This is a genomic window from Desulfovibrio gilichinskyi, assembly GCF_900177375.1.
Taxonomy (GTDB): Bacteria; Desulfobacterota; Desulfovibrionia; order Desulfovibrionales; family Desulfovibrionaceae; genus Maridesulfovibrio; species Maridesulfovibrio gilichinskyi.
Window position 1 is genome coordinate 403,329 of sequence record NZ_FWZU01000002.1, and the last position, 115,343, is coordinate 518,671.

At 41.6% G+C, this 115,343-nt stretch carries 103 protein-coding genes and 2 tRNA genes (2 of these 105 cut by a window edge); 38 read left to right on the plus strand and 67 right to left on the minus strand.

Annotation, left to right across the window (positions count from 1 at the left end):
• Positions 1 to 45 carry the 3' end of a zinc transporter ZupT gene (gene zupT, locus B9N78_RS06725; RefSeq protein WP_085100251.1) on the plus strand. It extends 774 nt beyond the left edge of the window, so the window shows 45 of its 819 coding nt (coding positions 775–819); its start codon lies off the left edge, out of view; its stop codon occupies positions 43 to 45.
• Between the two features lie 60 nt (positions 46 to 105).
• Positions 106 to 666: a flavin reductase family protein gene (locus B9N78_RS06730; RefSeq protein WP_085100254.1), complete on the plus strand. Its 561-nt coding sequence runs from the start codon at positions 106 to 108 to the stop codon at positions 664 to 666.
• Positions 667 to 766: 100 nt separating this feature from the next.
• On the opposite strand, the gene B9N78_RS06735 is transcribed toward B9N78_RS06730, so the two are convergent.
• Positions 767 to 2,491, minus strand: coding sequence for a bacteriohemerythrin (locus B9N78_RS06735; protein WP_085100256.1), 1,725 nt, complete (start codon positions 2,489 to 2,491; stop codon positions 767 to 769).
• 146 nt (positions 2,492 to 2,637) lie between these two features.
• The gene (locus tag B9N78_RS06740) at positions 2,638 to 3,567 is read right to left on the minus strand and encodes a LysR family transcriptional regulator (protein WP_085100259.1); all 930 of its coding nucleotides are present in this window, start codon (positions 3,565 to 3,567) and stop codon (positions 2,638 to 2,640) included.
• A gap of 104 nt (positions 3,568 to 3,671) precedes the next feature.
• Here B9N78_RS06740 and B9N78_RS06745 point away from each other — a divergent pair, with 104 nt between their 5' ends.
• Positions 3,672 to 4,109, plus strand: coding sequence for a hypothetical protein (locus B9N78_RS06745; RefSeq protein WP_085100262.1), 438 nt, complete (start codon positions 3,672 to 3,674; stop codon positions 4,107 to 4,109).
• Positions 4,110 to 4,147: 38 nt separating this feature from the next.
• Here the strand turns inward: B9N78_RS06745 and B9N78_RS06750 are convergent, their stop codons facing one another.
• The 6 genes from B9N78_RS06750 to B9N78_RS06775 form a co-directional block, all read right to left on the minus strand.
• Positions 4,148 to 4,885 (minus strand): substrate-binding periplasmic protein, encoded by a 738-nt coding sequence (locus B9N78_RS06750; RefSeq protein ID WP_170921387.1) that lies wholly within the window; start codon positions 4,883 to 4,885, stop codon positions 4,148 to 4,150.
• 41 nt (positions 4,886 to 4,926) lie between these two features.
• The gene (locus B9N78_RS06755) at positions 4,927 to 5,838 is read right to left on the minus strand and encodes a bifunctional enoyl-CoA hydratase/phosphate acetyltransferase (protein WP_085100268.1); all 912 of its coding nucleotides are present in this window, start codon (positions 5,836 to 5,838) and stop codon (positions 4,927 to 4,929) included.
• Between the two features lie 54 nt (positions 5,839 to 5,892).
• On the minus strand, positions 5,893 to 6,372 hold the full coding sequence (gene ilvN, locus B9N78_RS06760) for an acetolactate synthase small subunit (RefSeq protein WP_085100271.1): 480 nt from the start codon (positions 6,370 to 6,372) through the stop codon (positions 5,893 to 5,895).
• A gap of 178 nt (positions 6,373 to 6,550) precedes the next feature.
• Positions 6,551 to 9,604 carry a bifunctional diguanylate cyclase/phosphodiesterase gene (locus tag B9N78_RS06765; RefSeq protein WP_245805487.1) on the minus strand — a complete coding sequence of 1,018 codons (3,054 nt, stop codon included), beginning with the start codon at positions 9,602 to 9,604 and terminating at the stop codon, positions 6,551 to 6,553.
• 166 nt (positions 9,605 to 9,770) lie between these two features.
• Positions 9,771 to 11,900, minus strand: a complete 2,130-nt coding sequence (locus B9N78_RS06770) for a transglutaminase domain-containing protein (protein WP_245805488.1) — start codon at positions 11,898 to 11,900, stop codon at positions 9,771 to 9,773.
• Between the two features lie 249 nt (positions 11,901 to 12,149).
• Positions 12,150 to 12,986: a nitroreductase family protein gene (locus B9N78_RS06775; RefSeq protein WP_170921388.1), complete on the minus strand. Its 837-nt coding sequence runs from the start codon at positions 12,984 to 12,986 to the stop codon at positions 12,150 to 12,152.
• Between the two features lie 159 nt (positions 12,987 to 13,145).
• On the opposite strand from B9N78_RS06775, the gene B9N78_RS06780 reads away from it, so the two are divergent.
• Positions 13,146 to 13,520 (plus strand): winged helix-turn-helix transcriptional regulator, encoded by a 375-nt coding sequence (locus tag B9N78_RS06780; protein ID WP_085100277.1) that lies wholly within the window; start codon positions 13,146 to 13,148, stop codon positions 13,518 to 13,520.
• A gap of 98 nt (positions 13,521 to 13,618) precedes the next feature.
• On the opposite strand, the gene B9N78_RS06785 is transcribed toward B9N78_RS06780, so the two are convergent.
• The 7 genes from B9N78_RS06785 to B9N78_RS06815 all read right to left on the minus strand — a co-directional run bounded on the left by B9N78_RS06785 (position 13,619) and on the right by B9N78_RS06815 (position 19,254).
• Positions 13,619 to 13,930: a heme biosynthesis protein HemY gene (locus tag B9N78_RS06785; protein WP_085100280.1), complete on the minus strand. Its 312-nt coding sequence runs from the start codon at positions 13,928 to 13,930 to the stop codon at positions 13,619 to 13,621.
• A gap of 134 nt (positions 13,931 to 14,064) precedes the next feature.
• The gene (locus B9N78_RS06790) at positions 14,065 to 14,925 is read right to left on the minus strand and encodes an AraC family transcriptional regulator (RefSeq protein ID WP_085100283.1); all 861 of its coding nucleotides are present in this window, start codon (positions 14,923 to 14,925) and stop codon (positions 14,065 to 14,067) included.
• A 77-nt stretch (positions 14,926 to 15,002) separates the two neighbouring features.
• Positions 15,003 to 15,395: a cupin domain-containing protein gene (locus B9N78_RS06795; protein ID WP_085100286.1), complete on the minus strand. Its 393-nt coding sequence runs from the start codon at positions 15,393 to 15,395 to the stop codon at positions 15,003 to 15,005.
• Between the two features lie 207 nt (positions 15,396 to 15,602).
• Positions 15,603 to 15,998, minus strand: a complete 396-nt coding sequence (locus B9N78_RS06800; protein WP_085100289.1) for an OsmC family protein — start codon at positions 15,996 to 15,998, stop codon at positions 15,603 to 15,605.
• A gap of 129 nt (positions 15,999 to 16,127) precedes the next feature.
• Entirely contained in the window at positions 16,128 to 16,586 is a 459-nt protein-coding gene (locus tag B9N78_RS06805; protein WP_085100292.1) for a YkgJ family cysteine cluster protein, read from the minus strand.
• Between the two features lie 230 nt (positions 16,587 to 16,816).
• The gene (locus tag B9N78_RS06810) at positions 16,817 to 17,215 is read right to left on the minus strand and encodes a GNAT family N-acetyltransferase (RefSeq protein ID WP_085100295.1); all 399 of its coding nucleotides are present in this window, start codon (positions 17,213 to 17,215) and stop codon (positions 16,817 to 16,819) included.
• A gap of 230 nt (positions 17,216 to 17,445) precedes the next feature.
• Positions 17,446 to 19,254: a hypothetical protein gene (locus tag B9N78_RS06815; RefSeq protein ID WP_085100298.1), complete on the minus strand. Its 1,809-nt coding sequence runs from the start codon at positions 19,252 to 19,254 to the stop codon at positions 17,446 to 17,448.
• Between the two features lie 176 nt (positions 19,255 to 19,430).
• On the opposite strand from B9N78_RS06815, the gene B9N78_RS06820 reads away from it, so the two are divergent.
• Entirely contained in the window at positions 19,431 to 22,574 is a 3,144-nt protein-coding gene (locus B9N78_RS06820) for a UvrD-helicase domain-containing protein (RefSeq protein WP_085100301.1), read from the plus strand.
• A gap of 43 nt (positions 22,575 to 22,617) precedes the next feature.
• On the opposite strand, the gene B9N78_RS18135 is transcribed toward B9N78_RS06820, so the two are convergent.
• Positions 22,618 to 22,764: a hypothetical protein gene (locus B9N78_RS18135; protein ID WP_170921389.1), complete on the minus strand. Its 147-nt coding sequence runs from the start codon at positions 22,762 to 22,764 to the stop codon at positions 22,618 to 22,620.
• A gap of 51 nt (positions 22,765 to 22,815) precedes the next feature.
• Here B9N78_RS18135 and cbiR point away from each other — a divergent pair, with 51 nt between their 5' ends.
• From cbiR to B9N78_RS06860, 8 genes are all read left to right on the plus strand, one after another.
• On the plus strand, positions 22,816 to 23,688 hold the full coding sequence (gene cbiR / locus B9N78_RS06825) for a cobamide remodeling phosphodiesterase CbiR (protein WP_245805489.1): 873 nt from the start codon (positions 22,816 to 22,818) through the stop codon (positions 23,686 to 23,688).
• 104 nt (positions 23,689 to 23,792) lie between these two features.
• The gene (locus B9N78_RS06830; protein ID WP_085100304.1) at positions 23,793 to 24,299 is read left to right on the plus strand and encodes a bifunctional adenosylcobinamide kinase/adenosylcobinamide-phosphate guanylyltransferase; all 507 of its coding nucleotides are present in this window, start codon (positions 23,793 to 23,795) and stop codon (positions 24,297 to 24,299) included.
• A 2-nt stretch (positions 24,300 to 24,301) separates the two neighbouring features.
• Positions 24,302 to 25,297: a DHH family phosphoesterase gene (locus B9N78_RS06835; RefSeq protein WP_085100307.1), complete on the plus strand. Its 996-nt coding sequence runs from the start codon at positions 24,302 to 24,304 to the stop codon at positions 25,295 to 25,297.
• Between the two features lie 46 nt (positions 25,298 to 25,343).
• Positions 25,344 to 28,031, plus strand: a complete 2,688-nt coding sequence (polA, locus tag B9N78_RS06840; protein ID WP_085100310.1) for a DNA polymerase I — start codon at positions 25,344 to 25,346, stop codon at positions 28,029 to 28,031.
• 13 nt (positions 28,032 to 28,044) lie between these two features.
• Complete coding sequence (locus tag B9N78_RS06845) at positions 28,045 to 28,341, plus strand: DUF1844 domain-containing protein (protein WP_085100313.1); 297 nt, start codon at positions 28,045 to 28,047, stop codon at positions 28,339 to 28,341.
• Between the two features lie 106 nt (positions 28,342 to 28,447).
• Positions 28,448 to 29,503: an N-acetyl-gamma-glutamyl-phosphate reductase gene (gene argC / locus B9N78_RS06850; protein WP_085100316.1), complete on the plus strand. Its 1,056-nt coding sequence runs from the start codon at positions 28,448 to 28,450 to the stop codon at positions 29,501 to 29,503.
• 134 nt (positions 29,504 to 29,637) lie between these two features.
• The gene (locus tag B9N78_RS06855; protein WP_085100319.1) at positions 29,638 to 30,888 is read left to right on the plus strand and encodes an EAL and HDOD domain-containing protein; all 1,251 of its coding nucleotides are present in this window, start codon (positions 29,638 to 29,640) and stop codon (positions 30,886 to 30,888) included.
• A gap of 91 nt (positions 30,889 to 30,979) precedes the next feature.
• Entirely contained in the window at positions 30,980 to 31,825 is an 846-nt protein-coding gene (locus B9N78_RS06860; protein ID WP_085100322.1) for a CheR family methyltransferase, read from the plus strand.
• On the opposite strand, the gene B9N78_RS06865 is transcribed toward B9N78_RS06860, so the two are convergent.
• The 3 genes from B9N78_RS06865 to B9N78_RS06875 all read right to left on the minus strand — a co-directional run bounded on the left by B9N78_RS06865 (position 31,822) and on the right by B9N78_RS06875 (position 35,063).
• The gene (locus B9N78_RS06865; protein WP_085100325.1) at positions 31,822 to 32,199 is read right to left on the minus strand and encodes a response regulator; all 378 of its coding nucleotides are present in this window, start codon (positions 32,197 to 32,199) and stop codon (positions 31,822 to 31,824) included. The genes B9N78_RS06860 and B9N78_RS06865 overlap by 4 nt on opposite strands.
• Before the next feature lie 181 nt (positions 32,200 to 32,380).
• Positions 32,381 to 34,435, minus strand: coding sequence for a ribonucleoside triphosphate reductase (locus tag B9N78_RS06870; protein WP_085100328.1), 2,055 nt, complete (start codon positions 34,433 to 34,435; stop codon positions 32,381 to 32,383).
• Positions 34,383 to 35,063 carry an anaerobic ribonucleoside-triphosphate reductase activating protein gene (locus tag B9N78_RS06875; protein ID WP_085100331.1) on the minus strand — a complete coding sequence of 227 codons (681 nt, stop codon included), beginning with the start codon at positions 35,061 to 35,063 and terminating at the stop codon, positions 34,383 to 34,385. Before B9N78_RS06875 ends, B9N78_RS06870 begins: the two co-directional genes overlap by 53 nt.
• 617 nt (positions 35,064 to 35,680) lie before the next feature.
• Between B9N78_RS06875 and B9N78_RS06880 the strand changes: the two genes are divergently transcribed.
• Positions 35,681 to 36,202: a hypothetical protein gene (locus B9N78_RS06880; RefSeq protein ID WP_245805490.1), complete on the plus strand. Its 522-nt coding sequence runs from the start codon at positions 35,681 to 35,683 to the stop codon at positions 36,200 to 36,202.
• Here the strand turns inward: B9N78_RS06880 and B9N78_RS18550 are convergent.
• A complete protein-coding gene (locus B9N78_RS18550) occupies positions 36,174 to 36,479 on the minus strand; it encodes a zinc-ribbon domain-containing protein (protein ID WP_085100334.1) in 306 nt (101 codons plus the stop codon). The genes B9N78_RS06880 and B9N78_RS18550 overlap by 29 nt on opposite strands.
• 359 nt (positions 36,480 to 36,838) lie before the next feature.
• Here B9N78_RS18550 and B9N78_RS06890 point away from each other — a divergent pair, with 359 nt between their 5' ends.
• Positions 36,839 to 38,419: a hypothetical protein gene (locus B9N78_RS06890; protein WP_085100338.1), complete on the plus strand. Its 1,581-nt coding sequence runs from the start codon at positions 36,839 to 36,841 to the stop codon at positions 38,417 to 38,419.
• 136 nt (positions 38,420 to 38,555) lie between these two features.
• On the opposite strand, the gene purU is transcribed toward B9N78_RS06890, so the two are convergent.
• The 9 genes from purU to B9N78_RS06935 form a co-directional block, all read right to left on the minus strand.
• Entirely contained in the window at positions 38,556 to 39,425 is an 870-nt protein-coding gene (gene purU / locus B9N78_RS06895; protein WP_085100341.1) for a formyltetrahydrofolate deformylase, read from the minus strand.
• 166 nt (positions 39,426 to 39,591) lie between these two features.
• A complete protein-coding gene (locus B9N78_RS06900; protein WP_085100344.1) occupies positions 39,592 to 40,326 on the minus strand; it encodes an ABC transporter ATP-binding protein in 735 nt (244 codons plus the stop codon).
• On the minus strand, positions 40,323 to 41,090 hold the full coding sequence (locus B9N78_RS06905) for an ABC transporter ATP-binding protein (protein WP_085100347.1): 768 nt from the start codon (positions 41,088 to 41,090) through the stop codon (positions 40,323 to 40,325). Before B9N78_RS06905 ends, B9N78_RS06900 begins: the two co-directional genes overlap by 4 nt.
• Before the next feature lie 34 nt (positions 41,091 to 41,124).
• A complete protein-coding gene (locus tag B9N78_RS06910; RefSeq protein WP_085100350.1) occupies positions 41,125 to 42,201 on the minus strand; it encodes a branched-chain amino acid ABC transporter permease in 1,077 nt (358 codons plus the stop codon).
• Positions 42,202 to 42,220: 19 nt separating this feature from the next.
• Positions 42,221 to 43,129 carry a branched-chain amino acid ABC transporter permease gene (locus B9N78_RS06915; protein WP_085100352.1) on the minus strand — a complete coding sequence of 303 codons (909 nt, stop codon included), beginning with the start codon at positions 43,127 to 43,129 and terminating at the stop codon, positions 42,221 to 42,223.
• 206 nt (positions 43,130 to 43,335) lie between these two features.
• The gene (locus B9N78_RS06920) at positions 43,336 to 44,517 is read right to left on the minus strand and encodes an ABC transporter substrate-binding protein (RefSeq protein WP_085100355.1); all 1,182 of its coding nucleotides are present in this window, start codon (positions 44,515 to 44,517) and stop codon (positions 43,336 to 43,338) included.
• Positions 44,518 to 45,073: 556 nt separating this feature from the next.
• Complete coding sequence (locus tag B9N78_RS06925; RefSeq protein WP_085100358.1) at positions 45,074 to 47,140, minus strand: HAMP domain-containing methyl-accepting chemotaxis protein; 2,067 nt, start codon at positions 47,138 to 47,140, stop codon at positions 45,074 to 45,076.
• Between the two features lie 159 nt (positions 47,141 to 47,299).
• Positions 47,300 to 47,614, minus strand: a complete 315-nt coding sequence (locus B9N78_RS06930; RefSeq protein ID WP_085100361.1) for a hypothetical protein — start codon at positions 47,612 to 47,614, stop codon at positions 47,300 to 47,302.
• Between the two features lie 12 nt (positions 47,615 to 47,626).
• On the minus strand, positions 47,627 to 49,210 hold the full coding sequence (locus tag B9N78_RS06935) for a pyridoxal phosphate-dependent aminotransferase (protein ID WP_085100364.1): 1,584 nt from the start codon (positions 49,208 to 49,210) through the stop codon (positions 47,627 to 47,629).
• A gap of 459 nt (positions 49,211 to 49,669) precedes the next feature.
• On the opposite strand from B9N78_RS06935, the gene B9N78_RS06940 reads away from it, so the two are divergent.
• Positions 49,670 to 50,146 (plus strand): ferritin-like domain-containing protein, encoded by a 477-nt coding sequence (locus tag B9N78_RS06940; protein WP_085100367.1) that lies wholly within the window; start codon positions 49,670 to 49,672, stop codon positions 50,144 to 50,146.
• A 112-nt stretch (positions 50,147 to 50,258) separates the two neighbouring features.
• Here B9N78_RS06940 and B9N78_RS06945 read toward each other — a convergent pair whose 3' ends face one another.
• From B9N78_RS06945 to hslV, 4 genes are all read right to left on the minus strand, one after another.
• Positions 50,259 to 51,857, minus strand: coding sequence for a flagellar hook protein FlgE (locus tag B9N78_RS06945; protein ID WP_085100370.1), 1,599 nt, complete (start codon positions 51,855 to 51,857; stop codon positions 50,259 to 50,261).
• A 233-nt stretch (positions 51,858 to 52,090) separates the two neighbouring features.
• The gene (locus B9N78_RS06950) at positions 52,091 to 52,843 is read right to left on the minus strand and encodes a tetratricopeptide repeat protein (protein ID WP_085101303.1); all 753 of its coding nucleotides are present in this window, start codon (positions 52,841 to 52,843) and stop codon (positions 52,091 to 52,093) included.
• A 181-nt stretch (positions 52,844 to 53,024) separates the two neighbouring features.
• Positions 53,025 to 54,407: an ATP-dependent protease ATPase subunit HslU gene (gene hslU / locus B9N78_RS06955; protein ID WP_085100373.1), complete on the minus strand. Its 1,383-nt coding sequence runs from the start codon at positions 54,405 to 54,407 to the stop codon at positions 53,025 to 53,027.
• 21 nt (positions 54,408 to 54,428) lie between these two features.
• Positions 54,429 to 54,968, minus strand: coding sequence for an ATP-dependent protease subunit HslV (hslV, locus tag B9N78_RS06960; protein WP_085100376.1), 540 nt, complete (start codon positions 54,966 to 54,968; stop codon positions 54,429 to 54,431).
• Between the two features lie 373 nt (positions 54,969 to 55,341).
• On the opposite strand from hslV, the gene B9N78_RS06965 reads away from it, so the two are divergent.
• Entirely contained in the window at positions 55,342 to 55,875 is a 534-nt protein-coding gene (locus B9N78_RS06965; RefSeq protein ID WP_085100379.1) for a DUF2087 domain-containing protein, read from the plus strand.
• A gap of 62 nt (positions 55,876 to 55,937) precedes the next feature.
• Here B9N78_RS06965 and B9N78_RS06970 read toward each other — a convergent pair whose 3' ends face one another.
• The 11 genes from B9N78_RS06970 to B9N78_RS07020 form a co-directional block, all read right to left on the minus strand.
• Positions 55,938 to 57,746, minus strand: coding sequence for a chloride channel protein (locus B9N78_RS06970; RefSeq protein WP_085100382.1), 1,809 nt, complete (start codon positions 57,744 to 57,746; stop codon positions 55,938 to 55,940).
• Positions 57,746 to 58,729, minus strand: a complete 984-nt coding sequence (locus tag B9N78_RS06975) for a bifunctional riboflavin kinase/FAD synthetase (protein WP_085100385.1) — start codon at positions 58,727 to 58,729, stop codon at positions 57,746 to 57,748. The genes B9N78_RS06970 and B9N78_RS06975 overlap by 1 nt, the downstream gene beginning before the upstream one ends.
• Before the next feature lie 179 nt (positions 58,730 to 58,908).
• A complete protein-coding gene (locus tag B9N78_RS06980; RefSeq protein ID WP_245805491.1) occupies positions 58,909 to 60,264 on the minus strand; it encodes a beta-barrel assembly-enhancing protease in 1,356 nt (451 codons plus the stop codon).
• A gap of 211 nt (positions 60,265 to 60,475) precedes the next feature.
• Positions 60,476 to 61,750, minus strand: a complete 1,275-nt coding sequence (gene rho, locus B9N78_RS06985; RefSeq protein WP_085100391.1) for a transcription termination factor Rho — start codon at positions 61,748 to 61,750, stop codon at positions 60,476 to 60,478.
• A gap of 349 nt (positions 61,751 to 62,099) precedes the next feature.
• Positions 62,100 to 62,636 (minus strand): CarD family transcriptional regulator, encoded by a 537-nt coding sequence (locus B9N78_RS06990; RefSeq protein ID WP_085100393.1) that lies wholly within the window; start codon positions 62,634 to 62,636, stop codon positions 62,100 to 62,102.
• 229 nt (positions 62,637 to 62,865) lie between these two features.
• On the minus strand, positions 62,866 to 63,477 hold the full coding sequence (gene pth, locus B9N78_RS06995) for an aminoacyl-tRNA hydrolase (RefSeq protein ID WP_085100396.1): 612 nt from the start codon (positions 63,475 to 63,477) through the stop codon (positions 62,866 to 62,868).
• 102 nt (positions 63,478 to 63,579) lie between these two features.
• Positions 63,580 to 64,194 carry a 50S ribosomal protein L25 gene (locus B9N78_RS07000; protein WP_085100399.1) on the minus strand — a complete coding sequence of 205 codons (615 nt, stop codon included), beginning with the start codon at positions 64,192 to 64,194 and terminating at the stop codon, positions 63,580 to 63,582.
• A gap of 66 nt (positions 64,195 to 64,260) precedes the next feature.
• Positions 64,261 to 65,199, minus strand: coding sequence for a ribose-phosphate diphosphokinase (locus tag B9N78_RS07005; protein WP_085100402.1), 939 nt, complete (start codon positions 65,197 to 65,199; stop codon positions 64,261 to 64,263).
• A gap of 40 nt (positions 65,200 to 65,239) precedes the next feature.
• Positions 65,240 to 65,315 (minus strand) — tRNA-Gln (locus B9N78_RS07010).
• A 31-nt stretch (positions 65,316 to 65,346) separates the two neighbouring features.
• Positions 65,347 to 66,225 carry a 4-(cytidine 5'-diphospho)-2-C-methyl-D-erythritol kinase gene (ispE, locus tag B9N78_RS07015; RefSeq protein ID WP_085100405.1) on the minus strand — a complete coding sequence of 293 codons (879 nt, stop codon included), beginning with the start codon at positions 66,223 to 66,225 and terminating at the stop codon, positions 65,347 to 65,349.
• Positions 66,226 to 66,402: 177 nt separating this feature from the next.
• Positions 66,403 to 67,857 (minus strand): DegQ family serine endoprotease, encoded by a 1,455-nt coding sequence (locus B9N78_RS07020; RefSeq protein ID WP_085100408.1) that lies wholly within the window; start codon positions 67,855 to 67,857, stop codon positions 66,403 to 66,405.
• 153 nt (positions 67,858 to 68,010) lie between these two features.
• Here B9N78_RS07020 and B9N78_RS07025 point away from each other — a divergent pair, with 153 nt between their 5' ends.
• The gene (locus B9N78_RS07025; protein WP_170921390.1) at positions 68,011 to 68,949 is read left to right on the plus strand and encodes an FkbM family methyltransferase; all 939 of its coding nucleotides are present in this window, start codon (positions 68,011 to 68,013) and stop codon (positions 68,947 to 68,949) included.
• A gap of 49 nt (positions 68,950 to 68,998) precedes the next feature.
• On the opposite strand, the gene B9N78_RS07030 is transcribed toward B9N78_RS07025, so the two are convergent.
• The 3 genes from B9N78_RS07030 to B9N78_RS07040 form a co-directional block, all read right to left on the minus strand.
• Positions 68,999 to 69,898, minus strand: coding sequence for a DMT family transporter (locus B9N78_RS07030; protein WP_085100416.1), 900 nt, complete (start codon positions 69,896 to 69,898; stop codon positions 68,999 to 69,001).
• Positions 69,899 to 69,933: 35 nt separating this feature from the next.
• A complete protein-coding gene (locus tag B9N78_RS07035; RefSeq protein ID WP_085100419.1) occupies positions 69,934 to 70,779 on the minus strand; it encodes an AraC family transcriptional regulator in 846 nt (281 codons plus the stop codon).
• A gap of 180 nt (positions 70,780 to 70,959) precedes the next feature.
• Positions 70,960 to 73,047 (minus strand): beta-1,3-glucanase family protein, encoded by a 2,088-nt coding sequence (locus B9N78_RS07040; protein ID WP_085100421.1) that lies wholly within the window; start codon positions 73,045 to 73,047, stop codon positions 70,960 to 70,962.
• A 203-nt stretch (positions 73,048 to 73,250) separates the two neighbouring features.
• Here B9N78_RS07040 and B9N78_RS07045 point away from each other — a divergent pair, with 203 nt between their 5' ends.
• The 3 genes from B9N78_RS07045 (at position 73,251) to B9N78_RS07055 (ending at position 75,273) form a co-directional block, all read left to right on the plus strand.
• Positions 73,251 to 73,943: a Crp/Fnr family transcriptional regulator gene (locus B9N78_RS07045; protein WP_085100424.1), complete on the plus strand. Its 693-nt coding sequence runs from the start codon at positions 73,251 to 73,253 to the stop codon at positions 73,941 to 73,943.
• Between the two features lie 158 nt (positions 73,944 to 74,101).
• Complete coding sequence (locus B9N78_RS07050; RefSeq protein ID WP_085100426.1) at positions 74,102 to 74,419, plus strand: DUF190 domain-containing protein; 318 nt, start codon at positions 74,102 to 74,104, stop codon at positions 74,417 to 74,419.
• A gap of 140 nt (positions 74,420 to 74,559) precedes the next feature.
• On the plus strand, positions 74,560 to 75,273 hold the full coding sequence (locus B9N78_RS07055; RefSeq protein WP_085100429.1) for a DUF554 domain-containing protein: 714 nt from the start codon (positions 74,560 to 74,562) through the stop codon (positions 75,271 to 75,273).
• A gap of 63 nt (positions 75,274 to 75,336) precedes the next feature.
• On the opposite strand, the gene B9N78_RS07060 is transcribed toward B9N78_RS07055, so the two are convergent.
• Together B9N78_RS07060 and B9N78_RS18140 are read right to left on the minus strand one after the other, a co-directional pair.
• Positions 75,337 to 75,816, minus strand: coding sequence for a methylated-DNA--[protein]-cysteine S-methyltransferase (locus B9N78_RS07060; RefSeq protein WP_085100431.1), 480 nt, complete (start codon positions 75,814 to 75,816; stop codon positions 75,337 to 75,339).
• A 1-nt stretch (position 75,817) separates the two neighbouring features.
• Positions 75,818 to 75,979: a hypothetical protein gene (locus tag B9N78_RS18140; protein WP_170921391.1), complete on the minus strand. Its 162-nt coding sequence runs from the start codon at positions 75,977 to 75,979 to the stop codon at positions 75,818 to 75,820.
• A 311-nt stretch (positions 75,980 to 76,290) separates the two neighbouring features.
• Here B9N78_RS18140 and B9N78_RS07065 point away from each other — a divergent pair, with 311 nt between their 5' ends.
• Both B9N78_RS07065 and B9N78_RS07070 read left to right on the plus strand, forming a co-directional pair.
• Positions 76,291 to 78,099, plus strand: a complete 1,809-nt coding sequence (locus B9N78_RS07065) for an SLC13 family permease (protein ID WP_085100434.1) — start codon at positions 76,291 to 76,293, stop codon at positions 78,097 to 78,099.
• 136 nt (positions 78,100 to 78,235) lie between these two features.
• Positions 78,236 to 78,658: a hypothetical protein gene (locus B9N78_RS07070; protein WP_085100437.1), complete on the plus strand. Its 423-nt coding sequence runs from the start codon at positions 78,236 to 78,238 to the stop codon at positions 78,656 to 78,658.
• Positions 78,659 to 78,720: 62 nt separating this feature from the next.
• On the opposite strand, the gene B9N78_RS07075 is transcribed toward B9N78_RS07070, so the two are convergent.
• The 6 genes from B9N78_RS07075 to B9N78_RS07100 all read right to left on the minus strand — a co-directional run bounded on the left by B9N78_RS07075 (position 78,721) and on the right by B9N78_RS07100 (position 85,980).
• The gene (locus tag B9N78_RS07075; protein WP_085100440.1) at positions 78,721 to 80,643 is read right to left on the minus strand and encodes a DUF7796 domain-containing protein; all 1,923 of its coding nucleotides are present in this window, start codon (positions 80,641 to 80,643) and stop codon (positions 78,721 to 78,723) included.
• 25 nt (positions 80,644 to 80,668) lie between these two features.
• The gene (locus tag B9N78_RS07080; RefSeq protein ID WP_085100443.1) at positions 80,669 to 82,330 is read right to left on the minus strand and encodes an aminoglycoside phosphotransferase family protein; all 1,662 of its coding nucleotides are present in this window, start codon (positions 82,328 to 82,330) and stop codon (positions 80,669 to 80,671) included.
• Complete coding sequence (locus B9N78_RS07085; RefSeq protein WP_085100447.1) at positions 82,327 to 83,094, minus strand: glycosyltransferase family 2 protein; 768 nt, start codon at positions 83,092 to 83,094, stop codon at positions 82,327 to 82,329. Before B9N78_RS07085 ends, B9N78_RS07080 begins: the two co-directional genes overlap by 4 nt.
• Positions 83,091 to 83,483, minus strand: a complete 393-nt coding sequence (locus tag B9N78_RS07090; RefSeq protein WP_085100450.1) for an LNS2 domain-containing protein — start codon at positions 83,481 to 83,483, stop codon at positions 83,091 to 83,093. Before B9N78_RS07090 ends, B9N78_RS07085 begins: the two co-directional genes overlap by 4 nt.
• 171 nt (positions 83,484 to 83,654) lie before the next feature.
• Complete coding sequence (locus tag B9N78_RS07095) at positions 83,655 to 85,124, minus strand: hypothetical protein (RefSeq protein WP_137982502.1); 1,470 nt, start codon at positions 85,122 to 85,124, stop codon at positions 83,655 to 83,657.
• A gap of 13 nt (positions 85,125 to 85,137) precedes the next feature.
• Positions 85,138 to 85,980, minus strand: coding sequence for a hypothetical protein (locus tag B9N78_RS07100; protein WP_085100456.1), 843 nt, complete (start codon positions 85,978 to 85,980; stop codon positions 85,138 to 85,140).
• 794 nt (positions 85,981 to 86,774) lie between these two features.
• Between B9N78_RS07100 and B9N78_RS07105 the strand changes: the two genes are divergently transcribed.
• Complete coding sequence (locus B9N78_RS07105) at positions 86,775 to 87,104, plus strand: DMT family transporter (RefSeq protein WP_085100459.1); 330 nt, start codon at positions 86,775 to 86,777, stop codon at positions 87,102 to 87,104.
• Here the strand turns inward: B9N78_RS07105 and B9N78_RS07110 are convergent.
• Positions 87,083 to 88,567, minus strand: coding sequence for an ATP-binding protein (locus tag B9N78_RS07110; protein ID WP_085100462.1), 1,485 nt, complete (start codon positions 88,565 to 88,567; stop codon positions 87,083 to 87,085). The genes B9N78_RS07105 and B9N78_RS07110 overlap by 22 nt on opposite strands.
• A 227-nt stretch (positions 88,568 to 88,794) precedes the next feature.
• Between B9N78_RS07110 and B9N78_RS07115 the strand changes: the two genes are divergently transcribed.
• Complete coding sequence (locus tag B9N78_RS07115; RefSeq protein WP_281248172.1) at positions 88,795 to 89,022, plus strand: transposase; 228 nt, start codon at positions 88,795 to 88,797, stop codon at positions 89,020 to 89,022.
• Positions 89,023 to 89,167: 145 nt separating this feature from the next.
• Here the strand turns inward: B9N78_RS07115 and B9N78_RS07120 are convergent.
• A tRNA-Val gene (locus B9N78_RS07120) sits at positions 89,168 to 89,242 on the minus strand.
• 228 nt (positions 89,243 to 89,470) lie between these two features.
• Between B9N78_RS07120 and B9N78_RS18495 the strand changes: the two genes are divergently transcribed.
• Positions 89,471 to 89,884, plus strand: a complete 414-nt coding sequence (locus B9N78_RS18495; RefSeq protein WP_085100465.1) for a MerR family transcriptional regulator — start codon at positions 89,471 to 89,473, stop codon at positions 89,882 to 89,884.
• Positions 89,885 to 89,988: 104 nt separating this feature from the next.
• Here the strand turns inward: B9N78_RS18495 and B9N78_RS07130 are convergent, their stop codons facing one another.
• Complete coding sequence (locus tag B9N78_RS07130) at positions 89,989 to 90,777, minus strand: hypothetical protein (protein ID WP_085100468.1); 789 nt, start codon at positions 90,775 to 90,777, stop codon at positions 89,989 to 89,991.
• A gap of 239 nt (positions 90,778 to 91,016) precedes the next feature.
• Here B9N78_RS07130 and B9N78_RS07135 point away from each other — a divergent pair, with 239 nt between their 5' ends.
• Together B9N78_RS07135 and B9N78_RS07140 are read left to right on the plus strand one after the other, a co-directional pair.
• Positions 91,017 to 93,200 (plus strand): AsmA family protein, encoded by a 2,184-nt coding sequence (locus tag B9N78_RS07135; RefSeq protein WP_085100471.1) that lies wholly within the window; start codon positions 91,017 to 91,019, stop codon positions 93,198 to 93,200.
• 212 nt (positions 93,201 to 93,412) lie between these two features.
• Positions 93,413 to 93,682: a hypothetical protein gene (locus B9N78_RS07140; RefSeq protein ID WP_085100474.1), complete on the plus strand. Its 270-nt coding sequence runs from the start codon at positions 93,413 to 93,415 to the stop codon at positions 93,680 to 93,682.
• Positions 93,683 to 93,806: 124 nt separating this feature from the next.
• Here the strand turns inward: B9N78_RS07140 and tdh are convergent, their stop codons facing one another.
• Together tdh and B9N78_RS07150 are read right to left on the minus strand one after the other, a co-directional pair.
• On the minus strand, positions 93,807 to 94,841 hold the full coding sequence (tdh, locus tag B9N78_RS07145) for an L-threonine 3-dehydrogenase (protein WP_212637015.1): 1,035 nt from the start codon (positions 94,839 to 94,841) through the stop codon (positions 93,807 to 93,809).
• 14 nt (positions 94,842 to 94,855) lie between these two features.
• On the minus strand, positions 94,856 to 96,046 hold the full coding sequence (locus B9N78_RS07150) for a glycine C-acetyltransferase (RefSeq protein ID WP_085100477.1): 1,191 nt from the start codon (positions 96,044 to 96,046) through the stop codon (positions 94,856 to 94,858).
• A 232-nt stretch (positions 96,047 to 96,278) separates the two neighbouring features.
• Between B9N78_RS07150 and B9N78_RS07155 the strand changes: the two genes are divergently transcribed.
• Complete coding sequence (locus tag B9N78_RS07155) at positions 96,279 to 96,740, plus strand: Lrp/AsnC family transcriptional regulator (protein ID WP_085100480.1); 462 nt, start codon at positions 96,279 to 96,281, stop codon at positions 96,738 to 96,740.
• Between the two features lie 24 nt (positions 96,741 to 96,764).
• Here the strand turns inward: B9N78_RS07155 and B9N78_RS07160 are convergent, their stop codons facing one another.
• Positions 96,765 to 97,817, minus strand: coding sequence for a hypothetical protein (locus tag B9N78_RS07160; RefSeq protein WP_085100483.1), 1,053 nt, complete (start codon positions 97,815 to 97,817; stop codon positions 96,765 to 96,767).
• Between the two features lie 294 nt (positions 97,818 to 98,111).
• Here B9N78_RS07160 and B9N78_RS07165 point away from each other — a divergent pair, with 294 nt between their 5' ends.
• Both B9N78_RS07165 and B9N78_RS07170 read left to right on the plus strand, forming a co-directional pair.
• A complete protein-coding gene (locus tag B9N78_RS07165; RefSeq protein ID WP_245805492.1) occupies positions 98,112 to 100,271 on the plus strand; it encodes a PAS domain S-box protein in 2,160 nt (719 codons plus the stop codon).
• A 232-nt stretch (positions 100,272 to 100,503) separates the two neighbouring features.
• Positions 100,504 to 102,594 (plus strand): methyl-accepting chemotaxis protein, encoded by a 2,091-nt coding sequence (locus tag B9N78_RS07170; protein ID WP_137982504.1) that lies wholly within the window; start codon positions 100,504 to 100,506, stop codon positions 102,592 to 102,594.
• A gap of 60 nt (positions 102,595 to 102,654) precedes the next feature.
• On the opposite strand, the gene B9N78_RS07175 is transcribed toward B9N78_RS07170, so the two are convergent.
• The gene (locus tag B9N78_RS07175; RefSeq protein WP_085101309.1) at positions 102,655 to 103,320 is read right to left on the minus strand and encodes a BON domain-containing protein; all 666 of its coding nucleotides are present in this window, start codon (positions 103,318 to 103,320) and stop codon (positions 102,655 to 102,657) included.
• Positions 103,321 to 103,392: 72 nt separating this feature from the next.
• Positions 103,393 to 104,880, minus strand: coding sequence for a CgeB family protein (locus B9N78_RS07180; protein WP_085100489.1), 1,488 nt, complete (start codon positions 104,878 to 104,880; stop codon positions 103,393 to 103,395).
• A 105-nt stretch (positions 104,881 to 104,985) separates the two neighbouring features.
• Here B9N78_RS07180 and B9N78_RS07185 point away from each other — a divergent pair, with 105 nt between their 5' ends.
• The 6 genes from B9N78_RS07185 (at position 104,986) to B9N78_RS07210 (ending at position 110,179) form a co-directional block, all read left to right on the plus strand.
• Positions 104,986 to 105,585 (plus strand): RlmE family RNA methyltransferase, encoded by a 600-nt coding sequence (locus B9N78_RS07185; protein WP_085100492.1) that lies wholly within the window; start codon positions 104,986 to 104,988, stop codon positions 105,583 to 105,585.
• Between the two features lie 130 nt (positions 105,586 to 105,715).
• Positions 105,716 to 106,465 carry a YebC/PmpR family DNA-binding transcriptional regulator gene (locus B9N78_RS07190; protein ID WP_085100495.1) on the plus strand — a complete coding sequence of 250 codons (750 nt, stop codon included), beginning with the start codon at positions 105,716 to 105,718 and terminating at the stop codon, positions 106,463 to 106,465.
• Positions 106,466 to 106,972 carry a crossover junction endodeoxyribonuclease RuvC gene (ruvC, locus tag B9N78_RS07195; protein ID WP_085100498.1) on the plus strand — a complete coding sequence of 169 codons (507 nt, stop codon included), beginning with the start codon at positions 106,466 to 106,468 and terminating at the stop codon, positions 106,970 to 106,972.
• Complete coding sequence (gene ruvA / locus B9N78_RS07200; protein WP_085100500.1) at positions 106,969 to 107,583, plus strand: Holliday junction branch migration protein RuvA; 615 nt, start codon at positions 106,969 to 106,971, stop codon at positions 107,581 to 107,583. Before ruvC ends, ruvA begins: the two co-directional genes overlap by 4 nt.
• Positions 107,584 to 107,592: 9 nt before the next feature.
• Positions 107,593 to 108,573, plus strand: a complete 981-nt coding sequence (ruvB, locus tag B9N78_RS07205; RefSeq protein ID WP_085100503.1) for a Holliday junction branch migration DNA helicase RuvB — start codon at positions 107,593 to 107,595, stop codon at positions 108,571 to 108,573.
• A 148-nt stretch (positions 108,574 to 108,721) separates the two neighbouring features.
• Positions 108,722 to 110,179 carry a sensor domain-containing diguanylate cyclase gene (locus tag B9N78_RS07210; RefSeq protein ID WP_085100506.1) on the plus strand — a complete coding sequence of 486 codons (1,458 nt, stop codon included), beginning with the start codon at positions 108,722 to 108,724 and terminating at the stop codon, positions 110,177 to 110,179.
• Positions 110,180 to 110,640: 461 nt separating this feature from the next.
• Here the strand turns inward: B9N78_RS07210 and B9N78_RS07215 are convergent, their stop codons facing one another.
• The 4 genes from B9N78_RS07215 to fdhD form a co-directional block, all read right to left on the minus strand.
• Complete coding sequence (locus B9N78_RS07215; protein ID WP_085100509.1) at positions 110,641 to 111,513, minus strand: transposase; 873 nt, start codon at positions 111,511 to 111,513, stop codon at positions 110,641 to 110,643.
• A 22-nt stretch (positions 111,514 to 111,535) separates the two neighbouring features.
• On the minus strand, positions 111,536 to 112,531 hold the full coding sequence (gene moaA / locus B9N78_RS07220) for a GTP 3',8-cyclase MoaA (protein WP_085100512.1): 996 nt from the start codon (positions 112,529 to 112,531) through the stop codon (positions 111,536 to 111,538).
• Between the two features lies 1 nt (position 112,532).
• Positions 112,533 to 113,480 (minus strand): formate dehydrogenase accessory protein FdhE, encoded by a 948-nt coding sequence (locus tag B9N78_RS07225; protein ID WP_085100515.1) that lies wholly within the window; start codon positions 113,478 to 113,480, stop codon positions 112,533 to 112,535.
• A 304-nt stretch (positions 113,481 to 113,784) separates the two neighbouring features.
• Positions 113,785 to 114,573, minus strand: coding sequence for a formate dehydrogenase accessory sulfurtransferase FdhD (gene fdhD / locus B9N78_RS07230; protein ID WP_085100517.1), 789 nt, complete (start codon positions 114,571 to 114,573; stop codon positions 113,785 to 113,787).
• A gap of 282 nt (positions 114,574 to 114,855) precedes the next feature.
• Between fdhD and B9N78_RS07235 the strand changes: the two genes are divergently transcribed.
• Positions 114,856 to 115,343, plus strand: partial view of an ABC transporter substrate-binding protein gene (locus tag B9N78_RS07235; protein ID WP_085100520.1) — the 5' portion only. It continues 340 nt past the right edge of the window; only the first 488 of its 828 coding nucleotides appear in the window; its start codon is at positions 114,856 to 114,858; its stop codon lies off the right edge, out of view.

Consider the following 115,343-nt stretch of genomic DNA (forward strand, 5'->3'; position numbering starts at 1 on the left):
GCCGGTATGGTGGTAATGGCTATCTCGTTGCTGTTATTCTTGTAGTAGAATATGATAGGTATAATTTCTAAGGTAAACATGAACCAATAGATATAAGGAGTAGCAATGGGGAAAATAAATATTGGAATTCAAGGCTTCACCATGCCTATGCCTCAGACCATTTTGGGATGCCGTCAAGGTGGGCGTAGCAATTTTATGGCTTTGGCCTGGACTACAAGGGTTAACTATAATCCTGCTTTAATTATGGCCGCAGTAGGCAAAAAACATTTTTCCAATTCCGCCATTAAAGAGTCAGGTGAGTTCAGTGTGAATATCCCTTCCTCAGATATGGTCGAAATTACAGATTTTGTTGGATTAGTCTCCGGCAGTCAGCTTGATAAATCTGAATTGTTCACAATTCATAAGGGTGAACTTGAAAATGCCCCTATCATTGTTGAATGCCCTATGGGGATAGAGTGCAAGGTTCTTGACTCCATGGAGTTGCCTAACGACACTCTCTTTGTCGGAGAGGTTATTGCTACATGGTGTAACGAAGGAGTGCTAACTGACGGAATGCCTGATATTAAAAAGGTCAATCCTTTCACTCTGACAATGCCTGACAATCGTTATTGGGCGGTTGGAGAATGCATCGGTCGGGCGTGGCATGAAGGAAAGAGTTTAAAGTAACAACACTAAATCATTTTGTAAGATGAATTTACTGCTAACAAAAATACCCCTGAAACATATGTTTCAGGGGTATTTTTGTTAGTTCTGTTTAGCGGATATTCTAGTGGATGCCGTGCTCATTCATAAACTGTGAGTACTTGTGGTCGACAATCATGATGTGTTTAACCAGCCAGTCTTTTAAGAATCTTATGACCTCACTGGAAACGATTGCCTTACCTGAAGCCAGTCCTTTTCCGAATTCTTCAATCTTGCCTTCAAAGGTGCGGTGAAGTTTTTTATGGGAAACTGCATCAGGGTATTTGTACTTGTCAAAAATCTTTTCTTCGTATCCGAAGTGATATTTAGTGTACTCAAGCAGTTTGTCCACAATTTCTTTGACTGCAGCATTTGCTTTGCGTTGGCGCATTGCCTGATAGAGCTCGTTAATCATGTTGATCAAAGTCATGTGGTGCTCATCAATTGTTCTGACATTTACAGAAAGGTCGTCAAACCATTCAACTATCTTGCCGGAACTTGTATCCACAATTTTACCGGTTGAAATACCCTGAACAATTGAGTCGAGCTCTTCAATTACACCTGCAATTTCCGCAAGAGCTCTGGCTGAATCAGTCATCCCTTCTGACGTTTCCTGTGAAATTCTGGCTACATCACTGATTGCCATATTGATTTCTTCTGAAGCTGCCGACTGTTCTTCGCTGGCTGCTGCGATTGATTCAACCTGAGAGTTGGTGTCATCAACCATTCCGACAATAGCATTCATCAGGTTGCCGGATTTAGCTGCTGATTCTGTGGAGTGAACAATTTCTTCGGCCGCAGCCTCTACAGCAGTTATGTTTTCGCGTGCGTTGGCTTGGATTGTTGATACAGCGTTACCGACATCTTTTGTTGCGTTCATGGTTTTTTCTGCCAGCTTGCGAACTTCGTCAGCAACAACTGCAAATCCGCGTCCTGCATCCCCTGCTCTGGCTGCTTCAATCGCTGCGTTGAGGGCCAGCAGGTTAGTCTGGTCGGCAATATCGGTTATGACGGTCATAATTTTGCCGATGTTATCTGCTTGCTGACCAAGAGAGCCCATGGTTGTTTTTAAATTAAGGATAGTTCCTTTAATCTGTTCAAATGATTTAATAGCACCGATTACGCCTTCAGCGCCTTGCTGTGCATTCTCTTTAGATTGACTTGAGCTTTTGGCGGCCATGGAAGCGTTTTGCGCAACTTCAAGTACTGTGCTGTTCATTTCTTCCATAGCAGTGGCTGTTTCAGTTATTCTGTCGCGTTGTATAATCATTCCAGTGCTGACTTGATTTATCTGAGCACTGAGTTCTTCAATCCCTGAAAACAGTTTTCCTGAAATACCCTGAGCGTTGGAAGCTGATTTGAGAATAGTCTCCATAGCGGTTTTTACATCTTTCAGTTCCGTTTGCGAAACTTTAAGTCTCTGTTCAAAATTTTCAGCTTTAGTTTCAAGTTCTTTGTTGCGTTTATTGCTTTCCTCTGTTTTTAAACTGAGAGCTTCGAATGCTGCATGCAGATTATTCCCGACTTCAAGCACTTCATTATCAAGTTCTTGCGGCAGAATTGATTTTGCTATGCCTTTCTTTATGTCTTTTGCATACTTGCTAAGTAAAACAAGCTGGTCGAAGATGTTAGAATTAATAGTAATTAATGAAAAAACAGTACCGATGATGGCGATGACTAGAAATGAAATCTGCCATATGATCATTGATCCGCCTGATGATGCAGCAGGCGAGAAAGTGGAAGCAAATAAAGCTGCAGTCATAATGAGCACTACAGTGAGTGAGAGGCTAAGCCTCGTTTTAGATGTCATATATACTCCTTGGAGGTGTGAAAATTTAATATTCTAAGTGCTTTTGCAAACTATAAAAAATACCTAGAATAAGCAAGGGAATAAATAATAATAATTCTTGTTAAGATTATATCTGTATTAAATTATTAAATAATATAAAAAAGTTATTACTCACTTAATTTGGGTAACGAGTCTGCAACATGTTTTATCACCGCTCGCATCCAAATATGTGCCGGATCGTTGTTATTAACAGCATGCCAGTGTTGATAAATTTCAAAAATTGTATTTTCAAGCGGGAGTTTGATAATACGAAGCGGCATGATTTCAGTATATACCTGAGCCAGCCTCTCGGCAAGCGACCCGATAAGGTTGGACGAACTGACAAGAGAAGGAATTACTACTTCCTGCTGTACAACAACTTTTATTTTTCGCTGAACCCCTTTGTGATATAAATAGTCCTCAAGAAATCCCAAACCTGATTCAGATAGAGAAAGGGCTACAAATTCTGCTTTTGACAACTCTTCCTCTGTCATTACTTCTCCTGTTACAGGATGATCTTTGCGCAGAACACAAACTTCTCTGTCTTGAAAAAGTTGTTCCTTAAACACTCCCGCGCCATAATCTCTTGAACAACCGATAAAAATATCCAGTTTCCCGTTTTGCAGCATTGCAGTGCGCTGTTCGTATGTTGCCTGAACAATTCGCAGTGTGATATTTGGGGCTTCATTCTGAATTTTAGAAATTATTTCCGGTAGTAACAGGTTGCAAAGATAATCACTTAACCCCAGGCAGAAAGTCCTGTTGGAAGATTTCGGGGAAAATTCACCTCGGTCGTCAAGAGATTCAAGAATTTTCTTTAAGGACGGAGCCAGCGTTTTATGAAGCTCTACGCAGAGCGGAGTCGGGTCCATGCTATTTCCACGGCGGATGAAAAGACGGTCCTCGAAGTGATCCCTGAGCTTTGAAAGAGCGTGGCTGATTGCGGATTGAGTCATAAACAGTTTTTTCCCGGCAAGCGTAAGGCTGCGTTCGCAAAAAACCGTATCGAGTATTACAAGTAGGTTAAGATCAAAATTTGCTGGATTAGTTTTGCTCATACGGGGAATGAATACCTTTCAGTGGTAATAATAAGTTAAGCAGAGTAGCTGTTGAATCTAAAAAGTTGCTGATGTCTTACTACTTCATTTAAAAGGAAATTAGAATGCTAGCTGTTTATGGTTCAATCGCAATTGTAGTTGCCTCATCTGTTACATATCATCTTGCTCAAAAAAGTATATCCGGCGGCAGTTCTCTGTTTGCTTCTCTGGCATCTGCGTATGCTATGGCCATGCTGCTCAGTCTTGTCGGGATGTATTTTCAAACAGGGCGTATAGACATTACGGAAATCTTCAGTACTCGAAATTGGCAGGTTTTACTTCTTGGTTTGGCTATTTTCGGGATTGAGGTCGGCGTTCTGCTTACTTACAGGGCCGGGGCCAGTATCAGTACCCTTCCTATTATAGTAAACGGAGTGGTCATGGCCTGCCTCATACCTCTAGGAATGTTGCTTTATCGTGAACATTTAACCATAAATTCAGTGATTGGTATCATACTTATCGCCTCCGGAATGTGGGTTCTGTGTGTTTCCGGACATGCATAATTTTCATTAATAATAAAGTAGTTGCATCGTCTGGAATTTTAATTAAGTTCTGCTTTTTTAAATAGTTCCTGGGCAGCTTCTGTATTCTTAATTTTTCTGAGAGTCTGGCTGAATTCTTCAGCTAACTGTTCATAACCAGGTTTTTTGGAAAAAGCTAAATATAGAGCTGCGCGGTGGACTGGTAGTGAACTGTAAGAAAATTGATCAGTAAGATTTAAGCTTTGCAGTGTGTATAGGGCTACATTTTTGTACGCAATGACAAGATCGATTCTTTTGGCCTGAAGCTTAAGGAAATTAAGTTTTAAAGAGCTTACTTTTTCTTTGCTGAATAAGTTGCTTTGGTCGAATTCCTTTCCATATGAATATCCATCAATTGTGCCGATTCTTTTACCGGCCAGTGAAGAAATACCATCAAATTTAAAAGTATCATCTTTGCGGTGAAATACTACTATATCAATTACTGATATGGGTTCATCGGGAAAAATTAGAAATCGGTCTCGTTCTTTGGTTTTTGCTGTTCCTGGGATTCCGTCTGACCGCTGAGTTTCCGCCATTCGTAATGCTCTTTCCCATGGAACAAAAGCAAGTGTATATGGAATTTTCATCTCTTTGAAAGTTAGATCTAATATTTCGCAGTAAATACCTTTGTTTTCGCCGTCTACTTGATAATAGAGCGGGGGAAAAGGATCGGTGATAAGGGTAAGGAGTTCTCTGGCTATCGAAGGTGTCGGTATGAATAAAGCGATTAACATGATGGCAGTGATCAATGTTTTCATACTGATTTTCCTTTTAGTTGGATACATGCTTTTATGCAACGCTAACAGTATGTTAAGTAACTGGCTAAAGCTATTGATACAAATTTAGATCTGTCTGAATCACCGCGGGAAGGAACAACCACCGGGATATCACTTCCTACCACAACACTTGCCATGCATTTACCTGCGATTGTACTTAATGCTTTGTAGAGGATGTTACCACTTTCGATGTCAGGTGTGCAGAGTATATCAGCATGTCCGGCAACAAGGTTTGTTACTCCTTTACGAGCCGCAGCTGAAGGAGAGATCGCAATATCAAGAGCCAGCGGCCCGGCAACAAATGCATCCCCGAAAGCTCCCTCAACAGACATTTTTGCAAGTATGTCTGCGTCAAGAGTTGCCGGCATTGCCGGATAATTCACTTTTTCAATTGCAGCCAGGACCGCAACCTTAGGGTTTTGTATTCCAAGCTTACGGGCCACTTGCAGTGCATTGCGGATAATATCCGCTTTTCGCTGTAAGTTAGGCTTAATATTAACTCCGGCATCAGTTATTAAAATAAGCCTTTCAGATTCAGATGATTCAAATACCGCAACATGGCTGATGATACCTTTGGTCGGTACTCCGGTTTCCTTATTCAAAATTGCTTTTAATACAACACTGGTACTGACAAGACCCTTCATAATGAGTGCGGCTTTGCCGTCTTTAAAAAGTTGAACAGCTTTTGCTACGGCCGCTGCATCATCATTTTCTTCGTAAAAATCGAATCCGTCTATGTTCAGACCGTATTCTTTTGATACCGCAGCGGCTTTTTCACGATTCCCTATAAATATCGGCTCGGCAATTCCTGCTTCATTGGCCTCAATGGCGGATCTTATTACGAATTCTTCTGCGCAAGGAGCTATTGCCACTTTAGGTTTTCCGCCGCATCGGCGTACATTTTTAATGAGTTCGTCCAGTGAAGTTATAGTCATGGGCGCACCTTTATAAAATTATTCATGTGTCTGAGATGTGACTAAACGGGAAAGTTAATCATCGCCTCTTTTAAGCGCGATCATTCCTGTGCGGCACATACTTTTGATTCCGATAGGCTGGAGCATTTTGATAAGTCCTTCGACTCGTTCCTGATCTCCGCTGAGCTCAACCGTAATAGTTTTTTGTCCCATGCCTACTACGTCCGCCCTGAAAACTTCAAAAATCTGCATAAGCTGGCACATGGAATCTTTCGTGACATCAACTTTTAATAAGACAAGTTCACGGTCGACAAAATCTTTACGTGCCAGATCATCCAATTTTATCACAAAATCCATCGCCTGTAGATCTTTTGTTACCTTTGCAATGTCTTCGTCACTTCCCTGCGCACAGATAACCATTCTTGATACGTCCATATTTTCGGTTTCACCGCAGGATATGGATGTAATGTTAATACCGTTTTTTTGAAAAGCAGCTGAAGATTCTGCCAGAACTCCGGCTCTGTTTCTCACCAGTGCTGAGATTGTATGTTGCATTCGGTACTCCTTATATTTGGTAAGGTCTGAAAGTCTATTACAGGATGAATGTACACTCAATTTCGGACGCTAACAAGCCGATCAGCTTGTTGAACGGGGTAAAAAAAGGATAATTTATATGCGGAAGGGCTGAATAATTATGTTCTACCAAGTGGAAAATAGAGATGAAAAAGCGGAGTTAAATAGAAGTCAGACCTGGCGGACAGAATCCGTCTGATCTCATTTTGATAAGTTGCAATGCCACCGCTGCCGGTTGCGGTTTATCAAAATAGAATCCCTGCACACAGTCGCAACCGATTTCTTTAAGCAGAGTCAGCTGCTGTCTGGTTTCAACTCCTTCAGCAATAACATCCATGCTGAGGCTGTGTCCCAGAGCATTTACTGCGCGGACAATTTCAAGCGACTCGTGATCTATTGCCATACGGCTGATGAACGATCTGTCAATTTTTACTGTTGAGGCAGGGAATCTTTGTAATTGCGACAGGGATGAGTAGCCTGTTCCGAAATCGTCAACCGCAAGTCTGATGCCCATCTCGACGATCTTTTTAAGATTTAAAGTGGATGCGGCGTTTCTTTCCATGATTGCGGATTCGGTAATTTCAAGTTTCAACATATCTGAGGGGAAATTTGTGTCGCTGAGTGTTTTTGAAATTGAATCAGCAAGATCAGGGCGGGAAAGTTGGCCTGATGATAAATTGACAGTGAGGAACATGTCTCTGGATGAAGGATATTCAGATAACCATGCAGCAAATTCGTGACAGGATTTTTGCAGCATTAATCTGTCCAGTTTTACAATCAGCCCTGTTTCCTCTGCAATAGGAATTATTTGGTCAGGGGTTATGAAACCTCTTTCAGGGTGATTCCAGCGTATAAGGGCTTCAAATCCGGCCAGTCTTTTAGTGTGTAAACAGTAAATAGGCTGGAAATAAGGAATAAACTCATCTTCAGGAAGACCTTGTCTGATTTCTGTCTCAATAAGCATATTTTCAAGTGCTTTTTCATGCATAGCTTTATTGAAAACTTTGAACTTATTAACACCCTGTTTTTTTGCTTTATACATGCTTATGTCTGCATCACGCAGAATATGCTCAGGGTGTTCATATGCCGCAGTTTTAAAGACAATTCCAATACTTGTACTGATAACAACTTCTTTTTCGGCAACAGTTATCGGCTTACGTATTTTATTTCTAATACTCCTGATTATTTGTATTACCTGCTGAGGGGTTCTGAAATATTCGATAAGTATTGCATATTCGTCCCCGCCCATTCTGGCGATTGTATCTACGGGGCGAAGACAGCTTTTAATCCTTTCACCGACTTTAATTAAAAGAGAGTCGCCTGCCTGATGCCCAAGACTGTCGTTTATGCGTTTGAACATATCAATATCAAGCATAAGAACCGCAAAATTATGATCAGGCTGTTTCTGTGAGCGGTAAAGGGCCTGCTCAAGGCGTTCAAGAAATAGAGTGCGGTTAGGCAGACCTGTCAGAGAATCATGCAGTGATTGGTGAGAGAGTTTGCGCTCAAATTCTTTGCGGTGCGAAATGTCATCGTAGATAATGAATGTTCCGGAGATTTTATCATCATAAACAAAAGGGTACCCGAGAATAGAGACCGGAATTAATCTGCCGTTCTTATGCTTGCGCAGGTCTTCGGTCCTAAATGTCATGCCTGATAAAATCTTCTTGAAATTTTCTTTAATCGCACCTTCACCGCTAGGACAGAGATTCTCACAGCAAGGGGCCATCTGTTCTGTTGTGTATCCGAAAAGCCCGGTAAAGGCTTTATTGGTTGACATTATATTTCCCTCTGAATCAGTCAGAGCAATGGCCTGTGGTGAGCTTTCAAAAAGCTGCATGAAGCGTGCTTTATGTTTGAAAGCATTTCTTTCTGCCACTATTCTCGGCGTAGAATCAAAGGCGGTTCCTGAATATAAAACGGGCTTTCCTTCATCATCATACATCGTTGAAATATTGATGGAGCACCATTTTTCTATATTATCTTTATGTTTGATGCGAATGCGTTTTCCGCTGACAGCACCATTTCTGAGCAGCTCTTTCAGCAGGTTTACCCAGTCTCGCGTGCTATGGAAATAATCAGAAGCATTGGGGCATTGCTCCTTCATCTGTGTGGCAGAATCATAGCCCATGATTCTCTCCATTGCGGGGTTGGCCATGAGTATCTCACCGTCAATCGATGTCTGAAAAATTGCAACAGTGGCATTTTCAAATATTGAGCGGAATTTTTTTTCACTTGCCAGCAGGGCCTTTTCAGTCTGCCTGCGTTTAATTGCAGACGCTATCTGGTCGGAAATTGCGACCATTAAATCAACGTCTTGTTCTGTATATGTATTATCAGATTTGTAAGACTGAATTGTCATCACACCAACGACTTGATTACCGTGGATAAGCGGCACTCCAAGCCATGATTTTGCTGATGACCCGAGAGTCGGCAATCCCTCTTGGCGATACTGAGTAATATTTTTTTCTTCTATCAGAAGAGGTTTTCGGCGTTTAATAACTTCTGCGCTGAGGCTGTTGATATTTTTGATAACAATTCGTTCGTTTGGTGAAATACATTTCTTCTCGTCAGAATAATAAGGAAATGAAAGGGTTTCATCTTTATCGTCATAAAGAGCAACATAGAAATTTTCAGCCTCGGTAAATGGCTTAAGAGTTTCATGTATGAATTGGAATAAACTGAAATTGTCAGTAGTTGATTTAGCGGCTGATGAAATTTTGTAAAGGATAAGATTAATGTTTTCAGTTTGTTTGCGGGCAGAAACATCCCGCAGTGTTTCGATCGCGCCTATTATTTCGCCGGTATTATCAGTAATCGGTGCGGCTTGAACCCAAAGGTGTGTATTTTTTCTATGGGCGAGGTTTTGAACTATGATTTCAGCGGCTAAAGACTTCCCTTGTCGCCTGATAGATTGATATTTAATAAGATCGGTCGCCTCGCAGCCCCGAACGATGTCAATTAATCCCGGTTTTCTTGTGCCGTGAACAAGATTTATGTATTCAAAATCGCCTTTACCTATAACTTTTTCTGCCGCTACTCCTGTTAGTTTTTCAAGTGCCGGATTCCATGCTATTATAATACCGTTTTTATCAATAACAAATGAAGGGTCCGGCAGAAAATGGAGTATTTTGATGAAGAAAGATTCCGGAGTAATCATGGATGCATCAAGGCTGGAATATGTTTTGTCTACGAGCATCAGAAAAGAGTTCATTTTCTCAAGTGAATACGCCGTAGAGATCCCGATTGTCTCTTCTAATTGTTTTAGTAGTAACTTGTGCATCTGATTATTTTGATTACTGTATAAATCTTTGCTCTGCAAGGTTTCTGTTTGTTTTGTCAGGAAATAATGCAGTTATCCTGATGGATTATAAAATCTATCATTGCCCTTGTTTTATGGGAATGAGGGAAACAGTTGGCTCGCCATTAGCATTGCGCGTCCCGCTTATAAGATAATATTCCCCATTAGGAATACTGATTTCCCATATATTTTCATTACATGATCCGGAAATTGTTTTCTCCACTATTTGAAAAAATGAATCATTTTCTAACTTTGAAATTGTGAAGTCTTTAAAATATTGAGGAGGCTTACTTCCTTTTGGAAATCCGTTTAAACCGAACTTGATAGTTCTCCAGTTTGAATAATAAGCGGTGCTTTCAGCCGTTGCATTCTGCTTCCCTGTCATGGAACTTTTTTCAGGGTAAAACGGGGTCCATTTCTGTCCGTCGAATAGCTCTGCCCAGCCTTGCTCATCAAGATATCTGGCAGGGATGCCTGCTGAACGCAGAGCTGCAACCGCAAAAATATTTATCTCGTCATCATTTGATGCCCTGTTGGAAGTGAATACTCCTAAGGGAGTTAAGCTGTTTCCCAGAGGACCGCGGGTGACCGTTGATAAGCTTTGAACGAATCGACTTACAGAGTTTATTTTGTCTGAAATTTTATCACCTTTTTTCAGTCTGAAGAAAGGGTATAAACTACTCCGCCATGGTTGAAGTTGCTCATACATGATCCGCGGACTTAAGACGTATTGCGTGAATATTTTGTCGTCATATTTAAGCCCGGCTTTGCCGGCATCTTCTCTGGCTTTAAGAGCTAAATCTGCATTCGATATCAGTTCATTGGAACTGATTTTTATGAGGTCGGCAGTTTCCATCTGGCGAATAGTTTCAGCCATAAACTCGCTTTCTTTTTCAGAACAGCTATTTAAGGCCTCAAGTATTTCCGGAGTGTTCAGTCCCGCTTTTGCAATGGAGGAAGACAAAGCTGTATCAAATATCTCAGCCCCTTTTTTCATACCTTCAAATTTTGCAAGTCGGTCTTTTTTTAAGGAATCGAATTCAATTTTTTTAGCTCCTTCTGAATTTTTTGCAGGAGCGGATTGCGCAAGTTTATCACTGTAGTTAAAGCGGAAAAGAATTGTTCCTTCAGGTTTATTGTTCGGGGAAAGTTTCAGCTGAATATCTTTACGTGAAGTTTCTTCTCCTGGAATCCATGTTGAGGCTGCGTATGCGGTTGCATTTTCATATGCGGCAGAGACAAAGACAGATCCCGGACCAAGAATAATGCTTGTTTTCCCGTTTTCATCGGTTTGTTTAGCCGCAACAGGGCGCAATGATGCATAGTTGAAAACTGAAAAATAAACTGTGACTTTGTTAAGCGGTTTGTTGTCACTATCAGTTACAAGAATTTCAGCGCGGCTGGCTGGAGCATACATGGAAGTCGTATTTAAAAGAGTACAACCTACTCTGCGTCCCAAGACCGGAAACTCAGGTTGCTTAACGTTGCCGTATGCATAAGATTCAACAAGCGGAGCTTTGCGTACAGATCCGCTGAACCAAGCGTAATCGAGTCCGTAGTCAGGATTTGCAGATTCCAGATAATGCCATTTCCCATCAATTAAAACTTCGGTCCATGTATGATTATCGTTTGAGTGCTGCCATGCAGGAACCATTGCCTGACGGGCCGGAATCCCTACACTTCTCAACGCGCAGACTGTAAAAATAACGGCTTCTTCGCATCGGCCGTATCCTCTGTTTATAGTCATCAGAGGATTTTGGTCCCAACGTTGTGTGGATTCGAATCCCGTCTTTGAAAAGCACCACAGGTTTACCGCAAGAACAGCTTCCCGCATGGTTTTGCACTTTGATACAATGGGCAAAAGTTCCTGATAGAAAATTTTACGCCACTTAACTGCTTCTTCCTGACTGACTCTGTGCGGCAGAACATAATTTAAAAAATCTGCCCATGAAACATCCTTTCCCCATAATGTGGATTCTCTGGCAAGAAATGCATAATCCAGATTCTCGATGAGTAATTCGCTTGGAAGCGTGGCACTGTCGCAGGGTGGAAGGTTGGCGGTTAGAAACTCCGCCGCTTGCATTTTCTCGTGATTATTATTGAATTTATACAAAAAAGTTTCAATCTGCGCGCGATTTCCGCCAGCGGTATCAAGTACTGATTCAATGTTTTTTTTGTATGGGGAATACAGTGTTTTACTTTGGTGCATGGTGGAGCACCCTGAAGTGAAGAGGATCAGACAAACGCAGAAAGAGATAATTGCGGGGAGTGTTAATTTATTACAATTTTGCATAGCGCAGACGTAGCACAGAGGGAGTCTACCTGTCATTGCGTAAACTGCGGTCTGCTTACGCGGTAATATGATAAAAAGCGGAAAATGAGATAAGGGTTCACAATATTAAAATTGTAAACCCTTATTTTTAAGATCTATTAAATTATAAATGCTTAAAATAAAGTGCTATTGCTTCTTGAGTTTTGGAAAGTTCACACGGTCAGAAGTTATTTGCACGGTGCGATGATAGGTTACAGTCGGTTCTCCGAAAAGCATCATATATCCTACTTCGTGATCATCAGGGATACCAAGCTCTGTTAACAGCTCAGGAGCGAATTCGTTCAATGACATTATGGCCAGGCCGCACCATGTTGTTCCAAGTCCCATAGTTGCGGATTGCAGTTCAAAGTAGCTGAGGGCTATGACACAGTCAGCAAGCGGAGTACCTATGCCGCGCGGAGCTGAAGCTATGATCATATGAGGTGCGTGACGGTAGATATAGTCAGCTCCGTTCTGCCAGCCGTGAATATAGCCGACCAGCCATTTTTGTTTATCTGAAAGAGGCTCATTGCGGTTAATTTTATCCTGAATAGCAGTGTAGGTCCGCTGGCGGAGTGTATCCATGGTCTCGATATCGTTTATTACTGTCAGCAAAACCTTTTGTCTGTTCATACCTGTCGGAGCGTAGGCGATAATTTTAAGCAGTTTGTCCAGAGTTTCTGCGTCAACATTTTCCTGACGGTATTGCCTTGTTGATCGGCGGCTTTTGATAAGGTTTTCCATTTGTAATGATGACGGGACATCTGCCGGAAGCTGGAGGCTGTCTTGGGGGTCAAGACCCATGATGCTTAATGCTCCGGTGGGGCAGACTGCAAGACAGTGCTGGCACTGGAGACAATTATTCTCCCCACCTGAAATTATGGAGGGAATGCCGTCTGAAAGTTCTATAATTTGATGAATGCAGTCCGCTGCGCAATCTCCGCACCCTATACACAACTCTTCGTCAATTTTCAGCTGAATCATTTTTTTCTCCTGATATGCCATGATTTTTTATTTTATTTATTTTAACCGCTTAAACAACATGCTTGTCTTATTAGCACTCTTACAGTATAAAAGGAAAGTAGATACCTTTTTGTGCTGTAGTATCTAAATGGAAACTATAGAGTTAAGACTGGAGAAATTATGGCTGAATGCCCGTTTAAAAAAAGCGGACGGCATGAATATCATTGCAGCATGGAGTTGACAGTGCATGTTATCGGCGGCAAATGGAAAATGATTATCCTTCATCAGCTGGAGCGGAGCGAAACACTTCGTTTTGGGGAGCTTAAGCAGATAATTCCTAATATTACTCAGAAAATGCTGACTCAGCAATTGAGAGAACTTGAAGATGACGGTCTTATCAATCGCGTTGTATACGCGGTAGTTCCGCCGAAAGTGGAATATTCACTGACGGAGCTGGGACAGACTGTTATTCCTGTGTTGCAACACTTGACTAAGTGGGGGCAGCAGTACGCCGAAATACGCAAGGTAGATGAATTCTGCGAAGAAGCTGTATAGCCTGAACTAAAAAACAAAAGACCGGAATGTTGACATTCCGGTCTTTCATTATCTCTTAAAGCAATTAAGCAATCGTTTTTCAGAGGATTCTAACTCTATTAACCGCAGCTTCCGCAACTTCCGCAGCAACCGCCTTCAGATGTTTCGAAAACGAGAGAAGAAGAAACTTCAATACCCATAGGGGTCAGATTAATTTCCATCGGTTTAGCCTGATCTAGCAAATCTTTATCCACTACGAAATCATAACCTTCTAGAGTAATGGTTTCATCGCCTTCTTTTGCTGCGTCAAGGCCTAATGCAAGGCGACTTCCGCTACAAGCAGATGCAATATATATACGGATAGGTTCTTTGTCTTTGCCTTCAAAATGCTGGTCAAGAACTTCTTTCGCTTCGGTTGTAATTTTGAGCATTTATATTCTCCTAATTTGGTTTAGTTGTTTAGAAGGATAGCCTTCATTTTGTGTATGTCAACAGGATAGGCAGAAAAAATTTCATACTATTTATGTATGTAAAGTTTTCAGTGTAGATCTATCAATAAAATCTATCACTCAGGTAGCTTTGTTTCTGGTTTGTTTTCAGAAAGAAACCTTCCCGGAGAAATTCCTATTACACGCTTAAAGTTCCGTGAAAAATGACTTTGGTCAAAAAAACCTGAATAAAGTGCCGCTTCAGCAAGTGTTATCCCCATTTTTATTAAATGCTCAGATTCACGCACTCTGCAATGGATCAGGTATTCCTGCGGAGATATTCCGTATTTTTTTACAAAAAGTTTTTGAAGATGAAATGAGCTGATGCATGCGATATCGGACAGATTATTAAGTGTCAGATTGTTTCGGAAATTTTCAGCTATAAAAGATTTAACTCGTGCAAGAGCTTCGTTCTGCTGTCCGCCGTCTTCTTCAACAGGAGGGGACGTGCTTAAATTTTGAATTGCATGGTAAAGAAAGGTGTTTAAGCTTATCTGCCGTTCTAAGCTTGCGCCGGGTGTTCCAAGCAGTTTAAAAAAAATATTAAACGATTCTATGTCAGCATTGCGATAAATCAGATGCGGGTTGAATGCCGGAGCCGAATAGTGTTTTCCGCAAATATCTTCAGCCAGTTTTTGCAGGAAGTATTTTTCGACACATAAAGATCGATATGAGTGCGGACCGTTTGTCCCCTTGGAAAAGGATTCACAGCTGTGAGAAGTGCCGGGGGGGAGTATGCTCATTTCCCCGGCACTGAATTCGACTGCTTGTGAATGAAACTTAATTTTGCGACTGCCGGAATCAATCAGGCTGAAAATGTAACCTGAATGAACGTGGCGGGGGAATTTATTGGCAATGTTTACAGCCTCCACAGCTGTTGCATAAGCCATTCCCTCGAGTTCATGGAATATGAGTTTTTCATTCTTATTCGGGATCATCTGTTCACGACTGTATCAAGAGGATGATTCAAAATCTACTTAGTTCAGTTCTGCCGAGTGCATTTTCAACGGTCTATTTAGACAAGAGCAGGAAAGAACTTTGCAAGCAGAACCAGACCTTCACTTCCGGCCTTAACACTGTGTGTCTTTCCTTTGGGGATAATTGTTGTCCGCCCCGGATGATAGCTAACATTTTTTTCTGCCAGCTTAGCCTCGCCGCTTCCTTTGATTACTTCATGCAGTTCCCACTGGTTTTCATGAGTATGCGTTTCAAGTGTGCATCCAGGGTCGATGCGGACTATGTGGCAGCTTAGCTGTCCGTCTGTCTTTGATCCGGTGATAAGATGTTTCAGGGAAACTCCTTCAAATGCCGGATGCGGATTCCAATTTAAATCTGAGCAGTTGGTGGAATCATTAAGGTATTCGATAGATCCATTTGAAATGAGAGCGGATATTTCTTCGGGCTGCATGGTGATGCTCCTTACGCTGAAGGTTTTGCTGTTTTTATTTAAACAGCGGTTGATGTTCAGCAGGTAATAGCCGGAAAAAATTGGCGCGGGATTGTATGATCTTGTGAAATTAAGAATGTTTTTGCGGGGAGTAAATTAAGTATGCGGCAGGGGCGCGGTGTATATATTAAAGAGGCTGTGCTGAAGCACAGCCTCTTTTAAGAAAAACTAAACTAATTCAAGTTCAAATGCCGGAGGATTGATCAAATGTTTTTTTACAGTGCAGAGGTCAATGGTCCTTAGCAGAGCCGCTTTGTACTTTTCCGGAAAACCTTCCGGCAAAGTAAGCAGGTAATTAACTTTTGATATGTGAGATGTTTCTGGATTCTGAACGTATTCAACGTTAAGCGCGATGCCGTTCATTGTGATTGCTTTGGATTCACAGAAATTGCGTGCATAGTAAGCTGCGCAGGTTGCAAGAGATGTTATAAACAAATCAAGCGGGCTGGGTGCTGAGCCTTCTCCGCCTTTATCAACCGGTAAATCTGTACCGGCAGTAAAGCCGTCACCGGTTGCATTAAGTTTCTTTCCCTCACCAAATTCTACTTTTATTTTTTTAAGCATAATTACCCCGAATTAAGTTGCTTGGGTTTTGGAATGCGATATTCGTGGGGGAAATTTGCTTCACTTACGGATAAAAATCAATGGGTGAAGCTCTTAAAAAAAGTGTTTTATGTTAATTGGTATATGATTTTAAAAATACTTTCTTTTGGACGATTTTATACATGCTTTTCCGTTGCATGTGTCTTCAAGCACCTTTTCAAAATCAATTTCAGTAGACATTCTGAATCCGCACCCTTCAGGGAGCTGTCCGTGCTGTAAAAAAATAGATGGGGATGGGAAAGTTCTGCAAAGCGTCGGGCGATTTTCGTAGTCCGTGCACAGTCCGTCTTCTCCTAAATGCGTGCAGGCAAATTTCAGAAAACCGTCTTCGGTTTTCCCTATAATTTTAAAAAAATTGAGATGCGGATTTTTAATTGATGCCTTGCGGACCTGCTTTTCACTGCGCAGCCATGTGGAGTCAACATAAAGTGAAATCTCACGACAGCATTTTCCGCACATGTTGCACGAGCCGCGGATAACCACGACTTGTTTTCGTTTTTTCAGCCGCCACAGGCGAAATAGAGAAGCCATATTGTGTAAAAAGGACATTGGTATCTATTGGGTTTAAGGTCACTTGAATTAGTAATTAATATTAGCAAAGAATTGTGATTGCAAGGATATGATAGCAGGAACCGAGAATAAAAGAAAAACCCCGATGATACGTGAGTGGAATCCGCATCATCGGGGTTTGCAGGAGTGGAGGCCCGCGCCTGAGCCTCCGTCTGCTACAATATTGTTCCGGGGACTGAACAAAGGAAGTGGAGGTAGGATGTATTTTATTAAAGAGTACTTACAAACATAGGTGCCTTATCTGCGTGGTGAGTGAATCCGCAGTGTTTGTAGAATTCTACTTTTTCATTCATGGAAATCAAAATCTTGCGTGGAATATCACTGTATGTGTCCAGCATTGTATCTACTAGCTTTTTGCCAATGCCGTGGCCCTGATAAGCTGGATGCACAAGCAGGTATTGAAAATATACGGTGAGCACTGTGTCAGTCATTGAATTAATCAGACCTACCAAAGTGGTGCCATCCCATGCCGAATAAACTTTATGTGAGTTGAACATGGCTTTTTGCAGCTTCTGCGGATAATTTCCTGATTCCCAATTAACGGAAAGAAAGAGCTTTTCGAGTTCTTCGGGACTTAAGTCTTTTGTCCAGCTGTAAGTAATAGCCATGATTTTACTCCTTTCTTGTTGTCGTTGAGATAGGTGTAAATTAGCTGATATCTATATGTCTAATATATAATGTACTACATATTGATACTTAAAAAGTCTTGATATGGTCAGATGAATGGCATTAACTTATGATGGCAGTATGTTGAGATAATATTTAGCAGTTAGCTTCGGCGGTGCTGAGTATAAAATAAACGGGATTAAGTCAGTTTAATCCCGTTTATTTTATTTAATCACATTTTTAAATATCTTTTGTAGCAGGCGATTGCATTCATAATGAAAAGTGAAGTCGTCACTTCGCTTCCGACAATTATACGGGTCGGATGGCGGACCATTGTCCATTCGTATGCTTTATAAGGATGTTTCTTGCGTCCTTCTCCTAGATGGTCATGCAGAATGCGGATTCCGCGTTCGATCAGTCCGTCTCCGCGAGTTTCATATTGCAGCAGACAAAGTGTTGCCACGGCAAGGGAAGCGTCAAACGGATTGAGTGTTGCTCCCAGCATGTCATATTTGCAGTAGTTTATGGCAAGTTGGCGGATAACTTCCACTTTGCCGTCAGGGTCGATTATCCGGCGTTCATTTTCAGGAATGGTAAGCCATGTATCATATAATCTTCCTGCATAGCTGACGTATATTTCAGGCAGGTAGAATCTTACCGCACTGTCTTGTTTAAAATTTCCGCTTACAAACGCATTATAATGGAATGTGAGAAATCTTTTCACTGTTTCCAGATTATCTCCTTCAAGAGCATTCCATTGCTTGCGGTTGGTCAGAATTGATTCGAGAATATCCATGTTGTGCCCCGGGCATACTTCGTTGCCGAGAGTTTCACGGATTATTCTTCCGTTTTCTTTTTCAAACGGTTTATCAAACCATAAAGGGACTGCTCCGTAATAATCAAGCGGACGGGTCATGGTTATGGTCGGCAGATTGGTTTTGTTACCTCCGCCTATCTGATATTCGTTTATAATTTCCACCCATGGAAAATCCAGAAACTCTTCACAGTGCTTAAGAAGCTGCACGTCACAGTTAAGATTTTTTTTTGCTACCAGATCAAGCCACTTGCGGCTCATGGCAAGGGCAAGGAAGGTTGTGTCCACATCCGGCACGTAATCATCAAAACCAAGCTCTTTTTTAGCTTTCCAGTCTTTAGGTTTGAGGTTGCAGAGCGGTTCACCTTTTTCGTTTTTAGGAAGACAGGTTATAGCCGGATGTTTAATTCCTGAACTTGGACCCTTAAGCCATTCCATACTTGTGACGATAAGAAAATTCAGAATGGATTCAAGCATTTCCTTAAGCTTGCTCTGTTCATTTTGAGGCAGCTCTTCCAGAATATACAGGTTGTAAATCTGCTCAAAAAAGATGTCGTCATAAAAGGCGGTGCGGTGCGTAATCCATGAAGCAGGCATGCTGAGCGGTTCGGCAATCCCCTTCCACGGACGGCGGAATATTTTCATGACAAGCGGATTGGCGTGCAGAAAACAGCGCATCAATCCGAACAGCAGGTTGATGTTCTGAAATTCAAAGGAACCGAGTCCGTTCAAGATATTCATGAAGTTTTCGCCGTCGCAAATTGAATCGCCGGGCATAATAACCTGCGCGGAAACAGGAAAATATGGATCAGCGGGATTTTTGTCCCATACTTTGTATATGTCATCCAGCACGGCCCTGAGAACTTCGTTCACCTCAGCATCTTTTATGCGCGGTGGCTTGGTATCGGCCGCATGGCGGATTCTCCACTGCGGGTCTTTTACTTTGCTTAGAAGTGCGGCCAGCGGAGCAAAGGTTTTTTGGGTCCACTGCGGATTTTGCCAGTCGTCGTAAGTTGCGATCATGGCTTGCGACATCATGTTGCGGTAGATTTCTACTTTTTGCATGGGAATATCAGGATGTGAACACCAGCGCAAAAGAAAGTGTTTAAGCAGAGGATTACCGAAAAGTTTGCGATAGAGTTTGCGCAGATTTTTTCCCGGACCGCTGATGGTCCGGCTTTTCAGTATCGGGTCATCACATATATCATATATTGTGGCGTGCTTCACGCTGTGTTCTCCATGTTGTATTTCTGAGTTTTATTGCAAAATCGGTGTAACAAAGCCGCGCTTGTCTTGCAATCCACCTTTGCAGAGGTTAGTGTCTCTGTGAATCTATAGAAGTAGTAGATTCTGAGTCGCTTTCATTGAAATTGTTATTAATTATTGGGATATTATGGTATAATATGGAACGATTTACAGCTGACCTTCACATACATTCCAGATTTTCCCGTGCCACAAGCAAAGGACTTACTCCGCGTCTGCTTGCAGCTTGGGCACGGATTAAAGGAATAGATGTAATAGGAACAGGCGACTTCACACATCCTGAATGGTTGCAGGAGATAGAAGAACTGCTTGTAGAGGACGGTTCCGGATTGCTTTCACTTCGTTCTCCGCAAGGGCTTGAAAATGAAGTTGACTGGGTGAGCGGCCCGCTTGCCGGACAGACCCGCTTCATGCTGCAAACCGAAATCAGTTCCATATATAAACGATTCGGTAAAACCAGAAAAGTTCACAATCTAGTTTATATGCCAGATCTTGAATCAGTCCACAAATTTAATGCTAAACTCGGTGCCATCGGCAATTTAAAATCAGACGGCAGACCCATTCTAGGCTTAGACAGTAAAGACCTCCTTGAAATTGTTCTCGAAACCAGCAACCGCGCTTTCCTTGTTCCCGCACACATCTGGACTCCTTGGTTTTCCCTTTTCGGTTCTAAATCCGGCTTTGACAGTGTAGAAGAATGTTACGGAGATCTCTCTCCTGAAATTTTTGCCATGGAAACAGGGCTTTCTTCTGATCCTGAAATGAACTGGCTTATCTCCGCCCTTGATAAATATCGTCTCATCTCCAATTCAGATGCTCATTCCGGTGAAAATTTAGGCCGTGAAGTCAATATTTTCAGAGGAGATATGTCGTATGAAGGCATTTATCGCGCTTTGCGCGGAGAAGGTCTGGGGCATAAATTCTTGGGGACTATTGAATTTTTTCCTGAAGAAGGAAAATATCACATGGACGGGCATCGTAATTGCGGAGTTATGCTAGATCCGCACGAATCAAAGATGCGGGGGGGGATTTGTCCCGTTTGCGGAAAACCTCTGACCATCGGTGTTTATTCCAGAGTTCTTGAACTTGCTGACCGGGAAAATCCCGTTCAGCCGAAGGGACAACCGGGATTTTCTTCGCTTGTACCGCTGCGCGAATTAATTTCAGAAGTAGTCGGGGCCGGTCCTAAATCCAAAAAAGTGCTGAGTGTGTACTCTCCTTTAATTAAGGAGTTCGGTTCTGAATTTTCAGTTTTACAGCAAATTCCGCTGGAAGATTTGAAGCACCATAATGTGCATCTTGCAGAAGGCATCAGAAGGATGCGTGAAGGGCAGGTTATACGCAACCCCGGTTTTGACGGACAGTATGGAACCATTTCCGTTTATTCCGCACATGAGCGTGATGAAATCTTAAACGGCGTAAGACTTGTAGATGTGCCCAAAAAAATTTGCAATCTTGATGACGGTAAATGTTACACTGATGTTGTTAAGGCCAGTGAGCAGGTCGAGTCACCAGTTGAAGACTCAAATGTTATAAAATTTAATGCTGCCCAGAAAAGTGCGATTGAAGCCGGGCCTGGGCCGGTTCTTGTTATCGCCGGACCGGGAACAGGAAAAACTCAAACTCTGATGGGGCGCATAGCGTATCTGCTTGAACGCGGAACTCGCGCACGGCGTATTCTGGCTCTGACCTTTACACGTAAAGCCGCGCAGGGAATGAATGAGCGTATGAAATCTATGCTCGGTGAAGATGAAGTCCTTCCGCGTGCTGACACAATCCATGCTCTTGCTTTTGATTACTGGGCTTCAATGTTTGAACTTTCTCCTATCATCCTTAATGAAGAGACTGCCCGCAGGGTGTTTGCCAGAGCGAACCCTGAACTAACAGGATTGCGCCTTAAAGCAGCATGGGACAATTTATGTTTGCGCCGTGAAACTCTTGAACCGTTATCCGATGAACTGAAAAAATATAATTCAAATTATTCCACTCAGAAAGATCAATACAGTCTGGTTGACTATACCGATCTGCTTGAGTTTTGGCTGGGCGATCTCAGTTGCGGAAAATATATCAGGACATTTACTCATTTTCTGGTGGATGAAGTTCAGGATCTTTCACCTTTGCAACTCGAAATTATTCACAGACTCGCCGATGCTGATGATAAAAATAAAAGTGAAGGCGGCGGAGAAGGTCTTTTCGCCATAGGTGATCCTGATCAGTCGATTTATGGTTTTCGAGGCGCGGCAGGTAACATAGCACAAAAATTCAAAACGTATTGGCCTGATCTTATCGAGATAACTCTTGAAGATAATTATCGTTCAGCGCAGGCTGTGCTGGATGTTTCAGCGTCAGTACTTGAAAATCCTCCAATGCTGATTGCTCATAAAAATTATGAAGCCGATCTGCATCTTTTTTCCGCTCCGGACGGTGTTCGCGAGGCGTCATGGATTGCTGACCGCATAAAGCATCTACTAGGTGCGACAAGTCACAGCCTTGGTGATTCCTTCGGGCACGGTACACTCAGTCCCGGGGATATAGCGATACTTGTCCGTTTTAAAGCTCTAATGGGCCCGATTGAAAGTATGCTCAGGAGGCAGGGAATTCCTTGCAGTGTGCCTGAAACGGAAATGTTCTGGCATGATCCGCGAGTAGAAATTTTGCTCGGTGCTGCCCGCAGAATGCTCGGATTTGCGGAATCATCTGACGATGAAGCTCCTGAAGTCCCGGAGAAGATTATCGCGCGTGGACCGCTTGGGCTTTCCGCCTATCTCAGTGAGATGCCGCCGTTTGATCAGTTGTTCTGGGAAAGTGCACCGTTTAGAAAAATGGTCAAAGGATTTGACGAATACGGAGGATGGACTGGGCTTATCAACTGGATTCATATGCAAAATGATCTTGACCAAGTCCGCAATAAAGCTGAAAAAGTGCGCATAATGTCCATGCATGCAGCTAAAGGTCTTGAGTTTGAGGCTGTGTTTTTAGCAGGTCTTGATGACGGAATAGTTCCTTTTGTCGGTATTGATGTGCTGACCGGTAATTTCTCCGGCGGGGCAGGGACGGGTATTGAAGATGTGGAAGAAGAGCGCAGGCTTTTATATGTGGGTATGACCAGAGCTAAGAAAAACTTATATCTTTCGCATGCTGTGATGCGGCCGCTTTATGGAAGGACTCTGCGGTTGCCGATCTCAAGGTTTTTGAAGAACATCCCTGAAAATCTGGTGAAGAAGTCAGCAATGATTGCCAAGGTGATGCAGAAAGAAAAAAAGATAAGCCTTTTGGACATGTAGGCTGTAGTTTCTTCTTTTTCATCGTATATTGCCTGTAAGAATTTTATAACAGAAACATGCGATAAAGCAGTTTTTCATAAACGGTTGACATTCTTCTTGCTACGATGGCACTAAGCCCGACTTCACGCAGTCTGCAAAATATATGCAGCGGGTTGAGGTAATGTTGAAAAAACATTCTACAGCGTTTCATTTCAGTCTCCCTGCGTAATAAATGGATTACGGCTAATACCTAGCAAAAATTATGCCTGACACTAAAAATGTTTTTAGCTTATGCTCTTGCGGAGCAACTACTCGCTCAAATCTAAGGGCGGAAGGTTGTGAACAGGAAAAAAAATCCATTTTTACTGATGGACTTAGTGTTCTTGACATCTTCGGCAGTAATGATTTTCCTTATGTTATCGCGGCCCCGTCGTGGGTTATTCCGGGAACTGTTGCTGAAAATTGCAGATATCTTAAAGGACGGGTTCACGAGGTAGGTCTGCTGTTTTTTGAAACAGCAGGAAGTCTTGCATATACTGAAGAGGATCTGCCTGCTGATCTGGCGGAAACAGGACTATCTTTTCATATTCATCATCCCTTGGATCTTCCGTGGCATGAGGGAGCCGATAAGATCGCTCAAATAATGAATGTTCTTTCAAATAAGGCGGCCCATTTAAATCCTGCCGCGCATATTCTGCATCCTCCGAAAGCCGGACCGCAAGCTGGTCATCTTCTGTCCGATTTAGCTGAAAAATTGCGTGAAACAGCTATTGATCCTGAAACCGTTTTTATTGAAAACATAAAAGAAAACAGCCTTGAAAATAATATCAAAGTTATCCGGGATTGCGGCTTTAAAGTCTGTCTGGATCTAGGTCATATGCAGGCATACAGCCAGCAAAAATTATTGGATACAGAAGGTATTTGGGATTTGGTAAAGATGCTCCATCTTAATGCGCCGGGAATGGGCGGTCGGCACGAAAGTCTTGAAAAACTGGATAAACAGGGTGTTAAGCTGCTCGATTGTTTTTTTGAAAATTTTATCAAGGGCGGAACTGTTACGGTTGAAGTCTTTGAGCAGGAAGGTTTTTTTAATTCTTTGCAATACTTAGCTTGTAGATACTGCGTAAAGTGTTAAGTAGGCCGTCATATAATGTCGCCTTGTGGTTGCAGTTGATGGTATAAATAGAGTATGCTGAGTTGAATCTGTTCGAGATTCATTTAATAGTGTGAGGATGCTTTTTGATTACATTTATACTTGGGGGCAATAAATCGGGTAAATCCGATTACGCGCTTGAAATCTTCTCAAAATATTCCGGAACCAAGTGCTTTATTGCTACCGGAAAAGCCCGGGATATGGCCTTTCGTGAACAGATTATGGTGCATAGGAAAGAACGGGATCCATCTATTCCGGTTTTTGAAGCGGGAACGGACTTGCATCAGGTTCTTGTTAAGGCTAGAAAAGATTACGAACATCTGCTGGTGGACAGTTTAGATTTCTGGTTGTTCTCCTGTAGCGAGCTTGCGAACGGGGAACAGATTGTCGGGGAGGTTGTCCGGCTTTTATCTGAATGGAAGGGGCCGGATCTTATTTTGGTGTCTTGCGAAGTGGGTCTCGGCCCGTTGGCAATGTCACGCGAAGTCCGTGAGTTTGTGAGAGGGCTCGGAGGACTTAACCGTAGAATCGCTGCAATTGCCGATGAGGCTTATCTTGTGGCAGCCGGGTTGCCTCTGACCCTGAAGAAATAATTATGGCTTATTTTAAAAAATTTGATGAAGAGCTTCAGAAATTACTTTCTCTTTTTAAAAAAGATGAACGTTGGTTGATTGTGGTTAATGCCGACCCTGATTCGTTAGCTTCTGCTATGGCTCTTAAACGTATCATGGGGCGTAAAGTCCAAGCTGTCGGTATTGCTCATATCAATGAAGTCAAACGGCTTGATAACCTTGCAATGATTCATTATTTGCGAATCCCTGCCCAAAGGCTTATTCCAACTTTAGTTGCTCAGTATGATAAATTCGCAATTGTAGACTCCCAGCCGCATCATCATCCTGATTTTGATAAAATTAAATTTTCAGTGATTATTGATCACCATCCGCGTGCAGGGGAACCTTATGCTGGCGCAGAGTATACAGATATTCGCCCTGAATACGGTTCAAACAGCTCAATGCTGACTGAATATCTTTATAATCTTAAAATCCGTCCTGCAAAATTGCTTGCGACAGCACTGGTTTACGGTATCAAAACAGATACGCAAAGTTTTGAGCGTCCTTTTATCGATGCAGATATTAAGGCGTTTAGATACTTAACTAAATCAGCTGATATGGATATCATTAAGCGGATTATGCGCAGTGAAATTCATCCTGACTGGCTCAAGTATTTTTCACGGGCATTTTATAATTTGCGCAGAATTGATAAAGGTCTTTATTCTCATCTTGGTAAGGTTGAGAATCCTGATATTCTGGTTATTCTTGCAGACTTTTTTATGCGCGTTCACGATGTTTCGTGGGACGTTGTTTCCGGCGTGTATAATGATACTCTTGTCGTTATTTTCAGAGGTGACGCTTTACGCAAAGATATGGGCAAGTTAGCTAGTAATTTATTTAATGATATAGGCTCCGCCGGCGGTCATAAAGCTGCTGCCAGAGCTGAAATTCCTCTTGCAGCTCTTGATGGAGCTGATCCTGAAATATATGTAGTCAAAAAACTGACCAAAGGTAAGCGTCAGGGCATAAAGCGCATTTAATTCTATTTTTTAATAATCCTCTGGAACAAATCCCCGAAGGCCATAAATGTCACTCAGCGAAAAATTGAACTTTGAAAAAAGTCCTCTGTATCTTATAGACGGTTCCGCTTTTTTTTACCGCGGGTTCCATGCATATCCTGACCTTAAGCGTTCGGACGGATTCCCTACCAACGCTTTATACATTGTACTGCGGGTGCTGCTGAAAGTTCTCAAAGAAGAAAAACCTGAATATCTGGTCTTTATGCTTGATGGTAAGGGGAAGAATTTCCGACATGAACTGTTCGGGGATTATAAAGCCCAGCGTCCACCTATGCCTGACGATTTAAGAGTTCAGGTTGAGCCGTTGAAAGAAGCTGTCAGAGCACTAGGTGTGCCTTTGATCGTTTCCGAAGGCGAAGAAGCAGACGATTGCATCGCTTCTCTTACCGCAAGATTTAAGAGTGAACGTCCGGTTGTTATTCTCGGCGCGGATAAAGATCTTAAGCAGTGCCTGGATGATAACGTCTTTATGTGGGACCCTGCCGGACGCGCTGAAAAAATAACTTCACTTGCCGATTTTAAAGAAGATACAGGGCTTAATCCTGACCAGTGGGCGGATTTCCAAGCTTTAATAGGTGACTCGGCCGATAATATCCCGGGAGTGCCCGGAATAGGCAAGGTGACGGCTTCCAAGCTCATGGCTAAATATCCTACACTTGAAGAAATCCGCGATAATTTTAAATTTCTCCAGCCGAACATTAAGAAAAAAATGGACGGTTATTTAGATACTATTTTTACCTATAGACAGCTGACACGTCTTAGAACAAACAGTTGCAGCAATCTCGAACTTGCTGATCTCAAAATTTCTCAGGTCGAAAAGGCTGATGTTATAGCATATCTTAATGAATATGAATTCCGCTCAATGATCAGAGATGTGAACGGAGCATTTCCAGATAGTAATGGTTCATCTCCTGCTAAAGATCTTTCCAGCATGGGGTCAGAGAAAGAGACAATTAAATCTGCACCTGCTGCCAAAGCGAAGAAAGCAAATTCCAACCAGTTTTCCCTGTTCGGTGACGCCGCTCCTGCTCCGGTTGCAAGTAAGCTTGAATTTAAGAAAATTCAGTCTGTTTCCGATTTACCAGATTTTTCCGGTAAAGATGTTGGACTTGTGCGTGACGGTAAAGACTTTTATGTCGGAGTTGACGGTGACGAGTGGCTTTGCAGGGTTGCCGCGGCAGATCTTGCGAAAAAACTCCAAACTGCAAAGAGAATAGCAACCGCAGATGTTAAATCTATTTTCAGATCTGATTCAGCATGGCGTAAAATTTCTCTTTCGCGCTGGTTTGACCTGAGTTTATCGGCTTATCTGCTTAATCCTGAAGACCGCAATTATCAGTGGGACAGACTTAGATCTATGCTTTTTGCCGGAGACGAACTTCCCGACGCAGTAGATGAAGTCCATCCTGATGCACAGGGTATGGCTGCTCTTGCTTTAATGCATGTTCTTGCTCCGCGGATTGAATCGGCAGGGCTGGCTACTCTTGTCAGTGAACTCGAAATCCCGCTGATTCCCGTCCTTGCAGATATGGAAGAGGCTGGAATTTCGATTGATTTAACGTCGTTTGCGGAATTTCTAAAAGAGGTCAGCAATCGCATTCAGGAGCTTACCAAGGTTATCCATGAAACCGCTGAAGAGGATTTTAATATCCGCTCCAGCCAGCAGATGAGTAATATCCTTTTTGAGAAGCTGGGTCTTAAGCCGAGTGGTAAAACGGATAAAGGCGCGCTTTCGACAGCTAACGCCGTGCTCGAAAAATTGGTGGGACAGCACGAAATAATCACCGATATTTTAGAGTACAGAAAAATGGAAAAGCTCAGATCCACTTATCTTGAACCGCTTCCTAAACTTGTCGGTCCCGATGGTAGGATTCATACGAATTTCAATCAGCTTGCAACTGCTACAGGCCGCCTTTCAAGTTCCGGGCCTAATTTGCAGAATATTCCCATCCGCGGGGATATGGGCAAACGCATGAGGGCTTGCTTTACTGCCGGCAGTGGATTGCGTTTGGCAGCAGCGGATTATTCTCAAGTCGAACTTAGAGTTCTGGCTCATTTTTCCGGTGATCCTACTTTGATCTCCGCATTTGAAAATGATGAAGATATTCACTCACGCACAGCTGCTTTGCTTTTTGATAAAGAAACTTCAGAAATTACCAGAGAAGAGCGGAGTAATGCCAAGACAATTAACTTCGGGTTGATTTACGGAATGGGGCCGCAGAAGTTGTCACGCGAGCTTGGAATTTCGTTGAATGAAGCTAAAGATTTTATTGCTAAATATTTTGAAAAACTTGGAGTGCTCAGAGATTTTTATGATTCTGTAGTCGAGCAGGGACGTGATAAAGGGTACGTAACAACTCTTTCCGGCCGTAGACGACTTCTGCCGGAACTACACTCGACCAATCCTCAGGTTATATCTCAGGCTCGCAGACAGGCCATTAATACCGTTATTCAGGGGAGTGCCGCAGATATTATTAAAATGGCAATGATCAAAGTTGCAGACAATTCAGCTATTGCACATTTAGGCGGCAGACTTATTTTACAGATACACGATGAACTGCTTGTAGAAGGACCGGAGGAATCGATTGAAGAGATCGGCAGCTTGTTGCAGGAGGATATGCAGCTTGTTACTTCTCTGGCAGTTCCATTGAAAGTTGATTTGGGGTTAGGAAAGAATTGGGCGCAGGCTCATTAAAAGGAGTTATGTTATGTCTGATGATAAATGTAAGTGTGGATCATGTTTTTCTAAAGATATGCCTCTGCCTGAGGTAAATTTTTCTACATTCGTAATGTCTCTTAGCTCATCTGCTCTGGTGCACCTTGGCGAAGTTGCTGATCCTTCAACCGGCTCAGTCGGGTTTTCTCCGGTTCTTGCAAAACATTCTATCGATCTCCTGGCAATATTGCAGGATAAAGTTAAAAATGGTGCAACCCCTGAGGAAGAAAAACTTCTTTGCGATCTGTTGTATAATCTTCGCATGAAGTACGTTTCCAAAACTAAATAGCCGGCAATGGTTTTGATATAGAAGTTGTCAGTATAATTATTATTTGTTCCTGCCTGCATTTTTTGCGGTCACGGTCTGTTTTATTTAATTTAAAGGAAGGATTGAGATGAGTACCGGAATACCTGTCGGATTGGTCGGAGTTACAGGATACACAGGAATGGAATTAGCCCGTATTTTAAGCGGGCACGATGCTATGAATCTTGTACGTGTGACTTCCCGCGCAGAAGCCGGAAAAAAACTTTCAGAAATCTATCCCTTTATGACAGGGCTTGAGCTTGGTGAACTTGCTATTACAGCTCCTGATGTCGATGATCTGGCGAAATCATGCAAACTTGTCTTTCTTGCCGTTCCTCACAAAACAGCCATGGATATCGGCGGAAAGCTTTATGACAAGGGCGTAAAAGTCGTTGACTTAAGTGCTGACTTCAGGATCAGAGATCGCGCGACATACGAAGAATGGTATAAAGTTGATCACACCCGTGAAGACTTATTGCCGAAAGCAGTATACGGTTTACCTGAATTTTATCGCGACCAGATCAAAACTGCTTCATTAGTCGCTAATCCCGGATGTTATCCAACTTCTTCGATTATCGGATTAACTCCTGCTCTTTCGCAGAAACTTATTGATACAACAGATATTGTTATTGATTCTAAATCCGGTGCAACCGGGGCAGGAAGAAAAGCAGTTGTCGGATCATTGTTTTGTGAAGTTTCTGACTCCTTCAAGGCTTACGGTCTTGGAAAGCACAGGCATACTCCGGAGATTGAACAGGAGCTTTCAGTTGTCGCTGATGAGAACATTACCGTTTCTTTTAATACTCATCTTCTTCCGATTAATCGCGGAATTTTGTCGACTATTTATACAAAACTTCGTGCAAATGTTACCGCTGAGGATGTTAGAACTGTGTACGAGAAAGCTTACGGTTCTGAAAAATGGATCAGGGTTCTTCCTGAAGGTATGCTTCCGGAGACTCGCTGGGTGCGCGGTACGATGTTCTGCGATGTCGGTTTAGTTGTTGATCCGAGAACAGGCCGACTGATAATTGTGACTGCTATCGACAACGTTTGCAGAGGCGCATCAGGTCAGGCCGTGGCAAATGCAAACCTGATGATGGGGCTAGCCGAAGGACATGGACTGAATCTGGCTCCTCTCATGCCATAGGTGTTATTTTTTTTAAAATTTCTATTAAACTCATTGTTTTGAGTGTTGATACATGTTCATCCTTAAGGTACGTTAAAAATGAACTAACGTAGAATTTAAAAATTAAGCGGATGGGGTAACAACAGGATCTATAGATGAGTGACTCAGAATTGTTTCTGGATTCTTTTTTTGTAGCTAGACAGCCGGTATTTACACGAGAGCGTGCTGTCTGGGGATATGAACTTTTATTTCGCAATTCAGAATTCAGTGCAATTGCTGAAGTTGGAGATGCTGATGCAGCTACCTCGCAGGTCATAGCTGACGGCTTCGGTTTGATTCAGGAAGATATTTCCAAGGGGCAAAGACTTTTAGTAAATTTCCCTTACAATATGCTTCTTGAAAATGCCGCAGATTTACTTCCTCCTGAGATTTGTGTTGTCGAAATTTTAGAAACAGTAGATCCGGACCCAGAGGTCCTTGACGCCCTTAGCTTGTTAAAAAAACAAGGCTATACAATAGCCTTGGACGATTATATCGGGCAGGAGGGGTTTGAGCCTTTTGTTGAGATTGCAGACATCATTAAAGTTGATTGTCTAGAGCTTTCAGTTGAAGAATTAAAGAAGCTCGTCGCAGATTTAAAAAAATATCGAAAGACTCTTCTTGCTGAAAAGGTTGAAGATACCGAAATGTTTGATCTGTGCATGAATCTGGGTTTTAACCTGTTTCAGGGATTCTTTTTCAGTCGTCCGGAAATAGTGCCGGGCAAGAAAATGTCTTCCAATAATTTGAATCGCATGCAGCTTTTGCGTTCCATCAGCGGTCCTGAATTCAATGTGGACGATCTTTCAAAAGCTATTAATTCCGATGTATCAATCAGTTACCGGCTTCTCAGGTTTATGAACTCTCCTTATTTCGGCTTGCCGCATGTTGTAAGTTCTATTCAGCAGGCTGTGGTGCTGATCGGGTATAAGAAGCTGGCAAGCTGGTTGCGCGTAATTCTTTTGTCAGACATGTGCAGCGCGGCTGCATCTAGCGAGCTTGCATTTCTTTCAATAAAGCGAGCAAAATTTCTTGAGTTGCTGTCCCTTGAATTGGAAGGCCCGAAAATGTCTTCTGATTCGATGTTTCTACTTGGATTATTTTCTCTTTTAGATGTTCTTCTTGGTAAACCTATGAAAAGTCTTCTTGCTGAATTGCCCATTGAGAAAGAGTTGATGGCTGCTCTTTGCGGAGAGTCAAGCGTAGCGTCGGTTTGGCTTGATCTTGTGGTAGCTTTTGAAAAAGCAAAATGGGAATCAGTCGGCTCAATCATTTTCTCGCAAAAATTATCTCCTGCATCCGTTGCTCGTAATCATTTGGCCGCTATGCAATGGGCAAATGAAATTACCTTGCTAAGCAAGCACTAGAGTTTTATCTGAAATGAACTTTTTAAACAGTAATATATTTAGAATACTGTTATTTTTAGCGGGTGGCTCAGTTTAATTTGCCGGGGGTGGTATGGAGCTCAGTAGTACTGAATTTGATCTTCTCCGCAAGCACATTTACAGCGTGTGCGGGTTGATAATAGGAGACGGCAAAGAATATCTTATTGTGCATCGTCTACAGCATCTTCTTAACGAACACAGCTGTAAATCATGGACTGAGTTTTATAATCTTCTTTGTAAAAAAAAAGGGTTGTTACACGACGAAGTTATAACCGCTATTAATACCCATGAAACTAGTTTTTTCAGAGATCTTCATCCGTTTAATTTAATACGTGATAACATATTACCTGACCTGATAAAAAATAAAAAAAAGAACAAGAAGATTCGTATCTGGTGTGCAGCTGCGTCTACTGGGCAGGAACCTTACACACTCTCCATGGTTATTCATGATCTGCTCGAATCTACACCGTTTAATACCGTGAAGCATGATGATTTCTCAATATTAGCAACAGATATCTCTGAAAAAATAATTGAGAAAGCCAAGGAAGGTTTGTTCAGTAATCTTGAGTTATCGCGAGGACTGCCTGCTAAGTATAAAAAGTATTTCAGTCAGGACAACAGTCAATGGAAGGTCAGCCCTTTGATCAGTTCAATAGTAACCTTCAAAAGATTTAATTTACTTGAATCTTTTAGAATTCTTGGACAGTTCGATTTTGTTTTGTGCAGAAATGTTTTGATATATTTTGATGATAAAACAAAATTAGATATAGTTCACAAAATACATTCTGTACTGCCGGAAGATGGGTGTTTGATCCTAGGTGCAACGGAGTCATTAGCCGGTCAGACTGATAAATTCGCTTCTGAACATAAAGGGGTAGCTGTTCTTTATCGGCGGAAAAATAAATGTAACTTTCGCTAAATATTATATTTATTTCCAAATAGTGATTTTATTTTTTGGATAAAAATATTCATATCCGCTACAGGTTTAAGCAATACATTATCAGATGAGATCCCAAGGTTTCGTACATCGGGCGGAACTGCGTAGTCTACTGAACCTGTATGGATAATGAAATCCATTTCCGGACGTATTTTTTTAAGATTAATAATCAGATCGTTGCCGTGCATCACCGGCAGCCGCATGTCTACGATTGCAACTTCGGCATTTTCAGTTTCCATCAGCTTCAAAGCTTCTTCTGCGCTACCTACGGATATGACATCTATTCCTTCATCTTCGAGATAGTCTACCAGATTTTCCCTGACCATCTGCTCATCATCTACTACTAAAATGCGCATATCTCACTCCGCTTTATATCAAAAGACGTTCTGACTTAAAAAGTATTCAGCCTGCTGCTGTTTAATTAATTCAAATAATTATTAAGAGCATAAGATATTGTATTTTTATACGCAATAAAAATGATTAGAAGATATAAACCTCCGCAATAAAATTAAAAAGAAGGCATAATATAATGCAAAATTATAAGCACTTGAATGTGCTGTATTCCTGCCTGTCGTTGTACTCGGCTTTTTTACCCGCATTCCAGCGGGCTACCGGTCTGTAATATCCGACTATACGTGTATATACTTCTGACTCTTCACCGCATTCGGGACATTCATAATGTTCGCCGTGAATATATCCATGTTTTTTACAAATGGAAAATGTCGGAGTTATCGACAGATACGGTATCTTCGTTTGCTTAAAGGCTTTGATAATAAAGTTCTTAAGAGCATCAAGATCAGATACTGATTCACCTAGGAACGTATGGAAAACGCTGCCTCCGGTATAAAGCGGTTGCAGTTTATTCTGATGAGTAAGTGCTAAGATAACATCATCGGAAATTCCGACAGGAAGTGTTGTGGAGTTGGTATAGTAAGGGGTTTCGCTGCCTGAAGTTCTTATATCTGCGTACAGGCTTTTATCTATGCGGGCCAACCGATAACTGGTTCCTTCAGCCGGGGTGGCTTCGAGATTATAGAGGTTTCCGGTTTCTTCCTGAAAACGTTTTGTAAGATCACGGAGATGGTTTAGAACTCTGGTCATAAGCCTGATGCCTGATGGCGTTTCTATGCCTTTATCAAGCAGATTCAGACATGCTTCATGTCCGCCGAGTAAACCTATTGTTGCAAAGTGACCCGTATATCCGTGCTTGAGATATCTGTGTGACCATGGAAACATACCATTGTCCAGATTTGTCTGGATGAGTTTGCGCTTGAATTCAAGGGAATTTTTAGCCTGCTCCGCATATTCTTCAATGAGATCAAGAAAGTCTTCTTCTCCCTGAGCCAGATAAGCCAGCTTAGGCAGATTCAGAGTTACAACCCCGATTGATCCGGTAAGATCTCCCGCCCCGAAAAGTCCGCCGACTTTGTTCCTGATTTCGCGTAAATCCATTTGCAGGCGGCAGCACATTGAGCGCACATCTTCAGGATTTAAGTCGGAACTTATAAAATTCTGGAAATAAGGCGCACCGTATTTAGCGGTTAATTTAAGTAGCGCGCGTCCGATTTCGGAATCCCACGGAAAGTCTTCCGTCACGTTGTAGGTTGGGATCGGGAATGAAAAAATTCTATTTTGGTAGTCACCGTGTAGCATTACTTCAATGAATGAACGATTTACCATTTCCATTTCGGCGGTGTACTCGCCGTAAGTGGAATCTTGAAGGGTTCCACCTATGATAACTGCTTCTTTCGCAATATGTTTCGGCGGAACAAGATCAAAAGAAAGATTGGTGAAAGGGCTTTGTCCTCCCCATCTGGAAGTTGTGTTCATGTTGAACACAAATTTTTGCATGGACTGCAATACGTCTTCGTAACTGAGATTATCATGCCTGATAAAGGGGGCCAGATAGGTATCAACATTGTTGAAAGCCTGCGCTCCGGCCCATTCGTTTTGCAATGTGCCGAGAAAATTAACCATCTGCCCTAAAGCCGCATCGAAGTGTTTTGCCGGACCGGAGCATGATCTGCCTTCAAGGTTGAACCCTTCAAGAAGAAGATCGCGCAGACTCCATCCGGCGCAGTATCCTGCAAGCCCGTATGAAAGGTCGTGAATATGAAAGTAGCCGTGTTCGTGGGCCTGTCTGATTTCTTCAGGATATTTTTCAAGAGCGTAACGGGCTTGTACTGTGCCGGAAAGGTGAAGCATCAATCCCTGATATGAATGGGCCATGTTGGCATTTTCAGAGACACGCCAGTCGCTTTGGTCAAGGTAGTCGTCAATAGTTTCCTTGATGTCGAGATAAGCGTCTTTTTGGCTGCGCAGTCTGCGGCGGCTGTCACGGTAGAGGATATACTTTTTGGCTGCACTATGAAGCCGTGAATCCATAAGGACTTCTTCAACCATGTTCTGAACATGTTCCTGTTCAGGGATAGAAACTCCTTCGAGTTTCTTTTCAACTTGTCTGGCCATGCGCTTGGCCATCAGGGGGTCTTTAATGCCGCTTGCGTTCAGTGCTTTAAATACAGCCTGTGCAACTCGCTCAGTCGACCATGTTTCCAACCGGCCGTCCCGCTTCATTATCTGCGTGGGCATGCTCTCTCCTTGGAGGAATGTATTTCTGAATGGTTAGATCAAATCCATCTGGAAGATATCCTCTGGCAGTTTCTACATCATCATCAGTAAGTATGGGTACTTTGGTGATACGAAAATAGAATGCACCAGGGTTTACCGTTGCGAGATCGAACACTCTTTCAAGATTCTTACGAGCCGTTTCAGCCGTAACAGCCTGTCCGGTAAGCGCAGGATATTTTACATATGGGCCTTTGACGTCAATGGCAAATTGCTCAACTAAACCTTGTTGAAGAAGGTCCTCAAGTGTTTCAGGAGTCATTCCGTTGCTGTCCATTTTTATGGGAAGTTTGGAAGCTTTTCTGATTTCAAAAAGGATTTCTCCGAGGTTAGGAACTAACGTAGGCTCGCCTCCAGTAATGGTGACCCCGTCAAGCCATTGCGCACGATTCCTAAGGAAAGATTTAATATCTTCTTTGGGTAGAACAGGAAGTTTTTCCATGTTCCAGGCCATATCAAAGTTATGGCAGGTTGGACAATTTAGGTTGCAGCCTCCCATAAAAAAAACGCAGGTTGCTTTTCCTGGCCAGTCACAAAGACTAAGTGGTTCAATCCCGCGAAGATGGTTCCATCCAATAGAGTCTATATTCATATTATTAATTTCAGTAAGTATTAAGGTTGAGATAAAAGATATTTTTGATCTTTGAAACTGTGCTTAAAACGCCGCTGACAACTCATTGCGTTTGCGACTAAGACAATAACTTAGCTCATAAGTTTTGTACAGGGGGCCTTATAACAAATTGATGTTACATCTCTGTAACTAGCCAAAATAAGCAATTATAGTTAATTTCAGTTAATTTTAAAAAGTTTTCCACAAGTCTTTAATAAAAAGACAGTCGAAAATACAGGGTTTTTTCTAAAGAAAGTTTAGAAAAAAAAGTTGTTTTAAGAGTCATCAGAAGTTATGTACAAGGGGTCTTGAAGTGAAAAAGCGGGTAACATGTCGATGGATGGATCAGCCCTTTTAGCACAGCTTTTCATACCTTGAAAGAACCTTTGTGGAGCGTAATTTTTTGCTGTTGAAATTTCAAATACCAATTTTGTCCGATTGAATAATCAGCTTTTTTGAGAAAAGAAAATGAAATAATTTTAATCGCTCATTGCCGGATTACTTAGACTTGCCTTGACCTTGCTCCATAGCGTATCTTGCTCTCTATTACTTATGCAAGTAACGATGGTGTCTGTCGAAGTTAACAAATGTGGGGATATATGAAAAATATTGTAAAATTGATTATACTGCTTTTTTTAATGTGTTCTTTTCCAGCTTCTGCTCATGCCAGAAGCATGGAGGAAGAACGTTCGATGTGTATTGCTTTAAATGCTCTTGCGAAATCACAGTGCAAAGAACCTGTTTCTTATAGCTATGTTGGAAAACAAGGTGATTCTGTTTATATTTATAATACTTTTTATGGTTCAAAAGATAAAGATTTTTTCTGCAAAGTAGGAGACGGTGAAGTAACCATTATTTCACGTGATAGATTGTTTCATCGAAGCGTCGTTTACTCTATTGATGAAAATGATTGCGGCGTTATAGAGTATTCTGCTGCCTCGTGCACGGATAAGCGTGTTGTAAAGTGTTGTTTTGCAAAATCTGAAAAGGAGATCAAGGCAGATAAAGAGGTTGATTTCTGGCACAAACCTATTCCGGAGTTATTACAGGAAGATCAAAAAAAGGCTCTGGAAAATCTTCAGAACAGGACGGTTAAATCTTCCGAAACCAAGCCAGAATAGCTACAAGCGGAGTTAAGATATATAACGGCCAATAGACCTGCTGATAGGTGAAGAAAACTACCGCAGCCAGGAGGAAAAGCGCATAGACCCATGCTTCACCGTGTTTTGCAAAGATATCCGCATGTTCAAAGGTGATATTAAATTGGTCACTATTTTTTTTAGAGGATAAAGGTGACCCGTTAAATCTTGCAAACCCGGATTGCAGTTTATGCCCGCATTTCTCACAGCTTTGTGAATTGTCACTATTTTTATTTCCGCATCTGGTACAGGTGATCATTCGGGGTTCCGTATAAAATATTTAGCGTTAAATTCAGTAGGTCAGTTTTAATAATATATGTCCGTAAATAATAAATGCAAGAACACGACCAGTGTTGAAAATTTGCATTGCGATAGCTTTTGATAATTGAATGAAATATGAAAAAATGCAATGTTTACTGTAAAGAAGAAATAAAAATGGCTGATAATGTATTTAATAGTTTGCGTGCCATTTTATACTGTTTAAACTCAAAATTAAGTTGTGCTAAAGTTTGATTGCGCTCAGCTCACATACTGAGTTATCAAAGAGAAGTTGTTTGACTAAGATACTGATTTTGAGACATTTTATGCAAGTAAGTTGGAATAAGTAATGGAGAATTCATGAGCGGTGCTAATCAGGATAACTCGCAGGTTCCAGATAAAGATAAACGGATTGATTTTTATCTGAAAATACTTGGAAAACTTAAAGAACGAAGCACATTACGGGAAGTTCTTGAAAGAGAAGTTTTTTTAGAGTTTATCAAGTTTAATAATAATCGGATTAATGAATATCCTCTTTTAGAAAAGCAGCAGAGTGGAATTATCACTTTGCTGTGTCATAGGTCGCTTGATCTGCCTTCACATGAGTTTGTTAAAAAGACTCTGAGTGAATTCATTCTTATGCTCGGCAGATACAGCAAATTGCTTGGCGGAAAGGATCAGAATTCTCTAGATATGATCAAAGCAAAAATAATTAATGCTGAAACATTGCTTATAAAAACTGTGCAGGGAGTAGTTTATGCTTCCTGTCTGGTTTCTGATAATTTCGAGGAAGTAACTCTACGACACTTCGGCGAATCCGCTCTGAAGAAATATAATACACTGCTTGAACAATTCGAGATGAATTCTGAATTCTGGCAGGAAATGATAGCGCAATTCATAACTCAAGAGGTTGAATCTTCTTTGACGGCTATGGTTGCGAATGACAAGTATTCGCTGACGCGTGACAAAAGTTATCTTATTCTGCGTTTCCTTTTTGATGATGTTACAGGCCGTTTTACGTCTAAACCTCCGGGAATCGATAAAACAAGAATTCAAACTGCGTTTGAAGAAGTCGGCGCAGAAGCAGAATCTATTGAAGCGTTGAAGATGACATTCAGATCTCTTCTGGAAGGCGGAGTTTTTATCAAGAATGAGGATATGTCTCCTGAGAACATAGAACATATCGCCCGCATAGTCTGCATTGATCCAGCCACTATTCAATTCAGTAACGACGTTAAAGCGGCGATGCATGAAATGCATGAAGGAGTTGACGGTGATGCGGATAATGAAAGAGAGGAAGAACTAGCTCGCAAGGTTCAGTTTTCTCAAGATCAAATTAGCGCATGTGCTATCGGAGTCAGCATGACTCTTGATATTGTTGTCAGGGAGTTTATGATTGCTTTGAAGAATTTTACATCTCAGGATGAGAAAATTCTTGAATCGTTTTTGCGTAAATTTGAAGTTGAGTCCTTGGACCGTCTTTTCTTCTATCTGATTGAAATGAAATTTTCTGCGTTGCTTAAGAAAAAAATTGCAGGAGAAGAGAATAAACTCCTTTTCAGGGTTCTTAAGCGAAGACGGGCCTGTGCCAAAGATATCGCCGACCTTGATGCCATCGGCATGACCAAAATCCGAAAATCAAGGCTTTGGCTAAGAGATTCAAGCAATGAGAACTGGCTTATATTTAAGCAGAAAAGTGCTAAAGAATTGCTTGCTGAAATGCAGTTGTTAGCTCTTGAAAGAAACTTGATTACAGCCATTCTTAAGTTATACGAAAAGGGTGATTTTAAAGTAGAGTTTCTGGTGCTCATCAGTCTTCAGGCTATAGCTAAAGTCACTAAAGATATACGCGGAAAGCTGAATGAACTTCTTATATTGTTCGGAATCGGTGCTCAGTCCGAAGAACAGATTCTTAATAAGTTAAAAAATACGGCAGAATAGTAAGTTAATATTCTGTAATTATACTAAATAAATGAAAAGGCTCTTTTTGCAGTTAAATTGCAGAAAGAGCCTTTTTTATATCCGTGTCCCGTCCTAAAATAGGTTTACCCTCAAAGGGCAAAACTACTGAGCGCGACTATACAAAAACAACTGTCTTATTTCCGTCGACAAGAACTCTTTGAGACAGATGCCATTTGACCGCGCGGCTCAGGACCTGACGTTCAATGTCGCGACCCAGAATTTTTAATTCCTCAATGTCATGTCTGTGCGAAACGCGGATAACATCCTGTTCAATTATGGGCCCTTGATCAAGTTCTTCTGTTACGTAATGAGCGGTAGCTCCGATCAGCTTTACACCTCTTTCTCCTGCGCGGCGGTAAGGGTCCGCTCCGACAAAAGCAGGTAAGAAAGAATGGTGAATATTAATTATTTTATAAGGATAAGACTCAATAAGTTTAGAAGTTAGGATCTGCATATAGCGGGCAAGAATAATTAAATCCACTTTACCGTTGAGAAGTTCTAATATTTTATGTTCAGACTCTTCTTTTTTGTCTTTTTCAACTGGAATGTGGTGAAAAGTTACCCCGAATGATTCAACCGCTTCGCGCAGGTCCGGATGGTTGCTTATAACCATTGTTATATCGGTAAAGAGTTCTCCGCGCTTGGCCCGCCATAGAAGATCCATAAGTGCATGGTCAAATTTTGAAACAAGAATAGCTGTTTTTTTCTTAATCCATGCAGGTGTAAGGGTCCAGATCATTTCAAATTTAACGGCGACAGTCTCAGAGAATTCTTTTTTGAAATCTTCAAATTTGCTTTCAAGGTCTTTCATGTGGAATTCCATTCGCAGAAAGAAACGCCCGCCGACTGGATCGCTTGAGTGTTGATCTGAATGTATTATGTTGGCATTCTTAGAAAAAAGAAATCCGGAAACGGCCGCAACAATTCCCGGTTGGTCCTTACAGGCAACTGTAAGGTATGCTGTAGATGCATTTGATGAAGTCATATTTTGATCTCGCTGTATGATTATGTTACCCTTCAAAAGAGAGAACTGCTTTTTAGCAGTTGAAAGTCATGCAGGCAAGTGCGGGGTTTGAGGTTCAGTTAAGGCTATGCAAGCAAAACGGGCCGGAGATTCTCTCCGGCCCGTTTATTTTTTATGGCTGCTAAAGTTAACCGCCAAGATAGGCTTTTTTAACTTCAGGATTTTCCATAAGTTCGGCAGAACTTCCCTGTGCAACTATTTCACCCGTATCGAGAACATATCCTCTGTGCGCAAATTTAAGCGCAAGGTGTGCATTCTGTTCAATCAGCAGGATGGTAAGTCCCTCCTGATTGAGCTGCTTCAGGGTGCGGAACATGTCATACATAAGCAGCGGGGCAAGTCCCATTGAAGGTTCATCAAGCATGATGAACGTACACTTGGACATCAACGCCCGTCCTACAGCCAGCATTTGCTGCTCGCCGCCGGAAAGTGATTCACTGCGCTGCTTTCTGCGTTCAGCAAGGCGTGGAAACAACGCGAATACTCTGTCGTAATCTCCACTGATTTCATTTGCTGAATCTTTGCGTGCATATGTAGCGAGCTTAAGATTTTCTTCAACAGTCAGGTTCCCGAAAATATGCCTGCCTTCAGGAACAAGTGCCAAATGCAGATCGGAAATAATCGTATGGGGAGGAGTATCAAGAATGGATTCTCCTTTCCAAGTTATATCCCCACTGATTACTTTAGGTGCTTCCGGCGGTGGAAGGCGGCTTACTGATAGAAGCGTTGTGGTTTTACCGGCGCCGTTTGCACCGATAAGCGTGACAATTTCACCTTCATTAACATTAAAAGATATGCCGTGAAGTGCCTCAATGTTTCCGTATTTAACGCGGAGATCTTTGACTTCAAGTAGAGTATTCAAATTGAATCATCTCCCAGGTATGCTTTAATAACAGTCGCACTGGACTGAATATGTTCAGGGGTTCCTTCGTCAATGGTGGTGCCGAAATCGATACATTTTATCCATGAACAAAGAGACATAACAACTTTCATCTGATGTTCAATCATCAGAATAGTGATGTCGAACTCATCATGAATCCATTTAATGAGCGTTATCAGCCCTTCAACATCCGAAGAGTTGAGTCCCGCTGCCGGTTCATCCAGAAGGAGCAGTGACGGCTGAATTGACATGGCTCTGGCGATTTCTACTCTGCGCTGTAATCCGTAGGGCAGATTGGTAGGAAGTTCGTTCGCATACTGACGCAGGTCCATGAATTCAAGCAGTTCGGTTGAGATTCTCTCGATTTCTTTTTCTCTGAGAAGGTAGTTCTTGCTGCGTAAAATCGCATCAAAGAAACCGTATCCCATGCGGTAATGCTGGGCGATGCGGATATTATCCAAAACGGTCATATCATTCCAGAGACGTATGTTCTGGAAGGTACGGGCTACTCCAAGAGTTGTAACCTGATGCGGTTTCAAACCTTTGGTAGGTGTTCCGTTAAGAGTAATCTTTCCTTCTGTAGGCTGATAGAATCCGGAGATCAGGTTGAAGATAGTAGTCTTGCCGGCTCCGTTCGGTCCGATAAGGCTCGTCAGAGAACCTTCTTCAAGTTCAATATTAAAATCTGATACGGCTTGTAATCCACCGAATCTTTGAGTGAGTCCATTTATGCTTAAAAGCGACATATATTCTCCTTTTCGCGGGGTGTAATGATATTATCTACTTAAATTTGTAGAATTTTTTCAGCCCCGGGAATAGGTCTGGCAGTTCTTTGTTACCCATCAGTCCTTCCGGCCTGAACTGCATCAGCAGGATCAGAGTCAGCGGGATTAAAACCCACTTCCATACCTGACTTAAGTGGTATGTTGCCGGAAGAATATTAACTAAATGCAGGCCCGTATCTATAGCCGGAATGATGAATCTGAGAAGTTCAAGCATAACGGTAAATAGAATAGCGGAAAGAACAGATCCGCCGAGGGACCCCATTCCGCCGAGATAGACCATGACCAGACATTCGGTTGATTTCATAATGTTGAAGGACTGGGGGTTAACATATCCAAGAACATGAGCAAACAGAGCTCCTGCAACACCGGCAAGACCTGATGAAAGCATAAAAGCCGCCATCTTCATCTTGTTAGTGTTAACACTCATAATCTCAGCTGCAACTTCATCCTGAGAAATGGCCATGATGCCTTTCCCGTAAGTTGAAGAAACAAATCTGCGAATCATCCAGATACTCATGAATGTTCCGAGGATAACCCAGATCATCATCCATGGGATATTGACCACGTCAGTCATTGCGTTAACCACTCGTTTCATTCCCATAAAGCCGCGTGGTCCGCCGATTACGTCAATATTTTCAATTGCGGATATAACCATATAGTTAGCCGCAATTGTAATAATGGCGAGGTAGTCACCGCGTGTTTTAAATGAGGGAATTGCGACGATGAGTCCGGTTATGCCTGCTACAACACCTGAGATGATAACTATGATGGGGAAACCCACAATAGCCAGATTTGGCGGGAGTAAAGGTGCTCCGAAAATGCTGTTCTGAGAAAAGAAAATTACACTCAGAATAGATGAGACATATGCTCCGACACACATAAATCCGGCATGGCCGCAAGAGAACTCGCCCATGTATCCATTAACCACGTTTAAACTGGCTGATAATATTATATTTATGCCGATGAACATGAGCACCGACTGAATATAAAAATCCAGTGCGCCTATCTGTGAAAGGACCACCAAAATAAGGGCCATTCCCCATAATCCGATATTAAAGCTGTACTTTTGCATTATTTCGATTCCGGTACTTCTAAATCTTGGTTGTCTTGGCAACACCGAAGATTCCTGTTGGTTTTATCCAAAGAATCATCAGCAAAATTGAGAATGCAAAAAGATCTCTGTATGTGGAGGGGAAAACAGCAACAACTCCTACCTCGATAAATCCAAGCAGGAACCCTCCCAGAAATGCTCCGCGAATATCTCCAATTCCTCCGACCACGGCGGCAATAAAGGCTTTCCAGCCGATGAGTGCACCCATATACGGTTCAAGGATAGGGTAAGACATGGCAAACAAAAGTCCGGCAAGACCCGCCATGGCTGATCCGAGAACAAAGGTAAAGACAATTACACTGTCTATGGGAATGCCCATGAGCGGGATAGCGAATTTGTCGTATGAAATACCGCGCATTGCCATCCCGATTTTGGTGCGGGTGACAATAAATTCAAGAAGAAAGAAGACCGCGATTGCGGCAAAGATTACAATAATTTTCAGGTTGGTGACCGAAATATTTCCATACGTGTAAACTACTTTATCCAGCAGCTCAGGAAATTTTTTACGGCTTGCTCCAAGCAGAGCCAGGTTACCGTTTTCAAGTATCAGACCGCACATCAAAGCTGTAATAACAACATACAACCTGTGAGCTCCTTTTCTTCTGAGAGGACGGTAAGCAATCCTTTCCAGAGTAACTCCTACTGCTGCAGTCAGCAGCATGGTGAGCGGAACTGTAAGAGCTAATGTCATCCACGGGCTGAAGTCGACGATACCGAGAAAAAAAGTAGCTACAAAAAATGCGATGTACGCTCCGACCATGAAAATATCGCCGTGAGCGAAGTTAATCAGGAGCAGAACACCGTAAACCAGTGTGTATCCGAGAGCAATCAGGGCGTAAAAGCTTCCCCATTGCAAGGCATTAAGCAGGTTCTGGATGAGGATATCCACAGTCGGTCATTCCTCTTCTTAGTTAAAAGTTCTGGCATTGAACTTTTTGATTAATTTTCGTCGCAGCAGGCATGGGCCTTCAGCGGGTACTCTAGTTGAGAAGCTGTACTTATACGGAATCTGTTGATTGGTCGAGATAATATTCTGTGTAAAGTCAAACGGCAGAAGAAAATTCTCTTCTGCCGTTTGAAGGTTAATAATTACATTTAGGGGCAAACTGATTCTGCGAATACAAACTGACCATTTTCATCAATGCGAACAACAACTGCGCATTTGATAGGATCACCCTGTTCGTCAAATTTCATTGACCCTGTGATTCCTGCGAATTCTTTTACGCTGCTCAGAGCATCGCGAATAGCTTTGCGTTCTGCTTTAACGTCAGAGTTGTAAGAGCCTGCATCCTGAATTGCCTGAAGGACAAGACGGGTTGCGTCCCATGTGAGAGCTGCTACGTCGTCAGGAGTTTCACCGAATTTAGCACTGTAGCGGTCGATGAATTCTTTAGTGGCTCCCTTCGCTCCGGCAGCTGCGTAATGAGTAGAGAAAAACTGACCTATGCAGTCTTTACCGCAAAGAGTCATAAGCTCAGAAGAGCCCCAAGCATCAGAACCCATGAAAGGTCCGGTCCAGCCTAGGTCATGAGCCTGTTTAACAATCAGAGCAACCTGATTATAGTTGTCAGGGACAAAAATGAAATCAGGTTTGGAATTGATGATTTTTGTGAGCTGAGCTGAGAAGTCCTGATCTTTTGTACCGTGAGATTCAAAAGCCACAACGGTTCCGGCTCCGTTTTTCTTTTCCCATACGTCTTTGAATATTTCAGCTAGACCTTTTGAATAGTCATTTGAAATATCGAAGAGTACTGCAGCGGTTGTTGCTTTAAACTGCTTGGAAGCAAAGTTTACAGCAACAGGGCCCTGGAAAGGATCAAGGAAGGCAGCGCGGAAAACCCAAGGACGGTCTTTAGTGGTGTCAGGGTTGGTAGACCACGGAGAAACCATCGGCGTGTGGTTGTCGTTGCAAGTTCCACCTGCAGGAACAGCCTGCTTGGAGGAGTTAGGTCCTATGATTGCAACAACTCCATCCTGCTCAATAAGCTTAAGAGCAACGTTAACTGCTGATTCAGCTTTTGATTCGTTGTCTTCATAATAAAATTCGAGAGGGATCTTTTTGCCTGCGACTTCAAGGCCGCCCTGACTGTTGATTTCTTCCTTGAGCATTTCTGCCGCATTTTTGGAAGCTTCACCGACTTTAGGAATATCTCCTGTAAGGGGGATATTGAAGCCGATTTTGATCTTCTCTTCATCTTTAGAACAACCTGTCAGAATGATGAACGCTAAGGACATCACCATGACAACTAAAACCGTTCTTAAAATCATTTTACTCATTCTTTCCTCCTGAAATTTGTAGAAAAAACAAAATCATCACTTGATGATGAAAATTATCGCAAATATATGTTTTTAAAAAGACATTTTTGAAAAAAAAGTTAAATTTTTTTCGTTGTTTAATTAAATCAATATGTTATGATATTTTAGTATTGATAACGCCGTTATTTTGTCAATATCAATACTTTTTATACTAACTATCTTAATTTAAAAGATTAAATAAATTTATAGGTGATAAATAAGATTTTTTAAAGGATAAATGCTTTTGAATAGAGATTTTTTTTAAAGAGATATTAAGCAGAATAATTACACAATACTGAAAATGGCTGCTATATATTTCGATATTGTAAAAAATGTGTATAAAGAGAAATTATAAAAAATGAATAGTAAACAATTATTGTTTTAGTTATTTTTATTGAACTGTTTTAATCGGTATTAAATTCTAGATATGCTTTAAATTGTAGGATTTTAAAGGGTTAAAAGACAAATAAAAATCCGGCAAGCTTTTACCTGCCGGATTTTACAATTTTAGGAATTAGTCGATTGGACAATCAATTATCTAAAGTTTAACACGATCCATCATTTCCTGAAGTGACTTTGCTTGCATATCTAAATCTCTCACAGCCATTTCAAGCTGTCTTGAACTTTCGAGATTTTGCTCTCCAGCCTGTTTGATACTGCCAAGAGCTACCGCCACTTGATCAAGTCCGGCTAACTGCTCCTGACTTGAAGCCGCAATCTGTGCAGAGGATTGAGCTGACTGATTGATAACTGCACTTAAACTAAGGATGGATTCTCCTGTCTGGGATGATAGGTTTGCGCCTACTTCAACAGCCTTTCCGCCTTCCTCGGTAATCATAACGGCAGAGCTGGTAGCTTTTTGAATGTCTGCAAGTATGGATTGAATTTGAGCGACAGACTGTTTTGACTGGTCAGAAAGGTTCCTGATTTCGCGCGCGACAACCGTGAATCCTTTTCCTTCTTCCCCTGCCTTAGATGCCTCGATGGAAGCGTTTACAGCGAGAATGTTGGACTGGTCTGCAAGGTCATTAACTACATAAATAATGTCACCTATGTGTTGAGACTGCTCGGCAAGCTTTACAATGCTTGTAGCAATTGTATCCATTTGAAGTTTAATGTTCATCATTCCTGATGCAGCGTCTTCAGAAGCTTTTTGTCCTTGCTGAGATGTTCTGACTGCTTTGCGGGCGACATCGGCTACTTGCCTTGATTTTTCATTTGAAAGGTGAGCTGTTTGTTTAACCTCTTCAACAGTAGCGTTTGTTTCAGCTACTGCGCTTGCTGTTTCGGCAGCACTTGCTGTCAGTTCTGCTGAAGCTGCTGAAATTTGGCTGAGCGATGAAGACAAAATGCTGACAGTATCATGAATTTTTCTATTATCGTCTTTGAGGTTCTCAACCATGCGGGCAAGAGCTTTTCCGATGGTGTCATGCTCTGATCGCGGCGTTACTTCCAGGGTCAGATCAGAATCTGCAATTCTTTCCATGGCCTCAGTCATTATTTTCAGCGAAGCAGCCATTTTGTTAAAAGCTTTTGACAGCAGACCGAGTTCATCAGTTCTGTCGGTATCATCAATTCCTTCCGGCATGTCCCCTTCAGCAATTTTATATGCGGCATTAACAACTTTCTTAAGCGGGATAGTTATGTTTCGTCCTATTATTATAGCGGAAATGCCACCTAGTAAAATTGCACATAAGCCTGCAAGATAGACATTAGTCTTAGCACTGGTATTGCGAGCTTGCAGTTCAGGGCCAAGTTTGTCCTGATCCGCAATCACAGAGTCCTTGGCCTGCTTGATTGCTGCTTCCATTTTAGGTCCAAGTTTATCAAGCTCAGAATCTATCAAATCGTTCCGCTTTTCTGTAAGAGTGGTAAACTGCAATAATATTTGGATATATGATTTGCTGGTATTAATTATCTCATCCAGTTTTTTGCGGTTACCTGCTTCTAAAATTTGTGACAGTTGGCTTGTAATGGTATCAAGCTCAGCCATTTCTTTAAGCGATTTTTTTATGTGGTCATTATCGCTGTCGCCTAGGAATTTAGCTGCGTAAAGTCGTCCAAGAACCAGATGTCTGATTCCCCTCGCACACCAGAAAAGGGCTTTAGAATTTTTTTCTGATTTGCCTAAGCTGTTAATTATCTGTCCGAAATAGTTTTCCATGAGATCGCCTTTCGGAATCAACTCGTTAGTTGCTAAAGTGGAACGGAGAGTTTGCGATCTTGCTACTTCTGTAAAACTTTCTTCATACACGTCAATCATCTGTTTAACGTCGAGTATTTTAGAAATTCTATCTTGAGTTGAAAAACTTTTTTCTGCGGAGTCAATCAGATGAAGTAATTTTTGTATGTTTGCAAAATGTTTTTCTTTATATTCATTCTTGTCAGTTATGATAAAATCTTTGACGCAGGTAGTGGCTTCAAGCAGGGTAACTTGAATTTCACTGATTAAATTTGATTCTCGCGCATAGTTCCGGTAAGTTGTGAAACCTTCAGATGAAGTGTTAAGAGCTTTTAGCGATTCAAAACTTACACCTCCGAACAAGATGGCTACAATAACAAAACTGGAGAATATTTTTTGGCCTACTGTTAACCGTTTAAGCATGGTACGACTGTTCCTTTGAGAGTGTTATTCTGTGCATGTAATAAGATTTGTATCTTTTTATCTGTTTATAATAAAAAGCTATTGCTGAAATCAGATTTTTATCTACGACAGCGTGTTGTCACTTGCAAGACGTTAAATTCAGTCTTTTTCTGTTACAGTTTATTCGTAATTACCGTCGCAGTATTCATTACATTTATCCCCGACAGCTTCGAAAATAGGAAGACAGTTTTGTAATCCCATCTGGTTGTCATATTGTTTCTGAACACTTTCACAGCCAGCTCTGCATTCTGCAGCGGAAGAGTAATCTTTCAAAAGCACGGCTGAGTATTGCTCGCAAAGATCTCCTTGCACATCACAGCTTGATTCCGTGGAAAAGGAACGGCAATAGGATTTTACTCCTTGCATGGTCGGAGCGTGAGTGGAGCATCCGGACAATAAACCTAAAACACATAAGATCAGAATTATTCTGTTCATCTGAACTCTCCTTTATTCAGCTAAAATATTGCGCATTGCTGCAAGAAACAGACGATTGCGGGAGTTGTTGCCGATTGAAACTGTGAGCAGGTCATTAAGTCCGAATTCGCTTAACAGCTTAACTTTGAATCCGTGATCCAGCATTTTGTCATGTAATGTTTTTGCCGGAATCGGCCCGCTGAACATTACAAAGTTGCTTTGACTCGGGTATACAGAGCATCCAAGCTCCTGAAGTCCTTTTTGTACGCGTTCTCTGCCTTTTATGATCAGAGCTATGGTTGAGTAATAAAATTCACTATGGTTGAGAGCGGCTATTCCTGCTCCGAGGTTTAAGGGACTGATCGGTTGTGGAAGTCTTGCGTCTTCGAGATGTTGAGCTCTTTCTGCACTCATCAGTGCGTACCCAAGTCTGACCCCTTGCATGCCGAACGACCATGAAAAGCTGCGTAGAATAACTAAATTGGGCATTTTATTTAAAAACGGCAGCATGGAGTAATCGTCTTCAGGCCATGCAAATTCTACGGATCTTTCATCGATTATCAGCAATGTTCGTTTAGGAAGAAGGGTTGCCATAGTTGCAAGCTCTTCCGCAGGCATTCCATATCCTGAAGGAATATCGGGGTTTGTTATGATAACTGCCGCAGTGTTTTTGTTTGAAGTATTAACAATCTGGTCAAGCGGCGGTGAAAAATTGCGTGACCGCGGCAGACGAAAAAGTTCAACCCCGCAAAGAGCTGCAACTCTGTTATATTCAGGAAGTCCGAATTCATAACTGAGCACATGGTCAATTCCCGGCGTTACTGTCAGGCGAAGAGCCAGATCGAGAATGTCGGCAGCTCCGTTTGCAATAATTACATTGTCTTCGGATATGTCATGCCGCTGTGCCAGACCGAATTTAAGGCTGTCATCCATATTATTTTCAAAGCCGCAACAATTGTTTGCCATATTTACAATTGTATTTGAAACAGCTTTTGAAACTCCAAGCGGATTAGCATTAGTTGAAAGGTCTATCTCTTTTTTAATATTGAATTTCTTTTTGAAATCATGGGCTGAAATATAAGAGGGTCTATTATGACTGGGCGGTGCAGCTTGTGTCGTTTCTGGCTTATTTACTTTAGTTTCTTTAGGCTCTGTATCAATCACAGGTTTTTCTTTTACGGGAGCTGTATGTGGTTTTTGCGGAGCAGTTGTCTGGTTAGATGCGATTGCCTCTTTAACAGATTCCTCCAGAGGAATTGTTATAGACCGAATGTCATAGTCAGAGCTAAGTGTTGTGTTGCTTACAAGCTCAGTTAATTTGTCGTATATATCTATAATAATGTTCAAAAGGTCAGTTGTAAACGGAATTTCATTTTTAAAAATACGCTCAAGAACAGAGCCTATATTGCTGGCAATGAGACTTATATTTTTAAGGTCAAGTAACGCGGCACTTTCTTTTAAAGAAAGTGTAATTGCGTAGATTCTTGCAACAGAGGATCCTGCTGGAGAATGTATTTTTTCGAGTTTTATAAGTTCTGTTTCAATTTGTTCAAGTTTTTCGAGTGATTGTTCGACAAAAAGGTGTAAAGTAGGATCATTTTCAATCTCTTCAGTCATAGTAACCTCCACTTTGTGCAGTATATATTTAAAAGCTTGCGTTAATCAGCAGCTGTTTAGTCCCGTAATTAGAAAAAAATTATCAAAGGATATATGCATCAAGCTTAATATATTGGTACTTACACTATAAATAAATTATATCTTTTTTATAACTTGAATTTAGAAAAAGTAAACCCGATTCAGCTGTATTAATCTTAGAGCATGTCTGCTTAATATTCGCAATTAATCAATTCACAGTTTTAAAATTACAAATTCATAGATTGATAGTCTATATGTTATTTATTAAAGTTTATCTCAAGAGAAGGGCAATGCACAATATATTTTACTGTTTCAGGTTGCGCTTTTCGCAAGGGTGCTTCATATTAATTTATCATATACATACGGTGTTGTAGTAGTGCTTATTAAACACGTGTCGAATATGGTATCCTCTAAATTAATTTAATTCCATAAGGAGTTGAAATGGTAGCGTTTTTTACAGCCAGTGAAGTTATTGAACTGGCAATGAGAATTGAACAGAAAGGGCAGGCATTCTATCTGCTTGCAGCTGATGAAGCTGAAGATCCCGGTGCAAAAGAATTCTTTGATTTTTTTGCTACTGAAGAATCAAAGCATGAAATGTTTTTCAGAGGAATGCGAGACAGAATCGGCCATCTTGAAATTCCTCCTGGAAGTGATTTTGAGGAATATACTCAATATGTTATGGCATTAATTGATTCACATGATGTTTTTAACTTTGATTATACTGCCGGATTTAAAGCAGGTGATTTCAGTTTTGAAGATGCGGTAAGAATTGCCATGAGATTTGAAAAGGATACAATTCTTTTGTTTAATGAACTTAAGAAAATGGTTCCTGAGTCCGAACAGGATTTCGTAGAGGAATGTATTGATGAAGAAAGAGGCCATCTGCGGCTTTTATCATCAAAGCTAAAAGATTAAGCTTTTACGGATTAATTGATATATTTGGTTTAGTTTTTCCCGTAAATATAAACCCCTGCAATTCAACCGAGTTGCAGGGGTTTATATGTTTGTTTTTAATCATATATTGCTACTATTTTTTAACACCAAGTGTGATGTTTATAAGCTGGTCTGATGTTGTGATCATTTTAGAGTTGGCCTGAAAACCTCTTTGCGTGAGAATCATTGTTGCAAATTCTTTTGCTAAATCAACGTTTGAGGTTTCCAGATTATTTTCCATAATGGCACCCATGCCTTCCTTTTTGGCTATGCCTTCAATTGCTGCCCCGGATTCAGATGTTTCTCCAAAATAGTTGGAACCTTCACGGCGTAGCCCGAATTCACTGTTAAAATTGTACATGTTTATTTTATACAGATCCTGGCTAAGCCCGTTTGAATAAATGGCGGATAAGACTCCATCACCATTCACGGCCACATTTTGAAGATATCCTTCCCCGAAACCGTCCTGCGACCGGCTTATTGTGGAGGAAGATCCTTTATAGTCTGTTGTGCTGAGGGCATCAATCTTGCCGTCATTCATCTTTGGAAGACCTGAGGCATTACTACCGACATCCGCAGCTGTTCCGCCTGTGGTATTCCAAGAACTCGAAGCTGATTTTACACCCAAATCTATTGAGATTTGCTGAGCATCCCCTTGACCTTTTTCCCCTGTAATCGTAGCGGAAAAAGTCGGCTTTCCTTCTGAGTCAAAGTTTGCAAGCGACCAGTTATTTAAGTCTTTTGCATTTCCTGATGAATTACTGCTAAGGCTGTATGCCGTTTGGTTAAGAAGATTTCCGTCACCGGAAAATGTAAGCGTTCCGGTCATCAGAAGTCCGGCCGCTGAAGTTGTAGCGGTTGAGGATCTACCGTCATTTTCAGGTGATACTGTTACAATATATTCCCAGTATTTTTTATCAGTCGGGCCGCTCTCTGAAGGTGTAACTTTATCATAGTATACAGTTAAATTTACTTTATTTCCATTTTTGTCATAGACTTGAAGGGAAGAATTATAAGCGTACTTATCGGCTGCAAGTGGCGGGTTTTTTGTTCCGTCCCACTGGCTGAGCAATGAGAAAAATGGTGATTTCGTGTCCTGACTGTTATCGACAGTACCGGAATCGAGGTTTGTTTTAAGAGTGACACTTGAAGTTGCTTTAGGATCAGATTTTACGACCATTATGGTCTCACCGGAAGCATTCTTTTCTTCTTTTAGTGGTAAGGCAATATTTGTAGATGTTGAACCTAACTTGCCATCGCTGTCATAAGCATAGCCTTGCAGTACGTTTTTATGTGCGTCAGTAAGGAGTCCATTTTTATCAAAACGAAAATTACCGGCACGAGTATAGTGACTGATTGGTGATGATTGCTCTGCGACTCTGAAGAATCCTTTTCCGGCTATTGCAAGGTCAGTGCTCGAGGAAGTAGGCTCATACGAACCCTCTTTAAAATCGATTCTGGTTGAGGAAAGCTTGACACCCATGCCGATCTGCCCGGCTGTATTTGAGCCGCCGCCGGATACAACTCCTGATATCGTACCGGTGGCATCCTGACTGTGAAGGTTTTCAAGAAAAGTTCTACCGCTTTTGTAAGCAGTTGTATTTACATTGGCAATGTTGCTGCCGGTTTGCTGGAGCAGCAGACTGTGAGCCTTAATACCCGAAGCACCTGTATACATTGCACTGAAAGCCATGAGAAACTCCTTGCAAGGTGCGGCTATAATTGACGTCGCACGCACCCGTTTGCCTTATTGCCGGAAAATATCTCCGGTCAGTTCTTGTTTAGCAAGGTATGTGCCTAAAGTGTAAAGTTAGTTAAATCAGATTGTTATGACATGTGGCGGTAGCGGATATGCGGAAAAAAAATCCATACGTATGGAAAAGGTAGAAGGCATTATGTCAAACTGAGGGGAAATTCGGTAAGCAGTTATTTTTTACTTAAGAAGGTTTTAAGTTTTTTACCTTCAATGAAGTCAGGATTTATAGTTAAACATTTATTAAGATATTCGCATGCATCATTTTTATTACCTAATTCGCTTAGTGAGCGGGCAATATTAAAAAAAAGATTTTCATCATCAGCATCATAACTGAAGTTTAAAGCTTTGGAGTAAAAGGCCACAGCTTCATTATACATTTTATTTTTTCTAAGAGATATACCGAATGTATTAAAAAGGTGTTTATGCTTTTTTTCAAAAGCAGCATCCAGAGAGATAAGTCGCTTAAAAATATCCGATGCTTTTGCTTCTTCATTACGCTCAAGGTAGCATAAGCCTATTCCGAAATTTGCCCTGATACTGTTTACGTCAAAAGTAAGGGCTTCATTGTAGTTCATTTCAGCGGTAAAAACATTACCAAGCTGCCGCTGTCTGTCTGCTTTGGCAAGACGTTTGCCAAGTTCTCTCATAGCTGGAAATACAGACTTCGTGTAAAGTTCCATTTCCGGTGTAAAAGATTCAAGAAGCTCATCTTTATTTATAATTTGTTCAGGCCCGGATGGAACGTGATTCTCGTTAAGCACACGAAGGATTATATCCCCTTTATCATTTTCTTCTGCATAGTAGAGGAATGTCTGCACAACTTTTCGTTTTGTGGTTCCTGTTCCTATTTCTTGTATAGATTTGGCAGAGAAAGCCCCGCGAATTTTTGTGGAGGTAAGCTGAGTAGCGTCAGTTGTGCTCATTTTATTCATCATAATCCTGTATTTTGCTATATAACGTCCTTACGGGAGTATACGTTTTGAAGCATAGCATTTTTGAAAAATAACATAGTTTCGTTTGTGTCACAAATTTAAAAAGTTAAATAAAAACCGGGCTCTTGTTTTTAAGAACCCGGTTTAATTATGAATATTTTTTGAGAATTTGTTACAATATGTAACGTGATAAATCGCGGTCTTCCATTACATCACTTAGTTTATCTTTAACGTAATCTTTATCGATAAGTATGGTGTCACCTGATCTGTCAGGTGCTTCAAATGATAAGTCCGCGAGGATTTTTTCCATGATTGTGTAAAGTCTTCTTGCCCCGATATTTTCGGTTTCTTCATTGATTTTTTGAGCTGTTGCGGCAACTTCTTCAAGTGCTTCCTTGCTGTAGTCAATTGTGACATTTTCAGTTTCGAGTAAGGCTTTATATTGAACAGTCAGTGCATTTTGCGGTTCGGTAAGAATCCTATAAAATTCATCTTTTCCAAGTGCAGAAAGTTCAACACGCAGCGGGAAACGGCCTTGCAGTTCCGGAATCAGATCCGAAGGCTTGGAGAAATGGAATGCGCCGGCTGATATGAAAAGAATATGATCAGTCTTAACCATGCCGTATTTGGTGTTAACCACACACCCTTCAACGATAGGAAGCAGGTCACGCTGAACTCCTTCGCGGGAAATATCAGTGGAACCTCCATTTTGATGTCCGCCTGCAATTTTATCAATTTCATCAAGGAAAAGGATACCGGATTGCTCAACTCGTTCGCGGGCAATTTCAGTAACATTATCCATGTCGATCAGTTTGTCTGATTCTTCCTGAATGAGAATTTCATATGCTTCGCGAATGTGAACTTTGCGGGTTTTCTTTTTGTTAGGGAACATCTTGCCGATCATATCGTTGACCTGCATTCCCATGTCTTCCATGCCTGGCATGGACATTATTTCAACGCCAGTTCCGCCCTGAACCGTTACTTCAATTTCAACTTCGCGATCATCAAGCTTGCCGTCGCGCCACATTTTGCGGAATTTATCCCGTGTGGAACTTTTATCTTCAGAAGAGTTTTCTTCTGGCAGCGGAATTGCTTCGCCAGTATTGTTAAAGAAACCCATGCTTGGGGTTTTAGCTTTTGACGCAGGAAGAAGGATATCTAAAAGACGTTCTTCCGCATTTTTTTCAGCTTTAACTTTAACTTTTTCAAGCTCTTCCTTGCGGACAAGGTTGATGCCTATTTCCATGAGATCACGGACCATTGATTCAACATCACGTCCTACATAACCGACTTCAGTAAATTTGGTGGCTTCAACTTTAAAAAACGGACAGCCGGAAAGTTTAGCCAGTCGGCGTGCAATTTCGGTTTTACCTACTCCGGTAGGTCCCATCATAATAATATTTTTAGGGGAAACTTCATCGCGCAGCTCAGCCGGAAGTTGCTGCCTGCGCCAGCGGTTACGCATTGCAATGGCGACCATGCGCTTTGCATCTGATTGGCCGATTATATATTTATCAAGCTCAGAAACGATTTCTCTAGGTGTAAGATTGCTCATTTGAAGACCTTTTATATGAAATTATTTTTCGATGGTTTTGATAACAAAGTGATCGTTAGTATAAACGCAGATTTCGCTGGCAATTTTCATTGATTTTTCAGCAATATCGACGGCACTCATGTCAGTGTGGCGAGAAAGTGCACGTGCTGCGGAAAGGGCGTATACGCCGCCTGAACCGATAGCGGCAAGACCATCGTCAGGTTCGATTACGTCTCCGTTACCGCTGATGATGAGAATGTGTTCGGCGTCAGCAACAAGAATCATTGCTTCAAGTTTGCGAAGATATTTATCTTTACGCCAGTCAGTTGCAAGCTCAACTGCGCTGCGGACAAGGTTTCCGCCATGAGCTTCGAGTTTTTCTTCAAATCTTTCAAAAAGGGTGAAAGCATCAGCAGTTGCACCTGCAAAACCTGCAAGGACCTTTTCATGAAAAAGAGTTCTTACTTTGACTGCGGAATGCTTCATTACGACGGCCTGACCTAAAGTTACCTGACCGTCACCGGCCATGGCTGAACCTTTATCATCTCTCACGGCCAGAATGGTCGTTCCTCTAAGTTCCATGTTCATCTCCTGATTATGCTGTGATTATTCGTTTTCAATATAACGATTGAATTTAAATATTTGCAGAACGTAAAATATTTATCCGACATCCACTGACCGTGGGGTCGGTTCTGGATTCTATTTGAATTACCAAATGATAAGACCGCTTGAAGGTATGGCAAGGGGGAGGGAGATGAAAAATGAGATTTGCCCCAACTCCAATTATCAGCTATAAAAGCTTTGGTCGACAGTTCACCTAGGCGTTGCCGCCCCTTTGGGGAGCTAAACCTGTCACTCTTACCTTTTCCTCGACACCTTATTTTCGTGCCGAGTCGGAAGTCGGCAGCCACGACAGTCCAAATATTTTGGATAGGCGCGATAGTGAGGATAAGTCATGTCTAAAACTGTTTTGCCCTTTGTTGTAGAGGATATCTCTGCCTTTGCCCGTTCTCTTCGCCGTCAGCTTGATGGAGTTGAAACCATTCCCACCCATGTTGAAATGCTGAACCTGCTTGTTAAAGCCGGCGGGTTTCGTAATTTTCAGCATTTTCGCGCGCAGCACGAATCGTTTAAAATTCTTGAAACTCCTAAATCTCCTGCACCAGAGCTTAACCTCAAGCTGGTTAAACGGCTGACGCGTTTTTTTGATGAGGACGGGCAGCTCATTCGCTGGCCTAAAAAATTCAGTGAACGCATGATTTGTCTCTGGATTATGTGGTCGCGTATTCCTGCTAAAGAGTCTTTTTCTGAAAAAGAAATAAGTGATCTGCTTGATAAAGAGCATCTTTTCGGAGATTACGCTTTATTAAGGAGGGAACTTGTGGACAGAGGGATGATGGTTCGTAATGCGGAAGGGAGTCAGTATAAGCGGCTGGAAGTAAAGCCGCCTTTGGAAGCTTTAGAGCTGTTAAGGTATTTGCACCGTTAGCAAAAAAGCCTCTTGAAGTGATAAACTTCAAGAGGCTTTCAAGTAATATTAAATGGTTCAGTCTAATCTTCTTGAAGCTCTTTGATTGCCTTCGCGTAAGCTCTAAATACGTTTTCACGATTAAGCAGACCTATTATGTTATTGTGGTCATCTTCAGATACAACTGGAATCTGCCCGTAGTCTGTGTCCACGAATTTAAGCAGCGCAGTGTACAGATCATCATCTTTCATCAAAGTGGCAGGCTTTGTTGCTAAATCCTTGGCAAGGATAAGGTCGAAAAGATCCTGATTGAAAAGATGATTTCTGACGTTTTGAATTGTCAAAATACCTGTGATTGTGCCTTTTTCATTTTTAACAGGGAAGTACAGCTCATTAGTGTTGGCGATGATATCTCTCAAAGCGATAAGAGTTGTTCCTTCTTCAAGAGTAGTGACTCTGCCCGGTTTGAAATAGTTCTCAACCTGAAGCTGTTCAAGGATATTTATAGTTGAATCCTCAATGTGAGCAGGGGATTCAAATTTGTTATCAACCTGATGTTCGTACAGAGAAAAATTGCGTCCCAGTACAATGCAGAGGGCAGAAGCCAGCATCAGAGGGGCTAGCAGCCCGTAACCCTGTGTAAGCTCGCAAACCATGATTAGCGGTCCGATAGGAGCTTTTGCAACCCCGGCGAAAAACGCCGCCATGCCGACAAGTACATATCCGCCGGGCTGCGTGGCAATATCAGGGTAAAATCTATTGGCAACCTGTCCGACGATACCGCCTGTCATACCGCCGACAAATAATGCCGGAGCAAACATACCACCGCTCATACCTGAACCTATGGTCATGGATGTTGCGACTGTTTTTCCCATGATAATTGCAAGCATCATCAGAATCGGGATTTCGCCCATCATTGCCATTTCCAGCCAGCCGTAGCCGCCTGAGAGCACCTGAGGGAAAAGCATTCCCATAAGACCCATCATAAGGCCGCCGATTCCGGTTGCCCACATGAGACCAAGACGATCTTTAATTTTAGAGAAAATTGAATATTTAATGAAACGGAATGTGCGTATGTACATCCACCCTGCAAAGGTGCAGGCAAAAGCCAGAATTATATAAAAGATCATTTCACGGGGATCATGAAAGACAAATCGCGGAATTCCGAAAATCGGTTCTGATCCGTAAAACATTGTGAAAATAGAGTAAGAGACAACAGAAGACAAAACAGAAGGCAGAATCGCTTCTGATTCGAAATCTTCGCGGTAGATAACTTCTACAGCGGTTAGTGCTCCTCCGAGCGGAGCTCGGAATATTGCTCCGAGTCCTCCGGCAGCTCCGGCAAGAAGCAATATTCTGCGTTCTTTGGCAGACAGATTTAATTTTATGGCAATCCATGACCCCATACCTGCACCCATTTGAGTGATAGGGCCTTCGCGTCCGGCACTGCCGCCGGTTGCAATTGTGAAAATTGAAGTGATCCCCTTGATAATGGGAATGAGTGGGCGCATTTTTCCGCCGCCCTGATGGAAACACTTAATAGTTGCATCTGTTCCGTCTGTTCCACCGGAGACAGTTTCAGGTATGAATTTGTTGACCAGCCATCCGGTGATTAATCCGACTGTCATTGTGCATACCGGGATGACCCATGTACGTAACTGCCCGGCAGGGCCGTGAAAAATTTCTTCGCCTGCAGGAGCCGGTAAAGTTACACCTGCAAGTTTGTGTAAGAAGAAAAATTTTCCATATTCAACTGCTGCAAAAAAAGCGACAGCTAAAACTCCTGAAAATAAACCGACCAGAACACCAAGTAAAAGCCACCTGAACGAGCTGATATTTCTGTATGATCGTGCAATTTCCTTCCATATTCTAAAATTTAAAAGAGGGCTCATTAACAGGCTCCAGTTCCTGACTCTGTCAGGTGCAGACCCGGTCTGACTTGTGATTCCGGATACGAGAGAATAGATTTAGCTAGTTCAATATCTTTGGTAATGCGTGTTTTCAATTCGTCCAAGCCGTCGAATTTGCGTTCCGCACGGATTCTCTGGATAAAGTGAACCCTGATATTTTTACCGTAGATGTCATCGGAAAAGTTGAAAATATGAGCTTCAACAGATAGAGCGTCATTACCGAAAGTCGGATTTTTACCGATATTGGCAACACCTGCTTTGACCATTCCATCCACTTCTACCCGGATGGCGTAAACTCCTGACTTCGGAAACAGCTCGTCTTCAAGCTTGATATTAGCTGTCGGGAATCCTAAAAGACGGCCTCCGCGGTTCATACCGTGTACAACTTCCCCGCGAACCTGGTAGAACCTGCCCAGTAACGGACGAACATCCCAGACGTTTCCTTCGCTTACAAGGTCCCTGATGCGCGAAGAGCTGACGACCGCATCATTAATAATAATCGGATCAAGCCTTTCAATTCCGTAACCGTATTTGCGACCTAGAGCGACCAGCACTTCATAATTGCCGGAACGGCCTTTACCCAAGGCGTAGTCATACCCGACGACCATTTCTTTCATGGAAAGAGTATCAATGAGATATTTTTTGATGAATTCTTCAGGAGATAGAGATGCCATCTCTTTAGTAAAATTCAGAGCCAGAAGAATGTCAGGCTCATGCAGAGCAAGAAGTTCCAGCTTTTGTTTGGTGAGAGTTATGAATGGCGGAGTTTTACTGTTGACCAGTACCCTGAGCGGATGCGGGTCAAAGGTTACAACAACGCTGACCAAACCGTTGGCTTTGGCCTTTCTGCATGTGCTGCAAATAAGTTTCTGGTGTCCTTTATGGACTCCGTCGAAGTTACCTATTGTTACACACGATCCGTTTTCAATTTTTTGAATTTCTTCGATTGATCTGGCGATTATCATTTTCGCTTCACTTTTTGGCGATAGATTTTAGAAAGGGGATAACTACATTAAAAAGAAGCAGACTTCAAGTTAACGATTATCTCAAAAAAAAAGGTTAAAAAATTATTAATTTATCGAAATAATCGAATAAAACATTGTAAACATAAGTTGCGTTTTTTTAAGCAGTAGAAGGCCAAAAGCTATTTTTTACTGTCACTGTCTTTTTCAACAGGATTTATCGTTTCTTCAAGAGTTCTAAGCTGTTCTTTTTGTTCTTTAGTTTTAGCAAGACCTTCAGCTTTTTTGAGATGAAATAACGCTTGTTGTTTATCTCTTCCATAAAGTGCGGCGTAAGCAAGATGCTCGTGCGCTCCGAAGTAATCTCCGGATTCTCCGAGGATACGCCCAAGATGGTAAAGGATTTCCTGATCATGGGGAACCATTTCAGCAACTTTACGCATTGTGGGTATTGCCTGAGCATAATCTTTACGCTCAGCCTGAATTCTTGCGATGAAAAATAAGGTCATAGCATCCGTAGGTGATCTTAAATAAGCTTCACGCAGGAATGGGGATGCTTTGTCCATTTTACCTATGGTGAAATAAAAGCGTCCGGTTTCCCGAAGGATTAAAGGGTCATTCGGGCATTCATTGTTAGCTAGCTGGAATGCTGCTTCCGCATCTTGGTCCTGCTTCATGCGGGAAAGAATTATGCCGAGCCCTAAATGATCAAGGCATGTCCTGCTGGCTTCAGGTATATTCTCATAGTGCGCCATAGCCACTTTAGGATCAGTTCTTCTAGCTCGTATCAGTGTTTGAATTTTATGGAATTGAGCATCGTCATCGACGCGATTAAATACATCTGGAGGCATTCTTACAAAGCGTTGTTTAAGGTAATCAATACGGTCATTTAGTCCGGGGTGAGTGGAAAGATATGAAGGAATATTATTGTTGCTTACATACCACTGACGCTGTTTCATTTCTTTAAAGCTGTCCACCATGCTTGTGGGGTTAAAGCCTGATGCAACCAGAAAATTCATGCCTAAATGGTCAGCTTCTCTTTCATTTTGTTGTGTGTAGGTTAGGTAAGCACTTTGAGCCCCTGCCATCGAGCCCATTGATATAGCCTGTCCAAGAGCCGCGGTATTACCCCCGCCGGACATGCCGAGCATCATCCCTGCGAGAGTTCCCAGCATGCTGGCTATATTAACCAGTTTCATCTTTTCCATACGTCTTGCAACATGTCTTAAAGCAACGTGCGCAAGCTCATGACCGATAACGGCAGCGAGTTCAGACTCGTGTTTGAGATTAAGGATCAAACCTGTAAAAATGTATATATAGCCGCCGGGAATGGCAAAGGCGTTCATAGCATTATTGTCAATAACCGCAGAGGTTATAGGAAATGGCTGCGGCGGCATTGAATGCGCAACTCTGGCGACAAGATTTTTAATATAGTCGTCAATTTGAGGATCAAGAACAACAGACATTCTCTCGTGAATCATTTTGTTAAACTCGCCGCCGAGTTTAATTTCATCAGACACGGTAAATTCACCGAACATGGAAGCCTCGGTAGCTTGAGGAGTCAACCATATAAACGAAAATAAAAATATCAAAACTATAGATATTCGGCGATGGAAATTTGTTCTTTTTATACTCATTGCTTTTAACAGTATGTATAGATTTATGACTTGTAAAGTTCTGAGAAAATAAAAAGCCTCATGAGAATTTTCTCATGAGGCTTAAATTTTGATATTTGACGGAAATAGTAAATTATTTGCCCATCATTTCAAAAAAGTCTTCATTCTTTTTGGTTCCCTTCATTTTATCGAGAAGGAATTCCATGGAATCAATGCTGTTCATCGGAGCAAGCAGCTTTCTGAGAATCCAGACCTTGTTAAGAACTTCAGGAGAAAGAAGAAGTTCTTCTTTACGTGTTCCTGAGCGGTTAATATCAATGGCAGGGAATACTCTTTTTTCTGCAAGTTTGCGGTCAAGATAAAGATCCATGTTACCGGTTCCTTTGAACTCTTCAAAGATAACTTCATCCATTCTTGAGCCTGTATCAATCAAAGCTGTTGCAATAATTGTCAGACTTCCGCCTTCTTCAATGTTACGGGCTGCTCCGAAAAATCTTTTAGGACGCTGCATTGCGTTAGCATCGAGACCACCGGAGAGAACTCTGCCGGAAGAAGGTGTTACTGCGTTGTAAGCTCTGCCGAGGCGGGTGATTGAATCAAGAAGAATAACAACATCTCTTTTCCGTTCAACCAGCCGTTTAGCTTTTTCGAGAACCATTTCAGTAACCTGAACATGACGCTGCGGAGGCTCGTCAAAAGTAGAGCTGACAACTTCAGCGTGTACTGTTCTGGCCATGTCTGTAACTTCTTCGGGACGTTCGTCTATGAGGAGGACTATGAGGTCTACATCCGGATGATTGGCATTGATGGAGTTGGCAATATTCTGAAGCATCATTGTCTTCCCTGTGCGGGGAGGAGCAACAAGCAGGGCGCGCTGCCCGAGGCCTATCGGAGCCAGAATGTCGATAACTCTTGAAGTGAAATTCTTAGGACCGTTTTCCATGTTGAAACGGCTGTCTGGGTAAACAGGAGTAAGGTTGTCGAAAAGAACAAGGTTTCTGGAATGTTCTGGAGGCTCTAAACCTATTTCATTGACCCTGAGTAAGGCAAAGTATCTTTCACCCTCTTTAGGAGGACGAATCTGCCCGGAAATAATGTCGCCCTTTCTTAAACCGAATCTCCTGATCTGAGATGGAGATACATAAATATCATCCGGTCCGGGCATGTAGCTGTAAGTAGGTGATCGCAGGAAACCGAATCCATCGGGAAGGACTTCAAGAACTCCTTCTCCGTAAATTTGTCCGTTTTGAGCTGCGCATCCTTGGAGCAGGCCGAATATTAATTCCTGCTTTCGCATACCGCTTGGGTTTTCAACTTTGAACTTGGTAGCCAGATCCATAAGATCCGCCATGTTCTTTAGTTTCAATTCAGTCAGATTCAGATTGTTTGTCTTTTGTTCTTGGCCCATATCTTGTGTTAACCGAGAGTTAGAAGTTAAAAAATAAAAAAACTTATTTAATAATTATTATCAACGAGTGCGATACAGTTTAAAGTGTATCACGCACTCGTTAAAAAATGCTTTTGATGATCGTAAGAACTGAGTGTATTGGGTGTCCTAAAGTGAGGGGCGGCTTATGTGCTAGTTTTTATAATTTGTTAAAATATAGTGAACTGGCGCACGGCCCGTGCTGTGGCAACTAATGGAAGATTTGCTTAAAAAAATAAGCGTGGTGTAAAAGACATCAATCTTGCAAGCTGCAACTCATTAGGGCATTAACTGAAAGAATCGAATATGACAAGTCGTTTAGATTTATTTTTTAAGATTCTTCTTCTTCGCTTTCTTCAGTGCCGTCAGGTTTTTCCAAAACATCAATGAATAAAGCGTTGATTTCTTCTTTTACAGTGTCCTGATCAAGTTCCAGTGCAAATGATAATTCCATGGAAACAAGGCCCATAGCCTGTTCAAGAAGTCTGCGTTCTCCAAATGACAATTCTTTGTCGCGGCCGATCAGGAACAGTTCCTTGAGAACATAAGCAACGTCCTGAAGATCTCCGCTTTTAAGTTTTTCAGAGTATTCTCTGTACCGCCTGTTCCAGTTCTGCCCTGTATACCCGGTGAAATCGGATCTGTCTTTAAGACATTCATATATTCCGAGGCCGTCTTGCTTACTGCAGACAGGTCTTAGCCCAACATTATGAGCATTAAAAACCGGGACCATGAGGGTTACATTGTTGCTTAGAATGCGGACAATGTAAAATTCGGCAGTTGATCCACTGACTTCTTGACTTTCAATACGTTCTACTTTGCCTACTCCCTGTGAGGGGTAGACAACAAGCTGGTTTAACTCGAACACACATGGCTCCTTGGACTTACAAAAGAAATGGTTAGAAATGCTTATCGGGTCGTCGTTTACAGTAATTCGAGATTAAAATCGGCGCGTTCAATCATTTCAGTATTGACGAATAACAGGTTTGTCGGCGTCCTTTATACATTTCTTTTGGATCCCAGATTTTGAGGTATGCCTGATCTGGGGAATGTTTTCGAAAGAATACTATAACCGAAATGCGTTAAAGAGTCTATTGTCAGATTAAGCTTTCATCTGGCTCAAAGGTGTTCATGAATTGTGTAGCCGGTCCTTGACCGCGTCTGAAAAACACGTCCAGACCTTTAATAACTGCTTCGGTCATCTGCTTAACTGTTTTAAGTTCTTTCGGACAGAATTCTTCCAGCACGTAATCTTTAACTTGTGATGAAAATTCCGGTCTTCCTATTCCTATCCGTATTCTCAGGAATTCCGGTGAGTTCATCACCTCCTGAATGGACTGAAGTCCTCTGTGTCCGTTATTTCCACCACCACGTTTAAACTTCATTTTCCCTTGCGGAAGATCAAGTTCATCGTGAATAACAATCACATCTTTTACAGATATTGAAAATTTACCGCAAACTGCGGCAACTGCATTCCCGCTGAGGTTCATATAAGTGAGCGGTTTGGTCACGAGAATGTTGCTGCCTGCGATGTTGATGCTGAAAAGTTCGTAGTTGCCGGAAGATCCGAGGTTTTTATATTTCATACTTTTTCTGGATGAAGCCAGCTCAGCCAGTGCGTCAGCGGTCATAAAGCCGACGTTGTGTCTGGTTGCGGCATACTCAGACCCTGGATTTCCAAGCCCTGCGATAAGTGCTTTGTATTCCATTTGGTTTAATCCTTTAAAAAAGCAGTAACAAAAAACAGATCATTTGAAAAAAGAAAAGGCCCCGGAACTCCGGGGCCCTCAGAAATCGACAAATATAAAAAACTATTTTTTAGCTTTTGCTTTCTTACTGTCAGCTTCAGCAGCATCTGCTTCGTCGACAACTTTTCTGCCGGCTACGCAGCGAACAAGAGCGAAGTTGCTATTAAAGTTGATGGTTGCGTCACCTTCAAGTTTAACATCTTCAACAAAAACAGTCTGGTTAACTTTCATGCCGTTGATGTCTACGACGATGCGTGCAGGTAGACTTCCAGCTGTACATGAAACTTCAAGAACGTCACGATACTTAGTCATAACACCACCAAGTTTTACACCTGGTGCTTTTCCTTCCATATCAACAGGAACTTTTACTTTCAAAGGTTTGTCTGCAGATACACCGAGAAAGTCAACGTGATTGATACGAGGACGAACTGGATCCATTTCTGCTTTCCAAATCAAAGAGTCGTAGGTTTTGCCGTCAACTTCGAGACTGAATATACGAGTTGTACCGATCTTGTGGTACATCTTTGTGAATTCAATTTCTTTAACAGCGAGAATCATGTGTTCGCCTTCCTGTGAATAAAATACAGCAGGAATCATTCCGGTGTTACGGAGCTGGCGATTGGCACCTTTACCAGTTTTCTCGCGCTTTGAAGCTACGAAAGTTACTTTATCAGACATTATATCTCCTTTAGGTTAACCTGCTGCCGCTCAGAAATAGACCGGCAGAGGGTGGGAATAGGCGTTTTAAACGAAGAGAACGCTGACCGAAGATTCGGTGTGAACGTTATGAATGCATTTGGCAAGCAGTCCTGCTACTGACAGTACTTTAATCTTACCGCATTTAAGTTTCTCTTCTGGGACAGGCAGTGTGTTTGTTACTATTACCTCGGAAAAAGGTGCAGCACAAAGTCTGTCAATTGCAGGTCCGGAAAGAACTGGATGTGTAGCGCAGGCGATTACTTCCTTAGCTCCATGTTCCATCAGTACTTTGGCGGCCTGACATATGGTTCCTGCTGTGTCGATCATGTCATCCATAACAACGCAGGTCTTTCCTGATACTTCTCCGATTACGTTCATTGCCTGTGCCTGATTTGGCGCATCGCGACGTTTGTCAACGATTGCAAGTCCTGCACCGAGGCGTTTTGCGTAAGCTCTGGCACGTTCGGTTCCGCCTGCATCAGGGGAAACCATAACCATGTCCTCTTTGCGATGGCGTAATTCTTCAAGAAGAATAGGGGCAGCATAAATATTATCAACAGGAAGGTTGAAAAATCCCTGAATCTGACCTGCATGCAAATCGATTGTGATCATACGCTGCATACCGGCTACAGTCAAAAAGTCTGCAACAAGTTTTGCACTGATAGGAGCACGGGGAGAAACTTTTCTATCCTGTCTTGCATAACCGTAGTAAGGAATAACGGCAGTAATTCTGCGTGCACTTGCGCGTTTTAACGCGTCAAGCATGAGGCATAATTCCATGAAATTAAAGTTGACAGGATTGCATGTGGGCTGAACAACGAAAACGTCACAACCACGTACATTGTCCTGAATTTCAATGCGAATTTCGCCGTCGCTGAACATTTCACGCAGACATGGAGTAAGACGGCTGCCGAGATGGTCACAGATTGCTTCTGAAAGCGACGGATTTGCCGAGCCGCTGATAATTTTGAGTTCACCGTTCATGGGGTTCTCCACCTTGGCCTCTCGGGGAAGGGAGTAAATTTGGCTGGGATGGCAGGACTTGAACCTGCGAATGACGGAATCAAAATCCGTTGCCTTACCAACTTGGCGACACCCCAGCACTGATTATGTAGAAATTCGGACTAGTGCTTAAGAAAAATAATGAATAACAGAAGGTACATTATCAGCTTTTAATTCGGAAGAAACTTTCTGAGCTAACGTTCTATCTTTAAAGAAGGATATGATGCTTGCTCCGCTTCCGCTCATGACTGCTCCGTTTGCTCCGTTTTTAAGCAAAAATTCCTTTGTTTGTCTTATCACAGAAAACTCAGGAAGAACAACTTGCTCAAAATCGTTAAACAAAGTTACCCTCGTTTTGGAGGACGCTTTATTATTACTACTGTCGAATGTTGTCAAGTAAAATGGATTTGTTTTTTGCAAATTTTCAGTGCGGACAACTCCGCTCCAAGCTTTGTACGCCCATGCTGTATTTACATGTACATCCGGGCAGACAAGTAATGCTGTCAGGCCGGAAAGGTCAACTTCACAAGGGGTGAGAATTTCACCGATCCCTTTTGCCCATGCTGGGCCGTCCAGCAGGAAAAACGGAACGTCAGCACCAAGACCAGCGGCAAGAGCATTCAGAGCCTCATGCTCCATGCCGGGGCTGTGCGGATGCGAGTTCAGAAAGCGCAGCATTGTTGCCGCGTCAGAACTGCCTCCTCCGAGCCCAGCGCCTGTGGGCGTTTTTTTAGTCAATTCTATATGCAGCCCCGGTCTGAAGCCGGTAGCCTGTGCATATTTATCCCATGCTTTATAAATGAGGTTGTCTTCCGCCGGAAGATCAAAATCCTCACAGTGAATTGAACAGCCTTCAGCCTTTTCAGTTATTGCAAGCGTGTCTGCAAGCGCAGGAAAAGGAAGAAAAAGAGTATCCAGCTCATGGTAGCCGTCTTCCCTTTTTCCGACAATTTTGAGGTAGAGGTTCACCTTTGCCGGAGCTGTAAGAATTGTTGCTGTATTGTTCATGATCAGCTTCATAACCTAAACTTTTTAAGGAAGGAAGTATCAAATATACCGATTTTTAAAAGAGTGAGTCCTATCGGATTAATCGTAGATTATAGTTAAATATAAGAAACGGGGCGCAGCTGATGCTGCGCCCCGTTTCGTCAGTAACCAATAAATATTATTGATGTCGGTAATATTTTACTTCTGTTTATCAAGTTCAATGGTGCGGAATATATTGCCGCCTTGTCTCTTGATCAGCAGCATAACAAGTCCGCGCTCTTTACCTTCAGTGTCTATAATCTTACGCAGCTGGGCCAGTGTGTTTACCGGATGCTGGTTAGCTTCAAGTATAACGTCACCTACTGCAATAGCCGCGTTTTCTGCGGGAGTTCCCTGTTTAACTTCGAGTACCAGCAAACCTTTAGGCTTATCTAAATCTAAAGTTTTTGCTTCTGCATCTCGATCAATTACACGGACTACAATTCCAAGTTGATCAATTGTTTCGTCTTTAGTTTTCGGTGCAAACTTTTCAGCGGAAACAACGGTTTTCCCTGCTCTTTCACCAAGTGTGATAGTCAGGTTCTGTGTTGCACCTTTGCGCCAGACTTGGGCGACAATTGTTTTGCCCGGGAGAAGTGCGGCAACGGTGCGTAACAGGTCGTTTGTGTTATCTATTTTGGAACCGTCAATTTCAAGAATAACATCACCGACTTTCATTCCGCCTTTTGCAGCAGGATCTCCGGCAGTAACAGAGCTTACAAGCGCGCCGGTTTTGCCGGGAAGTCCAAGGGCTTTAGCTGTGTTTTCGTCGGCATCCTGTATAGATACGCCAAGCCAGCCCCTACTTACCTTATGGTCATTTTTGAGCTGGGTAATAACATTTTTAGCCATATTACTTGGAATGGCAAAGCCGATTCCCTGACCGCTGGCAACGATTGCGGTATTGATACCGACAACTTGTCCATTCATATCAATAAGAGGTCCGCCGCTGTTACCGGGGTTGATGCTGGCATCTGTCTGAATGAAGTTGTCAAAAGGACCGGCTCCGATGATACGGCCTTTAGCACTTATGATCCCTTGAGTTATAGTATGCCCAAGTCCGAAGGGATTACCTATTGCAAGAACCCATTCTCCGACTTGTGACTTTTCGGAATCGGCAAATGTCAGGAAGGGCAATTTCTTGCCGGGTTCAATCTTAAGCAGAGCAAGATCGGTTTCTTTATCAAGACCGATCAGTTTTGCCGGGTAATCGCGGCCGTCATTGCGGAGCTTAACTTTGATTTCATCTGCTGAAGCAACAACATGGTTGTTTGTTACAATGTAACCGTCAGCGGATATAATAAAGCCGGAACCGAGTGACCCCTGTTTTTGCTTATGTTTAGGTCCGTTATTACCTTTGAATCTATCATCAAATTGTTTAAAGAATTCTTCAAAAGGGCTATTACCACCTCTGTTATCGCCATGAAATTGAAACAGATCCTGCATGGGATTGCCGTTTACTTCAACTGTTTTAACAGTGTTGATGTTAACAACCGCAGGACCGCAATTTTTAGCTAGATCAACAAATGAAGGAAGCCCGTTCGCAATAGCTGACATGGGCAACATTAATACTGTGATAAGAGTGAAAATACCTAAAATACGTTTTGAATTCATGTAACCTCCTCTGTAGCCGCCGGGAAAACGGGGAACGACGGCACTGGAAAAATTATAGGTCTATTTGAACAAAAGTAAATAGGTTAAAATGATTTGTCTTGCAGTTGTTTAAAAATGTTTATCGCTGTATCGGGTAATAAATTAGGAGAGGAAATGGATAACGAGTTGATTGATAAATTTTTGGGGAAATTGGAAAATGAAACAATTGAACAGTTTCAAGAGGTGGAAAATCTGTTTTGTTCAAGAGATTTTTCTCTAGAGCAAATAGGCGGTTGGTTCCTTATAAAATTTGCACCTAATTTAGGTTATATGCCCATTTGGAAATATGAACCGATGACTCGCTATTCCTTTCAGCACAAAGCATGGGAATGTAAAATCGGTAAATATCGTTTTTTTACATCTGCCTGTCCTTTTTTTGAATTTGTATGTGAATTGCGTGGATATACGCTGCCAGGAACAGTCTGTCCTGATTCTGTGGTTGTCGACGCAGGGCCATGGAACGGAATTTCAGGAATGTATTTTAGTGCTGCTGCGGATAAAGGAAAGATCATTTTTCTGGAACCGGATAAGCAAAGCGCAGATTTTATTGCTACTGATATTGATAAAAATAAGTTTACAAATTGTGAGTTGGTCAGAAAGGCTCTGTATAGTAAAAGTGGTGAAGTAGGATTTAAGCACAAGTCCGGTGGTGAAAGCAGTATAAATGATTCTGGCGCAGCAACCGTACAAGCGATTACTTTAAACGATTTAGTAGCGGCCTATGCTCCAAACGGAGTCGATTTTTTTAAAATTGATATCGAAGGCGCTGAAATCGAAATAGCTGATGATATTGCTGCATATATAAGTGAGAATCCAAAGTCATGGGCGGCGATTGCATCATATCACCAAGTCGGAGACGTAAGATCATCCAGTATTTTGGAAGCGCGCTTTGCTAAATATCCTGATTTGGTATTTAAGACAGCGTATCCGTATCATGAGACTACATTTGCGGCGAATGTGAAGAATGAAATTGTTGCAGGAAATATTAAGAAAATGACAAGCTTTGCTGTAGGCTGGAAGGCTATTGATAAGGATATGGAGCGGCGTAGTTAATTCACCGCTCCGTTAAAAATGTTTGCAACAAATATGAATAACGCTAATGCTATTTCCGCAAAGAATTACGGACAAGGAATATCCCGCCAAGAACCAGCATGCATCCTGCCATCTGCTCGATTCCTATAGATTCGCCAAGAAAAATTATTCCAAGGCATAACGCTACAACCGGCGGAAGATACGAAACTGAAGAAGTTGCCACCGCGCCGATGGATTGAATAAGTCCATAGTAGATTACATAGGCAAAGCCCGACCCAAGTACGCCAAGACCGATCGCTACACTCGCAGCAATAGTCCATGAATCAGTGATAGCTCCCATTCCTGCCCAGTGGGTAAGCGGGGTGTAAAATATAGTCGCCAAGAGCATTTGCAGTGCGGCAAGGCTGAGGGATGGAACTCCTGAATTAACAAGGTTTTTTCTAGCATATACAAATGCCACTGCGTAACCTATTCCTCCGAGAAGCATATAACCCACGCCGCTCATGGTTGAAGAACTAAGTCCATTCCATGGATTTACTATAAAAATTATCCCGATGAAGCTGGTTAATATTCCGGCTGTTTTCTGACGGGAAAGTTTTTCTTCTGGTAGGACCAGTGCTGCTAGAATTGTAGTCAAAAGCGGAACTGTTCCACTGAGGACTCCGGCCGCTCCTGAATCAAGACGCTTTGTTCCTTCCATAAAACAATGGAAGGTCAGGACATTTGCGGAAAGGGCCATAACAGAAACATGAAAAAGAAGTTTTCTGTTTGTTCCAATAACTCTGATTACGATTGGAAGAAACGGTGATAGAACAAAAGCTCCGAAAGCAAGTCTCAGCCATACAATCTGTGATGAACTGAGTACAGCCGCACCTATCTTCATAAATATGAAGTTTGCTCCCCATAAAAGACCGAGCAGAGCAAGCCATAAAAAAGGTGTTTTTTTAAATGAATTTTCAAGTATAAACATATAATTCTCCTGTAATTTTAGAAAAATTATATTCTTTAATATTGGGGAAAATATTGCAGATTCTTGCTCAGTTTACGGAACATGCCCGGAGTAACCCCGACCACAGCTTTAAATCTGTTGGTAAGATGGCTCTGGTCAACAAAACCTGTTTCCGCAGCTATTTCTGCAAGCGGCATCCCCGAACATAAAAGTTTCTTAGCCGATTTTATGCGGCAACAAAGCTGGTAAACGTGTGGAGGTATACCTGTTTGTGTGCTGAAGGATCGCACAAAATGGAACTGACTCATGCAGGCTATATCTGCAAGTTCATCAAGTTTGATTGGATTGCTATAATAAGCGTCAAGGTATTCACGTGCATTGGATATGCCTGATTTATTTTTTTTATTACGTGATAATGAAGGTCTTTTTGCGCCATATCTAAGAATGAAATGTGCTAACGCATTGTTCAGCAGACTTTGTTTGGCAAGAGGAGTGGCAAGTTTAGAATTGAGAGCTTCGTGAAGATTTAAAAAAAGACCGGTTACAAATTCGTCTTGATATACGACCCGTTCGAAGTAGGGCATGTCCATTGAATGTCCGCATATTTGTTCAGCCACTTCACTCAATACAGCAGGGCTGGGGTATATCACTCTGTAGCTCCATCCCGCTTCTGTTGCAGCGTGACCTGTATGAAGTTCTTCAGGATTAATCACGCAGGTAGTGTTTTCCGGCATTATCTCATGCCCGCCGCGAAAGCGTACACGCTGCGCTCCTGATTGGATAACCCCGATGACAAATTCTTCGTGAGCATGGGGGGCGAATCTGTGAGAATAATATGTTGCGGTCAAACATTCCAGACCGTCAAGATCGTTATCGATCCAGTAATTGGCTACGTCTTTCATATTATTATAAATTAGATATTTTGCAGATTCAAAAAAAGTTTTTAAAAAAGTATTTTTGTTAGATTAGCTGAACCATGACAGGAGCACAATCGTTAGCTGTGAAATTAAAAAAGGCTGATTATCTTAAGATAATCAGCCCTTAAAGTGCATACGTATACTGCAACCAAAGTCGTGATGAATTTATTTGAACTTTCTCTTTGCAACTTTTCTTCGGAAGACCATAAAAATTAAAGCCGCAATGAACATTCCTGCGAGTTCATACCTGACATCGGAATCAGGATTCAGCACGCAACCTGAACTGGACGAAGTGCTTGCCCCCAGCGCAACCGGGTCTGTTATTTGACCGAGTGCAGAATTTTCGTCATACTTTCCATTATCTTGCACAACAAAATGTACGTAATAAGTATTACCGGTGACAAGTTGATCACTAGGCAAAATATGAGTTCCGGCAAGGTCCGTCAGCCACCATGTTCCGTCGGAGTAAATCGGTCCTGTTGCAGCGTAATTCCCGAAGAAAGCAGAGGTCCCGTTTGAATATAGTTTAAGCAATCGGAGCGAAGTAGGTGACCCTGACGGCAGAGTGTTAGAATTCATCATGAAAACACCATACCCGCCGCTTACATTTATGGAGGCATTGAAGGAGCAGATTGTCGAGTAGGTGGTAAAATTCTCTACAGCGTATGTTGTTTTTAGGTCATTTGCGGTCAAATCTTTGGAAGAAAACTCATTTACATTAACCACTACTCCTGGCTGTTGAGAGGGGCTGGGTCCGACTGTGGAATGATTTTCAGTGTCTACACCGATTTCAAGATATCCGTTTGGATGGTCTATTCTGTTAAAAGTGATAAGTGTTGCTCCGCCACGATCTTGTAACCCGAATCCGTAAGCTCCGGTGATTCCTTTTAATCCTGCGGCGTAAGTGTGGTAGTTAGTCGGGTTTCCCGGTTGAGCTTTACTGTAAATATATCCTTTGCCCACAGGGGAATTAGGTACACTGTATGCTCCGCCAGAGGCTTTCAGCCCCCCGAACCATTCCGCGCTTGTTAAATCTCCGATTTGAACATTCAGTGCTGAAGTCGCATTGAACTTTACGGTACTCCCCGGTAGACCCCAGCTCAGCCCTGCAAGCAGGTCGCCTACTACCCAGCCGTAAAAATCATTTTCAACTCCGGTGGTGGTTGTAGACCCATATGTATATGCAGGATTGTTGCCGTAAATTCCTGTAGATGCATTCAGAGCTGCAAAAGTTATAGTGATATTAACATTAGCTGTATTGTCACCAACTCCAACACCAATATTTGTTCCTACTCCTGCTACAGCTCCGTTCCCGGAACCGGTCTGCGCAGTCATTGTTGCATCGCCGTTAGCAGCAAATGTTACTTCATAATCATAACTTTGAGTTTGATTTCTTGCCGTTCTGTCCGCCGCGGTTAGCGGGGCAGCATTCGCAGGCTGACCGCCTACTCCTCCAAAAAGCCCTTTAATTTTTATCGGCTTACTATTTACTGTTGTTGATTGGTAGAGGGTTGTTTTGAGGTAGTTGGTCCAGTCATTATATTTTCTGCACATATCTGCGGAGGTAGGGGAAAGTACCCGGGTAAAATTAGTGCTCGGGAGTGCGTCTGAAGCGGAAGGTCGTACAGTTGCATCCTGAACTATAGTTGTCTTACCGAGAGTTTTTGTAAGCACTTCACTTGTAACAGACGTCTTTAACGGGTTGTTGTTAACTGCCGTGGCATTTTGGATTGTAAGGGATAAAGCTATTGCCGCATAATCAATATATGTCAGGTTTGTGTTGAGTATAGGAGTCGTTACGGTACTAACTGTGCCGCTTTCAATATCAAGTTCCATAGGTTGAAAGCGAATCCCTAAACTGGGATCATTTGATGTCGGCTCTGTTGATGGTTGCGTGCAACCGAATGTGCCCATAGGGCTGTCATAAGAAATATATATTCTTCCTGAATTGAAGTCGCTTACAAGTACCGCAGGGACTCCTGCCGGAACTCCTGTGGCAATAGAACTGGGGGATGTTAACTCGGACATTTTATATGAGCGCGTTGTGCTTAAGGCTTGCCCCGAAGATGTAGGACCGTTATAAGTGCCTGTTATACTCGGGGATGGACCTGCTCCGACACAATTATAAAAAGTTGCGTATACTTTTTCAGGATCATGTTTAGCGTTGAGTTTGAAGACTATAGGTATATCAGCGGCAAGTATTGAAGCTGGTAGTAATAAACATAACATCAAGGCTAAACATAATGTTTTCATAAAATGTCCTCAATTAAAGAATATTAAAAATGCGAGTAGTTACTTTTACCATATAATCCTTTATTGTTCAATGTTATTTTTTTTTTTGTGGTTGTCATTATTGATTATATTCAAATGGTTATAATATTTACTTTGCTGTACGGCTCATTTTTACTTAAACTACCGTAATAACGGCTACCTTCATATTAATAATTAGGACACCAATGAAAGACGAAGATCTCCAGCACATGATTGAAGCATTGCAAGCAGATGAGAATTTGAATCGCGCAGTTCCGTCAGAGATTGCAGCCTTGGCGAAAAAAGCACGTCGGCTTTATTTTGAGAAAGGTGAGTATATATTTAAAACAGGCGATGATTCCAGCGATTTTTTACTTGTTGAAAGCGGCAGAGTTGTCCTGTCGAAGGAAGCTTCATCTGGAAAAGCTTTTACTTATTTGATTGCAATGCGTGGAATGCCGCTCAATGCCATAACTTGTTTCAGATCACGACTGCGTTTTTTCACCGCCAGAGTTGCTGAAAAATCAGTAATAATTTCTATTCCCTGTCAGGATTTTAAGCAGTGGGTGCTAAGTAATGCTGAGGTTGCCGCAGGGATCTTGAATTCCATGGGTGACAGAATTGACGGAGCTTATACACGCATATTGGACCTGATTGATGAAAGTGCTGAAAAACGGATATTAAATGTTTTAAGTATGCTTTCCACCCGAATAGGACTGGATCTGCCTCTTACTAACGTCGATGTTTCTGAAATGGTTGGTTCTTCACGGGAAACTGCCGCCCGTGTTATTTCCCGGCTACAGGATATCGGATTGGTGTCCAAGGCGCGAGGCACCTTAACCATCCTCAACAAAGCAGAGCTTGATGAATTGTCTTCCAGTCCTTTTTTCATTCTTTAGCACTCTGTGCTCTCTTTAGTGACGCAGGTCATTGTTTAACCTTCTCTCCAAGTATACTTATATTTCGCTGATGTGTTAATTCGCTAAATTTATTGGCCCATAATTTTCTATATAAAATATCTCAGGCAAAATAAGTTAAAACCTCATAGGAAGGACATATGAAAGGATATTTCGTTACTTTTTTTACTCAGCAGAATCGTGAACACGAGGGTATTCCGCTGGCGACTTGGATTATTGAAAAAGCGCAAAAGCTTGGTGTAGGCGGGGCCACTCTTTTTTCAGGGAAAGAGGGATTCGGGCATGACGGGCGCTTTCATTCTGAAAATCTTTTTGATCTTGAAGACACCCCCTTACAGGTTGCTATAGCTCTTTCAGCTGAGGAATGTGACAGGTTGCTGGATTGTATTAATAAAAATAACCTGCGTGTTTTTTACACCAAGTCTGAGATTGAGTTCGGTTTTACCTCTGAAAGCTAAAAACTAGCGTTTCCCCCGTAAAATTTCGTTTCGCGGTACTGTGCCCTGCCTATTTAGCAGAGGCCATCCTACCGTATTGTCTATGCTTTAGAATTATTAAAAAAAGAGCGCGATACATTCGTGCTGCAAAAGGAACTGATATGATAGGCCCTTATGTTAACGGCGCTGCGTTGTTCACAGGAAGTATGGTCGGAGCTTTAATCGGCCCGAAGCTTAATTCGAACATCCGCCAGCGGATGCCGATGGTGTTCGGATGTGCTTCCATGGGACTTGGCGTGGCTATGATTGTTAAGGTTAAATTTCTTGCCCCTGTGACTCTTGCTCTGGTTGTCGGGTCTCTCCTCGGAGAAATACTCCAGCTTGAAACTCTAATTCAAAAGGGTGCGAGTAAAGCCAGAAAATGGATTGAACTTATTACCCGTCCTTCAGGCGGGCTGAGCCAAGAAGAATTTCTGGATAAATTCGTCGCAATTCTGGTGCTTTTCTGTGTGAGCGGAACGGGTATTTACGGCTCCATGACCGAAGGGATGACCGGAGATTATACTCTGCTTATTGTTAAATCCATTCTGGATATTTTTACCGCTGCAATTTTTGCTTCGAGCATGGGGTACACTGTCGGAATACTGGTGATTCCGCAGTTCACAGTTCAGGCTTTGCTTTATTTTGGCGCATCATTAATCATGCCTCTGACAACTCCAGACATGCTGGCTGATTTTTCCGCATGCGGTGGGCTTATTATGCTGGCTACAGGATTTCGCATCTGCTCCATAAAACCGTTTCCAGTCGCAAACATGATTCCTGCGCTTATTATCGTAATGCCGCTGTCGTGGTTATGGTCAGTTTACGTAGGCTAAAACAGAAAATCTATTTCAAATAAAAAAGGCCGGTTAACTTTCAAAGTTAACCGGCTTTTTTTATTATGTATCTTTTTCGAGATTAAGAAGTTTTTCCTTGGCATTTAATCCACTGGCAAAGCCCGTTAGTTTACCGGAACTGCCGATAACTCTGTGGCATGGCACTATGATAGGAATGGGGTTTAGTGAATTAGCCATTCCAACGGCTCTACAAGCTTTCGGGTTACCTATAGTCGTTGCGATATCTTTATAAGTGCGCACTTCACCGAAAGGGATAGCGTAGAGGGCTTGCCAGACTTTTTTTTGAAAATCTGTGCCCTGCGGATTCAAAAGTATATCGAATTCTTTTCGCTTACGGTTGAAGTATTCCATTACCTGTGTCTTGATATCTTCGAAAAAAATATCATCGCATTGCCATTCATCGTTGATTATGAATTTGCGCTTTCCTTTACCTGTTTCCATGTGCAGGTTCGTGAGTCCATCTTCATTGCCGACCATAGTTATTTCCCAGAAGGGGGAATTAAATGTTGTATAGTAGAGCATGCTAATTCTCCTTTAAAGCGTTCCATAAACAGAGTGCTGCGTAGGCTCTGTAAGGACGCCATTTTTCACTTCGTTGTATAATTTTTTTGAGAGTCGGTTTTTTATCATCTTTCACCATGGCTTTTATAATGCCTAGATCGCTGGCGGGGAAGGTGTCAATCATACCAAGCCCGGGGATTTTATAAATACTTAAGAAATTGGGGTATCCTTTTCATGGTAATTATCTGGAAATCATTCTGCGATTTTTTAAAAAAATAACATAAGTCCTTCGGATATCATTTATTTGTATTTTTTGTGTAAAATATAGTATGGTTTTTTATCGTGAAAACTATGCATCCCAAGGTGACTGTTTAAATCTGTTTACTGATGAGCAATGACTTTCTTTTAATTAGCGATAAAGCACGAATACACAAGAGGTTGTAGTTAATTGTGAATCTCTTATTTAAATCCATAAAAGGAGATTTTTAAACTGTCATGACAATCACTCCTGATATCATACTTGTGCTTGGTGTATTGTTTTTTGTAATTTTGCTGTTTGTTTTTGAATGGGTTCGTGTCGATGTTGTCGGGATTATCGTTATGGTAGGACTGCCTATTTTAGGTCTTGTCACTCCGCAGCAGGCGTTCAGCGGGCTTAGCAGTAATGCAGTTGTGGCGATAATCGCCGTCATTATTATGGGAGCAGGTCTGGATAAGACCGGAGTGATGAATCGGCTGTCCCGAGTTATTATACAATTAGCAGGCAAGCGTGAGAGCAGCGTCAGCATTATGATTTCCGGAACTGTGGCGATGATTTCAGGATTCATGCAGAATATCGGAGCGGCGGCCCTATTTATGCCTGCGGCAAGCCGGATTGCGATGCAGACAGGCATTCCCGTTGCGCATATTCTCTTGCCCATGGCGTATTGTGCGATAATCGGCGGCACGTTGACACTTGTCGGCTCCAGTCCGCTTATTTTGCTTAACGATCTGCTGATAGTGGTCGGTGGTAATAAATATGAGCCTTTCGGGATGTTCAGCATGACTCCCATAGGAGTCATACTGGTCATTACGGCCCTGCTTTATTTTTTAATTTTGGGTAAAAAGATTCTTCCGGCCAGTAAGAGAAGGGATGTCAGAGGACCGCTTTCACCTCTGCTTGATAAAACTTACCACGATATCGGAAATGTTTATGAAATGGTTATCCCCGAAGAGGGGGTTGAAGAAAAGTCTCTGATCGATTTGCAGATACGGGCTAAGTATGCCTGTACCGTGGTAGCCTCTTACAATCATATCACTCATAAACGGAATATCGCCCCTTTGCCCGAGGATTTGCTCTGTCCGGGAGACAGTCTGGCCGTAGTCGGGAAGGATATATATATTAAAAAATTGTCTGCTGATTTAGGGTGGATTTACAAAGATGAACTTAAGGTTTTTGCCGATGAACTTTCCCCTAATAATGCCGGTATCATGGAAGGTCTTGTCACTCCTCGTTCTCAGCTTGTGGGAAAAACAGTGGGAGAATTTCAGTTCCGCCATAAATACGGCGTGACTCCGCTGGCATTGTTTGTCGGGCACGAAATGATAGTCAGCGATTTATCTAATCAGGTTGTCGAGGAGGGAAATGCTCTGCTTTTGCACGGGAAATGGAGTGCTTTCCATCTTCTGAAAGATAGGAACGATCTTGTTTTTACCGAAACAATTCAAGGCGGAGTTGTGAGGGAAGACAAAGCGTTGTGGGCTCTTGGATGTCTTACAGTCTCTTTGTTTATGATTTTGGTCTTGAATGTCACGCTCTCACTGTCCCTTTTTGTGGGTGCTTTAGGAATGGTACTCGGTAAGGTTCTAACAATAGATGAAGCTTATCAGTCTGTGGATTGGATGACGGTGTTTCTGCTTGCCGGACTGATACCTCTCGGTATCGCGTTTGAGAATACCGGGGCTGCAGGTTTGATTGCCGAAACCTTGATGGGCATACTCGGAGTGCCTTCTCTTACGGTGCTTCTGTTCAGCCTTGCTGTGCTGACTTCTTTTTTTACTCTTTTCACCTCAAATGTAGGGGCTACTGTTCTACTGGTCCCGCTGGGGATGAACATCGCCTTGGCGTGCGGCTATGATCCCAGAGTCGCGGCCATGACCGTTGCGCTCGCGGCTTCAAATACTTTTGTGCTGCCGACCCATCAGGTCAATGCTCTGGTTATGCGTCCGGCAGGACTTAAGCCAATTGACTATCTTCGTGCCGGAACAGGAATGACTTTGCTTTATTTGGTAGTGTTGGTGGCTGGCATGAGATTCCTTTTTTGATGAAATTTTAACTGCTGCCTCCTTGAATGGCTCGGTTAAGAAAGCTTTACAGGTGTTGAAATAATAGATTAATCGTTTGAGCGAAAATGAGTTCTCACATTTAAAAATTATTTCAAACACAAAGGTATAATAAATAATGTCTGTAAACAGTTCTGAGCAAAATGATCAGTGTGATGATATAATTAAGAAGCATGAAGAGCGTTTAGCGGAATGTAAAAAAAATGGTGATTCCAAAGGTCGCGCCCAAACTCTTTTTGAGATGGCACAAATTGAGATATCAGAAAATAATCAGGAAGAAGCTTTGCTCTTAATGGTTGAGTCATATTCTGTAGCTAAGGATTTAGGGGATTTATCCTGTCTTTGTCCTATAGGTGAGCTTCTTGGGCAGCTTCTTTATGTCGCAGGCAGTCGCGAGGAAGGGCTTAGTATGGTGCGTGAATCATATGCCGGATATAAAGAGATCGGGGCTGACGATGAGGCTGCTAATACTGAATATCTGTTAGATGCAATGGACGCACATGCCCTTGCTAATCCTTTACCTGTAACGGATACGGAGTAGGGGCGTCCGGCAAGATAATGTAAGGTCTGTAGTCTGTTAGCTTACGACTTCATTTTCTTAATTTATAAATTTGATGAAACATAATGTAAAAGATTGCTGGCTGTTTCAAATCGGCCTTTGCTTTTGCAGATGGATATAAGTTTTAAGGTTATTTCTCTGGCCTCGTCTTTATTTTGATCCGTCCAAAATTGTATTAAGGGCAAAACATCTGATATGTTGTTATGCGAGTTTGTTGAGTAATTCTGCAAATATTTAGTAATATCTGAAAGTTCAATGTTATTGTATGTGGTATGGCTATTTATTCTATGCTGGTTTGTAATGTTAATTTGCTTATCTTCAGTATGAATAAAAGCATTAAGTTGTTTTTTTAAATCTGAATTTTGCGTTTCTGCTGCGGCCGTTTCAAGCAGTAAAGACAGTCTTGCATTATTACCTGACAGCTCGTTTTTTAAATCTGCAACAATTGCCTTTAGATCTAAAAGATCGTCTTCTGAAATTTCCAGTCGTTTAGATATATCCTGCACAACTCCGGGAAAGATTTCTTCAGCTTTAAATTCTTCCGGCAATTTCAGTGGTGCCGGCGGCATAGATTTGAACACGAGATTGTAGCCGGAAAGCCACATGTGATCAAAAATTGTTGTATGCGGGTGGAGTTTGCGTCTGAATCCCGGGATTTTTACCTGCCCTACCCCTTTTGAGATTATTGACCAGATTTGTGCATAGTGGTCCATGGTTTCGGAGCAGCCAATTCCCAGCGCATCCGCCATGCGGCCTACATTCAGGTAATTTACGTAAAAATTTTCAGGACTTATCGGGTAAGATTCAGGGTCAAATTTACCGCTAAAGATAGAATCTGGTCTCATTCTGACCACTAGATCATATTTAAATCCGTGTTTTTTCTCATACCTCCTTTTAAGATCATTACAGGTTTTGATGTTGAAGAACATTTTGTACTGATTGAGTTCATCTACACTTGCTGGATTATGGCGAGCAATAATTGAATTTGTGAACCTCTCTTCATTAGATATAGTAACCCCTTGCGGGTTTAGTTCTTCCCTGATTTCATCAATGGAGATTTCTTCCGGTTCTGTATAATTTTGGGCGAATTGTATCAGTGAAGGAAATTTTTTGAAAAAATATTTTGAGCTTAAAGTCAGCACGCGCCCAGAAAAAATATTTGGTAAACTGCGTGCAAAGACTTTTGGACGCCAGGTAGGGGAAAAAATGTCAGAGGGGATGATGTCATGAGATTTGCCCCAACTGGCAATAAAAATATCGCAATCGCAGGACTCTGTGAAATATCCAATATTTTGTTTTAATTCGTCAAGACCGACTCTGAACTGCCCTGAAATGCATAAGGCCACGCGTGGTCTTTTTTTTATTAAAGGTTGTGTATTTTCGTCTGAGAGTGAAGAAGATATTTTTTGTAGTACTGCTTTATGGCGGCTGCGAATGGCCTGACTCACTTCATGGTTAACACTAGTTTTGTTAAAGAAAGCAACCAATCCTTCGAGTAAGGCAAGTTCCTTTTCACGATTTTCTAAGTGCCCGTAAAGTTGGAGCATGGCGAAGTAATAATCAAGTATATTTAAGGCCGGAATTATTTCCAGAATTTCTTTAACATCCGGAAAACATTTTTCCATGATAGACTTTATTTTTGAAAAAATGACCTCATGTACAACCTCTCCTGCTTTTATAGAAGATGAAATGTACTCATAGGCAGATTTTTTAGAAATAGAGAGGGCCTTGTCATACTCAATTGAGAATAACTCATTTTTGTCATTGAATAGTGTAGCCGCTTCCGCGGTAGCCTGCTTTTGGATATATGAATAATTATAACTACCGGCTACAGCCGACTTGTATGCCCAAAGCTCTTTAGATTCGGGAAAATGCTGTAATCCTTTTTCGAGAACTAAAAGAGCTAATTCCGCTTCACCGTTCTCGTTTAGCTTCAAGGACCAAAAAAGGTATTCATCAATTTGCATTAATTTAAAATCCATTTTCAAAAAATTAAAGCTTTGAAGTCATTGCTGTTGTCGCTATGTCCTGCCGCTCCGCTGTAATAAATTTTGGTAAAGAAGGTTTGTGAGTTCTATCAAATTCACTAAACAGTCTTAATCCATTAGCCAGGAGGGCATTCTGATGTTCCGGCTTGTCTCCGTGCAATGGGAGCATGGATAAGAACAGTAAGATACTGATAGGAGCTGCTTCTGCTGATTCACAGGTTTTTCCGCCTATGACAGACGAAATAAAAACATTTTGAGCCGCTTTCGAGAATTTGTCGTCGGGAAGTTCAAGCTGATATGAATAATTGTTCCCTTTCAAGGAAAACATATCCGCCTTGATAAAGTCATATCTACCTACCACAGAATGATATAATTTGGCAAAATCATAACGTAAATCGCCAAAAATACAGTGCTGTCCTTCAGAATTGAGACCTCTGGGGTCTATAACTTTAATAGTGCCATGCCTGAAATCATATAAGATATTGCTGAAGCAGAAATCTCCGTGCATCACACCTATGTCTGATGCGGATACTTTTGATATTTCAGCCGCCATCATGTGGGCAATGCGGTTAAGGCTTGGTACATTCTTACCGTTAATTTTCCAATCCTTATCAAGTTGAATGTTTCGTTCGTGCGCAAATCTATCCAATCTTGTTAACGTTTTGTCCAGGTAAAGACCGTTTGTAGCTGTAATCTCCTCGGAAGTCGGTTTATATTGGCGGCAAGCTGTTAAGAATTCATTACATGCTTCGAAAATATTTTCCCACAAAAACACAGGTAATCTGCCGAATACAAAAAGCTCCGATAAAGTCGATAAGTACAAATATTCAATCTTATACTCGTTAAAACCATTCTTTTCTCCGGTGCCTAGCAAAGCAGGAGTATAGCGGGTCAGAGAAGGCGGTATATTTTTGAACCATTGTGCCTCAGCGTGAATTTTCTGGGCTTTCTGTCCAGATTTTATAACTTCATGTTGTGTGATTTTCAGTGAGTTGAAGTTGCGTTCTGTCGTCATTAATGCTTTTGATCTGTAATATGTCTGCAAATGACCGAAATCCAGCCAGCGTCCGGTTTCTGTGGGAGCCAGAGCGCACTTTTCATTGTAGCGGTTTAAACATTCGCTGAATTTATTATTACACTGGCTCAAAGATTGAAGTAAAAAATAAGGATTGGAAAAACAAAAATAACCACTGAGAACTTCACGGGCAAAACCGCCGTTGGGCAGCCCTTCAATAAATTTAATACAATTGTTTTCGTTTTTTCTGTATTCAGCCCATGAGTAAAATGAGCCTGTTTTCCCGACAGAAAAAACATCGCTTTTATGTTGTGGTATCTCCCAGATAAGAGTGTCGCCATGTAAAATTCTTAAAGGCTCATCAAACGGGAGCATCAATGATAGACAGACTCGGAGAGCCTCGGTCAGTGTTGCAGAAGGTGCGGTCTCAATGACTTTAATGTTATTGTTTTTAAGATATTTTTTATCATCATCCATTATTTCAAAGTCATTAGGAAGCGATAGATATATTTGTTCATTATATTTTTTCAGAAGCTCAGCCTGATGCCGATAAAGTCTTTTATTTCCTGATACCAAAAAAGCGGCCGGTATTAATCCAATTTCAGATGCCAGTTCATGCCCTACGTATGCTCCGGATGTGATAAGAATCATAGCTCAGCTCCACTGGATTGCTGTGTGTATTGCTCAATAGAGTTTTGAATGAAAAAATCATATTCATCAGGAGTTCCGCAGAAAAACATTTTATCTTTTGGAATAATGTTGTAGCGAATTTTGCGCCCTGAACTGATTAAATAATTGTAAAGGGGTGCGACATACATTTCCCCGCCTTGCAGGTCTTTATTTTCGGTAGAAGACTGATGAGTTGCCGCTTCAAGAAAGTCACTGCATCTTGAAAAATGGTAGAGACCGTTCGAGCAAAGGTCTGAGATTCGCTGCTTTTCTGCGGTGTAAGCCACAAAATCAGCGTTGCGACTGTCCGGTTTTATGAACGACCAATGCTCTCCGTCATCATGAAAAACCTCAAGATATCCATCACAATTATCAAGCCACTCAGGGTAGCTGAATCCGGGAATAAATGAGTCAATATTGAAAATGGTTAATGGTTCATCACTTACTATGCCATTTGTTTCTAGTCCAATTCGTACGGTGTCGGCTTGTCCTCTTGTTGGAGAAGCGAGCACATGGAATATAGTTTTTTTAATCCCTAAGGTTTTGCACTGCTGTTTGACAAAATCAAAAGTATTACACTCGTCACGCATGATGAACATAAATGGGATTTCATCGAAATATTTATTAAAACTTTGCACAGATAACTCAAAAAGAGTTTTGCCGCCCGCTTCAAGCATATATTTAGGTTTAGTGTATCCTGCTTTTTTAAAGCGACTTGAAAGTCCTGCCATGGGGATTGTAATCATAGACCCGCCAACGCATGCTTATGCTCATTTTCAAGAGTGGTAATGATTTCTTCATACGACATAGATAAGAATTCAGATGGGCGGATAGCTTTATCATCAATGTAGTAACCTTCAGTTCCGCACCAAGGTTTGCCGACATGAATTTCATCAAACGGAATTTCATGCCGCTTAAGCCAGTCTAAAATTATAGGCAAAGTTTTTGCGGTAATTTTACCTACACTTTCGCTATGTGTACGCATATTGCGGCTGGTAAAAAGTATTATTTCAAACCCGTTTTTTTTATATTCTTTAAGCTGCTTAATAACGTCTTTGCGCGGGACAGCCTCTTCATAAGAAGCTTGCCCACTGACAGTGAGTGTTCCATCTATATCGAAGACCAAGCGTTTCATTGTACAATCTCGTGTCAAAATATTAATAAATATCTATACACATGCACAATCTGTACCGGGGGAAAATTTTGAATGGGCAGCTTGATAGAGCAGGGTTTGCCATAATCTCATAAACACACAGTTAAGCCGCTATTCTGATATAAGCAGGAGAAGCAAATGGTTTTACTTCAATTAGGATTTGAATGGGGTGTTGCTACTTTGTTTGGTGTATGGCTTTGATCTGCGTTGTATCCAAATCCGCAATATTGACAGGGTTATAGCTGTTACGATCAACATCATATCCAGTGCTATTGTCTGGTCGGGGTTTTGTACGCAGCCGGAATTTCCACCATTGGTAACTCCCAGCACCTGCGGGTCGGCTATGATACCTATTTGGGTGTTAGTGTCATATTTACCATTATCGAGGATGCTGAAATTAACCGTGTAGATTTGTCTGCTTGAAATTAAATCCGTGGAGGAAAGCACGTTTCCCGCTAAATCGCTCAAATACCATGTGCCGTCCGAATTTTCACCCTGATCCGAGTACGTGAACGTGATGTTTGTGGAATCCGTCAATTTTAACAGGGTGAGTCTTGAGACCGGTTTGGATATGGAATCACTAATGTCGACGGTATATGAAAATGAAACAGTCGCATCCGAACCGTAACGAACAGCGGTAAATGATTTGACCGGACATACCGATGATAGTTGTTCCTTTATTTGAAAACTGGTGCGGAGTTCGGATATGTCTAATATCGAGCTTGAACTTGAACTTATGACTACATCCGGGCTTTTGGAATAAATTTGTCCTATGGATTCAGATGGTTTGGTTAGATATGTGTCAAGATCCTCAGTCTTAATAATTTTTTCGATTACAATTGAACTATGTGCGCCTGCACTCCAACCGGAGAGAATGAATTCAGAAAGCCCATGGTGTGCATGGTTAAACCTGTCATCGGCCCAATCATAGGTATATCCCAGTCTGGTCCATGGGTACGTAGTGGTGGAGTTATTGTTTTCAAACCAGCCTTGGTAGGTCAGCTGTCCGCTGTCCCCGTCTTCTACTTTTTGGTTGCTGTCGAGGGTCAACATCCGGGATTTTTTCCAGGGATATTCGAGCTGGGCCTCGTGGTCTGAAGGATTTGGATCTGCGGAAGGGCGGAGTAAGTCCTCGGGTTTAACCCAGAATTCTACCAAAACAGTTTCGCCGGAATTGGGTTTTAAACCTAGTAATTGCTCCAGTCGTAAAACTCTTTCACTGTGCGTTTCAGGCCAGAATCCGTTGTCATGGAAAAAGTTTTTAAGCTGTGGAACGGCGGTAACCCATATAAAAGTGGTGTTGACTAGTTCATAGCTCATGCCTTCTGTCCAGTGCAATGTGTCGATAACAGTATTTCCAGTCCATGTGCAGACCAGAACATACGGTTGGCCGTTGATCTCTTTCCAGCTCAGTATCGCAGGGGTGTTCTTGGCATTAGGAGACGAAATACCTATTAGATTGCGCGATATTTTTTCATAATTGATCACTTTTGAGTCTGCAACAGCCTGATCAAAAAGTTCGTCAACGGACGCACACATGCCGGATATAGCCGTAAGCAGTATAAACAAAAAACCGAGAATTAAAGAACCGGTAACTTTCATTGTGGACAGTACCTCATTCACAATTCGCCGACGATTATGGCTGAACAAAGTAATTTTCTAAATTATCAGTGTCCACAGTCTGTTCAATCACTATGGTCGATCCGCCGAGTACTAGGAATTCAGACAACCCCACATGCCCGTTGTTGTGAAGATCATCAGCCCAGTCATAGGTGTAGCCAAGTTTAGTCCAAGGGTAGGGAGCTGATCCGCTGTAGCTGGTGGCATTCAGGTTTTCAAACCACTCTTTAAATGTATATTCGTGGTTTGGATCTCCCGCGCTGACATATTCATGAATTTTCTGGGAGATTTCTTGAACTTGGAATCGGCTTTTCTTCCAGGGATATTCAAGCTGTGCTTCATGATCGCTTGGTTCAGGATCAGCACTGGGCCTGAATAGATCAGATGGTTTAACCCAGAACTCTATGAATCGTACTTTGCCGTTGTCTTTGGGCAGTCCAAGTAATTGTTCAATTCTTAGAACTCGTTCTGCGTGTGAATCCGGCCAAAATCCATTGCTGCTGAAGAACATCTTTAACTGCGGACTTGCCGTAACCCATAAATTGTCTGTGCTTCCAAGAGCATATGTTTGGCCTGTTACCCACCCCTTACTTGAAATATAGGTTCCGGCCCAAGTGCATACTAATATATAGTTTTCTCCGGAAATTGATTTCCATTGCAGGACTGCGGGTATGTTTTTATTGTCTGGTGAAGATATTCCAACCAACGAGCGAGATATTTCCTCCGGTTTTGCGATTCTGGCATCTGAAATTGCAGCAGCGTACAAATTGTCTATTGAATCAGCGTGTACTGCTGATGGGGAAGCTGAAACAAATAAAAGAAACATAACCAGAAAACGATAATATATCACTCTTTGCATGATTTTTTGCTTCCTTCGAGTCATTCTGTAGTAGGATCAAGTCTTGTTAGTGCAGAAAAGGGTTATCAAATTAGACTTTTTTTAGCTACTGTTTTGCTTAGCGAAGGGGAGGGTACAAAAAAAGCTGGCTATCTTTCGATAACCAGCTTTGTTCTACCTAATGGTAGGCACGAGCAGCTTTGAACTGCTGACCCCTTGCATGTCAAGCACGGAAATTGTCTTGTAGTTGTTTATATTTATTCAGTTTTTGTTGTTAGACGTCAACATTTTTCGGTGGTGTTATAGGGGTGTTAACCCCATTGGTTGACCGTGTGGTTGACCATCCTTTTGACTGGAATATTTAAAAAATCATATTAATCTGTAAATTGTTTCTTACCTGTTGAAAGTCTCCTGACAGTTCTGTTTAGTGATACAGTAAAGGGTTCCTAATCTTGGTGCCGTAGGTTCGATTCTTGTCTTGCTCACCACTTCATCCAATAATACAATCCTGTGCTGATTATTTTGCTGCTTCGCATGGTAGTTCGATTTTTATAGCTGAAGCGTATATATCCTGAATGTCGCTAATTATGTTGTTGACAGTTTCTGTGAGTGTAGATTTATTCTTTAGTTTGAATGCGATGCCATTGAAGTGTTCACCTCGTTATTTATTCATATTTACAGCGCGATAAATAACAGCTCAAAATCAAAATATCTCTTTGAAAATGTTTGCTGAATATTGTTTTATTGCACCCATTCAATATTGACTTTAGGGAACTTGTGAGTATTTAGATTTTTATAAGTAGAATGGAGTACAAATGTTAGAAAGCTGGATGATTCTTATTGCTTCAATTATTTGTGAGGTTAGTGGCACATCGTGCCTTAAACTTTCTGACGGATTCTCCAAAATTATTCCCACTGTTTCAGTATTTGTCTTTTATGGTCTATCCATGTGGGGGCTTTCTGTAGTTCTTAAAAAAATGGACGTCGGTGTTGCCTATGCGGTGTGGTCTGGACTTGGAACAGCAATAGTAGTGCTGATCGGTATTTTTTTCTTCGGTGAAAGGATTACTCCGGTAAGATTTTGCTCTTTATTGTTTATTGTCATAGGGGTGATAGGTCTTAATTACTCTCCAGGAGCACAGTAATCCACCGGTACTTTTTCCCAGCATTTATAAACATACTCCTTTAATGTTTTGCCGAAATCAGAGAGGACCTGAACGGATTCAAAATCAGGTTTTACTCCGTTTAAATATTGCAGTACCAAATTTTCGCTACAGTTATATCCGGGACTGATTCCTGCGAAAAATAATCCAATCTGTTCAAATTTTTTGCACATTTCCGGTGTTGCAGAGTTGGCAAGAGGGAGCATTATCTGAATTGACGGAACACCATCAGCACGAGCCTTATAGAATTCACTTCTTACGTGTGAGAAAGTATCTCTCCCGTACGCTTGTACGACAATTGAAATCCAGCCTTCTTGTAATTCAGACTCAGTTATGATTCGTGGAGAGCCACTTTCTGTACCAGCAAAACTATTGTCTTCTGAAACTGATGGTTCAATTCCAGCGTGGGCATAAATGCTCATAATCATGTTGCGGTGATGTGGCGGCAGAAACACAGGGGCTTGATTTCGTGTTCCAAAATACTTGGTATAGCCCAAATTACCAATTCTCTCGATTTCGTTTTCTTTTTTATCCTTATGTTTTGAAGCTGCATTTAAAGCAAGAAATAAGCAATTTTCTGTAAATTCATCTCTTTGAAGCCCTCGCTGAGAATGAACATGATTAGTAACAGCATAGGCCGTAACAGCATAAACTCCTCTAGATTTAGCATTTTCCATAAGCAGTTCTGGCACTTTTGAAGCCCCAGGACTTCTGTAATGACCATCAATAACCACATAAGTGAGTTCCTCCACGGATGGCCCAAAAGCTTCTTTAATGAGAGCAAAATGCCCTATAAGCTCGCCATCTTCAGCCTCATAAACAACAGAAAACATATCCTTAGTTTCTATCATTTCACGAACAAGGTCAGGATAATAGATAGACTCACCAAACAAAACTTCACCATGCGCACGTAGAACAAGACGAGAAATATTTTCAGCATCGTCAGGAATAGCAAATCTTGTTGTATGAGTTGTACTGATTCGTTCCGTCCGTTTGCGTTTAGTATCCTCCTGAACTCTTTTCTCGAGAATATATTTTTCAAACGAAAGTTCACGCTCTCCGTTTTGACCTATAAAAACATGCAGATTATCCACCATCTGTTTCACCAAATGAAAGCTTAACCCTGTAGTGTCATTATGCTCGGACATCCTACGCACACAGTACTGCGGGAGTTTTTCCGGCTCTAATGGCAAACATAAACTTTTTATTTTAACTCCAAGCCCAGACGGTGTCCTCAAAAACAAAATATCTATCTCCTCGGCACTCCCACCAAAACCCATTTCAATTGAGTTAATGAGAGACTCCTCCACAGCAAGGCTGAGAGCTTGTACATCTTCAGGGCTAAAACCTCTTATTTTAGCACATTCACGAGCAGCAATAACAACGATTGAAATGGATGCTAATTGCGCAGGAATCTGGATTCCGAAAATTTTATTAGATATCATTATATAATCCTGTTTTAAAATTAGAACCATAGCCACTTAAAACATTGAGCGTGAGAAATAAAGTTATTTTATTTTTCTAGATGAATGTTTTTAAAGAGATCTCCTGCTGGCGACTTCAAAGTAAATTAATATTATTGAAATAAAGTTCGCTCGCGCATTACACATGCGTTGATCTAATCAGAAACAAAGCTCAAAATAATTCGAGTTGCAAAAAATATGTTTTTTAACTGCTTGAAAAAATCAATCAATTCAAGCGAAGTCCATTTGCTCTGCTTCGAACGTTAGGGAGAACCTTAAACAGCTGGCAAGAAGAAGTGGCCAGGATGTTTCGCTACACAAAAAGTAACGGAATAACAGAAGGCTTCCATCGCAATATGAAACTCATCCAAAGACGGGCATACGGCTTTAGAAACTTTGAAAACTATCGGTTGCGTGTGCGGGGTTTGTGCGGGTAGCCAAGCTAAAAATTAACGATTGGAAATTTGATCGATCGGGCATGCGCCTCTTTCTTTGGTGTAGACCCACAAAGGTTGACCGTCCGGTTGACCGTCCACAAAAAAAAGCTGGCTATCTTTCGATAACCAGCTTTGTTCTACCTAATGGTAGGCACGAGCAGCTTTGAACTGCTGACCCCTTGCATGTCAAGCAAGTGCTCTACCCCTGAGCTACGCGCCTATGTTCGTCTCAACGGAGTGGATTACTACTTGAGGGACTTATTTCTGTCAAGCATGAAATTTGTTTTTTTTAAAATCGTAGGCCGCTTAGAAAATAAACATTTCTTTTTGTACGGTTAGGGTGCTAAACATCAGCTTAGCTGGTTATATGTAAATAAAATCATATTTTACGAAGTTAATTGCTTATTTAGTCTTTTCTAAGAGATATCTCTTTGATAGTAAGGTCCTTATGAGTCTGCAGAATGAATCAAAAATATACAAGATAGGTCAGGCGGCAAAACTTGTCGGCTTGAAGTCTTACGTGTTGCGCTTCTGGGAAGGGGAGTTCGAACAGCTTGAGCCTATTCGCACGCCTTCAGGTCAGCGTTTGTATAATGAAGAGCACGTTAAACTTATCGCCCGCATTAAGGAACTATTGCATGATGAGGGGCTTACAATTGAAGGAGCGCGAAAGCGTCTGGATTCATTTGATCCGCAAAGTGAAGGTGAAAATGATGTAGCGGTTGAACAGGTTGAAAATGATCCTGTCGAAAATTTACCTTTATTTGATATTGATAATAATTCAAATAGATCCTGCAAATCTGAAATTCTTAAAGAAATTCATGCAGAGCTACTTGCTGTTAGAAAATTGCTTGATTATTAAATCCCGCCCTGACTATTTAATTCTTTACAAATCCAGATTCTTATCTAAACGAATTACCTACTTTACTGTGAATCAGGTGTGCTACTCGCCGCCCGGCCGCCAGCTTACGAACAGCGCGGGAACGTTCTGGTATCTCTGGAATGGAGATATAAACAGAATGCTATAAATGCAGCCAGAAAACCCGGCAGGATCGGCTCCCATGGTATTTTATAGAAGACAGGGATAACCATTGCAGCTCCATATAGGGTTGCAAAACAGGCGATGAACGACAGATAGAAAGATCTGGACAGTGCGCCAGCCGCAGCTATTACCATACCAGTCCAGAATATTTTTTCCGGTAAAATATGACCATAGTGTGTGTATACCTGCCATGAAATCAGCATGGTTCCAGTTGCCGCAATGGTTTCTAATATCGGCGAAAATTTGTTGCCGTTCATAAGCTGCATAACAGCGCGCGGAATTAAAAAACACGAATAGACGCAAAGGCTGAGTGAAAATGGGAATATGTAGAAGAAAGCTTCAGTCATGTATGGATAATCAGGGTTCGGGTGCAACATATTAGCAAGGAATCCCTGAAAATAAGCATAAAATAAAAAAGCTCCAATCAAAGTTGCTATGCTTGTCCATAAAATGGCCGATGGAACTTTTCGGTGCGGTTTGAGTGCAAATTTTTTAGCTACATAAAGCGGTAAGGCTACTCCGAATATGGCTAAGTGACCCAGGCAGAAGTATAATAGTGTTGGATCTTTTAATCTGGTTGCAAATCTATATCCTATCATTTCAGGCCAGTTACCTAAAAAGTGATCTAAAAATGACGGTAATTCAATCATAGTAAAAAGGTAGGCCGCATACATAATAATGGTTGTAAGGGCTAAAGCGCATTTTTTTTTCATGGGGATTAACTGCCTTATTTGAGAAATATTGGCAATAAAAATGATAAAATTGCTATTCATTCCTAGCTATGGAGAGGCAGTTCTTTATAAATTGTTATATTTATAGTTTGATTTTTTCCACTGACAGGATATCTTCAAAAGTATGACACCTTATTACAGAAAATAAGCAAGCAATTGTTGTTAAGTTATAATTTATAAACTGAAATTTATTAAAATAATTTTAAATGGAGGGTGCTCCTGTGAGTAAGCCGGTAAAAATAATCGGGATTGTTGCAGCAAGTTTAGTTGTTGTGATTGTCGCAGCTATGGTTCTTGCTACAATTTTAATTGATCCAAATGACTATAAAGATGAAATTTCTAAAGCTGTGCTCGACAAAACAGGTCGGCAGCTAACTTTTGATGGAGATATTAAACTTTCTGTTTTTCCCTGGGTCGGAGTCACTACGGCCGGAGTTAGTCTGTCTAATGCGCCGGGGTTTTCTGAAAAAAACATGCTCAGTCTTAAATCTGCGGATGTAAGTGTTAAGTTGCTTCCTCTTCTTTCGGGGGAGGTGCAGTTGCGATCTGTTGATATTGAAGATCTTGTTTTGAATCTTATGCGTAATAAAGCCGGAGTGACTAACTGGGCTGACCTGACAGGCAAAGAGACTGTAAAGAACAGCGGCGAAAAAGTAGCTGAATCATCAGCAGATGGCGCGAAAAGTGATTTGAATATTACTTTGGGCGGGCTTAAAGTTGAAAATGCTAAAATCGTGTGGGACGACCGCAAAGAGAATGTCAGGCAAGCCGTTGACGATTGTGATATCAGTATAGACGGATTTGTCCCCGGTAAACCGTTTAATTTTAAAGTACACGTTCTTCTTTCTTCCACAAAGCCTGAGATTGTGGCGGATACCAACACGTCAGGAACAGCAACGCTGTCTTCTGACTTTAAAGCTTTAGCTATTAAAGATCTTAAAGTTCTTGTGGATGCCAAAGGCGCAGCTGTTCCGGGTGGAAAAGGTCAGGTGTCGCTTTCAGGTGGTGCCGCTCTCAACCTTGTTGCAGGAACTGCGGATATTTCGAACCTTGTTCTTGAAACTTACGGCATGAAAGCCGAAGGAACCTTTAAAGGATCCGGCATCGGCAGCGACAAGCTCAAGTTTACCGGAGATCTTAATATCCCGGGATTCAACCTGAAGAGTACTCTTGAGCAGATGGCTATGGGAGTTAAAACTTCCAGTGATTCAGCTTTAACGGCCGTGGGCCTTAATCTGTCTCTGGATGGAACGGCAAAGTCCGTTGCTATTTCAAATTTATTGGTCAATCTGGATGAAACAACTCTTAAGGGAGCAGCCTCATTTGCCAACCCAGACCGTCCTGATATCACGTTAGCCTTAGATGTAGATAAGCTTAATATTGATAGCTATCTGCCACCATCCGAATCCGGTAAATCTGCCAAAGTAGAAACGAAAGAGACGAGTGGAGTGAAATCTGAAGGAAAAGAGGAATTATTTCCTGTTGAATTTTTACGTAAGCTGACTTTGAAAGCTGATCTCAGTGTTAAGCAGCTGATTGCCGGAAAGGCTAATTTAACAGATGTTATTATTGTTGCCAGAGCTAAAGATGGAATCCTGAATATTAAACCATTGTCACTTAATGCAGCAAAAGGTGCTTTTACCTCTGCAGCAGTTTTAAATGTCGCAGGCAATGTTCCGACAATGACATTTGCCGGGGCTCTTACCGGACTTGATGGAGAGGCTTTATCTCAAGAAATGACAGGTAAAGACAGCTTTTCCGGTAAGATGGGTTTTAATACCAACCTTGCAAGCAAAGGGAACGATATTAAAACGATTATTGCTAATCTCGATGGAAATCTAGGGTTCAAAGTTATGGACGGGTATGTATCCGGATTTGATATTCTGTTTTTAGCAGGAGATGCATTCTCAATTCTCACAGGTGGAGTAATTGGAAGTAGAAATAATAACAGAACAGAATTTGGAGAAGTTTCGGCAACTGCAAAGATCAATAACGGTGTTGCTGTTAATGATGATTTGGTTCTTAAGTCGCCTTTACTACGCGGAGACGGGGCAGGTAAAATGGATCTGAATAAGATGATCTTAGATTATGCGCTTGATACGAAAATTGTAGGATCTTTTGAGGGTCAAGGTGGTAAAAGCAGTAAAGATCTTGTCGGTCTGACTGTTCCGATTAATATTACCGGCCCTGTTGCAGATCCTTCTATTATGGTTGACTTGCCAAAGTTTGCAATTGTTCTTGCAAAGTCCGGTTTCAGTATTGTTGGAAATGTTCTTAAAGGAGTCGGCGGAGCGCTTGAAGGTTTTGAGAAGACTCTTACCGGTAAGGGCGCTCAAAAAGGTACAGCTGATCCTGACAAAAATCCTGTAAAAGAAATCGGCAATGCCATAAAAGGTTTATTTTAATTAGTATGTTGTACTTAATTTATTAAAATCATGTTAAGTAATCTTCTTTTATGTTTATGATTTTTAATGTTTTTAAATAATTAAATTAATGGGTTGTCTTTATTATAAGGACAACCCATTAATTTTCTAATTACCTCCGACAGTGTCTGGCAGTTGCTGACGGTGTGAAATTATAACTTCACCGCTAAGCATATAAAAATCGGAGAGATGGAATGAAAGAAAATTTGTTATATGAGGCTATGGTCCGCGAGATGAATAGTGTTCAGCTTGGAAATAAAACACCGGAGAAGGCTGCATTAAGTGTTCTCAGAGAGTTTGCAAACGATAGAGTGTATATTTCGACTCGTTTTGTTGAGTATGCCAAGCTGACCGAAAAAATTGTCCGCCTTAAAGATTATGGTGTGGAAAACGCCGATATTGCGGATAGACTGGGGATTTCGCAAAGACACGTAAGGAGGATATATTCAAGCATGGCTAATTAATTCTTGTTGGTTTAGATGATCTTTTAACTATTATTAAAATTTTTATTTCTAAAAGTAAAAACCGCCCTCTGGATAATCCAGAGGGCGGTTTTTACGTGGAATATATATAAAAAGACAGGGGTGATTAATTCCAATCAAGAATAACTTTACCGGACTGTCCTGTACGCATTATGTCAAAACCTTTTTGGAAGTCGTCAATTTTGAAACGATGAGTGATTACTGGAGTGACATCGAGATTTGATTGAAGCATGGATGACATTTTGTACCATGTTTCAAACATTTCGCGGCCGTAAATACCTTTAAGCTTAAGGCCCTTGAAAACAATTTTGTTCCAGTCGATTTGTGTTTCTTCAGGAAGAATAGCCAGAAGTGCAACGTGGCCGCCATTGTTCATTTTATCCAGCATTTCTGTGAAAGCAGCAGGACTGCCGGACATTTCTAAACCCACGTCAAAACCTTCGACCATTTTAAGATCAGTCATCACGTCTTTCAGCTTTTCTCTTGTGACATTCACGGTGCGGGTAGCTCCGAGTTTGCTTGCAAGGTCGAGGCGGTAGTCGTTGAGGTCCGTAATAACGATGTGGCGGGCTCCGGCATGGCGGGCAATTGCTGTTGCCATAATACCGATAGGTCCGGCTCCGGTGATAAGAACATCTTCGCCTACAAGATTGAATGAAAGTGCTGTGTGCGCTGCGTTTCCAAGAGGATCGAGGATAGATCCCACTTCATCAGAGATTGCATCGGTAAGTTTAAATACGTTAGAAGCCGGAACTGATACGTATTCTGCAAAACATCCGGGACGATTAACGCCGATTCCTACAGTGTTTCTACAAAGATGTCTTTTTCCTGCTCTGCAGTTACGGCAGTGTCCGCAAGTGACATGTCCTTCAGCGGAAACTCTGTCGCCTACAGCAAGTCCTTTTACTTCACTGCCTAGGCTTTCGATTACGCCGGCAAATTCGTGCCCGACTACCATAGGAACAGGGATTGTCTGCTGAGCCCATTTGTCCCAGTTATATATATGAATATCTGTGCCGCAGATCGCGGTCTTGTTAATTTTGATCAGGACATCATTGTGTCCGCACTCAGGTACGGGCACTTCTTCCATCCAGATGCCTTCTTGCGCTTTGGCTTTGACTAGAGCTTTCATTGTTTTCATATGATGATATCCTTCTATTCGATAATGTTTAGTTTACGACCGACTTTGATAAATGCATCAACAGCCTTATTAACTTGTGAAGTAGTGTGGCCTGCTGACATTTGCGTTCTGATTCTTGCTTGTCCCTTAGGTACAACAGGGAAGCTGAATCCAATAACATAAATACCTTCTTCCAGAAGTCCTGCAGCTAGTTTTTGAGCCAGAACGGCGTCGCCTAGCATTACCGGAATGATAGGGTGATGGCCCGGCACAAGAGTAAATCCTGCTTCTTCCATGCGCGAACGGAAAAGCTGACTGTTTTCATTAAGTCTGGTTCTGAGTTCAGGATGATTTTTAATTAAATCGAGAACTGCTATTGAAGTGGAGGCTATTACCGGAGCCAGCGTATTGGAGAAAAGGTATGGACGTGATCTTTGGCGTAACCATTCAATAATTTCTTTACGACCGGATGTGTAACCGCCGGATGCTCCGCCGAGAGCTTTGCCCAGAGTTCCTGTGATTATATCGACTCGGCCGAGGACACCGCAATGTTCCGGAGTTCCTCTGCCGTTTTCACCGACAAACCCTACAGCATGTGAATCGTCAACCATAACAAGTGCATCGTATTTGTCTGCCAAGTCGCAAATAGACTTCAGGTCAGCTATAATCCCGTCCATGGAAAAAACACCGTCAGTAACAATCAAACGGTAACGGCAGTCGGCAGCATCTTTTAACTGCTGTTCAAGGTCTGCCATATCGTTATTTTTGTAGCGGAATCTCTTAGCTTTACAGAGGCGTACTCCGTCAATAATTGATGCGTGGTTTAACGCATCACTGATGACAGCATCTTCGTCTGATAAAATAGTTTCAAATAATCCGCCGTTTGCATCAAAGCATGAACCGTAGAGAATTGTGTCTTCAGTTTGTAGAAATTCGCTTATTTTATGTTCAAGTTCTTTGTGGATGTTTTGAGTGCCACATATGAACCTTACAGATGAAAGCCCAAAACCATGAGTTTCAAGAGCTTTCTGCGCTGATTTTATAAGTTCAGGGTTGTTCGCAAGGCCGAGATAGTTGTTTGCGCAGAAGTTTAGAACATCTTTTCCTCCGGCAACAGATATTTTAGCCTGCTGCGGTGAAGTGATAATTCTTTCATCTTTGTAAAGACCGGTAGCCTTCAACTCTTCAGTTTGCTCAGAAAGTGCTTGAAATAAATTCTTAGGCATATTTAATCCTCCATGTTGGGAAAGTGCGTATTCCGTTTTATTTGAAAAACCATATGTCAAATCTTGTCAATAGTAAAAATGAGTATGTAAAATATTTAAATGCAAAAAAATGTAATAACTTTATTAAATAATAGAATTTTAAGTCATGGATTGACGGAATTGTTATTTTGCCACTATGTATAATCTGTTGAATTTGAAAATCCAGAGTAATTATGAAAGCAGGAGATTTCGAGTGAAGGATAAAACTTTAGTACTGGATGATATAGATCGCAAAATTATTGAAGAACTACAGGATAATGGACGTGAATCTTACAAGAATATAGCGCGTAAACTTGGAGTTTCGGACGGAACCGTAAGATTGCGTACTGAGAGAATGGTCAAAAATGATTATCTTAGAATTTCCGCTTCTGTAAATCCTCTTTATTTTGAGAACAGCCTGATTGCCATGGTGGGGATTAATCTTGAAGGCCGCGCCAACCGTGAAATTATGGAGAAAATTGCGACTGTCAGCGGAGTTCAGTCTGTTATAAATGTTTCCGGTCGTTATGACCTGCTTGTGGAAGTATTTGTTCCTTCACGTAATGCGTTCAGGCAGTGCCTCGTGGATGACCTTTCTAATATCGGCGGGATTAAATCTACTGAAACATTTATGTTTCTTGATGCCGTGGGAAAATGGGCGGAGCACAAAAAGTAGTCAGAATTAATTTTCTGATTTTTATTAGTTTCTATTTATAAAATTACCATTGCCATTGTTGTTTGATGAAGGTGATATTTTGAGCTGCTTTGTCTTGATCGTATTTTTATCACCGTATCGGTAGTCGTTTATGCTGTCATTTAATTGAAAATGTCTTAAAGGAGCTAATTGGTAGCTTCTGGCTTTTTTGCGCTCAATCATTTGATCATATTTTGTCCATCGTTCAGTCCATTGTCTGTAAACTCTGTATGAGTGAGCCAGCTCTTCGTAGCTCTCGCCCTCTTCTTTTCGTTTAATTCCTAAGAATCCGAGTAGTCGTTCAGCAAATAGTTTGTTGTGGGAAAACTTTCCTTTTACAGATATTTTTAAACGTGCCATTTCTCTTTGTTCCGCTGTCATAACGCCGTGTTTTTTTTCATCCCTTTTTTTTATTGCAAAAATTATCTGTTGCAGTTCTTTTATTTTTTGAGAGCGCTCGGTATCTTTATTTATTTCAGAGTCGTGAAGATGGGCGTTGCCAAGTGAAAGAAAAAGGTCCTGTCCTGTTTTTAGAATTGTGAGATCGTAAATTGAATCGAAACTGATGTCAGAATAAACAGGATGATAGTATGTCCGATCTTCGTCATCTGTTTGTCGGCTGTAGGCCAAGGACCCATTGCGATATGCCTGAAATATTGCTTTCAAAGCCTGTGAAGGCTCAACTTCGTCAGCTGCAGTAGCGTTTTTCCGGTTTTTTATAAGTTCGTCCGCAAATTTTGAAATAATTACTGAGCGATCAGTATTGTTTTTATACTGAGAAACCGTCTGAATTGGCTGATTTTTCACATTATTCATAATTGCTCGAAGTTCTTTTGACGGCGGAACGGAGTCGCTGGTGTGCGGTACTATGTATTCTTTAATGTCGTCAATTTTAGACTTCTTTTCAGAGGTTAACAAATTGCCATCGGCGGAGCTGTTATGTTCGAAGTAGACCGGCTCTGCCGCTGGTATAGGTACGCAGCTAAATAACAGTACCGCCAGTATCGTTAGCAGTACTGAAGCTGATTTTATTTTATTTATAGTTAAGTGATGAGACATGTGATATTTATGCTTTTAATATATAGTTGAGTTCGGTTATGATGATTCTCTAATCTATTTCGCATATAAGTGTGACAAGGTCTATCCTGAGCAGGGTAAAATATTTGAAAAGATAAATTGGACTAATTTATACAACCTCTAGGTATATTTTTTGTTCAACGAAAATGAGGTGTGAGCTTCATGATAAATTTTTTGGGTTTTAGGAAAGGACAAGTCTTACCCTACAGGCTCCTTATTTATATTTTGATATGTAGTTCTTTTTTTACAGTGCTTGGCACCAGTGTTCAATTGTATATGGAATACAGAAGTGATGTGGGCGATATTGATCAAGCAATGTCACAAATTGAAAGCAGTTACGTTGATACAATCTCTGCCAGTCTTTGGGATATTAACCTTGACCACGTTCTGATTCAGCTTGAAGGGGCTAAAAAACTACCAGGAATACGATATTTAGAAGTCAGCGATATGACTTCAGATTCTATTGAACCTGTTGCATCTGTTGGAACAATCCCCTCAACGGAAAAAGTAATTGAGAGAGTTTTTGTATTAAAACACTTAGTAGACGGCAGGGAAATTCCTGTCGGACAATTATTGGTAGTTGCTGATCTTGAAAATGTATTCAATCGGTTAGAGCATAGAGTTTTTGTTGTTTTGCTGATGCAGGGTGTTAAAACTTTTTTGGTCGCACTTTGTATCTTAATTATTATTTATTATATGGTTACCAGGCACTTACAGGCAATGGCTGAATACGCGCAGAACATGGATATTGATAACCTTGAACGTCCTCTCGTTTTAAAGCGCAGTAAAAAGCGCAAGAAGTTTGATGAATTTGATCAGGTTGCCAAGGCTTTTAACGATATGCGCCTTAATCTGATTAAAGATATAGCTGAGCGTAAAAAAGCTGAAGAAGCTCTTAGACAATCAAATATGATTGTGGAGAAAAGTCCTGTTGTGCTGTTTAAATGGAAGGCCGAGGAAGGATGGCCTGTTGAACTTGTTTCTCAAAATGTTACACAGCTCGGCTTTACTGCAGATGAATTCATGTCTGGAAATTTAAAATTTATTGATATTATTCATCCTGATGATTTGGAAAGAGTTTCGGCAGAAGTTAAGATGTATCATAATTCAAATATTGATCATTTTAAGCAGGAATACAGAATTGTTGATTCTGCCGGGCGGGTTCTTTGGATTGATGACAGTACTGTTATTGCTCGTGATACTGAAGGCACAATCCTGTATTATATGGGAATTGTCACGGACTCAACAGATCGTAAAAAATCTGAAAATGAGCTTGCCCGTTTACGTAACCTTCTTAAAAATACAATTGATTCCATGCCCACTGTACTCGTCGGAATTGATAGCAAGGGACATATTATTCAATGGAACAGGTCCGCAGAGGAAGAAACAGGATTAACATGGGATGAAGTGAAAGGGTTACCTTTTATTGAAATTTTGCCGCAACTTGAAAGTGAACACGAATTGATTACAGAAGCCATTTCTAAGTTTATAATCCGTGAAAAGCAGAAAATTCCTTTTATCTCTGGTGGAACAGTCAAATATAAGAACCTTAAAGTTTATCCTCTTCTTGACAGTGAAGAAAGAGGGGGAGCTGTTTTATTGGTAGATGATGTTACAATGAAATCACGTCTTGAAGAAATGATGATTCAGACTGAAAAAATGATGTCTGTCGGTGGTTTGGCTGCTGGAATGGCACATGAAATTAATAATCCTTTGGGAGCAATTTTGTCAGGTGTTCAAGGGGCGGAAAGACGCTTATCCCCTGCTTTACCTAAAAATGTTGAAGTCGCTTCTGATATAGGCTTAGATTTAAATAAAGTTCAGGAATATTTGGATAAAAGAGGTATTATAGGATATATGCGCGGTATAAGCGATGCCGGGCGGAGAGCCGCACAGATTGTTCGCAATATGCTTGAATTCAGCCGGAAAAGTGAATCTATACGCGGACCGATGGATGTCAAAAAAATTTTAGAAAAGTCGATCAGTCTTGCTGCCAATGATTATGATTTAAAAAAGAAGTACGACTTTAAAACTATAGATATACGTAGAGATTATGAGCAGGTATTGCCACCGGTTAATATTACGGAAACTGAAATTGAGCAGGTGTTTTTGAACATATTTAAAAATGCTGCTCAGGCCATGTCTGATAAGGATTTTGGAGATGAGCGTCCTTGCCTGACTTTGAGGACGAGGAAGGATGGGGATTTTGTTCGGATTGAGGTGGAAGATAATGGACCCGGTATGGTGGAAGAGGTCCGTAAAAGAGTTTTTGAACCTTTCTATACAACAAAGCAGGTAGGGTTTGGGACCGGTCTTGGGCTTTCTGTTTCGTATTTCATCATTACCAGAAACCATGGAGGAGATTTTTTTGTTGAATCTGAGCCGGGTAACGGAACAAAATTTATCATACGCTTACCAAGCACAGCTGTGTTATAAATGATTGAATCAAATTGTTTTTGTTATGTTGTTATCGACTTTTTCTATGAGTGTTTGTTGTTATTTAAAATTGCTCGATAGTTGTTACCAAATTATTGTGTTTTGTGTTATTTTATATGGTAAGGTTCTTTAGTATAAGGTGGTGCTTGCCCTTTTGCGAGGCTTGTGGAGAGTGTCACGATTTAGGATTTTTTAAACTAAATTTATTTGATTCGTTAGGGGGTAGCGTACGATGCTTATGAATATTAAAAATAAGATAATATTGCTGACATTGACAGCGGTTTTGTTTTCTATTGGGGGGTTGTCTTCAACAGCATATTTTAAAATGACAGAAATGGCTGAAAGTTTTTTTGCCAGCTCTTCTATGAATGAGTTAATGCAGATTGATAATTTTGTATCAGATTTTATGAAAGAAACAGAGCAAAATGCAAAATTTTTAGCACTTGAAGATAATGTCCTTAATTCACTGGGAGAGAATCCTAATTTTGTTAAACAGGAAGGTCTTGAAAGAATTTCCCGCAGTACAATGACTGAGCAAGGCAAAAAAACTTTCGATTTGTTTGGTAAAATGGTTTCGAGTCATGATTCTTATGATGCTGTTTATCTTGGCATGAAAGACGGCAGTTTTAACATGTATCCTGAAGACAGTATGCCGAAAGGATATGATCCCCGGCCTCGTCCATGGTATAGAACAGCGATTGAGGCCCCTCAAATCTCTTCATTCAGCAAAGCTTATAAATCAACAACTGGAAAACCTGTAAGTTCCATCATGGCAAAGCTTGTACAGAATGATCAAGTTATCGGAATTGTAGGTATTGATATCAATCTGGCTACGCTGACAGATGTTATTTCCGATATTAAGGTCGGGAAGACCGGGTATATTATGCTGATGGAAGGGGACAATACGATCCTTTCCGATCCTGTTCATAAAGACTTTTTGTTTAAAAAAGCAGATGATCTTGGAATTGAAGGGTTTAATACAATTGCTAAGCTTAAAGACAATATGACCACCGTTAACGTTGACGGTGTGGAAAAATTTGTCAGAGTTTACACTTCGCCGAAGCTAGGGTGGAAGCTTGCTCTGATGATCGATAAATCAGAAATTATGGAAGATGCCTATAGCACTTTGAGAAGTACTGTTTTAATTGGTGTATGTATTGCTATTATCTTATGTATCGTTGGATGGATCGTTGCGAAGTCTATAGCAACGCCTATCCAGAGTCTTGTTGAAGCCGCTCAGTCTGTTGCAAAGGGTGATTATAAAGCCATCCCTGATGGAAAAAAGTTTAACGGTGAATTGCTTACCTTACAACAAGCTTTAAAGAGCATGGTTGCAAGTCTCAGTGACCTTATAAAAGCAACTGAAGAAAAAAGTCTTGAAGCGGAAAATCAAACTCGCCTTGCTAAAGACGCACTTGCTGATGCGGAAGATGCAAGGCGTGAAGCTGATAGTGCAAAACGTGCAGGAATGCTTCAGGCGGCAGAGCATCTGGAAATAATTGTAAATCAGGTAACCAGTGCGTCGCAGGAGCTTTCAGCACAGATAGAAGAGTCACGCGCCGGAGCAGAGCAGCAGCGTGAGCGTACTACTGAGGCCGCAACAGCTATGGAAGAAATGAACGCCTCTGTTTTTGAGGTTGCACAAAATTCTTCGCAGGCGGCTGAAAGTGCTGATAATGCAAAAAAACAAGCAGAAACCGGTGGAAAGATCGTTGAAAACGTAATCCGAAGCATTGGAGAAGTTAATACTGCTGCCGGAGAGATGGCCGGAGGTCTCGAAGATTTAGGGCGTCAGGCACAGGGAATCGGGCATATTATGAATGTTATTACTGATATTGCTGATCAGACTAACCTTCTTGCACTTAACGCTGCAATTGAAGCTGCCAGAGCAGGTGAAGCCGGCCGAGGGTTTGCAGTTGTTGCGGATGAAGTCCGTAAACTTGCCGAAAAAACCATGGACGCAACTAAAGAAGTTGGAGCAGCCGTTTCTGCAATTCAGGCTGGTACCGAGAAGAGTATTAAGGATATGAGCAGGGCTTCAGATATGATTGGAAACAGTAATGGTTATGCTTCTGAGGCTGGTGAGTCTTTATCGTCCATTGTTGATATTGTTGATTCAACCTCAGATCAGGTTAGAGCAATTGCAACAGCTTCGGAAGAGCAGTCTGCCGCTTCTGAAGAAATAAACCGAAATACTGATGAAGTTAACCGCATTGCTGCTGAAACTGTGCAGACTATGGAAGAATCGGCACGGGCCGTTAATGAGTTATCCCGTTTGTCAGAGGAATTGCAGTCTGTAATTGATACTTTGAAAGACGCGTAGCACTGAAGTGAATAGATAATGATCTAAATCAGGCCGCTTCCTATAAAGGAGAGCGGCTTTTTATTTATTAAAAGCTATCTCTTGCTTGCGGGTCATATTGTATTTATTTTGTTTGCTGGATTTAATGAAAGATTTTACGGAACTCACTCCTTCAATGCTTGCCGCAATCTGCTTGGCGTAAGTTATCTCATTTATATTTCCAACTCTGCCTAAAAGGACAACGTTACACTGAACTGATTTTACAGCGATATTTGTTCCCCATACAGAATCATCTTCAAGCAAGGCTTCTTTTATCTGCATTTGCAGTATATAATCTTCAGCCGCATTGCAGGATGAATTTTCTGTTTCCTTGAGCATAAAAGTTGTGAGAGAATTTACTTTGCCGGATTTTTGAACAATTTTACGGATTTTGCTAAGATCTTTTTTGTCGTCATACTGGCCGATAACGTAAACATGGCCATTGTATGAATAAGCACTGAGGCCAAGGACTTTAAGATCTTTCTGATGGAATATTTTAGATTGAATTTTTGCTTCAATCATTTCGTCTTCTACAATTGTCTGAAAACCGCGTTCGTCAGCTCCTATGGCGTATGCTGTGTAAATAGTTCCGATAGCAGACGGGACCATTGTCGGGCCTGGCAGTGGCGGAATGAAGATAGAGGCAGAGCAGCCGCTGAGACAAATGAGCGTAAGCATAATAAGGCAAAGTAATTTTATTTTCTGCATTCCCATATCTTCCTTGATAAGAGTGTTTGGGTATATACAGCAATACTTATGCCTAAAGTGATTTTAGATGTTTTAGTTTATAAAGTTAAGTATGTTACGGATACGGTTTTGATAAGTATGGTCTTTAAGAATCACTTCGCGCCATTTTTTTGAAAGTTCAATTCTGCGCTGAGGGTCAGCTAGATATTTATCACAAAGTTCAGGCAATTCTGAAGGCGTGCTGAATGAGCATTCTTTTACTAATTCTTCAGGGAAAATCGAGAGTCCGGGAGTTTGGTCCGTGAGTAGAAAACCACCGGCTGCCCATACATCAAAATTACGCTGGGTCAGACCGTTTGGCAGCAAAGGACTGGTCATATTTAAAACGATGGCAGAGTTTGTGTAAACAGCAGGCAAGACTGTATAATAATCTATCGGTTTGCGTAAATCCACGTCCGGGAGCAATTCACGCCAACCTTCGTCACCAAAAACAGTCAGATTGCTACCTGCAAATTTAAGGGTTTCAGTTCGCCAGATTGTTCCTGTTTGTTCTGCCCTGAATCCCGAAGAGCGGACATTCGGTTCCGGCCAGAATGAAGTAATATCATCTCTATTTATCCACCATTCGAAATTTGGTTTAATCCCGCTATTAATGGCGTAGACGGCATCTCTTTCATCTTTGGATGAAAATTCACACCCTGCAAAAAACTTAACTTTTTTAGGGAAACTTGATCTTCCTGCAAAAACGATGCGGTTATCCAGTCCGGGGTATAAAGGTACATTCGGGTTGAATATATCAGGATCTGTTGCAAGGGGGAGATGTCCGATTTTTGTTGCGCCGAGCTTCCTGAGAGGTTTGATGAACCAGTCATCAGTGATCAACATAGGGACTTCTTTCCAATATGCTGATTTTATACCTGATATTACGTGGAAAGGATTGTCTACCATCCATACAACGACTTTAACGCCAGCTTCACGCAGCAGGAAGAATGTTTCTCCTGAATTATCAAGACCGTTAAAGTTGATGCTGAAGACAATTTCCGGGAGTTCCTGCTTCAATAGGGACAGCATGTTACGGCGCATTGCATCCGGAGCGATAACCCTGTATGTGAAGTCGGCACGTGCAAAGGCTTTAGATATCTCCGGCACAAGCAGTGAATGATCATTGCCGGGAATCCATACGGATTTGCTTTGTATTTTTGAACATATTTCAGTCTTATTCAAAGTAAGTTTTGATGTTATCGGTTCCCAGAATGAGGGAAACAACCTTTTATTAGGTGTATATAATATCAATCGAAAACTGTTTTTATTAAAAAAAGTTGCGTCATAAGACTGGATCTTTTTAAATTTTGCAGGGAGCGCGAGCAAAGACGGAATTTGTTTTTCGTACTCAGGACATTCTATATAATAATAGTATGACTCGTCTGGGAAAAATTCTGTCAGCAGATCAGGATTCGGTCCGATCCCCAGAAACAGAATGTCCCCGGATCCTCCGAGCTCTTGAAAATATTCTTTCCCGTCCGGCAAGGACTGTAGTTTGCCGGATTCATTTTTAATGCGGATTCTTTGGGGACGTTGCATAGTGTTAGACTTGGCTTGCGGGCCGTATTAAGTTATTTTCTGTCACCTTATACCGCAGTCCTTCGGAAAAGTCTTTTCCAAGGACAGCCAAACAAAAACGAGACGATGAAACAATACCAAGATCATTACTTTAAGAAGGCAAAAAAAGAAAATTATCCGGCACGTTCAGTGTATAAACTTAAGGAAATCGATAATCGGTTTCATATTTTTGAAAACGGACAAAGAGTGCTGGACCTTGGAGCCGCTCCGGGGTCATGGACTTTGTTTTCCGCGAAAAAAGTCGGTCCTGAAGGTTATGTTCTTGGCGTGGATATTCAAACAACCGAAACTGAATTTCCTGAGAACGTTACTTTTTTGCAGGCTGACGTGTTTGAAGATTCTCCTGAACTCATGGCGGCAATGGAAAAACACTTGCCCTATGATCTGATTATCAGTGATATGGCTCCTAAAACAATCGGAGTCAGGTTTGCTGATCAGGCGAATTCGCTTGAGCTTTGCGAAAGGGCTAAAGAATTGATTCCTAGAAGGCTCAAGGTCGGCGGCCATTTTATAGTTAAGATTTTTGATAGTTCAGATGTAAAAGGCTATACGGATTCACTTAGGAAGATGTTTGGAAAAGTTAAAAATTTCAAACCGAAAAGTTCCAGAGAAGAAAGTATTGAACTTTTTATTGTTGCACTTGGCTTTCGTGGCATTGAAGGGTAAAAGTCCCTCTGCATCTGTTCATTTTATATAGTATAGGAACCTTTTGTGCCGGAACAGTCTTCCGCACAAACAAAATAATAAATTACCCGTCCCGCACATCGGGCGGAGGCAGATTACTTCAGGAGGAATAATGTCTGGACATAGTAAATGGGCTAATATTCAGCATCGTAAAGGTAGACAGGACGCGAAACGCGGTAAAATTTTTACAAAGATGGCTAAAGACATAATCATTGCGGCCAAAGCCGGCGGTGGCGATGTCAACATGAACTCCTCCCTGCGCCTTGCTGTTGCTAAAGCTAAAGCAGTCAATATGCCTAATGATAGAATTGATACTGCCATTAAAAAAGGTATCGGTGAACTGGCTGGCGGCGATATTACAGATATGCTTTATGAAGGTTACGGACCCGGCGGTGTTGCCCTGCTTATTGAAGCATCAACTGACAATAAAAACCGCACCGTTGCTGAAGTTCGCTATGCTCTGAGCAAATCAGGCGGTACCATGGGTGAAGCAGGAAGCGTTGCCTGGATGTTTGATAAAAAAGGCGTACTGACCTTTGACAAGGAAGCTTATTCTGAAGATCAGCTCATGGAAATAGGGATTGAAGGCGGAGTTGAAGATATCATTGATGATGATGACTCCTTTGCCGTGCACTGCGCACCTGAAGACTTCACCGCAGTTCAGAAAGTGTTTGAAGAAGCTGAATGTGTATGTCTCAGTGCGGAGCTGTCTTTTATCCCTAAAAATCTCATAGAAGTTGATGTTCCAAGTGCCAAAAAATTGATGAATCTCATGGAAAAACTTGAAGAGAACGAAGATGTCTCCGAAGTGTATGTAAATGCAGATTTCCCTGATGAATTGATGGCTGAGATGGAAGACTAGATGGATAAATCCGGCATTGTGATAATCGGTATTGACCCGGGAACACGTGTTACAGGGTTCGGAATCGTCAGGGAAGTTTCCGGACAGGTCATTCTGATAGAAGCCGGCACAATCCGGACAGATACCAAAAAGCCTATGTGTGCTCGTCTCGGGCAGATTTATTCCCGAATAGCCGAGCTTATTGCTACTCATAAACCGGATGAAGCGGCGATAGAAAATGTCTTCGTCGCTTCAAATCCGTCTTCTGCAATTAAACTTGGACAGGCCAGAGGTGCCGCTATGGCTGCATGCGCTGTTTCAGGTCTTATCGTTTCCGGTTACGAACCCACTAAAGTTAAGCAGAATCTGGTTGGAACTGGGCGGGCTGCCAAAAGTCAGGTTGCTTTTATGGTAGAGCGTATTCTGGGCGTTAAAGACACCAAGTGGGCGAATGATACCACCGATGCGCTGGCTATTGCGGTTTGTCATTTAAATGAACGCAGATTTGCAAGGATGGCCGGTAAATGATTGCATACATTCACGGAAAGTTGCTTGAAGCCACAGACAGGTCATGTATTATTCTCACTCCCGGCGGTGTGGGGTATGAACTTTTTTTGACCATAACAGCTCTTTCAACCCTTCCAGCGTCCGGCTCCGATGTTACTTTTTATGTGTACACCGTGGTTAGAGAAGATGCGCTGGAGCTTTACGGCTTTCCTTGTTTTGACGACCGTGAAGTTTTCCAGACTTTGATTTCAATTGACCGTTTAGGCCCCAAGAAAGCATTGGCGATCCTCTCACAGTTCGGTCCCAAGGAGTTGCAGGATATTGTCTTTCGTGAAGATGTGAAAACTCTTTCCATTGTCCCGGGTATCGGGCCGAAATCTGCTCGTCAGATTTTGTGGAGTCTTAAAGATAAAATGGATAAGCTCAGTTCAGCGACTATCCGTTCCGGCGGCTGTCCGGTTTCCGGGGATAGAAGTGAATTTCTCGATGCTCTTTCCGGCCTTCGCAATCTGGGCTATGCGGATGATGAAGTCAGAACGTTCCTTAAAGACATTTTCGAGGAAGAACCTGATCTTGACGCAGCAGGGGCTATCCGTGTGGCTCTTAAGAAAATTTCACAAAAAAACAAATAGTTTAGGCGTATGAACGAAAGTAATCTTCCAGACGATCATATTAGGCCGCAAAGGCTCTCAGATTTTATCGGACAGGAAGACCTGCGCCATAATCTTGATGTTTTTATTCAGGCTGCCCGTGGACGCGGGACCGCTATGGATCATGCTCTTTTTTACGGGAATCCAGGTCTCGGTAAAACTACGCTGGCCCGTATTATTTCTTCCGAACTGGGCGTTAACCTTGTTTCCACTTCCGGTCCGGTAATCGAAAGAAGTGGTGATCTCGCCGCTATTCTTACCAATCTTTCCAGAAACGACATACTTTTTATTGATGAAATTCATCGTGTTCCTTCTTCGGTAGAAGAGGTTCTCTATCCTGCGATGGAAGATTTTACTCTTGATCTTATTATCGGACAGGGGCCTGCAGCCCGTACGGTGAAGATTGATCTTGAACCGTTCACTCTGGTCGGGGCGACAACGCGTCTAGGGCTTCTCACATCTCCGCTCCGCGACAGGTTCGGGTGTATTTTCAGATTGGAGTTTTATTCTCCTGAAGAATTAGCTCAGATCGTTGTTCGCGCGGCACGAATTTTTGACCTTGAAGTTACTGACGAAGGCGCGCTTATGATCGGCAGACGGTCGCGCGGCACACCGCGTATTGCAAACCGTCTTTTGCGAAGGGTGCGCGATTATGCAACAGTTCATGGAGATGGTACTGTTAACGCCGAAATTGCTGACATGGCTCTTGATAGGCTGGAAGTTGATCCGCAAGGGCTTGATCAGATGGACCGCAAGATTCTTTCTGTATTAATAGACCAGTTCGGCGGCGGACCTGTCGGCGTTAAAACTATTGCGGTTGCCTGTTCGGAAGAAGTCAGAACTATCGAAGAAATCTATGAACCCTACCTTATACAATGCGGCTTTTTAAAGCGGACATCCCGCGGTCGTGTTGCTACAGCAAAAGCTTATCAGCATCTGCAACTTAACTCTGGTTCAACAAGACTATTCTAAATAAATTTAGTGCGTTGATTGATTTATATTTTTTGCTTTTAATCATTCGGAACAAGTTGAATTGTGTTGGCATAACTCTTTGGTCGGGGTATTGTGCGCTCACTCCTTTTAATTTTTTGTACTTTTGCCGGATCACAGGAGGGTGGATGTGTCTGTCAGGTTTAAATTAATCACTACGCTTACGGCTATTCTGGTCGTATCTTTTATCTCTGTATCTATTTTCAATTATAATGTTTCCCGCAATTCAGCGCGTAATGAAATACTCAATTCCGCCTTGCCGCTTACCCGTGATAATATTTATTCGGAACTGCAGTCAGGTCTCATGCGTCCTCTCTTTGTATCCTCTCTGATGGCCAATGATATTTTTTTAAAAGACTGGGCAAATGCCGGAGAGAAAAATGTCATGCAGCTAATGAGATATCTTTATGAAATCAAAAATAAGTATGGCTTTTTTACAGCATTTTTTGTTTCAGCTACGACTGGAGATTATTTTTATTACGATGGAGTATTAAAAACAGTATCGCCGAAAGACAGTCACGACGTATGGTATTATGATTTTATTAATTCCGGAAAAGAATATGACTTTGATGTTGATACAAATGAGGCTGCAAATAATGTTTTAACTGTTTTTATAAATCACAGGGTTAACGACAAAGACGGAAAGCTGATTGGAGTCACCGGTGTCGGTCTCAAAATGGATCAGGTTGCAAATCTGCTTAAAACATTTGCAGTTAAATATTCTAAAGAGATTTTTTTGATTGACCCTCAGGGTTTTATTCAAGTTCATCCCGACAAGAAGCTTATTGGAAATATTAATATTAAAAATATACCGGGTTTTAAGAACATTGCTGACGATGTTCTTGCAATGAATCGGACCAGTTCCTCAATGTTTAAATATAAAGTTGATGGTGAATCTGTTCATCTCACTGCACGGTTTATTCCGGAATTCAACTGGTTTTTAATTGTTGAACAAAAAGAAAATGCAGCGATGATGGCAGCCCGTAATAACTTCATCAGGACTTTAGGTAGCGGAGCTCTTGTAACGCTGCTGATAATAATTTTATCAATAATTACAATTAATCATTTTCAGAGCAGGCTGGAAGCACAGGCAAATACCGATCCGCTTACAGGTGTTGCCAATCGCCGATCATTTGAAAAAAGAATTGATGCTGCTATGAATTCTCAGTTGAAGACCGGTCGTCCTTTTTCGCTTGTTCTTATGGATTTAGACGGATTCAAAGTGATTAATGATACTTGTGGACATAATGAAGGTGATAGGCTGTTAAAAGAGATCTCAAAAGTTATTAATTCCAGTATTCGTGAAAACGACTTCTGTGCACGGTGGGGCGGTGATGAATTCATAGTTCTGGTGAGCGGAGACCTTGCGCAGGCCACGCTTATTGCCGAGCGGATTAGAAATTCTATTGAACGGACTATTGTCTGTGAAGATGTCGCTCAAGCAATATCTTTCGAAATGCAAGTTACCGTCAGTTGCGGGATTACTCAGTATTTGACAGGTGATACACTTGATTCTCTTACTTCCAGAGCTGACAAGGCCATGTATGAATCTAAGGAATTAGGGAAGAATAAAGTTGTTGTAAGCTGATAATTAAAGTTGATGATAATATGTATAAGTTAAAAAATGAAGGCCGCCGGGACAGAGATCCGGCGGCCTTCGTTTCTTGCCCTGTGAAATAGGAGGTAGGGAAGAAATCTTTTAACGTATGTAGAATATCTTTATATGGTGTGAGTGAGGATATCTATAGAAGGATGCTTGAAGCCGGTTTTGCACTAATTCTATACTTTTAAGATTCAGAATAATTTATTTTTGGCTGTAATATACTGTATTTATGATGTTTTTACTTAGTACACACTGAGGAAAGTAATCGCCTAAAATAATCAAATAAGAAAATTACTTAATTTTATAGTTAAATAACAATCATATATAATACGGTTATATCTTAAGTATGCTTGATCGGGCATAATTAATTAAAGCTAAAGGAAGAGTAAGCGTTTGCGTGGTGAATTGGCAGAATCTATTTATCTAAGTTGCCTAAAAGTTCAAATTCAATCAACATCCGGAACTATTTTACAGACATAGTCTACTAGAATATCGAATAGATCTTTATTGCGATTGTTAAATCTGAATTCAAGTTCTTTAAGATATAGCGGGAATCGGTGCGGGGATATTCCTTTATACCGTTTGAATCTGTCGCGGGCAAATTCCCAGAATTCGCCGCCGGATCTTTCAATTTCCGGAGTCACAGCAGGATATTTACGGATATAATCCAGTGGAAGGGAATCATCTCCGCAAAGGATGAGAGCGTTGTATTTTTGATACCTGTCTGTATGAATGATACTTCCATGACGTACTAATTTGAGATGGAAATTATGATTGAAGTGAAAAACTGATTCTGCTGTAATGTTTTGCATAAGATCAATAAACACCCAGCCGTTTTTTTCGAGTACTCCGAATACAGGTATAGGCTCTGAGCCTGTTTTAGTGGGAATCCCTGTTAGCTTTCTATTCTTTAAGTGTTTGTGAAGTCCTGTTTCAGGACCGAGAAGCTGAACTGCATCAATTGCCTGCGCTAAAATTGAAAATCTCAGGGAAGATACAGCCTTGTAGGCTGCGTTATAGGAAATTCCGAGATCCTGAGAAATATAGTGAGCGGTGTTATCGTCTGCAAAAAGCCGGATGAGCCGTATCCACTCAGTGCAGGACAACCCTCCGTTGTTGATCCACCTTCCGCTGAAATCCTGAAATGTATATTTGCAGGAAGCGCAGCGGTAGCGGCTGCCGTTTAAAGTATAGAGTTTGTTTTCTCTACAGCGTGGGCAAAAGGTTTTTCGCTCGCCGAAGCAGTTTGCAATAAGGAATTTTTTAGCCTCTTCTTCGGAAGAGATAAGCTTTTCAAATTGTGCAGTGCTGTCATCCATATGAATTATCTTCCCATGCCGGTTAACCGCCGATGGATGACATCTGAGTTTCACACACGCCGTTATTTTCACGGCGGGTTTGTAAAATATTATATCCTAAAGGCTTATCGTGTGTTGCTGCCACAAGTACGCGCTTTACAGTTTCATCAGTTAATTTGGGGTTTCTAAGTATCTCGCGAAGTTTGTAAGTTTTGTCGGAGAAAAGGCATGTTCTGAGATGTCCATCCGAAGTGATGCGGAGTCTGTTGCATGTACCGCAAAAATGAGAGCTGACTGGAGATATGACCCCTAAGCGTCCTTTTCCGCCTTCAATGGAAAACATTTTAGCCGGTCCGTGGCTTTCTGCTGATCTTTTAACCGGATTTAAAACGGCATACTGACTTGCCTGTTGAATAATTTCCTCAGCACTCCAGAATACTTCGCTAGACCATCTTGTATCTTCGCCCATGGGCATAAATTCAATAAATCTTAAATCAATCGGATTTTCTTTTACGAATTTCAAGAATGATTCCAGTTCGTGATCATTAATTCCTTTCATTGCAACGGCATTAATTTTAACGCGTATTCCAGCGGAAAGGCAGGCTGAAATAGAATTCAGCACAGCATTTAAATAATCATGTCCTGTGATTTTTTCGAACGTTTCGCTGTTAAGAGTGTCCAGAGAAATATTCAGTCTGCTGATACCGATTTTTTTTAGATCTTTTACATATGGTTCAATAAGAGTGCCGTTGGTTGTAATCCGCAGGTCCATATCAGCGTGATGTTGTAAAATAGATGCAACAAAATCCATGAAACCGCGGCGGACAAACGGTTCACCACCAGTTAGACGAAGCTTTGAAATATTAAGAGTGGCGGCCAGATTCACCAGCCTGAGCATTTCTTCATACCGCAGGATATTGGGGTGCGGGGTGAAGGTGAAGTCTTTAGTCATGCAGTATTTGCATCTTAAATTACATCTGTCAGTTACGCTGAGCCTCAGGTAGCTGACACTTCTTCCAAGTTTGTCGGTAAGTGTCATGTTAAAATCCCCATGCTGATAATGTTCCGCGATTGTATCCTTCTTCAACTGCTAAGAAATCAAGTGATAGCGATTCGAGGTCATCAAGTGTCGGTATGGAGACTTTATCCATTTCTCTGAAATCTATGGTTTTAATGTAATTCTTACAATTGTCGCAGACTTCAACGCGATATCCAGGTTCATCTTCAACCGTGAAAAATTTAATTTCTTTAGAGTCGGCTTCGTCACAGTAGGCACAAGCCAGTCTGCGCACTCTGTACTCAGTGTGGCAAAATGAGCAGTTTGCGTATCTGAACCCCTGTTTATGACGCAGAGCGTGGATGAAAGGAATACTGCCGCACACGGGGCAATTTCCATGCTGTCTGGCTGGAGGAGGGCTGACTTCGATTTCCAGATCAACGCTGGTAGGCGTTTGAACTTCCGCTTTTTCAATTTCAGGCAAATGGGCGGCAATGTTTCTGGCTACAACTCTTATCGACGGAGTGATCGCTGATTGAACAAGAAAATTTAAAGTGCGCGGAGCCTCGGGAGTATTTTCGCCCCATTTGGCAAAGAAGATGTCATCACCTTCAAGATATGCGGAAAATACTTTTTTAAGTTCCAATTCTCCATTTTCTATTTTGCTGGAAATTAACTTTGTCGCATCTGAAATCGGGCCTGAGAAATTTAAAAGCAGGTCGGAAAATTTTGAGAATAATTGCGCGGCCTGTTCGTAGTCATATGGAAAGTCCGCTCTGGCAAGTAACGGGCGTCCCTGAATATTTTCATTAGCAGGAGCAAGAGAAGCTTGTTCTGGAATGGTCGGCGCGGCATGTAGTTCTGCTTCCAGTTGGATTTTTGCAACTTTTGAAATGAGTTCAACAAGTTCTGCGGGAAGAAATTTCTTTTTGCCTAACTCTTTTATTTTTTTATCTAATTGAAGCTGTGCCTTAGTATAATCAAAAGTCATAATCTTCTCCCGCTCGTTACTCTATTTGAAGTCATAAAATTTATTAATTATTACGCTTGATTTTGCACTAATGGGGTAAGCTTTCTGAAATAAAGCTGCATGATCGTGTCAATTGCTTTCGTTTTAGCACTAACGTTTAACTCTTTTTATCTCGCCGTCAACAGCAATATCATCAAATTTGTAATAAAGTGTTTTGGTGGTCTGTTTTAAGGATCAGCTGATAGAAAAATGGAAAAACAGTAAGAGTAATTGTGTGGCAAATGACATAATAAAAAAAGATGAAGGAAACGGTCATATTAATGAGTTAAAGGCCTTCAATCCGGCCCTCATCATTATAGACCCAGAAACCGGTATCACTGATGTTGCCGATTAAAGTGATGCCGATTTTTCTTGCCAGCTCAACTGAAAAACTGGTTGCAACAGCGGTTGAAGCAAGAATAGGGACCCCTATGCGAACGGCTTTAAGCAGAATCTCAGAAGCGACTCTTCCTGTTGAAACAATAATTTTACCATTGGTAGAGACTTCTTCAAAAAAGCACTGTCCGACAATCATATCAATGGCATTGTGTCTGCCGATATCTTCCCTGAAATAGAGCATTTCAGTCGGTGTGCAAAGCGATGAGTTGTGGCATCCTCTGGTCTTTGCGTAGAGAGTTGATCTTTCATGCAACGTGCGTGCGTGTTGCAGTATCTGCTCCGGAGTCACCTTGAGGTCGGACTGGATGGTTTTCTTTGAAATGGTGGAAACATTGCGCCCGAAATTAGTACCTTTTCCGCAGCCTGAAGTAATTGAATATTCAAGAACGCGTCCTTCCCATGGATCATTATTTGTTGTAATGTCAGCTATTATTCTGTCATCACTTTCTATCATTTTAATGTCGGTTATCTGATCTCGCGTTGAAATATACGCATCGGACTTAAGGAAGCCTATTGCAAGATATTTAGGATACTTAGCGGTGGTAAGCAGGGTTACTACTTCTCTCCCGTTAAGGTTTATGGTCAACGGAATTTCAAGGATACTTTTAATATTTTTATTTTTAAATGAATTATTTGAGTATTCTTTAACCGTAAAATCATGACTGTCTTTTACCATGTTTCCGCCTATATATGTTTTAGGTAATGTAGATGAAATTTTGTGCACAGGGCAAGCTTCTCTTTTCTGCTTCAAGTTTTGCACTGGAGTTAAGGTTTAGTATTCGTTCAATAAATAATTGAAACAAGCGGGGTCAAATTAGTAGTATAAATATGCTTAAGTTGACATACTGCGCGGATTCTGTTCTAGGATGTAAAGAGAATTTGTTTTTAATGGTAATTGTTTTGGCTGATTTGATTTAAACTGTACTCAACGACCTAAATTTTTCACTTTGGAGGGAAAATGAAAAAGATTAATGTAATATTTTTGACTTTTGCACTTGTTGCAATGCTTGTTTCACCAGGACTGGTAAAAGCAGAAGAAGTTTTAATGATGGCTACCACAACCAGTACCGATAATACCGGACTTCTGGATGAGATTGCTCCTAAGTTCCAGAAAGATACCGGCATTGAATTGCGCTGGACCGCTGTCGGAACCGGTAAAGCCCTCAAAATGGGCGAAAACTGTGATGTTGATGTGCTTTTAGTTCATGCTCCTGCTGCTGAACAGAAATATGTGGATTCAGGTGCACTCAAAGATCGCAAAGAAGTCATGTATAATGACTTTGTAATCATAGGACCTGCTTCCGATCCAGCAGGTGTTAAAGGAATGAAAGTCGTTGATGCTATGAAGACTATTGCAGCTAAGAAAGCAGTCTTTGTAAGCCGCGGTGATAATTCCGGAACCAACAAAAAGGAAATTTCTCTTTGGAAGGTAGCAGGCATGGCTGT

Bases quoted from the DNA above. Each gene is read 5' to 3' on its own strand.
- B9N78_RS06730 (WP_085100254.1), top strand. From the start codon at position 106: ATGGGGAAAATAAATATTGGAATTCAAGGCTTCACCATGCCTATGCCT.
- B9N78_RS06735 (WP_085100256.1), bottom strand. From the start codon at position 2,491: ATGACATCTAAAACGAGGCTTAGCCTCTCACTCACTGTAGTGCTCATT.
- B9N78_RS06740 (WP_085100259.1), bottom strand. From the start codon at position 3,567: ATGAGCAAAACTAATCCAGCAAATTTTGATCTTAACCTACTTGTAATA.
- B9N78_RS06745 (WP_085100262.1), top strand. From the start codon at position 3,672: ATGCTAGCTGTTTATGGTTCAATCGCAATTGTAGTTGCCTCATCTGTT.
- B9N78_RS06750 (WP_170921387.1), bottom strand. From the start codon at position 4,885: ATGAAAACATTGATCACTGCCATCATGTTAATCGCTTTATTCATACCG.
- B9N78_RS06755 (WP_085100268.1), bottom strand. From the start codon at position 5,838: ATGACTATAACTTCACTGGACGAACTCATTAAAAATGTACGCCGATGC.
- ilvN (WP_085100271.1), bottom strand. From the start codon at position 6,372: ATGCAACATACAATCTCAGCACTGGTGAGAAACAGAGCCGGAGTTCTG.
- B9N78_RS06765 (WP_245805487.1), bottom strand. From the start codon at position 9,604: ATGAACTCTTTTCTGATGCTCGTAGACAAAACATATTCCAGCCTTGAT.
- B9N78_RS06770 (WP_245805488.1), bottom strand. From the start codon at position 11,900: ATGCACCAAAGTAAAACACTGTATTCCCCATACAAAAAAAACATTGAA.
- B9N78_RS06775 (WP_170921388.1), bottom strand. From the start codon at position 12,986: ATGATTCAGCTGAAAATTGACGAAGAGTTGTGTATAGGGTGCGGAGAT.
- B9N78_RS06780 (WP_085100277.1), top strand. From the start codon at position 13,146: ATGGCTGAATGCCCGTTTAAAAAAAGCGGACGGCATGAATATCATTGC.
- B9N78_RS06785 (WP_085100280.1), bottom strand. From the start codon at position 13,930: ATGCTCAAAATTACAACCGAAGCGAAAGAAGTTCTTGACCAGCATTTT.
- B9N78_RS06790 (WP_085100283.1), bottom strand. From the start codon at position 14,925: ATGATCCCGAATAAGAATGAAAAACTCATATTCCATGAACTCGAGGGA.
- B9N78_RS06795 (WP_085100286.1), bottom strand. From the start codon at position 15,395: ATGCAGCCCGAAGAAATATCCGCTCTCATTTCAAATGGATCTATCGAA.
- B9N78_RS06800 (WP_085100289.1), bottom strand. From the start codon at position 15,998: ATGCTTAAAAAAATAAAAGTAGAATTTGGTGAGGGAAAGAAACTTAAT.
- B9N78_RS06805 (WP_085100292.1), bottom strand. From the start codon at position 16,586: ATGTCCTTTTTACACAATATGGCTTCTCTATTTCGCCTGTGGCGGCTG.
- B9N78_RS06810 (WP_085100295.1), bottom strand. From the start codon at position 17,215: ATGGCTATTACTTACAGCTGGACAAAAGACTTAAGTCCCGAAGAACTC.
- B9N78_RS06820 (WP_085100301.1), top strand. From the start codon at position 19,431: ATGGAACGATTTACAGCTGACCTTCACATACATTCCAGATTTTCCCGT.
- B9N78_RS18135 (WP_170921389.1), bottom strand. From the start codon at position 22,764: ATGAAACGCTGTAGAATGTTTTTTCAACATTACCTCAACCCGCTGCAT.
- cbiR (WP_245805489.1), top strand. From the start codon at position 22,816: ATGCCTGACACTAAAAATGTTTTTAGCTTATGCTCTTGCGGAGCAACT.
- B9N78_RS06835 (WP_085100307.1), top strand. From the start codon at position 24,302: ATGGCTTATTTTAAAAAATTTGATGAAGAGCTTCAGAAATTACTTTCT.
- polA (WP_085100310.1), top strand. From the start codon at position 25,344: ATGTCACTCAGCGAAAAATTGAACTTTGAAAAAAGTCCTCTGTATCTT.
- B9N78_RS06845 (WP_085100313.1), top strand. From the start codon at position 28,045: ATGTCTGATGATAAATGTAAGTGTGGATCATGTTTTTCTAAAGATATG.
- argC (WP_085100316.1), top strand. From the start codon at position 28,448: ATGAGTACCGGAATACCTGTCGGATTGGTCGGAGTTACAGGATACACA.
- B9N78_RS06855 (WP_085100319.1), top strand. From the start codon at position 29,638: ATGAGTGACTCAGAATTGTTTCTGGATTCTTTTTTTGTAGCTAGACAG.
- B9N78_RS06860 (WP_085100322.1), top strand. From the start codon at position 30,980: ATGGAGCTCAGTAGTACTGAATTTGATCTTCTCCGCAAGCACATTTAC.
- B9N78_RS06865 (WP_085100325.1), bottom strand. From the start codon at position 32,199: ATGCGCATTTTAGTAGTAGATGATGAGCAGATGGTCAGGGAAAATCTG.
- B9N78_RS06870 (WP_085100328.1), bottom strand. From the start codon at position 34,435: ATGCCCACGCAGATAATGAAGCGGGACGGCCGGTTGGAAACATGGTCG.
- B9N78_RS06875 (WP_085100331.1), bottom strand. From the start codon at position 35,063: ATGAATATAGACTCTATTGGATGGAACCATCTTCGCGGGATTGAACCA.
- B9N78_RS06880 (WP_245805490.1), top strand. From the start codon at position 35,681: ATGAAAAATATTGTAAAATTGATTATACTGCTTTTTTTAATGTGTTCT.
- B9N78_RS18550 (WP_085100334.1), bottom strand. From the start codon at position 36,479: ATGATCACCTGTACCAGATGCGGAAATAAAAATAGTGACAATTCACAA.
- B9N78_RS06890 (WP_085100338.1), top strand. From the start codon at position 36,839: ATGAGCGGTGCTAATCAGGATAACTCGCAGGTTCCAGATAAAGATAAA.
- purU (WP_085100341.1), bottom strand. From the start codon at position 39,425: ATGACTTCATCAAATGCATCTACAGCATACCTTACAGTTGCCTGTAAG.
- B9N78_RS06905 (WP_085100347.1), bottom strand. From the start codon at position 41,090: ATGTCGCTTTTAAGCATAAATGGACTCACTCAAAGATTCGGTGGATTA.
- B9N78_RS06910 (WP_085100350.1), bottom strand. From the start codon at position 42,201: ATGCAAAAGTACAGCTTTAATATCGGATTATGGGGAATGGCCCTTATT.
- B9N78_RS06920 (WP_085100355.1), bottom strand. From the start codon at position 44,517: ATGAGTAAAATGATTTTAAGAACGGTTTTAGTTGTCATGGTGATGTCC.
- B9N78_RS06925 (WP_085100358.1), bottom strand. From the start codon at position 47,140: ATGCTTAAACGGTTAACAGTAGGCCAAAAAATATTCTCCAGTTTTGTT.
- B9N78_RS06930 (WP_085100361.1), bottom strand. From the start codon at position 47,614: ATGAACAGAATAATTCTGATCTTATGTGTTTTAGGTTTATTGTCCGGA.
- B9N78_RS06935 (WP_085100364.1), bottom strand. From the start codon at position 49,210: ATGACTGAAGAGATTGAAAATGATCCTACTTTACACCTTTTTGTCGAA.
- B9N78_RS06940 (WP_085100367.1), top strand. From the start codon at position 49,670: ATGGTAGCGTTTTTTACAGCCAGTGAAGTTATTGAACTGGCAATGAGA.
- B9N78_RS06945 (WP_085100370.1), bottom strand. From the start codon at position 51,857: ATGGCTTTCAGTGCAATGTATACAGGTGCTTCGGGTATTAAGGCTCAC.
- B9N78_RS06950 (WP_085101303.1), bottom strand. From the start codon at position 52,843: ATGAGCACAACTGACGCTACTCAGCTTACCTCCACAAAAATTCGCGGG.
- hslU (WP_085100373.1), bottom strand. From the start codon at position 54,407: ATGAGCAATCTTACACCTAGAGAAATCGTTTCTGAGCTTGATAAATAT.
- hslV (WP_085100376.1), bottom strand. From the start codon at position 54,968: ATGGAACTTAGAGGAACGACCATTCTGGCCGTGAGAGATGATAAAGGT.
- B9N78_RS06965 (WP_085100379.1), top strand. From the start codon at position 55,342: ATGTCTAAAACTGTTTTGCCCTTTGTTGTAGAGGATATCTCTGCCTTT.
- B9N78_RS06970 (WP_085100382.1), bottom strand. From the start codon at position 57,746: ATGAGCCCTCTTTTAAATTTTAGAATATGGAAGGAAATTGCACGATCA.
- B9N78_RS06975 (WP_085100385.1), bottom strand. From the start codon at position 58,729: ATGATAATCGCCAGATCAATCGAAGAAATTCAAAAAATTGAAAACGGA.
- B9N78_RS06980 (WP_245805491.1), bottom strand. From the start codon at position 60,264: ATGTTCGGTGAATTTACCGTGTCTGATGAAATTAAACTCGGCGGCGAG.
- rho (WP_085100391.1), bottom strand. From the start codon at position 61,750: ATGGGCCAAGAACAAAAGACAAACAATCTGAATCTGACTGAATTGAAA.
- pth (WP_085100396.1), bottom strand. From the start codon at position 63,477: ATGGAATACAAAGCACTTATCGCAGGGCTTGGAAATCCAGGGTCTGAG.
- B9N78_RS07000 (WP_085100399.1), bottom strand. From the start codon at position 64,194: ATGTCTGATAAAGTAACTTTCGTAGCTTCAAAGCGCGAGAAAACTGGT.
- B9N78_RS07005 (WP_085100402.1), bottom strand. From the start codon at position 65,199: ATGAACGGTGAACTCAAAATTATCAGCGGCTCGGCAAATCCGTCGCTT.
- ispE (WP_085100405.1), bottom strand. From the start codon at position 66,225: ATGAACAATACAGCAACAATTCTTACAGCTCCGGCAAAGGTGAACCTC.
- B9N78_RS07020 (WP_085100408.1), bottom strand. From the start codon at position 67,857: ATGAATTCAAAACGTATTTTAGGTATTTTCACTCTTATCACAGTATTA.
- B9N78_RS07025 (WP_170921390.1), top strand. From the start codon at position 68,011: ATGGATAACGAGTTGATTGATAAATTTTTGGGGAAATTGGAAAATGAA.
- B9N78_RS07030 (WP_085100416.1), bottom strand. From the start codon at position 69,898: ATGTTTATACTTGAAAATTCATTTAAAAAAACACCTTTTTTATGGCTT.
- B9N78_RS07035 (WP_085100419.1), bottom strand. From the start codon at position 70,779: ATGAAAGACGTAGCCAATTACTGGATCGATAACGATCTTGACGGTCTG.
- B9N78_RS07040 (WP_085100421.1), bottom strand. From the start codon at position 73,047: ATGAAAACATTATGTTTAGCCTTGATGTTATGTTTATTACTACCAGCT.
- B9N78_RS07045 (WP_085100424.1), top strand. From the start codon at position 73,251: ATGAAAGACGAAGATCTCCAGCACATGATTGAAGCATTGCAAGCAGAT.
- B9N78_RS07050 (WP_085100426.1), top strand. From the start codon at position 74,102: ATGAAAGGATATTTCGTTACTTTTTTTACTCAGCAGAATCGTGAACAC.
- B9N78_RS07055 (WP_085100429.1), top strand. From the start codon at position 74,560: ATGATAGGCCCTTATGTTAACGGCGCTGCGTTGTTCACAGGAAGTATG.
- B9N78_RS07060 (WP_085100431.1), bottom strand. From the start codon at position 75,816: ATGCTCTACTATACAACATTTAATTCCCCCTTCTGGGAAATAACTATG.
- B9N78_RS18140 (WP_170921391.1), bottom strand. From the start codon at position 75,979: ATGATTGACACCTTCCCCGCCAGCGATCTAGGCATTATAAAAGCCATG.
- B9N78_RS07065 (WP_085100434.1), top strand. From the start codon at position 76,291: ATGACAATCACTCCTGATATCATACTTGTGCTTGGTGTATTGTTTTTT.
- B9N78_RS07070 (WP_085100437.1), top strand. From the start codon at position 78,236: ATGTCTGTAAACAGTTCTGAGCAAAATGATCAGTGTGATGATATAATT.
- B9N78_RS07075 (WP_085100440.1), bottom strand. From the start codon at position 80,643: ATGCAAATTGATGAATACCTTTTTTGGTCCTTGAAGCTAAACGAGAAC.
- B9N78_RS07080 (WP_085100443.1), bottom strand. From the start codon at position 82,330: ATGATTCTTATCACATCCGGAGCATACGTAGGGCATGAACTGGCATCT.
- B9N78_RS07085 (WP_085100447.1), bottom strand. From the start codon at position 83,094: ATGATTACAATCCCCATGGCAGGACTTTCAAGTCGCTTTAAAAAAGCA.
- B9N78_RS07090 (WP_085100450.1), bottom strand. From the start codon at position 83,483: ATGAAACGCTTGGTCTTCGATATAGATGGAACACTCACTGTCAGTGGG.
- B9N78_RS07100 (WP_085100456.1), bottom strand. From the start codon at position 85,980: ATGCAAAGAGTGATATATTATCGTTTTCTGGTTATGTTTCTTTTATTT.
- B9N78_RS07105 (WP_085100459.1), top strand. From the start codon at position 86,775: ATGTTAGAAAGCTGGATGATTCTTATTGCTTCAATTATTTGTGAGGTT.
- B9N78_RS07110 (WP_085100462.1), bottom strand. From the start codon at position 88,567: ATGATATCTAATAAAATTTTCGGAATCCAGATTCCTGCGCAATTAGCA.
- B9N78_RS18495 (WP_085100465.1), top strand. From the start codon at position 89,471: ATGAGTCTGCAGAATGAATCAAAAATATACAAGATAGGTCAGGCGGCA.
- B9N78_RS07130 (WP_085100468.1), bottom strand. From the start codon at position 90,777: ATGAAAAAAAAATGCGCTTTAGCCCTTACAACCATTATTATGTATGCG.
- B9N78_RS07140 (WP_085100474.1), top strand. From the start codon at position 93,413: ATGAAAGAAAATTTGTTATATGAGGCTATGGTCCGCGAGATGAATAGT.
- tdh (WP_212637015.1), bottom strand. From the start codon at position 94,841: ATGAAAACAATGAAAGCTCTAGTCAAAGCCAAAGCGCAAGAAGGCATC.
- B9N78_RS07150 (WP_085100477.1), bottom strand. From the start codon at position 96,046: ATGCCTAAGAATTTATTTCAAGCACTTTCTGAGCAAACTGAAGAGTTG.
- B9N78_RS07160 (WP_085100483.1), bottom strand. From the start codon at position 97,817: ATGTCTCATCACTTAACTATAAATAAAATAAAATCAGCTTCAGTACTG.
- B9N78_RS07165 (WP_245805492.1), top strand. From the start codon at position 98,112: ATGGAATACAGAAGTGATGTGGGCGATATTGATCAAGCAATGTCACAA.
- B9N78_RS07170 (WP_137982504.1), top strand. From the start codon at position 100,504: ATGCTTATGAATATTAAAAATAAGATAATATTGCTGACATTGACAGCG.
- B9N78_RS07175 (WP_085101309.1), bottom strand. From the start codon at position 103,320: ATGCAGAAAATAAAATTACTTTGCCTTATTATGCTTACGCTCATTTGT.
- B9N78_RS07180 (WP_085100489.1), bottom strand. From the start codon at position 104,880: ATGCAACGTCCCCAAAGAATCCGCATTAAAAATGAATCCGGCAAACTA.
- B9N78_RS07185 (WP_085100492.1), top strand. From the start codon at position 104,986: ATGAAACAATACCAAGATCATTACTTTAAGAAGGCAAAAAAAGAAAAT.
- B9N78_RS07190 (WP_085100495.1), top strand. From the start codon at position 105,716: ATGTCTGGACATAGTAAATGGGCTAATATTCAGCATCGTAAAGGTAGA.
- ruvC (WP_085100498.1), top strand. From the start codon at position 106,466: ATGGATAAATCCGGCATTGTGATAATCGGTATTGACCCGGGAACACGT.
- ruvA (WP_085100500.1), top strand. From the start codon at position 106,969: ATGATTGCATACATTCACGGAAAGTTGCTTGAAGCCACAGACAGGTCA.
- ruvB (WP_085100503.1), top strand. From the start codon at position 107,593: ATGAACGAAAGTAATCTTCCAGACGATCATATTAGGCCGCAAAGGCTC.
- B9N78_RS07215 (WP_085100509.1), bottom strand. From the start codon at position 111,513: ATGGATGACAGCACTGCACAATTTGAAAAGCTTATCTCTTCCGAAGAA.
- moaA (WP_085100512.1), bottom strand. From the start codon at position 112,531: ATGACACTTACCGACAAACTTGGAAGAAGTGTCAGCTACCTGAGGCTC.
- B9N78_RS07225 (WP_085100515.1), bottom strand. From the start codon at position 113,480: ATGACTTTTGATTATACTAAGGCACAGCTTCAATTAGATAAAAAAATA.
- fdhD (WP_085100517.1), bottom strand. From the start codon at position 114,573: ATGGTAAAAGACAGTCATGATTTTACGGTTAAAGAATACTCAAATAAT.